At 57.8% G+C, this 115,343-nt stretch carries 92 protein-coding genes and 3 pseudogenes (1 of these 95 only partly in view); 49 read left to right on the top strand and 46 right to left on the bottom strand.

Going from position 1 to position 115,343, the window contains the following annotated elements; genetic code table 11:
• Positions 1-412 precede the first annotated feature (412 nt).
• The 4 genes from lysA to V6582_RS25855 all read right to left on the bottom strand — a co-directional run bounded on the left by lysA (position 413) and on the right by V6582_RS25855 (position 5,644).
• A complete protein-coding gene (gene lysA, locus V6582_RS25840; protein ID WP_156632408.1) occupies positions 413-1,663 on the bottom strand; it encodes a diaminopimelate decarboxylase in 1,251 nt (416 codons plus the stop codon).
• Positions 1,664-1,854: 191 nt separating this feature from the next.
• Complete coding sequence (locus tag V6582_RS25845) at positions 1,855-3,042, bottom strand: PLP-dependent transferase (protein WP_156632407.1); 1,188 nt, start codon at positions 3,040-3,042, stop codon at positions 1,855-1,857.
• Positions 3,039-4,451 (bottom strand): MATE family efflux transporter, encoded by a 1,413-nt coding sequence (locus V6582_RS25850; RefSeq protein WP_156632406.1) that lies wholly within the window; start codon positions 4,449-4,451, stop codon positions 3,039-3,041. The genes V6582_RS25845 and V6582_RS25850 overlap by 4 nt, the downstream gene beginning before the upstream one ends.
• Positions 4,451-5,644: a GNAT family N-acetyltransferase gene (locus V6582_RS25855; protein ID WP_234889716.1), complete on the bottom strand. Its 1,194-nt coding sequence runs from the start codon at positions 5,642-5,644 to the stop codon at positions 4,451-4,453. The genes V6582_RS25850 and V6582_RS25855 overlap by 1 nt, the downstream gene beginning before the upstream one ends.
• Positions 5,645-5,973: 329 nt before the next feature.
• On the opposite strand from V6582_RS25855, the gene V6582_RS25860 reads away from it, so the two are divergent.
• The 4 genes from V6582_RS25860 (at position 5,974) to V6582_RS25875 (ending at position 12,962) form a co-directional block, all read left to right on the top strand.
• Positions 5,974-9,972 (top strand): non-ribosomal peptide synthetase, encoded by a 3,999-nt coding sequence (locus V6582_RS25860; RefSeq protein WP_156632405.1) that lies wholly within the window; start codon positions 5,974-5,976, stop codon positions 9,970-9,972.
• Positions 9,973-10,025: 53 nt separating this feature from the next.
• Positions 10,026-11,342 carry a lysine N(6)-hydroxylase/L-ornithine N(5)-oxygenase family protein gene (locus tag V6582_RS25865; protein WP_156632404.1) on the top strand — a complete coding sequence of 439 codons (1,317 nt, stop codon included), beginning with the start codon at positions 10,026-10,028 and terminating at the stop codon, positions 11,340-11,342.
• Positions 11,343-11,716: 374 nt separating this feature from the next.
• A complete protein-coding gene (locus tag V6582_RS25870; RefSeq protein WP_156632403.1) occupies positions 11,717-12,340 on the top strand; it encodes a sigma-70 family RNA polymerase sigma factor in 624 nt (207 codons plus the stop codon).
• Positions 12,341-12,542: 202 nt separating this feature from the next.
• A complete protein-coding gene (locus V6582_RS25875) occupies positions 12,543-12,962 on the top strand; it encodes a GNAT family N-acetyltransferase (RefSeq protein ID WP_156632476.1) in 420 nt (139 codons plus the stop codon).
• A gap of 50 nt (positions 12,963-13,012) precedes the next feature.
• Here V6582_RS25875 and fhuF read toward each other — a convergent pair whose 3' ends face one another.
• Together fhuF and V6582_RS25885 are read right to left on the bottom strand one after the other, a co-directional pair.
• On the bottom strand, positions 13,013-13,798 hold the full coding sequence (gene fhuF / locus V6582_RS25880) for a siderophore-iron reductase FhuF (RefSeq protein WP_156632402.1): 786 nt from the start codon (positions 13,796-13,798) through the stop codon (positions 13,013-13,015).
• A 118-nt stretch (positions 13,799-13,916) separates the two neighbouring features.
• Positions 13,917-14,852 (bottom strand): helix-turn-helix domain-containing protein, encoded by a 936-nt coding sequence (locus V6582_RS25885; RefSeq protein ID WP_156632401.1) that lies wholly within the window; start codon positions 14,850-14,852, stop codon positions 13,917-13,919.
• Between the two features lie 260 nt (positions 14,853-15,112).
• On the opposite strand from V6582_RS25885, the gene V6582_RS25890 reads away from it, so the two are divergent.
• The 6 genes from V6582_RS25890 to V6582_RS25915 all read left to right on the top strand — a co-directional run bounded on the left by V6582_RS25890 (position 15,113) and on the right by V6582_RS25915 (position 23,356).
• A complete protein-coding gene (locus V6582_RS25890; RefSeq protein ID WP_420360196.1) occupies positions 15,113-16,363 on the top strand; it encodes an ABC transporter substrate-binding protein in 1,251 nt (416 codons plus the stop codon).
• A 113-nt stretch (positions 16,364-16,476) separates the two neighbouring features.
• The gene (locus tag V6582_RS25895) at positions 16,477-17,385 is read left to right on the top strand and encodes a carbohydrate ABC transporter permease (RefSeq protein WP_337739292.1); all 909 of its coding nucleotides are present in this window, start codon (positions 16,477-16,479) and stop codon (positions 17,383-17,385) included.
• Entirely contained in the window at positions 17,385-18,236 is an 852-nt protein-coding gene (locus V6582_RS25900) for a carbohydrate ABC transporter permease (RefSeq protein ID WP_070165571.1), read from the top strand. Before V6582_RS25895 ends, V6582_RS25900 begins: the two co-directional genes overlap by 1 nt.
• On the top strand, positions 18,233-20,338 hold the full coding sequence (locus tag V6582_RS25905; RefSeq protein WP_156632399.1) for an alpha-galactosidase: 2,106 nt from the start codon (positions 18,233-18,235) through the stop codon (positions 20,336-20,338). Before V6582_RS25900 ends, V6582_RS25905 begins: the two co-directional genes overlap by 4 nt.
• On the top strand, positions 20,331-21,428 hold the full coding sequence (locus V6582_RS25910; protein WP_156632398.1) for an ABC transporter ATP-binding protein: 1,098 nt from the start codon (positions 20,331-20,333) through the stop codon (positions 21,426-21,428). The genes V6582_RS25905 and V6582_RS25910 overlap by 8 nt, the downstream gene beginning before the upstream one ends.
• Positions 21,428-23,356 (top strand): beta-galactosidase, encoded by a 1,929-nt coding sequence (locus tag V6582_RS25915; RefSeq protein WP_156632397.1) that lies wholly within the window; start codon positions 21,428-21,430, stop codon positions 23,354-23,356. Before V6582_RS25910 ends, V6582_RS25915 begins: the two co-directional genes overlap by 1 nt.
• A 160-nt stretch (positions 23,357-23,516) precedes the next feature.
• Here V6582_RS25915 and V6582_RS25920 read toward each other — a convergent pair whose 3' ends face one another.
• From V6582_RS25920 to V6582_RS25935, 4 genes are read right to left on the bottom strand one after another with little or no spacing between them, the layout of a single operon-like run.
• Positions 23,517-24,026, bottom strand: a complete 510-nt coding sequence (locus tag V6582_RS25920; RefSeq protein ID WP_234889715.1) for a sarcosine oxidase subunit gamma family protein — start codon at positions 24,024-24,026, stop codon at positions 23,517-23,519.
• A complete protein-coding gene (locus V6582_RS25925) occupies positions 24,019-26,982 on the bottom strand; it encodes a sarcosine oxidase subunit alpha (RefSeq protein ID WP_156632395.1) in 2,964 nt (987 codons plus the stop codon). The genes V6582_RS25920 and V6582_RS25925 overlap by 8 nt, the downstream gene beginning before the upstream one ends.
• Positions 26,979-27,251, bottom strand: coding sequence for a sarcosine oxidase subunit delta (locus tag V6582_RS25930; RefSeq protein ID WP_156632394.1), 273 nt, complete (start codon positions 27,249-27,251; stop codon positions 26,979-26,981). Before V6582_RS25930 ends, V6582_RS25925 begins: the two co-directional genes overlap by 4 nt.
• Before the next feature lie 11 nt (positions 27,252-27,262).
• Positions 27,263-28,513 carry a sarcosine oxidase subunit beta family protein gene (locus V6582_RS25935; RefSeq protein WP_156632393.1) on the bottom strand — a complete coding sequence of 417 codons (1,251 nt, stop codon included), beginning with the start codon at positions 28,511-28,513 and terminating at the stop codon, positions 27,263-27,265.
• A gap of 128 nt (positions 28,514-28,641) precedes the next feature.
• Here V6582_RS25935 and V6582_RS25940 point away from each other — a divergent pair, with 128 nt between their 5' ends.
• The 6 genes from V6582_RS25940 (at position 28,642) to glnT (ending at position 34,726) form a co-directional block, all read left to right on the top strand.
• On the top strand, positions 28,642-29,595 hold the full coding sequence (locus tag V6582_RS25940; protein ID WP_156632392.1) for a GlxA family transcriptional regulator: 954 nt from the start codon (positions 28,642-28,644) through the stop codon (positions 29,593-29,595).
• 41 nt (positions 29,596-29,636) lie between these two features.
• On the top strand, positions 29,637-30,296 hold the full coding sequence (locus V6582_RS25945; protein WP_156632391.1) for a helix-turn-helix domain-containing protein: 660 nt from the start codon (positions 29,637-29,639) through the stop codon (positions 30,294-30,296).
• A gap of 89 nt (positions 30,297-30,385) precedes the next feature.
• Positions 30,386-31,291 (top strand): class II glutamine amidotransferase, encoded by a 906-nt coding sequence (locus V6582_RS25950; RefSeq protein WP_070165584.1) that lies wholly within the window; start codon positions 30,386-30,388, stop codon positions 31,289-31,291.
• Positions 31,292-31,301: 10 nt separating this feature from the next.
• Complete coding sequence (locus V6582_RS25955; protein WP_156632390.1) at positions 31,302-31,988, top strand: GXGXG domain-containing protein; 687 nt, start codon at positions 31,302-31,304, stop codon at positions 31,986-31,988.
• Between the two features lie 19 nt (positions 31,989-32,007).
• Complete coding sequence (locus V6582_RS25960) at positions 32,008-33,336, top strand: FMN-binding glutamate synthase family protein (protein WP_156632389.1); 1,329 nt, start codon at positions 32,008-32,010, stop codon at positions 33,334-33,336.
• 82 nt (positions 33,337-33,418) lie between these two features.
• A complete protein-coding gene (gene glnT, locus V6582_RS25965; protein WP_337739291.1) occupies positions 33,419-34,726 on the top strand; it encodes a type III glutamate--ammonia ligase in 1,308 nt (435 codons plus the stop codon).
• Positions 34,727-34,768: 42 nt separating this feature from the next.
• Here glnT and V6582_RS25970 read toward each other — a convergent pair whose 3' ends face one another.
• From V6582_RS25970 to V6582_RS25980, 3 genes are all read right to left on the bottom strand, one after another.
• Entirely contained in the window at positions 34,769-36,115 is a 1,347-nt protein-coding gene (locus V6582_RS25970; protein ID WP_156632388.1) for an MFS transporter, read from the bottom strand.
• 55 nt (positions 36,116-36,170) lie between these two features.
• Positions 36,171-37,376: an alpha-hydroxy acid oxidase gene (locus V6582_RS25975; RefSeq protein WP_156632387.1), complete on the bottom strand. Its 1,206-nt coding sequence runs from the start codon at positions 37,374-37,376 to the stop codon at positions 36,171-36,173.
• A 346-nt stretch (positions 37,377-37,722) separates the two neighbouring features.
• Positions 37,723-39,000 (bottom strand): ABC transporter substrate-binding protein, encoded by a 1,278-nt coding sequence (locus V6582_RS25980; protein WP_156632386.1) that lies wholly within the window; start codon positions 38,998-39,000, stop codon positions 37,723-37,725.
• A gap of 190 nt (positions 39,001-39,190) precedes the next feature.
• On the opposite strand from V6582_RS25980, the gene V6582_RS25985 reads away from it, so the two are divergent.
• The 6 genes from V6582_RS25985 to V6582_RS26010 are packed head-to-tail and all read left to right on the top strand — an operon-like array spanning position 39,191 to position 47,337.
• On the top strand, positions 39,191-41,707 hold the full coding sequence (locus V6582_RS25985; RefSeq protein WP_156632385.1) for a hypothetical protein: 2,517 nt from the start codon (positions 39,191-39,193) through the stop codon (positions 41,705-41,707).
• A 12-nt stretch (positions 41,708-41,719) separates the two neighbouring features.
• Positions 41,720-42,829, top strand: coding sequence for a glycoside hydrolase family 88/105 protein (locus V6582_RS25990; RefSeq protein ID WP_156632384.1), 1,110 nt, complete (start codon positions 41,720-41,722; stop codon positions 42,827-42,829).
• Complete coding sequence (locus V6582_RS25995; protein ID WP_156632383.1) at positions 42,826-44,160, top strand: glycoside hydrolase family 28 protein; 1,335 nt, start codon at positions 42,826-42,828, stop codon at positions 44,158-44,160. The genes V6582_RS25990 and V6582_RS25995 overlap by 4 nt, the downstream gene beginning before the upstream one ends.
• A gap of 18 nt (positions 44,161-44,178) precedes the next feature.
• A complete protein-coding gene (locus tag V6582_RS26000; protein WP_156632382.1) occupies positions 44,179-45,297 on the top strand; it encodes an ABC transporter ATP-binding protein in 1,119 nt (372 codons plus the stop codon).
• Positions 45,294-46,283: a carbohydrate ABC transporter permease gene (locus V6582_RS26005; protein ID WP_070147383.1), complete on the top strand. Its 990-nt coding sequence runs from the start codon at positions 45,294-45,296 to the stop codon at positions 46,281-46,283. Before V6582_RS26000 ends, V6582_RS26005 begins: the two co-directional genes overlap by 4 nt.
• A gap of 1 nt (position 46,284) precedes the next feature.
• Positions 46,285-47,337 carry a carbohydrate ABC transporter permease gene (locus V6582_RS26010; RefSeq protein WP_156632381.1) on the top strand — a complete coding sequence of 351 codons (1,053 nt, stop codon included), beginning with the start codon at positions 46,285-46,287 and terminating at the stop codon, positions 47,335-47,337.
• A 14-nt stretch (positions 47,338-47,351) separates the two neighbouring features.
• Here V6582_RS26010 and V6582_RS26015 read toward each other — a convergent pair whose 3' ends face one another.
• The 6 genes from V6582_RS26015 to V6582_RS26040 all read right to left on the bottom strand — a co-directional run bounded on the left by V6582_RS26015 (position 47,352) and on the right by V6582_RS26040 (position 54,512).
• Complete coding sequence (locus V6582_RS26015) at positions 47,352-48,392, bottom strand: LacI family DNA-binding transcriptional regulator (protein WP_337739289.1); 1,041 nt, start codon at positions 48,390-48,392, stop codon at positions 47,352-47,354.
• 58 nt (positions 48,393-48,450) lie between these two features.
• Complete coding sequence (locus V6582_RS26020) at positions 48,451-49,587, bottom strand: DUF3734 domain-containing protein (protein WP_156632380.1); 1,137 nt, start codon at positions 49,585-49,587, stop codon at positions 48,451-48,453.
• Between the two features lie 171 nt (positions 49,588-49,758).
• Positions 49,759-50,787 carry an alcohol dehydrogenase AdhP gene (gene adhP / locus V6582_RS26025; protein WP_156632379.1) on the bottom strand — a complete coding sequence of 343 codons (1,029 nt, stop codon included), beginning with the start codon at positions 50,785-50,787 and terminating at the stop codon, positions 49,759-49,761.
• A gap of 142 nt (positions 50,788-50,929) precedes the next feature.
• Positions 50,930-51,817, bottom strand: a complete 888-nt coding sequence (locus tag V6582_RS26030; protein ID WP_156632378.1) for a dienelactone hydrolase family protein — start codon at positions 51,815-51,817, stop codon at positions 50,930-50,932.
• A 116-nt stretch (positions 51,818-51,933) separates the two neighbouring features.
• On the bottom strand, positions 51,934-53,424 hold the full coding sequence (gene guaB / locus V6582_RS26035; RefSeq protein WP_156590150.1) for an IMP dehydrogenase: 1,491 nt from the start codon (positions 53,422-53,424) through the stop codon (positions 51,934-51,936).
• Between the two features lie 164 nt (positions 53,425-53,588).
• A complete protein-coding gene (locus V6582_RS26040; RefSeq protein WP_156632377.1) occupies positions 53,589-54,512 on the bottom strand; it encodes a hydrogen peroxide-inducible genes activator in 924 nt (307 codons plus the stop codon).
• 418 nt (positions 54,513-54,930) lie between these two features.
• On the opposite strand from V6582_RS26040, the gene V6582_RS26045 reads away from it, so the two are divergent.
• Entirely contained in the window at positions 54,931-56,022 is a 1,092-nt protein-coding gene (locus tag V6582_RS26045; RefSeq protein WP_349508847.1) for an IS5 family transposase, read from the top strand.
• Positions 56,023-56,046: 24 nt separating this feature from the next.
• A complete protein-coding gene (locus V6582_RS26050) occupies positions 56,047-56,970 on the top strand; it encodes a TetR family transcriptional regulator (RefSeq protein ID WP_349508991.1) in 924 nt (307 codons plus the stop codon).
• A 78-nt stretch (positions 56,971-57,048) separates the two neighbouring features.
• Here the strand turns inward: V6582_RS26050 and V6582_RS26055 are convergent, their stop codons facing one another.
• Positions 57,049-58,002 (bottom strand): LysR substrate-binding domain-containing protein, encoded by a 954-nt coding sequence (locus V6582_RS26055; RefSeq protein ID WP_070165757.1) that lies wholly within the window; start codon positions 58,000-58,002, stop codon positions 57,049-57,051.
• Between the two features lie 327 nt (positions 58,003-58,329).
• Between V6582_RS26055 and V6582_RS26060 the strand changes: the two genes are divergently transcribed.
• On the top strand, positions 58,330-58,518 hold the full coding sequence (locus V6582_RS26060; RefSeq protein WP_349508992.1) for a DUF1127 domain-containing protein: 189 nt from the start codon (positions 58,330-58,332) through the stop codon (positions 58,516-58,518).
• A gap of 232 nt (positions 58,519-58,750) precedes the next feature.
• Here V6582_RS26060 and V6582_RS26065 read toward each other — a convergent pair whose 3' ends face one another.
• From V6582_RS26065 to V6582_RS26085, 5 genes are all read right to left on the bottom strand, one after another.
• Positions 58,751-59,650: a DUF937 domain-containing protein gene (locus V6582_RS26065; protein ID WP_156632774.1), complete on the bottom strand. Its 900-nt coding sequence runs from the start codon at positions 59,648-59,650 to the stop codon at positions 58,751-58,753.
• Between the two features lie 416 nt (positions 59,651-60,066).
• Positions 60,067-61,440, bottom strand: a complete 1,374-nt coding sequence (locus V6582_RS26070) for a glutamate--cysteine ligase (RefSeq protein ID WP_156632775.1) — start codon at positions 61,438-61,440, stop codon at positions 60,067-60,069.
• Between the two features lie 184 nt (positions 61,441-61,624).
• Complete coding sequence (locus V6582_RS26075; protein WP_156632776.1) at positions 61,625-62,362, bottom strand: 16S rRNA (uracil(1498)-N(3))-methyltransferase; 738 nt, start codon at positions 62,360-62,362, stop codon at positions 61,625-61,627.
• Between the two features lie 19 nt (positions 62,363-62,381).
• Positions 62,382-63,884 (bottom strand): inorganic phosphate transporter, encoded by a 1,503-nt coding sequence (locus V6582_RS26080; RefSeq protein WP_156632777.1) that lies wholly within the window; start codon positions 63,882-63,884, stop codon positions 62,382-62,384.
• Positions 63,885-64,234: 350 nt separating this feature from the next.
• The gene (locus tag V6582_RS26085; RefSeq protein ID WP_337739316.1) at positions 64,235-64,684 is read right to left on the bottom strand and encodes an NUDIX hydrolase; all 450 of its coding nucleotides are present in this window, start codon (positions 64,682-64,684) and stop codon (positions 64,235-64,237) included.
• Positions 64,685-65,179: 495 nt separating this feature from the next.
• Between V6582_RS26085 and V6582_RS26090 the strand changes: the two genes are divergently transcribed.
• The 5 genes from V6582_RS26090 (at position 65,180) to V6582_RS26110 (ending at position 71,241) form a co-directional block, all read left to right on the top strand.
• On the top strand, positions 65,180-66,586 hold the full coding sequence (locus V6582_RS26090) for a DUF6880 family protein (protein ID WP_156632779.1): 1,407 nt from the start codon (positions 65,180-65,182) through the stop codon (positions 66,584-66,586).
• A gap of 123 nt (positions 66,587-66,709) precedes the next feature.
• On the top strand, positions 66,710-68,143 hold the full coding sequence (locus tag V6582_RS26095; protein ID WP_156632780.1) for an FAD-linked oxidase C-terminal domain-containing protein: 1,434 nt from the start codon (positions 66,710-66,712) through the stop codon (positions 68,141-68,143).
• Positions 68,140-69,378, top strand: coding sequence for an FAD-binding protein (locus V6582_RS26100; RefSeq protein WP_337739317.1), 1,239 nt, complete (start codon positions 68,140-68,142; stop codon positions 69,376-69,378). Before V6582_RS26095 ends, V6582_RS26100 begins: the two co-directional genes overlap by 4 nt.
• Positions 69,378-70,691: a glycolate oxidase subunit GlcF gene (glcF, locus tag V6582_RS26105; RefSeq protein WP_156632781.1), complete on the top strand. Its 1,314-nt coding sequence runs from the start codon at positions 69,378-69,380 to the stop codon at positions 70,689-70,691. Before V6582_RS26100 ends, glcF begins: the two co-directional genes overlap by 1 nt.
• 64 nt (positions 70,692-70,755) lie before the next feature.
• Complete coding sequence (locus tag V6582_RS26110; protein WP_156632782.1) at positions 70,756-71,241, top strand: hypothetical protein; 486 nt, start codon at positions 70,756-70,758, stop codon at positions 71,239-71,241.
• Between the two features lie 26 nt (positions 71,242-71,267).
• Here V6582_RS26110 and V6582_RS26115 read toward each other — a convergent pair whose 3' ends face one another.
• Positions 71,268-71,978 (bottom strand): glutathione binding-like protein, encoded by a 711-nt coding sequence (locus V6582_RS26115; protein WP_156632783.1) that lies wholly within the window; start codon positions 71,976-71,978, stop codon positions 71,268-71,270.
• A 198-nt stretch (positions 71,979-72,176) separates the two neighbouring features.
• On the opposite strand from V6582_RS26115, the gene V6582_RS26120 reads away from it, so the two are divergent.
• Positions 72,177-72,623, top strand: coding sequence for a DoxX family protein (locus V6582_RS26120; protein ID WP_156632784.1), 447 nt, complete (start codon positions 72,177-72,179; stop codon positions 72,621-72,623).
• 789 nt (positions 72,624-73,412) lie between these two features.
• Here V6582_RS26120 and hisG read toward each other — a convergent pair.
• The 6 genes and pseudogenes from hisG to hisS all read right to left on the bottom strand — a co-directional run bounded on the left by hisG (position 73,413) and on the right by hisS (position 79,140).
• The gene (hisG, locus tag V6582_RS26125; RefSeq protein ID WP_156632785.1) at positions 73,413-74,105 is read right to left on the bottom strand and encodes an ATP phosphoribosyltransferase; all 693 of its coding nucleotides are present in this window, start codon (positions 74,103-74,105) and stop codon (positions 73,413-73,415) included.
• Positions 74,105-75,223 (bottom strand): ATP phosphoribosyltransferase regulatory subunit, encoded by a 1,119-nt coding sequence (locus V6582_RS26130; RefSeq protein WP_156632786.1) that lies wholly within the window; start codon positions 75,221-75,223, stop codon positions 74,105-74,107. Before V6582_RS26130 ends, hisG begins: the two co-directional genes overlap by 1 nt.
• 168 nt (positions 75,224-75,391) lie before the next feature.
• On the bottom strand, positions 75,392-75,634 hold the full coding sequence (locus V6582_RS26135) for a hypothetical protein (protein ID WP_060717554.1): 243 nt from the start codon (positions 75,632-75,634) through the stop codon (positions 75,392-75,394).
• Between the two features lie 70 nt (positions 75,635-75,704).
• Positions 75,705-76,175: a protein kinase gene (locus tag V6582_RS26140; RefSeq protein WP_156632787.1), complete on the bottom strand. Its 471-nt coding sequence runs from the start codon at positions 76,173-76,175 to the stop codon at positions 75,705-75,707.
• A gap of 581 nt (positions 76,176-76,756) precedes the next feature.
• Positions 76,757-77,122: an endonuclease domain-containing protein gene (locus V6582_RS26145; RefSeq protein ID WP_156632788.1), complete on the bottom strand. Its 366-nt coding sequence runs from the start codon at positions 77,120-77,122 to the stop codon at positions 76,757-76,759.
• 397 nt (positions 77,123-77,519) lie between these two features.
• Positions 77,520-79,140, bottom strand: a pseudogene (hisS, locus tag V6582_RS26155) (histidine--tRNA ligase).
• Between the two features lie 255 nt (positions 79,141-79,395).
• Here hisS and V6582_RS26160 point away from each other — a divergent pair.
• The 4 genes from V6582_RS26160 to V6582_RS26175 all read left to right on the top strand — a co-directional run bounded on the left by V6582_RS26160 (position 79,396) and on the right by V6582_RS26175 (position 82,944).
• Complete coding sequence (locus tag V6582_RS26160) at positions 79,396-80,160, top strand: hypothetical protein (protein ID WP_156632790.1); 765 nt, start codon at positions 79,396-79,398, stop codon at positions 80,158-80,160.
• Positions 80,161-80,197: 37 nt separating this feature from the next.
• On the top strand, positions 80,198-81,307 hold the full coding sequence (locus tag V6582_RS26165) for a glycosyltransferase family 4 protein (protein ID WP_156632791.1): 1,110 nt from the start codon (positions 80,198-80,200) through the stop codon (positions 81,305-81,307).
• Positions 81,308-81,806: 499 nt separating this feature from the next.
• A complete protein-coding gene (gene copM, locus V6582_RS26170; RefSeq protein ID WP_156632792.1) occupies positions 81,807-82,172 on the top strand; it encodes a CopM family metallochaperone in 366 nt (121 codons plus the stop codon).
• 70 nt (positions 82,173-82,242) lie between these two features.
• Positions 82,243-82,944, top strand: a complete 702-nt coding sequence (locus V6582_RS26175; RefSeq protein ID WP_156632793.1) for an HAD family hydrolase — start codon at positions 82,243-82,245, stop codon at positions 82,942-82,944.
• A gap of 3 nt (positions 82,945-82,947) precedes the next feature.
• On the opposite strand, the gene V6582_RS26180 is transcribed toward V6582_RS26175, so the two are convergent.
• The gene (locus tag V6582_RS26180; RefSeq protein WP_156632794.1) at positions 82,948-83,580 is read right to left on the bottom strand and encodes a DNA-3-methyladenine glycosylase I; all 633 of its coding nucleotides are present in this window, start codon (positions 83,578-83,580) and stop codon (positions 82,948-82,950) included.
• Positions 83,581-83,773: 193 nt separating this feature from the next.
• Between V6582_RS26180 and V6582_RS26185 the strand changes: the two genes are divergently transcribed.
• Both V6582_RS26185 and V6582_RS26190 read left to right on the top strand, forming a co-directional pair.
• Entirely contained in the window at positions 83,774-84,574 is an 801-nt protein-coding gene (locus V6582_RS26185; protein ID WP_156632795.1) for a L,D-transpeptidase, read from the top strand.
• A 127-nt stretch (positions 84,575-84,701) separates the two neighbouring features.
• On the top strand, positions 84,702-85,397 hold the full coding sequence (locus tag V6582_RS26190) for a L,D-transpeptidase (RefSeq protein WP_420360204.1): 696 nt from the start codon (positions 84,702-84,704) through the stop codon (positions 85,395-85,397).
• 217 nt (positions 85,398-85,614) lie between these two features.
• Here the strand turns inward: V6582_RS26190 and V6582_RS26195 are convergent, their stop codons facing one another.
• The 4 genes and pseudogenes from V6582_RS26195 to recX all read right to left on the bottom strand — a co-directional run bounded on the left by V6582_RS26195 (position 85,615) and on the right by recX (position 89,818).
• The gene (locus V6582_RS26195) at positions 85,615-88,299 is read right to left on the bottom strand and encodes a LuxR C-terminal-related transcriptional regulator (RefSeq protein WP_156632796.1); all 2,685 of its coding nucleotides are present in this window, start codon (positions 88,297-88,299) and stop codon (positions 85,615-85,617) included.
• Positions 88,300-88,440: 141 nt separating this feature from the next.
• Positions 88,441-88,761: a 4'-phosphopantetheinyl transferase superfamily protein gene (locus V6582_RS26200; protein WP_349508995.1), complete on the bottom strand. Its 321-nt coding sequence runs from the start codon at positions 88,759-88,761 to the stop codon at positions 88,441-88,443.
• Between the two features lie 79 nt (positions 88,762-88,840).
• Positions 88,841-89,176 (bottom strand): annotated as a pseudogene (locus V6582_RS27615) (4'-phosphopantetheinyl transferase family protein); the annotation flags it as partial.
• Between the two features lie 63 nt (positions 89,177-89,239).
• Positions 89,240-89,818, bottom strand: coding sequence for a recombination regulator RecX (gene recX, locus V6582_RS26205; protein ID WP_156632865.1), 579 nt, complete (start codon positions 89,816-89,818; stop codon positions 89,240-89,242).
• Positions 89,819-89,955: 137 nt separating this feature from the next.
• On the opposite strand from recX, the gene V6582_RS26210 reads away from it, so the two are divergent.
• The gene (locus tag V6582_RS26210) at positions 89,956-90,981 is read left to right on the top strand and encodes an NADP-dependent oxidoreductase (protein ID WP_156632798.1); all 1,026 of its coding nucleotides are present in this window, start codon (positions 89,956-89,958) and stop codon (positions 90,979-90,981) included.
• A 10-nt stretch (positions 90,982-90,991) separates the two neighbouring features.
• Here V6582_RS26210 and V6582_RS26215 read toward each other — a convergent pair whose 3' ends face one another.
• From V6582_RS26215 to chrA, 8 genes are all read right to left on the bottom strand, one after another.
• Entirely contained in the window at positions 90,992-91,474 is a 483-nt protein-coding gene (locus V6582_RS26215) for a GNAT family N-acetyltransferase (RefSeq protein ID WP_156632799.1), read from the bottom strand.
• A gap of 83 nt (positions 91,475-91,557) precedes the next feature.
• The gene (locus tag V6582_RS26220) at positions 91,558-92,166 is read right to left on the bottom strand and encodes a hypothetical protein (protein ID WP_234889755.1); all 609 of its coding nucleotides are present in this window, start codon (positions 92,164-92,166) and stop codon (positions 91,558-91,560) included.
• A gap of 304 nt (positions 92,167-92,470) precedes the next feature.
• A complete protein-coding gene (ileS, locus tag V6582_RS26225; protein WP_156632800.1) occupies positions 92,471-95,440 on the bottom strand; it encodes an isoleucine--tRNA ligase in 2,970 nt (989 codons plus the stop codon).
• Between the two features lie 469 nt (positions 95,441-95,909).
• Positions 95,910-97,385, bottom strand: a complete 1,476-nt coding sequence (gene mctP / locus V6582_RS26230) for a monocarboxylate uptake permease MctP (protein ID WP_156632801.1) — start codon at positions 97,383-97,385, stop codon at positions 95,910-95,912.
• Positions 97,375-97,572 (bottom strand): DUF3311 domain-containing protein, encoded by a 198-nt coding sequence (locus V6582_RS26235; protein ID WP_060717091.1) that lies wholly within the window; start codon positions 97,570-97,572, stop codon positions 97,375-97,377. Before V6582_RS26235 ends, mctP begins: the two co-directional genes overlap by 11 nt.
• 152 nt (positions 97,573-97,724) lie before the next feature.
• A complete protein-coding gene (locus tag V6582_RS26240) occupies positions 97,725-98,705 on the bottom strand; it encodes a bifunctional riboflavin kinase/FAD synthetase (protein ID WP_156632802.1) in 981 nt (326 codons plus the stop codon).
• A gap of 12 nt (positions 98,706-98,717) precedes the next feature.
• A complete protein-coding gene (locus V6582_RS26245) occupies positions 98,718-99,569 on the bottom strand; it encodes a TIGR01459 family HAD-type hydrolase (RefSeq protein ID WP_156632803.1) in 852 nt (283 codons plus the stop codon).
• A 108-nt stretch (positions 99,570-99,677) separates the two neighbouring features.
• Positions 99,678-101,027, bottom strand: coding sequence for a chromate efflux transporter (gene chrA / locus V6582_RS26250; RefSeq protein ID WP_234889756.1), 1,350 nt, complete (start codon positions 101,025-101,027; stop codon positions 99,678-99,680).
• Between the two features lie 165 nt (positions 101,028-101,192).
• Here chrA and groES point away from each other — a divergent pair, with 165 nt between their 5' ends.
• From groES to V6582_RS26295, 9 genes are all read left to right on the top strand, one after another.
• On the top strand, positions 101,193-101,489 hold the full coding sequence (gene groES / locus V6582_RS26255; RefSeq protein ID WP_060717088.1) for a co-chaperone GroES: 297 nt from the start codon (positions 101,193-101,195) through the stop codon (positions 101,487-101,489).
• A 68-nt stretch (positions 101,490-101,557) separates the two neighbouring features.
• The gene (gene groL / locus V6582_RS26260; protein ID WP_156632804.1) at positions 101,558-103,201 is read left to right on the top strand and encodes a chaperonin GroEL; all 1,644 of its coding nucleotides are present in this window, start codon (positions 101,558-101,560) and stop codon (positions 103,199-103,201) included.
• An 833-nt stretch (positions 103,202-104,034) separates the two neighbouring features.
• Positions 104,035-104,418 (top strand): hypothetical protein, encoded by a 384-nt coding sequence (locus V6582_RS26265; protein ID WP_234889757.1) that lies wholly within the window; start codon positions 104,035-104,037, stop codon positions 104,416-104,418.
• A gap of 298 nt (positions 104,419-104,716) precedes the next feature.
• Positions 104,717-106,408: a hydantoinase B/oxoprolinase family protein gene (locus V6582_RS26270; protein ID WP_156632805.1), complete on the top strand. Its 1,692-nt coding sequence runs from the start codon at positions 104,717-104,719 to the stop codon at positions 106,406-106,408.
• Positions 106,405-108,468 (top strand): hydantoinase/oxoprolinase family protein, encoded by a 2,064-nt coding sequence (locus V6582_RS26275; protein ID WP_156632806.1) that lies wholly within the window; start codon positions 106,405-106,407, stop codon positions 108,466-108,468. The genes V6582_RS26270 and V6582_RS26275 overlap by 4 nt, the downstream gene beginning before the upstream one ends.
• Position 108,469: 1 nt before the next feature.
• Positions 108,470-109,567, top strand: a complete 1,098-nt coding sequence (locus V6582_RS26280; protein ID WP_156632807.1) for an ABC transporter ATP-binding protein — start codon at positions 108,470-108,472, stop codon at positions 109,565-109,567.
• A gap of 67 nt (positions 109,568-109,634) precedes the next feature.
• Positions 109,635-110,813 (top strand): ABC transporter substrate-binding protein, encoded by a 1,179-nt coding sequence (locus V6582_RS26285; protein WP_156632808.1) that lies wholly within the window; start codon positions 109,635-109,637, stop codon positions 110,811-110,813.
• Between the two features lie 163 nt (positions 110,814-110,976).
• Complete coding sequence (locus V6582_RS26290; RefSeq protein ID WP_156632809.1) at positions 110,977-111,843, top strand: ABC transporter permease; 867 nt, start codon at positions 110,977-110,979, stop codon at positions 111,841-111,843.
• 435 nt (positions 111,844-112,278) lie between these two features.
• Entirely contained in the window at positions 112,279-112,635 is a 357-nt protein-coding gene (locus V6582_RS26295) for an ABC transporter permease (protein ID WP_349509008.1), read from the top strand.
• Positions 112,636-112,644: 9 nt separating this feature from the next.
• Here V6582_RS26295 and V6582_RS26300 read toward each other — a convergent pair whose 3' ends face one another.
• Positions 112,645-113,535: a methylenetetrahydrofolate reductase gene (locus V6582_RS26300; protein ID WP_156632811.1), complete on the bottom strand. Its 891-nt coding sequence runs from the start codon at positions 113,533-113,535 to the stop codon at positions 112,645-112,647.
• A 262-nt stretch (positions 113,536-113,797) separates the two neighbouring features.
• Here V6582_RS26300 and nspC point away from each other — a divergent pair.
• Both nspC and V6582_RS26310 read left to right on the top strand, forming a co-directional pair.
• Positions 113,798-114,896: pseudogene (gene nspC, locus V6582_RS26305) on the top strand (carboxynorspermidine decarboxylase).
• Positions 114,897-114,934: 38 nt separating this feature from the next.
• Positions 114,935-115,343: the beginning of a saccharopine dehydrogenase family protein gene (locus V6582_RS26310; RefSeq protein ID WP_156632812.1), read on the top strand. 833 nt of this gene lie beyond the right edge of the window; only the first 409 of its 1,242 coding nucleotides appear in the window; it begins with the start codon at positions 114,935-114,937; the stop codon falls past the right edge of the window.

Below are 115,343 nucleotides of genomic sequence, written 5' to 3' on the forward strand. Positions count from 1 at the left end.
ATTGAAACGGGTCAATTTCAATGGAAACGAAATCTGAACATTGACGCCTGTCACGGCCATACCGTGCGTTTGCGATTGGTAACTGCCCCAGATCGGGTCAGTTTTAAACGCGCGACTTTCGCGTTTGTGGTCTGTTGTGGCACGAGGCGTGCTCTGACTCTGGGCGTTTTTAGGGGTAAATTCGCGTGTTGCGCCGCAAAATCATCCAGCAAATATAACGTATTACCGTATGCTTCATGCGGTTTGAAAACGGGCAGCTCTGCCAGGTATAGCCATAAATGCCTGTCGCCAATTCTGGCGACGGCCTTGCCCCATTCGGTCTGCAAATATGCTCAGGCGTTTGACCGCCTTGAGCATATTCACCGTTGCCATCGGCAGAGTTTGCCTTGCCGAGCCTCATCGGGCTTTTGGCTTATGCCGTTGTTTCAAGCGCCAACAGGTCGTCCAGGGTCTGGCGCCTGCGAATCAGCCGGTGGTTATCCCCCTCGATCAGCACTTCTGGAGCATAGAGCCTGCTATTATAGTTGGATGACATCGATGCCCCATAGGCACCGGTGTCGTGAAACACCATGTAGTCGCCCGTTTGCGCTTGCGGCAGGTTGCGTTTTTCGATTGTCCCGAATTCGCCCTGCGTGAAGACATCGCCGGATTCGCAAAGCGGTCCTGCCACGACTGTGGGCACCGGTACGTCGCTGCGTGGTGTGTCATTATTCGGGGCGGGCAAGACGGAAATGCCGTGATAGCTGCCATACATCGCCGGGCGGGCCAGATCGCTGAACCCGGCATCGACAAGGACGAAATGATTGCTGCCCATGGTTTTGGTAGCGCGGACCTCTGCCAGCAGCACGCCTGAATCCGCCGTCAGGAACCGGCCCGGCTCGATTTCGAGCCGGATCTTGTGGCGCAGATATTCCTCGATCTGTTTGCGGGCGCTATCCCAAAGCGCGAAATAATGGACGGTATCGATTTCTTCCTCGCCGTCCTTATAGGGGATGGAAAGTCCGCCGCCCGCTGAAATCGCCTCGATATCGGCGCCAAGTTCGCAGCAGAACGTCACCATCGCTCCGCAGACCCGTTGTAGATGCCGGTAATCGACGCCGGAGCCGATATGCATATGCAGGCCGACCAGCGTCAGCGAATAGCGCCGCACGGCTGCCAGCGCGTCGCGCAATTGCTCGAACCAGATGCCATGCTTGCTGTTTTCGCCACCGGTATTGGTCTTGTTGCTATGGCCGTGGCCGAATCCGGGATTGATGCGCAGCCAGACGCGATGTCCCGGAGAGCGGGCGCCTAGTTGGTGCAGCATGTCGATGGAGCCCGCATTGACCTCGATTTTGTCAGTGACCACCCGGTCCAGCGTATTGCGATCGAAGACATCGGCGGTAAAGACGATCTCGGCGACGCCGGAGGCCTGGCCTGCGCCATAGCCCGCCCGCCTGGCGCGCTCGATTTCGCCCAGCGTCACCGCATCGACGACCACCCCGGCCTCACGCATCTGCCGCAGGATATGGGTATTGGAGCAAGCCTTTTGGGCAAAGCGAATGACGTCGAAGGACGACAATTGCGCGATACGGGCGCGGATCGTGTCTGCGTCATAGACCCAGACCGGTGTTCCATAGGTTTGCGCAAGCGTGGTGAGTGTGTCGTTTGAAAGGCGTGTCATGGTGTATGGATCGATCCGGGTTCGAAAATCGGGCGGCACAGTGGAGTGGGACATGGTGTAAAGGTAGGCAAGCAATGGCGCTCGCGTGACATATGGCAAAAATACCGGCGAAGCGCTACAGGCGCGCCGCCGGTCTTGTGGCAATTTCAATCAATCAGGAGGGCCGTTAAGACGGCAATCGAAAGCAGCTTTTACCGTGCAGCCTGCGCCAGAGCCTGTTGCAGATCTGCGATGATCGCCTTTGCCTCATGCAGTCCGACATTGAGCCGGATGGTCCGGTCGCTGACGCCGAAACGGGCAAAGACATTGGTTTCCGGCGAAATGCTGAGCGCCGCCTTGGCAGGCACCACAAGGCTTTCCGGCCCGCCCCAGCTGACCCCGATCCGCACCAGTTGCAAGGCATCGACAAACGCGGCGACGTCAATGTCATCGGTCACTTCAAACGAAAACAACCCGCCAAAGCCCGTCAATGTGTTGCTACCCGGATGATCGCTGAACACCGGGTGCATGACCCGTCCTACAGCCTGGCTGGCCTTCAGCCAGTGCGCGACCTCGAGACCCGCCTCGTGGTGGTGGCGCATGCGGAATGGTAGCGTTTCAAGATTGCGCAGCACCAGCCAGGCCTCGAAGGGCGAAAGCTTGGCACCCGTATAGGGAAAGATTTCGCCGTTGATCCGGGCGATATGCTCCTTTGATCCGGTGACGAGACCGGCGACCGTATCGCTCTGGCCGCCCAGATATTTCGAGGCGGCGTGAATAACGAGATCGATGCCAGCGGCAATTGGCTTTTGATAGAGCGGTGTTGCCCAGGAATTATCGACAATGGTCAACACACCATGGCGCCGCGCCGCCGCAGCAACCGCGACCAGATCCTGAAGCTCGAACACCATCGAGGTCGGACTTTCGAGATAGGCGAGTTTGGCGCCCGGAAGGGCGGCAATCAGGCTTTCGGTATCCGTGCCATCGATATAATCGACGAGAACGCCGAAGCGCTTCAGCACTTTTTCGAAAAACCGGAACGCATCGCTATAGACATGGCGGACGGTGACGATCCGGTCGCCTGGATTGACGAAGGCGAGAATGGTCGCGGCAATCGCGCCCATGCCGCTGGAAAAGGCCCGCGCAGCCTCCGCGCCTTCCATCTCGGCGATCCGGCGCTCAAGGATCTGAACGGTTGGATTGTCGCCGCGCGAATAGATCGGCTTGTGGGAGCGCCCGGCAAAAACATCTTCCAACTCTGCATAGCTGTCGAACAGAAACAGCGATGTCTGATAGATCGGCGGCACGGCGGCATCGAAGGGGTCGTGACCGGTAAAGCCGGGAAGTGGTGGAACCGGAATGGTTTTCGCGACGGGGTCGAATCGTGGGGTCTCGTTCATGACAAACCTCTGGTCTCGGGATGGAGTGTGGAGAGGCCGGAAAGTGGGCCGTCGCCTTTAGGAAGGTTGGAAGGAAGTATGGTCGCCCATTCGCGGCGGGCGACGACAATGCCGAGAGCGGCGGTCAGCCCTGCCGCGGCGGCAGGCGCAATTGCAACGCCGGTAAAGCCAAGCCAGGCCGGTAAAAGCATAAGCAGCGGGATCAGCATGTAACCGTTCGGCGCCAGCCCGACCAAGGCGGACAAGCCAGCCCGTCCACGTGATTGCAGCATGACCAGAAGCACGGATTGGAAGGCGGCCAGCGGAAAAACCGGAAACAGCAGACGAAGACAGGCGGCGGTTTGCTCGGCAACCTCAGGGCTATCGGTGAACAGCCGGGCAATGGGCCCGGCTGCGACCAGCAAGAGCGTGGAGTAGCAGAGAGCAACGGGAATGGTGACCATCAGCATGAAGCGAATGGCGGCCTTGATCCGCTGGTCATCACCCAGCCCCACGGCATGGCTGACGACACTTTGCGCGCCGAGGCAGAAGCCGAAGACCGGCAATTGCCCGAAGGCAATCAGCCGGATGGCAATGGCAATGGCGGCAACGCCTGGATCACCGCCGCTTTGGCTGGCCTGGCGCAACAGAACCATGAAGCCGATGCCGGTGACGATGCTGGTGGCACAGGCCGGGATGCCGATGCTGGAGATCGGCTTCAGCAGGTGCCAGCGGATCAGGTTCAGATCAATTCGGACATTGCCCAGCCGACGATAGAAATAAACGGCATAGGCCAGAAGGGCAGCAACCGTCGATACCATGGTGGCAATGGCGGCACCCGCTTCTCGGAAATCGAGCAGGAAAATAAACACCGGATCAAGGGCGATGTTGAGGGCGAAGCTGGCGATCAACACCGTCATCGAGAAACGGGAATTGCCCTCGGCAATGGCAATAAAATCGCAGATCGCCTGCAACATGCCGAGCGTCACGCCAAAGGCGATCAGCCGTCCATAGATCAGGCCCGAGGCGAGAAGGTCGCCTTCACCGCCCACCGCTCGCACGAAAGCGGGCAAGGCGAGGTAAATCAGCGTGGATAGCACGATGCCCATCGGCACGGCGGCAACCAGGGCGGTCACTGCCACCGAGGAAGCGGCCTTCACATCGCCCTGACCGAGTGAGCGCGCCAGAAGCGTGGCAAGGCCGATGCCCAAGCCTTCCGTTGCAGCGCTAACCAGCAGAAACAGCGGCAGCACGAGGCTGACGCCTGCCAGCGCCTGAGGCCCCAATGCACCGATGAACATGGCGTTGACGGCGTGGTGGGCGGCGCTGGCCGTTAGTCCTGCCACAGCGGGCAGGGCGACGATCATCACCAGACGCTTGATGCGCGGATCGTTGAGATCCGCCGCCATTTTCGTCGTTGAAGATGTCATTACAGGCCGCCCCTGACCAGCGATCCTGGAATCTGGGAGCCTGGAACGGCAAGGCCATCCTTACCGACCAGGCCGGTCAGGTCAGGCGAAAGCAACTGGTCGGCAAAGAAACGTTCGCGCAGCAGCATGACCAGCAAAGCCTTCTTATGGGAAAACTGCACATGCTTGATTTTGGCAAAGCCAGAATGATCCAGGTTGCGGATCTGCTGGTGATGATGGTGGATGGGTTCGCCGACGATGCGCCGCGTGCGCGGGTCCGCGAGGAACATGTAGTGCATCAGCGAGGGCAACCAGGCGCTGACATAGGGCTTGCCGCGAAATGCATCCTCGCCAATTGCCACATGCCAGCCGCGGTCATGGCTATCGGCATCGTAATGCGGCCCGAGCCGGTCTTCCTTGGCCCAGTAAAGCTCGAAATAGCCAAACGGCGTGCCACCGAACGTGCCGATCAGCGGCAAGGTGCGGGGGTCGGCAAGCCGGTTTTCGAGAAAGTCACGATGTTGGGAAAGTGTGCCATTGTCCTCCCAGATCGCGGCCACGCGGGGATCGTTCATCCAGGGGTGGAAATGCGGCAGATCCGCTTCAGGCGAGGCGACGTGAAAGCCGAGCATCGTATCCAGCCAGGGGATGAAACGGCTATAGACCGGCCCGACCGGCTTTGGCGGTCGTAGGGGATGCAAGACACCATTGGTCATCACCGGAATATCGGGATATGCAGGTGGCACATGGCCAAGCCAGAGTGCTGATTGCTGGAAAAAGCCCTGGGCTTTTGCGATCCAGCCATTCTCTGCGGGCAGGAGCATGCCGGAAGCGGCAAAGGGCGCACCGTCCACACTGTCCGGCAGATCCACGGCAAGGGTATGGATTTCGGGGTGGCAGGTCAAAACTGCCTCAAGCATGGCGCCAAGTGCGGACCTATAGCCGACTTGCGAAGCCATGTCCCGGTCCGTGAAAAGCGCTTCAACGATCAGCCGGGGCGTGTCCGACCAGACGATGCGTCCACTGGTCCAGACGACGCGTTCGCTGGCGAGGGCAGAGCCAGCGCGTTCGACACGCAAGCTATCGCCGCTGGAAAATACAATCAAAGATTGCGCACCGTCTAAGGAATAACTGCGGAAGCCATCTGCGGGAAGGCGCAGGCTGGAGCAAGGCGTGCCGGTGTTCGATTGCACGATTGCGAGAGAGGCGTCCATATCTATGTCTCCGTTTGCGTCGTGGCCAAACCCGCACGGACATGGATCATGTCCGATATAAATTAGGGCCACTTGCAGCAAGACGAATGGGCGCTTCGCCAATTCACATGTATCGCAAAATTTAATTTTCGGAAATTTTCTTCTGAATTTTGCAGTCTGCCATTCGTCATCAAACCAATAGATTTGACGCAGGGTGTGGCAAAAAATGAATAATAAAAAATCACACGGTTTTCCACTTTTGCTTTAAAAATATATCGGAAATTTATTAAAATATAAAATTATAAATAAAAATTCAGACAAAAACTGAAAAATACGAGGCTCTGGAAGTAATGACAATTCATGATCGGTCGACAACAACCGCTCCAATCGCCAAGGCTGGCTTTCACGATGGGCATGCATGGCCCTTATCATCGCAGCAATCGCGGATCTGGCTCTTGTCGCAGGCGGGGCATGAGGCTGTCTATGGGCGTCAGACTATAGGCTTTCGTTTTGCGCCTGTGGGGATCGATAGAGTACACGCATCGATTGAATTTTTGGTGCGGCGTCATCCCTTGTTGACCTGCCGCTTCGAGGTGCGGGCGGGCGGGATCGTTTATCAAATGCTGAGCCAAAATGCCGTGCCTGTTGCCGAGCGTGAGCTGACAAAGGGTGAGGATCTCGAGGCCGCGTCAAAAGAGGTTGCCGCCGCCTATTCTGGAAGGCCGCTTGATCTGGAAAAGGATGCCGATGCCCAGTTTACGCTGTTTACGACAGGGGGGCAGGCGGTTGGCGTTCTGTTGGCATTGCATCCTCTGATCGGCGACCGGGCGGCACTCGACCGATTGGCCGTCGATTTCGTTAATGGACTAGAGCGGCGGGCTGATCGAGCGGGCGAAGAGGCGGGTGTGATCGATGCCGCACAACACTGCCTTGCCCAAGGGCTGACCCAGGGCGCAGCAATGCCCCGGACATCCGATGCCGATGCCGATTTCTGGTTTGACCGGTTGGCAGCACAGGAAACGGTGGCGATGCTGCCCACCCAGGCTCCAGCGGCAGGCATGACGAGTGCTGGTCAGCAGGCATGGAGCGAAAAGGTTATCGAGGTGGCGTGCTCTGCCTCTACATCTGTGGCTGATGTGACGCAGGACAGTCTGGCAGCTCTGGCCATTGTGCTTCGCCGCTATAGCGGTTGTGGTACGCAGCGGATCGGTCTGGTGACACGGCAGGTCGATTGCCCGGTTGCGACCCGCACTGAAGATCTGTTGCTCGTCACCAGCGAGATCGACGGCAGTTTGGCTCTCAATGCGGTGCGCGAGCGGCTGGCCGAGGGTGTTGCAACCGCGCTGTCCCGCCGCCTGTCGTTCGAAGCACTGACGGATGCCCTGGCGCGGCGTGATGATGGATTCGAGGCGGCCAGCCTGGTTGCAACAGTGCTGGATGTACGGCCCGCCCTCCAGCTAGGGGCCCAGGTTCTGTCCGGTCAGCCGGTCACCGTTCTGGTGGAGCCGCCTGCGCGTCGCGATGCAGGTCTGGTGGTTACCGTTTCCGGCCTGGGTACGGAGACATTGGCGATCCGGCTTGGCTATGATCCACAGAGCCATAGTGATGCAATGATTTACCGGTTTGCCCGCGATCTCCGTCTGGCATTCGATGCCCTAAGCAATCAACCGGAGCAGCCCGTGAAGACGATTGCCTTCATGCCGACTGAAGAACTGGAGCAGCTGTCGGCACCCTATCCCGACCAGCCTGAGATCGATGACGGCACACCGATCCATCAGGTGATTTCGGCGCAGGCGCAGCGCAGGCCCGAAGCTTTCGCGGTGGCGCAGGGCGATACGTCGATTACCCATGGCGCGCTGGAGGCCGCCGCCAACCGGCTCGCCCATCGGCTGGTCGCGATGGGGATCGGCCCGGAAGACCGGGTTGCCGTGGCGCTGAACAAATCCATCGACGCAATCATCGCCATTCTGGCGGTGTTGAAGGCCGGTGGTGCTTTTACCCCGGTCGAGCCGGATCATCCAGAAGCCCGCAACCGCCATATCCTGAGCGCGCCGGGCTTGGCGCTGGTGATCTCGCGCAGCCGCTACATCACCGATCTGCCGCGTGATATCGGCACGCCGATCCTCAATCTCGATAAACTCGATCTATCCTCGGAAAGCACCGAGCCGCCGGTCATCGCTATTGCTCCGGCCCAGCTTGCTTATGTGATCTATACCTCCGGCTCCACCGGTATCCCGAAGGGGGTGGCCGTGGAGCATGGTCCGCTGGCGCATCATTGCAAGGCGACGCTGCGCATCTACGAAATGGATGAGAATTCCTGCGAATATCCGGTCCTGCCCTTTACTTCGGACGGCGGGCATGAGCGCTGGATGGTGCCGCTGATGGCGGGTGGCGGCGTGGTGCTGACGGCGGATAAGCTGGCGACGCCGGAAGATGCTTTCGCGCTGATGCGCAGGCACGGCGTCAACAATGCCAGTCTGCCGACCAGCTATGTGCGCGGCCTTGCCGAATATGCGGCGGAAAAGGGCGGAATACCGCAGTTGCGGCTCTATTCCTTTGGCGGTGAAGCGCTATCCCAGGCGGTCTTCGATCTGCTGACCGACAATCTCAAGGCGCAGATGCTGATCAACGGCTATGGGCCAACCGAAACCATCATGACGCCGATGGTGTGGAAAATTCCGGCGGGAACCCGGTTCGAGGGTACCGTTGCGCCGATTGGCCGGGGTGTGGGTGACCGTCGCATCTATGTGCTGGATAGCGATTTGGTGCCAGTGCCGGTTGGGGTGATCGGCGAAATTCATATCGGCGGTAGCGGCATTGCCCGTGGCTATCTCGGCCAGCCGGAGCTGACGGCGGAGCGTTTCATCGATAATCCGTTTTCCACCAATGGTGGGCGGATGTACAAGTCTGGAGATCTGGGCCGCTGGCGCGAAGACGGCACGGTGGAATTTGCCGGTCGGGTCGATCACCAGATCAAATTGCGCGGCTATCGTATCGAGCCGGGCGAAATCGAGGCGGTTCTGCGGGCCGATCCGAACGTGTCGGAAGCCGTGGTGCTGTTGCATCAGGATAGCGGGCGTAGCGCGTTGATCGCCTATGTGGTGCCCCGGGAAGACGAGGATGTGAGCGTCAACGATCTTCGCCGTGCTGCGGTCACCGCCCTGCCGGATTACATGGTGCCGCAACATATCATGGTGCTCGATGCCCTGCCGATGGGGCCGAACAGCAAGCTCGACCGCAGCGCGCTGCCGCTGCCCAAGCTGCAACGTGACATCGTCGCGCCTGCCAACGACAAGGAAGCTGCCATTCTTGAGGTCTGGAAACAGATCCTCGATATCACTGAGCTCAGCGTGACCGAAAACTTCTTCGATGTCGGCGGCCAGTCGCTGGCGGCGGTGCGGATCGTTTCGCGGCTGAAGATGCAGCACCCGAAATGGCCGCTGACCATTGCCGATATGTTCAACTATCCAACGGTGCGGGATCTGGCACTGGCGATGGACGAAAACCGGCAGGAGGACAAAGTTGGGGCGATCTATCTGCGCCGCGACGGCGACCGTCCGGTACTCTATTGCTTCCCGGGTCTTCTGGTCAGCACGCGCGAATATATGCGGCTGGTGGATTATCTCGGGCCGAACCAGCCGGCCACTGGCTTCGTCTGCTATTCGCTGACCGAAACGCCAGCGCTCAGCACCAGGGTAGAGGATATTACTGCCCGCTATGCCGAAGCGGTGCGCAGCCAGGCCAAGGGGCGGCCTTGCGCCTTTCTTGGCTGGTCCTGGGGCGGGCTTCTGGCCTATGAGGCGGCGCAGCAGCTCGGCAATGACGTCGATCTTCGGATGATCGGCATGGTCGATGTCTGCGACATGGGCGATGAATTTGCCATTGGCGTCTGGCCGCATTTCGAGCCTGGCGTGCGTGAGCACACCCATGAAGCCGTGCAACGCTGGCTGAAGGTCGCGCCGATGCGCGAGGCCTGGCTGACGCTGATGGCGGCAATGGATGATGAGGTTTACGAGCAATTCCTGCATCATATCGTCAAGCATAACGTGCCGCTGCCTGTCGATGGGCCGGATATCGGCTCGGAAGAGCATATTTTCTGGGTTCTGCTCGATAACGCGATGATTTTCCGCAATTATCAGCTGAAAACCTCGCAGTTCCGTATTCATGCGTTCTCAGCGGAAGATTCGGTAACGCGGGGTCTCAGCGTCATCGACTGGCGTCGCTATTCGCCCAATGCCACCGCTTGCGAATTGGTGACCGGCACCAACCACCTGTCGATCATCGGCAAGTCCCGTTTTCATCAGCGCTTTGCCCAGCGGCTCGATCTCGCCATTCAAGGCAAGTCGTAATCCGCTCTTAGTTTCCCTCCCTTTCGTTTTCAAACTCAGTCTGGAGTGCAATCATGACATCCCACGTGCTCGATCTGGCTGGAGCCGGCATTGGTCCGTTCAATCTCAGCATTGCGGCGCAGCTGGATTCGATCCCAGCGGTCACGGCGCAATTTTTTGACAGCCGCCCGGCGTTTTCCTGGCATCCGGGCATGATGCTGCCGGGCGCCGATATGCAGACCTCCTTCCTGAAAGATCTGGTGACAGGGACCAATCCAACCAGCCCCTGGAGCTTCCTGTCCTATCTGGTCCGCCACAAGCGTTTCTATCAGTTTTTGAATGCGGAATATGAGGCGGTGCCGCGCAAGGAATTTGCCGATTATCTGGGCTGGGTGGCCCGTGGCCTGCCATCGCTGTCCTTTGGGCAGACGGTGCGCCAGGTCGATGCGGTGGATCGGCTGTTGTCCATCGATGTGGATGGCGCCCGTGTTCTGGCCCGTAACATGGCCGTTGGCATCGGCAAGAAACCATCCCTGCCGATCTGGGCCGAAGGCCTGCCGAAATCGATGATTTTCCACAGCAGCGAAGCGACCGCGCGGCTCGGTGATATCAAGGCGCGCAGGGTGGCGGTGATTGGCGGCGGCCAGAGCGGCGCCGAGATTGTCGATGCGCTGCTCGACTTGAAAAGTGTTGCGTCGATCCACTGGATCAGCCGCAGGCCGAATTTCGAGCCGCTCGATGCGACACCCTTCACCAACGAATTATTTACTCCGGCTTATATGGATTGCTTCCATGGTCTGGCCGAGGACCTGCGCATTACCCATACCCGCCGCCAGCTTCTGGCCAGTGACGGTGTTTCGCCGTCGACCCTGAAGAAACTCTATCGCCGTCTGTATGAGCGGCAACTGGAAACGGCAGGCAGGGACGAGGGCATGATGTTGCGTCCGCACCGCGACGTGATCGCTGCCAAGCGCAGTGGATCAGTGATCGAACTCACCATGCGCAATGGCTTTGACGACTCAATCGAGACGATTGAGGTCGAGATGATTGTTGCAGCCACCGGCTACCGCTTCGAATTGCCGGAATTCCTGCGCTCGTTTGAAGACCGGATCGAGCAGAACAGCCTGGGTGAACCTGTGCTCAATCGTGATTTTTCGCTCATGTGGGACGGGCCGGAGGAAAACCGGATTTTCGTGCTGAATGCCGGGCGCCATAGCCACGGGATTGCCGAGCCACAGCTCAGTCTGGCGGCCTGGAGAAGTGCGGTTATCGTCAATGCCATGCTTGGCTATGATTATTTCGACCTCACGCAGCCACAACCTATGGTGCAATGGGAAAGCCAGGGCAGGGCGAACGAAATGTCTTCTCGTCTGGGAGAGGCTGCCGAATAAAGCGTTGTTGCGAAAATTGGAGACCGGTTTTCCGACCCTCCTATGCGAAACTAAAACCTTATGGCGTCGTGATGATTCCCGTGTTCATCACGACGCTATTGGCCGGGCCTATGCTTGGAGCAGCATGGTAAGGAATAGCTGACGGCAGGGAGGCGGGTGCATCGATATTAAGGCCTGTTTCGGGCATCCCACTCCTTTGTTTTTGCTTGTTGTATATTCAAAAAATATTGAAAATCAGTAGGTTGCTATTGATTGACAGAAATGGAAAAGTCTCTCTGTTTTATCTTGACTAATTAAATCATGTTTTTTAGTGTGCCCCAGAAATAAGGGGGGAATTCCACGGTTTCAATCTGGGATTTCAAGGCGAGCCCAACATGATAGCCAATATTTCGCAATCGATATGTGACGAACAGATAAACATTGCCCTGATGGTCAAGCCAAAACTGCTGGGCGCTGCACGGCGGATTACCGGTTGTGCCTCTTTGGCGGAAGACGTCGTTCAGGAAGTGCTTTTGCAACTTATCGCAAAGCCGTTGCCGCCTGATATTGCAGTTCCCGCATCCTATATGATGCGGATGGTGCGCAATCTTGCGACCGACCATATGCGCCGACTGCGCTATGAGCGAGGCCTGTTTGCCGATGAGGAAGAGGGTGACAACACTTCCGATTACGGCAGCCCTGAAGAGCATTTGCGCGAAGTGGAAGCCTATCAGGCCTTCTGCTGCACCATAGAGGCTATGCCAGCCCGGACCCGCAAATTCTACGAGGACCATTTCTTCGAAGGGGTACCGCAAAATATCATCGCCAGGCAGGCGGGTGTCTCCTGTGCCCTGGTCTGCGGGCTGCTGCGTGATGCCCATGCCCAATGCCTGGCTGCCATCTGCCCGGATGGGGTGGAATGCCGGGCCTCAAACCGCAAAGTTAAACGCCATGCGTTGCCGACGCCCCCGCTAAACAAGGAGGTACACCCGCTCTATTGCAACCGTTCGGCGGCTTGATGCCTGGTGACATCGACCGGGTTTACGGTCTTGCCGTTGCGGATTTCTGAAATGGTGTTTGCTTTCCTATACCGGCGCTTTCTGCCTGAAACCGCAATGGCGCACCACGTTTTTACGATAAAAAGAATTGAAAAGATGAGTGATTATTGTGCTTGTTATTATCGAATTGACCGCCGACAAGGGCGAAATTTGCCACGACATCATGTCTGAACTGTCCGACTGGTTTACAGAGCCCGCTGTGATTGAGGCGTGTGCCGCAGCGGCCGAGACCTTGCCGATGTTCGGCTGCCTTGACGGGAACACCGTCGCCGGATTTGTCATGCTGAAACCGCATCTGCCCGATGCCGTGGAGATCGTGGCAATCGGCACCCGCCAGGCCTATCATCGCCAGGGCGCAGGCAGGCTTCTTCTATCAGCAGCGGAGGATTTTGCCCGCAAGGCTGGTTGCCGGCTGGTCACGGTGAAAACCCTGGCGCCGCGCGGCAAACAGGAACCGCAATACGACGCCACGCGCGCCTTCTATGACCGAAATGGATTTATTCGAGCCGAAGTGTTTCCCACCCTTTGGCATGAGGAGCATCCGTGTCTGATGCTTGTGAAACCTTTGGCAGCCGGGGATTAATCATCCCCAGCCGATGGGACTGGGCTGAAGTCGCCTTTCCCGGACAAACTCTAGGGACGGCCATCGGGCAGGGGGCAGAGGTCGCCACATCCGGGAACGCCCGGCAGGTTATAGCGCAGGCAGCAGACCTTGCGCTGGAAGTGATCCATGCCGCATTGGTGGCGCGCCAGTTTGATCATGCCAAACAGCGGATTGCGGCTGCCATCCGGCCAATGCTGGCTTGAGATGATCCCAATTGCTTCTTCCATCAGGTGAGGGCCGGCCTGATTGCCGATTTCCTTGATGATCCAGTTGAGATAGACGGCGACATTGTTCCACATCAGTTTTGGCGCAACGCTGCAATGCCCGGCAATCAGGGTAATCACTGGCGCAGCATGGTCGCGCAGGATGGCGTGGAGATCGGCCAGCGCCGGTGCATGGTCCGCAGGGCGGCCTGGACCTGACAGCAGAAATGCTCTTGGTTCGGCTGTTTGTGGATCGCAGACCAGCGACATCTGGGTGAGCCCGAGTGACAATTGACGCCGATGCACCAGACGGTGGACCGTAGGCGCAATGGTCAGGATGCTGAAATAATAGAGCGTCCACATCGAGATCACTGCACGTTTGTCAGCGCCGGGAAATTTGCAAGTGTAGCGGGCGATGATATCGGCGAAGACATCCGGGTCGGCAAGCGAGGTGCAAGGGATAATCTCGGCATCGTCAGGCGCGTCCAGCAGCAGCTTGCCGCGGCAAAAGGCAAAGCGGTCATCGCCCGGCATGTCGGGCGACCAGTCATCGTCGATGGTGGGCAGAACGCCACGCACCAACGGCCTGGACATCTGGATCGTTGATCCCATGGGTTTTTCCCCCGCTTGATCGATTGCTTGCTGCAACAAACCGCAGATTAGAACGCGGATTTTCAGGCGTCAAGAAAACATGATAATAATAATCATATTTATCGTGGAGCGAGGCGATTTATGCGATTGCCTGCGCCGCCGTGCCTTTCGCCCGCATCCGGCGGCGGTAATGGACCGGCTTTTCCATGAAGCGGCGCTGGAAGGCCTCATAAAAGGTTGAGAGCGAGCCGAAACCGGATTCGTAGGCCACTTCGGTAATCGGCATGTCGGAGGAAATCAGCAGCGATTGGGCGGTGTCCAGCCGGTGGCGGATGATCGCCTGGTTGATGGTGGTGCCAACCGCACGCTTGAACAGGCTCATGGCATAGTTGGGATGCAGACCGGCGGCGCGCCCGACATCCTCGGCAGAAATCGTGTCGGGTGCGTGCTCGCCGATGAAACGCAGCATTTTTTCCACATGCAGCATCCAGCCCGCATCGCGTTGGCCAAGGCTTGCCAGCGCCGATCCCTGCTCACGCAGGTCGCGCCAGCCGTCCCGCTCGATACGCATCAGGCGAGCGGTCAGTTCGGAGCGGACGATCTCGATATCGCCCTCATCGCCGCCCAGCAATTCGTCGCGCCAGCGCAGAAAGATTTCACGGTCCCAGGCCCGCAGATGCAAAGCCTCGATGACGGCGCCGCGAAACACCGAATCACGAAACTGGCTCAGGCTGGCCAATCCCAGAAACACCGACATCGGCACATAAAGACAGATAAAGCGGGTGCCTTCCCGCCGATCGATGACCTGATGGGGGATCATCCCCCAGAACAGGCAGAGCCGGCCTTCCGAAATCGTCAGCTCCCGGCCATCGAACCAATAGGTCATCGAGCCTTCCAGCACGAAATTCAGCTCGATCTGGCTGTGCATATGCGGCCCAACCATTTTCTGGACTTCCATCAATTCCCCGGCGCAGAAGCGGTTATCGCCGAATACAACCAAGGGGTGGGCCGGATCGCGTTCGGGGTGTACAGGTGTTGCGCCAAGTCTGTTGATCAAGGGAGGACGTCGAGCCATTTCGCACCGAAAATCTTAGGATACCGGAATTCTAAGCCTGAATTTCGGAGGTAGATTGCGGCTTTCTGGCGCACGGTCAAGGCGCTTTTGCAGGAGGCGGACGCAAAGAAGCTGAAAGTTGCAGAGAGTGCAGGATGTCTTGGGGCCGTTTGGTTAAGGCAAGACATTATGCTGGAGATATAAAATGTTACAGCGACCCTCTCTGTTTCTATAGGGTAGGCGCTGTCATACCGCAGACAATGATTCCTGGGAGGAATATGATGATTTGCTTTAAAACGATGACGGGCCTTAAAGCCGTGACAGGTTTGGCGCTCGGCTACGCATTGACGATGTCAACCGCATTCGCGGGCCAGATTGTGCTCAATTCCGATCAGTCGGACCCAACGCCGAAAAAGGCGATGGAAGAGCTGCTGAAGGATTTCCAGGCCGCCAATCCCGACGTGACCGTCAAGTGGAATAATTTCGACCACGAAGGCTATAAATCCGCGATCCGCAACTTTCTGACGGCTGATGCGCCGGATGTGGTGTCCTGGTATTCTGGCAACCGCATGGCGCCCTTCGTCAAGGCTGGCCTGTTTGAGGATGTCAGCGATATCTGGGCCAAGGACGATCTCAACAATCAGTTGAAATCCGCTACCAAGTCGATGGAAATCGATGGCAAGAAATGGGGCATTCCCTATTCCACCTATCAATGGGGTATTTATTACCGCAAGGATATCTTTGCCGCTCAAGGCATTACACCGCCCAAGACCTGGGCCGAGCTGCTGGCGGCCTGCGACAAGCTGAAAAAGGCTGGCATTACGCCCTTTACCATCGGCACCAAGGCGCTGTGGCCGACAGCAGGCTGGTTTGACTATCTCGATCTGCGCGTCAACGGCTATGAATTCCACATGGACCTGACCGCCGGAAAGGTGCCTTACACCGATCCGCGCGTCAAAGCCGTGTTTGAGAAATGGGCCGAACTGATCAAGCCCGGCTATTTCATCGCCAATCATGCCGCGCTCGACTGGCAGGATGCCATGCCGCAATTCGTGCAGGGCAAGGCGGCCATGTATCTGATGGGTAACTTTGCCGTTGCCCCGATGAAGGATGGCGGGTTGAAGGAAGAGCAGATCGGCTTCCTGCAATTCCCGGAAATCACCCCCGGCCTGCCGCGGGCGGAAGATGCGCCGACCGAATCCTTCCACATCCCCTCGGGCGCCAAGAACAAGACGGATGCGCGCAAGTTCCTGGCTTACCTCGCAAAGCCGGAAACTCAGACCAAGATGAACGCCACCCTTGGTCAGCTGCCGATCAACAACAAGTCGGAAAAATCCAGCGATCCGTTCCTGAGCGCCGGTTTCGACATGCTGTCGAGTGCTTATGCGCTGGCGCAATTCTATGACCGTGACGCGCCCGCCGATATGGCCAAGGCCGGTATGGAAGGCTTCCAGGAATTCATGGTCAAGCCTGACAAGGTCGATGCCATCCTGGCCCGCCTCGATAAGGTCCGCGCCCGCGCTTACAAATAATCGGTTCTCCCGACGGCCGGATGTCGCCCTAGTGGCATCCGACCGGTTTTCAGTCACAGAACGGCTGGGATGCTCCGGCATCCTTGAGCCCTTGCATTAAAGGAGGTGCTGCCGTGAGCACTGCTGCTCCTGTTTCATCCGGATTCTGGAAACGTCACCAGCAACGCATTGCCCCCTGGCTGTTTCTGGCGCCCGGTCTGGTGATGTTTGTCATCTATGTCGTATTGCCGATTTTCCAGTCTGTCTGGATCAGCTTTCACGATTGGGACGGTATCGGCGAAAAAGTCTGGATCGGGCTTGGAAACTATCAGGAATTGCTGGGCGACGAGGCCTTTTACGTCTCCCTGGAAAACAACCTGATCTGGCTGGTGCTCTACCTTCTGGCCATTCCCGGCGGATTGGCGGTGGCGCTGTTCCTTAACCAGACGGTCACCGGTATTCGACTTTATAAGTCATTGTTTTTCTTTCCCTTCGTCATCAGTCAGGTCGTGGTCGGCCTGATGTTCACATGGTTCTATGCGCCGAATTTCGGGCTGTTTTCCGTGCTGATCAAGGATCTGACCGGGCTGGATTTTGCAGTCCTGGCCGACGAGCGTTTCGTTACCTATGGCATTATCGTCGCTGGTCTCTGGCCGCAGACTGCCTATTGCATGATCCTCTATCTGACCGGTCTCAACAACATCAATCCAGAGCAGGTGGAAGCCGCCCGCATGGATGGTGCCAAGGGCTGGTCGCTGCTCAAAAACATCATCCTGCCGCAGCTGGCGCCCGCCACCTTTATCGCCATGGTGGTGACGGTGATTGGCGCGTTGCGCTCCTTCGACCTCGTGTCGATCATGACGGCTGGCGGTCCCTACGGCTCCAGCCGGGTGCTGTCCTATTACATGTATGAGGAAGCGCTGTCGGAATACGGGTTCCGCATGGGCTATGGCGCGGCCATCGCCGTCGTCCTGTTCCTGATCATGATGGTGTTCATCACGCTGTTCGTCGTGCGGATGATTGGCCAGGAAAGGAATAGCTGATGTTTCCGACCCCGATCCAGAAGGCCTCGCCGATTGTCCGGTTCGGCTATAATCTTGTTCTGCCTGTCGCGCTGGTTCTCTGGTTGCTGCCCTTGCTGGGCGTGGCACTGACCTCGGTGCGTCCTGCGGGCGATCTGGCCGCTGGTAATTATTTCGGCATTCCCTCCGGCTTCGCCGGTGTCGAGAACTATTCTGCGGTGTTTCAGAATTCGCCGCTTGGCTGGTACATCCTCAATTCCTTCAAGATTACCATTCCAACCGTGATCGGTGCCGTTGCGCTGTCCTGCCTGACCGGGTTTGCGCTGGCGACCTATAAGTTCAAGGGCAATATCGTTCTGTTCTGCCTGTTCGTTGCCGGTAATTTCATTCCCTTCCAGATCCTCATGGTGCCGGTGCGCGACATGACGCTGAAAATGGGGCTGTATGATACGGTTACCGGCCTGGTGCTGTTTCATGTCGCCTTCCAGACCGGCTTCTGCACGCTGTTCATGCGCAATTTCATCAAGGGATTGCCGTTTGCGCTGATCGAATCGGCGCGGGTCGAGGGCGTGTCGGAATGGCGGATCTTTCGCTATATCGTGCTGCCGTTGATGCGGCCCGCCATCGCGGCGCTGTCCGTACTGGTCTTCACCTTTGTCTGGAACGACTATTTCTGGGCCACGGTTCTGGTGCAGAGCCAGGCCGCCATGCCTGTTACGGCGGGGCTTTATTCGCTGAACGGCCAATGGGTCGCCGCCTGGAACCTGGTTTCCGCCGGGTCGATCGTCGCGGCTTTGCCACCGGTCGCCATGTTTTTCCTGATGCAGCGGCATTTCATTGCCGGATTGACACTTGGAGCAACCAAGGGATGAATGATATTGTAAAGATTGGCGCAAACGGGCTTGTTTTGAGCCTGCTGCTGCCGGAAATCGGCATGCCGGAAATTATCGGCTTTGGACGGACACCTGTTGCTGACTCGGCTTTGTCCGAGGTCGAGCGCTCCAGCCGCATCAACGGCATGGATGAGGCCGTACCTTCTGCGGTGCTGCTGCCGCTGGGTGGCATGGGGTTTTTCGGCTGGCCTGCTATTGCCGGGCATCGATCCGGGCGTGATTTCATCCTGCAATTTGCCGATTGGACGGTGGAAAAGACCGGGCGGATCACGCTGCTCTGCGCTCAGGATGCTGTGGCGGGCATGGCGATCACGCTGCGTTTCGAAACTCTTCCGTCTGGCGTGATCGGTGTCTCCACTGACATCAAGAATATCGGCAATGAGGATTATATCCTGGACCGCTGCATGGCGGCGAGCTTTCCGGCAGAAGCCGGGCAGGTCGATGTGGTCAGCTTTACCGGCATGTGGGGCCGTGAATTCCAGACCCGGCGCGAGACGTTGGGAACGGGCCTTTGGGCGCAGGAAAGCCGCCGGGGCCGCACCTCCCATGACCGGTTCCCAATGCTGACAATCGAAGGCGAGGCGCAGAGCTTCGGCGTTGCGCTCGGCTGGAGCGGTAACCACCAGATCGTCATCGACCGGCTGGACGATGGCCGCCGCCTCGTGCATCTCGGCGAAATGTTTGAGCCTGGCGAAACGATCCTTACGCCGGGCGAGAGCTATCGCAGCCCGGTTGCCTATGCCGGTGCGGATCGGGCGGCGTTCCATGCCTTTGTCCGCGATGATCTCATGCATTGGCCTGATGGTGCGATGTCGCCGCGTCCTGTGACCTTGAATACCTGGGAGGGCAATTACTTTGACCACCAGATGCAATCGCTGAAGGCGCAGGCGACATCCGCCGCCGAGCTTGGCATCGAGCGTTTCGTGCTGGATGACGGCTGGTTCGGCAAGCGTGACGACGACACGACCAGCCTTGGCGATTGGGACATCGACGCCCGTAAGTATCCTGAGGGTCTGTCGCCACTGGTCGATCATGTCACCGGACTTGGCATGCAGTTCGGCATCTGGTTCGAGCCGGAAATGGTCAACCCGGTCTCCACCCTCTATGACCTGCATCCCGACTGGGTCTTGCAGGTCAAGGGCCGCCCTTTGCTGACATCCCGCAACCAGCTGGTGCTGGACCTGACGCGGCCAGAGGTGAGCGATTATCTGTTTGAAAAGATCGACGCGGTGCTGGCCAATCATGCTGTCTCCTATATCAAATGGGACATGAATCGCGACCTGACCCATGCGGGTGGACGCGACGGGCGGGCGAAAATCTCCATCCAGACCCGCGCCGTCTACGCGCTGATGGATCGGGTGCGGGCTGCCCATCCACAGGTGGAGATCGAAAGCTGTGCCTCCGGCGGTGGCCGGATCGATTACGGTGCGCTTGCCCGGACCCACCGGGTTTGGACTTCGGACTGCACCGATGCGCTGGAGCGGCTGGAAATTCAGCGTGGTGCCTCGGTTTTCGTGCCACCGGAAGTGCTTGGGAGCCATATTTCAGCCTCGCCAAACCACCAGACGGAGCGTCGTCATACGCTCGCCTTCCGGGCGCTGGTGGCACTGGCCTATCACCTCGGTGTCGAGTTGAACCCGCTGGAACTGGAAGGCGAGGAACGCGCTGAGCTGAAGTCCTGGATTGCCATCCACAAGCGGCTGCGGCCCCTGCTGCATGCGCCAGGCGCCAATTTCTCCAAAGAGCCGCGTGATGGGCGCTATGTCTGGGGTGCGGCGGACAGCAAGCGCATTGCCGTCTTCGTTGCCCAAGGGCCGCAAATGGTGGGCGAACAGCCGGAGCCGCTGACCCTGCCTGACGTCGTGACCCGCATTGGCGGACGCTGGAAGATTGCGGCTACGCATCCGGCTGCGCCGAATTTCATTCGTATATCCGAAGGGCAGAAGCGCCTGTTGGCTGGCCAGGTCACGTTTGACCTTGCAGATCTCAAGCTTGGCGGCTTGCCGCTGCCAATGCTGCGGCCGGAAAGCGCAATCCTGCTGGAACTGGAACCTGTCGAGAGAGGAGACCACCATGGCTGATGTAAGCCTGCGGGGCGTCAAGAAACAATTCGGCGCGCTGAGCGTCATCAAGGGCGTCGATCTCGACGTCAAGGACGGCGAATTCTGCGTGTTCGTCGGCCCTTCCGGTTGCGGCAAGTCCACGCTTCTGCGGATGATCGCCGGGCTGGAAGATATTACCTCCGGTGGGTTGACGATTGGCGGCAAGGATATGACCCGGATCGGCCCGTCTGAACGCGGTGTCGCCATGGTTTTCCAATCCTATGCGCTTTACCCGCATATGACGGTGCGCGACAATATCGGCTTTGGCCTGAAGATGACCGGCCATCCCAAGCAGATGATCGAGGCGCGAACCAAAAAGGCAGCCGAGCTGCTGCAACTGGATGCTTTGATGGAGCGTAAGCCGGGCCAATTATCCGGTGGCCAGCGCCAGCGTGTCGCCATTGGCCGCGCCATCGTGCGTGAACCGGAAGTCTTCCTGTTCGATGAGCCGCTGTCCAATCTGGATGCCGCCCTTCGGGTGCAGATGCGCACCGAGCTGTCCAAGCTGCATCAGGATCTGAAGGCGACGATGATCTACGTGACCCACGACCAGGTGGAAGCCATGACCATGGCCGACAAGATCGTTGTGCTATCGGCTGGCCTGATCGAGCAGGTCGGAACGCCGCTGGAGCTTTATCACCGGCCAAACAATCTGTTTGTCGCAGGCTTTATCGGTTCGCCGAAAATGAATGTCCTGCCTGTAACGGTGGCGCCCGCAGACGGCGGCAAAGTGGTGGTGACGCTGGCCGATGGCGCGGCGATCACGCTCGATGCGCAGGGCAAGGCAATCAGCCCGGGCAAGATGACGCTCGGCATTCGCCCCGAACATATCGATGCGACGGGCAAGGGTGATCTCGTTTTGTCGCGGCCAGTGCGGCTCGCCGAATATCTCGGGTCCGAAACACTGTTTTTCGTCACTCTGGCCGATGGCACGGAATTATCCGTCAAGGCGGACGGGCTGGCGACGGCCAAGCCGGGAGAAACCCTGTCCATCGGCATTCCAGCCGCTGCCTGCCATCTGTTCGATTCCTCGGGCAAAGCTGTGATCAACGGGGACCTGACACGATAATGCTGGGTGTTTGCTATTATCCTGAACATTGGCCGGAGAGCCAATGGCAAATCGATGCGCAGAACATGCGCAAGCTTGGCATTTCCTATGTGCGGATCGGCGAATTCGCCTGGTCGCGGTTGGAGGCGAGGCGGGGCCAGTTCACCGTCGAATGGCTGGACCGGGCTATCGATATTCTGCATGCGGCGGGCCTGAAGGTGGTGCTCGGCACCCCGACCGCCACACCGCCGAAATGGTTGATGGACGAGCATCCCGACATTGCGCCCTATGATGCCGACGGGACTGTGCGCGGCTTCGGCTCGCGCCGCCATTACAGTTTTTCGAGCGAAATATGGTGGACCGAAAGCGCTCGAATCGTTGAAGTCATCGCCAAGCGCTACGGCACCCATCCGGGCATTGCTGGCTGGCAGACCGATAACGAATATGGTTGCCACGACACCACGGTGTCCTGGGGGCCTGAAGACCTGAAGGCCTTTCGTCGCTGGTTGCGGATGCGGTATCAGACCACTGACCAGCTCAATGAGGCCTGGGGCTCGGTGTTCTGGTCGATGGAGTTCAACAGTTTCGATGAAGTCGAGCTACCGACCCGCACCGTGACCGAACCGAACCCGGCACAGCGGCTGGATTTCTGGCGCTTCTCCTCCGATCAGGTGGCCGCCTATGATAAAATGCAGGTGGATATTATCCGCAAGCATTCGCCGGGCCGCTGGATCACCCATAATTTCATGGGCTTCATCAATGATTTCGATCATTTCCAGGTCGGCGACAATCTCGATCTCGCCAGTTGGGACAGCTACCCGATCGGCTTTGTCGAAAAATTCCCGTTTACCGAAGAGGAGCGCAATCGCTGGGCGGAGACCTCACATCCCGACATCGCGCCCTTCCACCATGATCTTTATCGCGGTGTTGGCCGTGGCCGGTTCTGGGTGATGGAGCAGCAGCCCGGTCCGGTCAATTGGGCGCCATGGAACCCGGTTCCCAAGCCCGGCATGGTCAGGCTGTGGACCTGGGAAGCATTGGCGCATGGGGCAGAAGTGGTCAGCTATTTCCGCTGGCGCCAGGCACCTTTTGCGCAGGAGCAGATGCATGCCGGCCTCAATCTGCCGGGGCTTGATGAATGGTCGGTCGGTGGGCTGGAAGCACATGCCGTGGCTGGCGAACTGGCAGCGCTTGGCGATCTGCCTGAGAGTGTTCAGGCGCCTGTGGCCCTGGTCTATGACTATGCCAGCTATTGGGCGACAAAGATCCAGCCGCAGGGCCGGGACTTCCGCTATGAGGAATTGGCGTTCCGCTGGTACGAAGCAGCCCGCCGCCTGGGGCTAGACGTGGATTTTGTGCGTCCCGGCGCCGACTTGTCCGGTTATAAACTGGTGCTCGTTCCCTGCCTGATGCAGGTCAACGAGATGGCGCTCGCGGCGTTTCAGAAGACGGATGCCATTGTGCTTTACGGCCCGCGTACCGGTTCACGCGACGAGAAATTCCGTATTCCAGAAAATCTGCCGCCTGGTCCGCTGGCTCCCTTGACCGGCACACGCCAAACCCAGGTTGCCTCGCTGCGGCCCGGTCTTGGCGATAGCGTTTCAGGCTCCGTTTCAGGCCGGGCCATCCGCTGGCGGGAATATCTGGAAACCACGGCAACCGTCGTCGCCACATTCGAAAACGGCGACCCGGCCCTGACGAGCCAGAACGGCCACCACTATCTGGCCTGCTGGCCAGGCCCGGCTTTGCTCTCCTCGACGCTGGCGATGCTGGCAGAAAAGGCTGGTCTAGAAACCCTTGTTTTGCCGGAGCATATCCGCATCCGCCGCCGTGGTCGCCTGACCTTCGCCTTCAACTATGGGACCGAGGACTGGACCATTCCGGCATCCGGCGCGTTCCTATTGGGTGGCCCGGTGCTCAAGCCGCAACAATTGGCGGTTTGGGCCTGATTGTCAGGGCTTGATTGCTGATATTATCGAGACAATGCGTCTCCTTCGCAAGGAGGCGCATACTGCCATGCTTGGGCTTGTTTGGCGCGTTGACACCTCGGAAGAAGGCCGAGCAGGACGGAGGAGACAGTGCTAACAGTTTCAGCAGTTTTCACGCTTATTATTGAAACTCCTGCGCCATCCCAGCAAGATCGTCCCAGAGGCTCTCGGCAAAGCCGCGCAACACCAGAAGCTCGAATTGGTCCTCTGCTGTTCGGCAGAGATTAACGGCGATGTGACCGATCAGTGTCGTCGTTGCCGCACCGATTGCGAAGTAATCGGGGTGAAGATCAAGGGCAGTACCTTTGGCCAAAACGTGGCGTACGGGTGCGCCGCTGATTCTGATCAGCACCCGACCATGACTTTGATCGACAACAAAGACGCTTGCATCAAAGGTGGGAGTTTGATCCACCCCTGCGGAGCCAGTTGCAAACCATTGGCCGGGACCCGCACTGCGGAGATCAAAGCCCACCGGCGGGGTGGGTGCAGTATCGCCCGGCTTGCCAAGCACATGCAGCACCGTTGCCTCATGCAGGCTCTCCAGAGTCAAAGCACCAAACTTTGCAACACCTTTATCTGCAAGCGATGCCCGGCGAAGAAGCGGAAATTCAGAAAGAGCTGTTTCAGGCATGGAGCTTCTCATTGTTTGGGTCAACAAAAACCGGGCTTACCAGCTTGGCTGGCGTAAACTCGTTGCGAAGACCATTCCACACCAGTACTTCTTCACCATGGCGAGCGGCGCCGCCCTTCACCAACGCAAGGCCGATGGTGGAGCCGATATGCGGTGAGAAGCAGGATGAGGTGATATAGCCCTGATCATTAGCAAGCGTTGGATCTGCGTCCTTGTTCAGAATATGCGCGCCTGTTTTGAAGCTTGTCTTAGCATCCAAAGGCATGACGCCGACCAGTTGTGGGCGATCCGAGGCAGTTAAGCCTTCTCGGTTCAGCATATGCTTGCCGATGAAATCGGGCTTGGTGGCGCTGACCATTTTGCCAAAGCCAAGATCAGCAGGCACCACCGTGCCATTGATCTCATTGTGGGTGACATGGCCTTTTTCGATGCGCAGCACCGATAGCGCTTCAATGCCATAAGGCTGAATGCCATGCTCCTTGCCCGCCAGCATCGCCGCATCAGCAATGCTTTCGCCATAATCGGCAGGCACGGCCAATTCAAAGGCCAGTTCGCCGGAGAAGGAAATGCGGAACAACCGCCCCTTCAATCGACCACCCAAGAGAGAGACATCCTTGGCGGCAAGATAGGGGAAGGCCTCATTGGAAATGTCCTCATCAACGAGCTTTTGCAAAATGGCGCGGGATTTTGGTCCGGCCACCGCCATTTGCGCCCATTGGTCGGTAACAGAGGCCAGCCGCACATCCAGCTCTGGCCAATGCACCTGGGCGCAGAATTCCAGATGGTTCATCACCCCCGCCGCATAGGCCGTAGTGGTGGTCATGAAATAACGGTTTTCACCTAAGCGGCTGGTGGTGCCGTCGTCATAGATAAAGCCATCTTCGCGCAGCATCAGCCCATAGCGGGCCTTGCCGACCGGCAATTTCAAAAAGGCGTTGCAATAGACGCGGTTCAAAAACTCTGCCGCATCCGCCCCGCAAATCTCGATTTTGCCAAGCATGGAAACATCGCAAATCCCGGCATTGGTTCGGAGGTTTTTGACCTCGCGGTCCACGCTTTCGCGCCAGCCGGCCTCGTTGGTCTGAGGGAACCATGCCGAGCGATACCATAGCCCGGTTTCCACAAAGGTAGCGCCATTCTTCGCCGCCCAATCATGCAAGGGTGATTTGCGCACCGGCTGAAAATGCTTGCCATGCGATGTGCCTGCCAGCGCCCCAAAGGACACAGGCGTGTAGAAAGGCCGGAATGTCGTGGTGCCAACATCGGCGGGAGATACACGCCGTGCTTCCGCCAGCAGCCCGATGGCATTGACATTGGACAGCTTGCCCTGATCCGTCGCCATGCCATTGGTGGTGTAGCGCTTGGCAAGCTCCACATGGCCATAGCCTTCCTGCACGGCAAGGCCCAGATCCTTGGTGTGTACGTCGTTTTGAAAATCCACGAAGGCTTTGGTCTTGATACCGGGTATGGACCAGACCGGCTTTGCAGGGGTGGGGATAATGTCACCCTCAACACTCGGCATATCCAGCGCTTGAATCGTGAAACCCAGAGCCGTCAGTGCTTGTTTTGCCTGCTCAAAACCAGATGCCATGCAAGCAGCAATCCCAAAGACACCGGCCGCCGAACCCGCCAAAACCAGATTGTTCAAGCTCTCCGGGGCCAGAAAGGCCGAATGCTCATCTGACCAGCGCGGCTTGCCGCCTCTGTGGCAGGCAAGATGAACGATCGGACTAAAGCCCCCCGACATGGCGAGACTATCCACCTCAAGCCGCTCCAACTGGCCTTCGCGCCACAGATCAAGCCCCTCGACAGATTTGCCGCCATACACATTGCTGACTAAACCACCTCGCACCAATCGCGCCTTGCCCTGATAAGCAATCGTTGCGTCACGTCGGCTATCAATCAGTGCTGAAACATTAACGCCTGCGGCTTCAAGGTCCGCCGCGAGCGCATAGCCGCTGTCATTGGTTGTGAAAATGGCGGTCTTCTTTCCCGGCGCGACGCCATACTGATTGAGGTAACGGCGCATGGCTCCGGCCATCATCACGCCGGGAATATCATTGCCGCCGAACACCAGCGGGCGCTCCTCGGCACCCGTCGCCAAAATGGCTTTCTTCGCCGCAATGCGCCATAGGCGTTCCACCGGGCGGTTGGCGGCGGGGAGAGCGATGTGTTTTTGCACCCGCTCAACCGCGCCGAAAACATTGCCATCATACCAGCCAAACGCTGTGGTGCGGGCAAAAATTTGCACATTGGGCAGGCTTTCCAGCTCTGCCTTTGTGGTAGTGACAAAATCAGAGGCAGCAACACCATTGATCAAAGCTGTTTCGGCCAGCAGCCCGCCGCCAATCTCCGCCTGCTCATCCAGCAGAATAACCCGCGCACCCGCACGGCCAGCAGCCAGAGCCGCCATCAAACCGGCGGCACCTGCACCAATGACCAGCAGGTCACAATGCGCCCAGCATTTTTCATAGGCATCGGGATCGGCTTCATAGCTTGCCTTGCCGAGACCGGCTGCCTTGCGGATTATCGGCTCATAGAGCTTTTCCCAAAACTTGGCAGGCCACATGAAGGTTTTGTAGTAAAAACCAGCACTCAAAAACGGCGATAGCAGGCTGTTGATCGCACCGACATCATGCTCAAGGCTTGGCCAGCGATTTTGGCTGTTGGCTTCCAGCCCGGCATAAAGCTCCTGCATGGTGGCACGGGTGTTGGGTTCTGTGCGTCCGCCGCGACCAATGGTCATCAACGCATTCGGCTCGGCGGCTCCTGCCGTCAGAATGCCGCGCGGACGGTGATATTTGAAGCTGCGGCCTACCAATTGCTGGCCATTGGCCAACAGCGCAGACGCCAGCGTATCGCCCGCAAAGCCGCTCATGGCTTTGCCGTCAAAGGTGAAGGGAAGCGCGGTTTTGCGATCCACCAGACCGCCGCTTTTCAGACGATAGGATGTCATGCGCTCACCCCTTTGCGTGTTGATGCATCAAAGCTTGCGGAAATTTCGTGCGTGGCAGTGTCTCGGCACACAACAATCCAGCGGCGGCAACCGGATGTGTGGTGCCAGTATTCTTCATAGGCTCCGCGTGGATTGTCTCGCAGGTAGACGTAATCATGCCAGACATCAGGACCAGCATCAGCGGCGGGGCGCGCTAACGCTGCACCCTTGATGGTGTATTCTTCTTTGGGTCTTGGCCCGCAATGGGGGCAGGGAATGAGGCTCGCCATAATCAGAATCCTTAATGCAGGTTCGGCTGGGCACCCTGGCCCTTTTCATCGAGAATATAACCGCGTTCAAACCGATCCAGCCGGAAGGCGCGCGCCGTTTCATGGCTTTCGCCCTTGGCGATCAGATGTGCAAAGCAATAGCCAGAGGCAGGCGTGGCCTTGAAACCGCCATAGCACCAGCCGGAATTGAGATAGAGATTGTCCAGATGCACCTTGTCGATGATCGGCGAGCCATCCATGCTCATATCCATCACGCCGCCCCAGCTGCGCAGCACCCGGATGCGCGACAGCGCCGGAATCATCGCCTTACCCGCTTCGGCCACATGCTCAACGGTGGCTAAGTTGCCGCGCTGGGCGTAGGAATTATAGCCATCAATATCGCCGCCAAACACCAGCCCGCCCTTATCCGATTGCGAGACGTAAAAATGGCCAGCGCCAAAGGTGACGACGCAATCGATAAAGGGTTTTAGCCCCTCCGAGACAAAGGCTTGCAGCACATGGCTTTCCATCGGCAATTTCAGCCCTGCCATCTCGGCCACGCGGGATGAATTGCCCGCAGCCGCCAGCGCCAACTTTCCGCAGCCAATAAAGCCGCGTGTGGTTTCCACGCCAACCACCTTACCATTTTCCCGACGAATGCCCGTGACTTCGCAGTTTTGAAGAATGTCCACACCATGGGTATCCGCCCCACGCGCATAACCCCACGCCACCGCATCATGGCGCACCGTGCCGCCGCGCCGCTGCATCAAACCGCCTTGAATGGGGAAGCGTGCGTTGTCGTAATCCAGAAACGGCAGCATGGCTCTAATGGCATCACGGTCCAGCAATTCAGCATCCACGCCATGCAGCCGCATGGCATTGCCGCGCCGCGTATAGGCATCGCGCTGGGCGTCGGAATGATAGAGATTGACCACGCCGCGCTGCGACACCATGGCGTTGAAATTGAAATCCTGCTCCAGCCCTTCCCATAGTTTCATGGAAAACTCGTAGAAAGGATTGTTACCCGGCAGCAGATAATTGGAGCGGATGATGGTGGTGTTGCGCCCCACATTACCGGAGCCGATATAGCCCTTTTCCACCACGGCGATATTTTTGATGCCGAAGGTTTTGGAAAGGTAATAGGCCGTGGCCAGACCATGGCCACCACCGCCAACAATCACCACATCATAGTGCGGCTTTGGCTCTGGTTGTCGCCAATGGGCCGCCCAGTTTTTGTTGCCGCGAAGACCGTTCAGAAAAATCGACAAAGCCGAATAGCGCATGATGCCCGCTCGTTTCAGGATTTGGTGGACGGGGGATGGTTGGTGACCACCGCACATTGGTGAGAAGACTAACCAGTCCAGCTCATATGACATTGCATAAAAAAGACATTTTGCGATATAAAAAGGACATGAACGAAAACTCCTCCACCCAAGCTTACGGCTTTATCCTGACGCCGAATTTTGCGCTGATGTCCTTCTCATCGGCCACTGAGCCACTGCGCGCCGCCAATTTGCTGGCGCAAACGCCGCTTTATGCCATCAGGCCGCTTTCCATGCGGGGCCAGCCTGTACGCTGTTCGGCAGGTTTTGATATTCCCTGCGAAGATCTGGCCTTGGAAGGTGGGAACTGCCATACACTGTTTGTGGTCGCGGGCGGCAATCCGATAGACTGGATAAGTACCACCGACCTTCATGCGACTTTGCGCAAACTATCCCGCCAAGGGGTTCGCATTGGTGGCATTTCCAGCGGAGCCTATGTGCTGGCGCAAGCGGGTCTTTTACAGGAGCGGGATTTTACCATTCACTGGGAACACGCCCCTGCCCTTCGGGAAGCCTTCCCTGACCTTGCCCCGCGCCAAGCCCGTTATGTGCTGGATGGCGATAGGCTGACCTGCGGCGGTGGCGTGGCCCCGCTAGATATGATGCATGCCTTGATTGGCGAGCGGATGGGGCCGGAATTTGCCCGCCGGGTCAGCGATTGGTATCTGCATACCGCCGTGACTGATGCGAGTGCCCCGCAACGTGGCTCATCGGTGGAGCGTTTTGGCACCCATCATCCGGCGCTGGTGACGGCTTTGGAAAAAATGGAAGCCACACTGGAAAACCCGCTGGATCGGCTGGCAATCGCGCGGCTGGTGGGCATCACACCCCGGCATCTGGATCGGTTGTTTGCCAGCCATATGCGATTGAGCTTTCACGATACCTACCGCCATATGCGGCTTTCACATGCCCGCAAACTGTTGGAGCAAAGTCCCCTGTCGCTGTCTGAAATTGCCTTTGCCACCGGCTTTTCCAGCGCCTCGCATTTTTCACGGGCATTCAAACAGCAGTTTGGCATTCAGCCAAAATCGGTTAGATCGTAATTTCACGAATATTTAGTGTAGGCGCGGAGTAAGGGGCAGGCATGGCCAAAACCGACACAAAGGCAGCAAAGGCGGCCAAGGCAATATTGGCGCAAGACCCCCATGCTGTGCGCGAGCCACGCGCCAATAATCTCGAAATGGCCATTGGCCATGAGGTACGCACTTTTCGCAAAAAACTCGGCATCACCGTGGCCGATCTGGCAACGGCCACCGGCATGTCGGTCGGCATGTTGTCCAAGATTGAAAACGGCAATATTTCCGCCTCGCTCGGGACGCTGCAATCGCTCTCCAAGGCGCTCGGCGTGCCGATGACGGCCTTCTTTAAAGGCTATGAAGAACCGCGCAGCGCAAGCTTCGTAAAGGCGGGTGAAGGCGTGCATCTGGAGCGGCGCGGCACCCGTGCGGGCCATCATTACAGCCTGCTTGGCCATATTGAAAACAACACCTCCGGCGTGGTGGTGGAGCCATATCTCATCACGCTCAACACCGAATCCGATGTGTTTCCCACCTTCCAGCATGAGGGCATGGAGTTTCTCTACATGCTGGAGGGAGAGGTGGTCTATCGCCATGGCGAAAGCCTCTACCGCATGCAGCCGGGCGACAGCCTGTTTTTTGATGCCGATGCGCCGCATGGCCCCGAAGAACTGGTCACGCTACCTGCCCGCTATCTCTCCATCATCTCCTACCCTCATCAGAAATAATTGCCTTGCAGGAAATTTTTATTCCTAAGGATTGATTTTGCCAAGCGCGCCTGTTAGCCCTTGTCCAACGACAAATGGAGAGGCTGACCATGTGCGGCATTGTTGGATTGTTCCTGAAAGACAAGAGCCTTGAACCTCAGCTGGGAGCCATGCTCTCGGATATGCTGATCACCATGACCGATCGCGGCCCCGATTCTGCGGGCATTGCGATTTACGGTGCAGGGGAAAAGGGTAAAGCGAAAATCACCATTCAATCACCGGAACCTTCGGTGGATTTTGCAGGCCTCGATGCTGACCTCACCAAGGCAGGGATTCCAGCGCAGGTGACAGTAAAAAGCACCCATGCGGTGATTGATATTGATGCGGCAAAGCTTGGCGATATTCGCGGTGTTTTGAGCGAAATTCGCCCAAACGTCCGCATCATGGGTTCTGGCGAAAGTGTCGAGATTTTCAAGGAAATCGGCCTTCCGAAAGATGTTGTGGCCCGCTTTGATGTGCGTTCCATGGGCGGCTCCCACGGTATTGGCCACACCCGCATGGCCACGGAAAGTGCAGTGACCACGCTGGGCGCGCATCCGTTCTCCACGGGGGCCGATCAGTGCCTTGTGCACAATGGCTCGCTCTCCAACCACAACAATTTGCGCCGCGAACTGATCCGTGAAGGCATCACTTTTGAGACTCAGAACGACTCTGAAGTGGCCGCCGCTTACCTCACGGCCGAAATGGCCAAGGGCAAGGATCTGGGACAGGCGCTAACCGGCGCGCTGGATGACCTCGATGGCTTTTTCACCTTCGTCGTCGGCACCAAATCCGGCTTTGGCGTGGTGCGCGATCCCATTGCCTGCAAGCCTGCGGTGATGGCCGAGACGGACCAATATGTGGCTTTTGGCTCTGAGTATCGCGCACTGGTCAACCTGCCGGGCATCGATACCGCCCGCATCTGGGAGCCAGAGCCAGCCACCGTTTATTTCTGGGACCACGAAAAAGCAGCGTGAGGGACGTATAATGCCTATCTTTGATCTTTCCCAAACCCCGCTGCGCGAGCTGAACAGTGCTTTGCATGCTGTGACATCCGGGGCCAATGACACCAATTTTGAAATCATCAATCCACGCGGCCATCATGCGGTGGCGGTTGGTATTGATAGTCCCGTTACCGTCGAGGTGAAGGGGTCTGTGGGCTATTATTGCGCGGGCATGAATGATGGTGGCACCGTCACCGTGCATGGCTCTGCCGGTCCCGGCGTGGCCGAAAACATGATGTCAGGCACCGTAATTATTGAAGGCGATGCCAGCCAATATGCCGGGGCCACGGGCCAAGGCGGGTTGCTGGTGATCAAGGGCAATGCGGCCTCGCGTTGCGGTATTTCCATGAAGGGGATTGATATTGTCGTGCAGGGCAATATCGGCCACATGTCAGCCTTTATGGGGCAATCCGGCCATCTGGTGGTGCTGGGCGATGCAGGCGAAGCGCTAGGGGATTCGCTCTACGAGGCCAAGCTGTTTGTGCGCGGCACGGTGAAGAGCCTTGGTGCAGATTGCGTTGAGAAACAGATGAAGCCCAAGCATCTGGAAAAGCTCGCAGAGCTTCTGACTAAAGCCGGAATCACCGATGTGAAGCCGGAAGAATTCAAGCGCTACGGCTCTGCCCGCAAGCTTTACAATTTCAACATTGACAACGCAGACGCCTACTAAGGCAAGGGGTAGAAGACCAATGAGCTACCATAATCCCAATACCCCGCCGCGCAAATCCGCGACCTTTGATGATTACACGCTGGCGGAAATCCGCCGCGCTGCCGCCACTGGTATCTATGATATTCGCGGCGCAGGCACCAAGCGCAAGGTGCCGCATTTTGATGATTTGCTGTTTCTTGGAGCCTCGATTTCGCGCTATCCGCTGGAAGGTTATCGCGAGAAATGCGACACATCGGTAGTGCTTGGCACGCGCTTTGCCAAAAAGCCGATCCACCTCAAAACCCCCATTACCATTGCGGGCATGAGCTTTGGCGCGTTGTCCGGCAATGCCAAGGAAGCCCTTGGCCGTGGTGCGACCATTGCCGGAACCTCCACCACCACAGGTGATGGCGGCATGACCGACGAAGAGCGCGGCCACAGCCAAACCTTGGTCTATCAATATCTGCCCTCGCGCTATGGCATGAACCCGAAGGATTTGCGCCGCGCCGATGCCATTGAAGTGGTGGTTGGCCAAGGCGCCAAGCCCGGCGGCGGTGGCATGTTGCTTGGCCAGAAGATTTCTGACCGCGTGGCCGCTATGCGCAATCTGCCCAAGGGTATCGATCAGCGCTCGGCCTGCCGTCACCCGGATTGGACGGGGCCGGATGATTTGGAAATCAAAATTCTGGAACTGCGCGAAATCACCAATTGGGAAAAGCCGATCTATATCAAGGTTGGCGGCGCAAGGCCCTATTACGACACAGCGCTGGCCGTAAAAGCCGGAGCCGATGTGGTGGTGCTGGACGGCATGCAGGGCGGCACGGCGGCGACGCAGGATGTGTTTATCGAAAACGTCGGCATGCCCACGCTGGCCTGTATTCGCCCAGCCGTTCAGGCGTTGCAAGATCTTGGCATGCATCGCAAAGTGCAGCTGGTCATCTCTGGCGGCATTCGCTCTGGTGCGGATGTGGCGAAAGCTCTGGCTCTGGGTGCCGATGCTGTGGCGATTGGCACGGCAGCGCTGGTGGCCATTGGCGATAACGACCCGAAGTGGGAAGAGGAATATCAAAAACTCGGCACCACCGCTGGCGCTTATGATGACTGGCATGAGGGCAAAGACCCGGCAGGTATTACCACCCAAGACCCCGAGTTGATGAAGCGGCTTGATCCGGTTCTGGCTGGTCGCCGTCTGGCCAATTACCTCAAGGTGATGACGCTGGAAGCCCAGACCATTGCCCGCGCCTGCGGCCATAACCGTCTGCACAATCTGGAGCCGGAAGATCTGGTGGCTCTGACCATGGAAGCCGCCGCCATGGCACAAGTGCCGCTGGCTGGCACCAACTGGTATCCGGGTAAGGGTGGTTTTTAAGTTTCATTGGCCGCGCATTCCTCCCAAGGGCGCGGCCTTTCCTTTCAACATGTGTCTCAATCCATAAAAACAGGGGAACGACGTGACACAGGACCTTGCACAATTCGCCGTTGAGCGCGGCATCAAATATTTCATGATCAGCTATACCGACCTGTTTGGCGCGCAACGCGCCAAGCTGGTGCCAGCCCAAGCCATTGCCGATATGCAAAAGGACGGCGCAGGCTTTGCAGGCTTCGCCACATGGCTGGACCTCACCCCCGCCCATCCCGATCTGTTTGCTGTTCCAGACGCATCTTCCGTGATCCAGCTGCCATGGAAAAAAGACGTGGCATGGGTCGCAGCCGATTGCGTGATGGACGACAAGCCGGTGGAGCAGGCTCCGCGTGTGATGCTGAAAAAGCTGGTCGAGGAAGCAGCCTCTATGGGGCTTCGGGTCAAGACCGGGGTTGAGCCGGAATTTTTCCTGATTTCGGCAGACGGCAAGACGATTTCTGACGAATTCGACACCGCTGAAAAGCCCTGCTACGACCAACAAGCCTTGATGCGCCGCTATGATGTGATTGCCGAAATCTGCGACCACATGCTGGAACTAGGCTGGAAGCCTTACCAAAACGACCACGAAGACGCCAACGGCCAGTTTGAAATGAACTGGGAATATGACGACGCGCTGAAAACCGCTGACAAGCATTCCTTCTTCAAATTCATGGTCAAATCGGTGGCTGAAAAGCATGGTCTGCGGGCCACCTTCATGCCAAAGCCGTTCAAGGGTCTCACGGGCAATGGCTGCCACGCCCATATTTCGGTGTGGGATAATGACGGCAAGATCAATGCCTTTGCTGATAAGGCCATGCCGTTTGGCCTGTCTGCCAAGGGCAAAACCTTCCTCGGCGGCATTATGAAACATGCTTCTGCACTGGCTGCCGTGACCAACCCAACCGTCAACTCCTACAAACGCATCAATGCGCCACGCACGGTTTCCGGTGCCACATGGGCTCCCAACACGGTGACATGGACTGGCAATAACCGCACCCATATGGTCCGCGTGCCGGGTCCGGGTCGGTTTGAACTGCGCCTGCCCGATGGTGCGGTGAACCCTTATTTGCTTCAGGCCATCATCATTGCCGCTGGTCTGTCTGGTCTGAAAACCAATGCCGACCCCGGCCCGCATTACGACATTGATATGTACCGCGAAGGCCATACGGTGACGGACGCGCCGAAGTTACCGCTCAACCTCTTGGATGCGCTTCGCGCCTATGAAGCCGATACCGAATTGCAGCATGCCTTGGGCATGGACTTCTCCAAAGCCTATCTGAAGCTCAAACAAGACGAGTGGACAAGCTATTGTTCGCAGTTCACCGCTTGGGAGCACCAGACAACACTGGATATCTGACATGAAGGGAATGCCAGGGGGGGGTCGCCCCCTGCTTTCGAATTAAAGCGTTGCTGTTGTCTGGCGGCTGGCAAGTTCCTCTATTCCAGCCTTCGCCTCGATCCCATCGCCTTTCAGCGTCAGATAGACGCCGAGCACAAAGGCGAGGGCGGCGATGAACAGCAGGTAATAGGCATGTGCCATCGGGTTGATCGGTAGCAGGCTGGCCACCGCAATCGGCGTCAATCCGCCGAAAATCGCGTAGGAGACATTGTAGGAAAACGACAGGCCGGTGAAGCGGACGGGTGCGGGGAAGGCGCGCACCATCACGTATGGCACGGCCCCGACGATGCCCACGGAAAGGCCCATCACGGCATAGAGCACAAACAGGACCGGAACCGAAACGCTTGCATAGGTGTAGAAGGCAAAGGTCGCGGCGGCTAAAAATACACTCCCAACCATTAAAAACCGCCCGGAGCCGAATTTATCGACAATCGCGCCGGATGCCGCTGTGCTGAAAATCAGGAACAATGTCCCGAAACTGGTGGCGGACAGGGCGATCTGCGCGCTGTAGCCATAGAGTTTTTGCAGGAGCGTGGCCGTCATCAGCGTGGTGACGACGAGGCAGGCGGCGAGCACCCAGGTCAAGGCCATGGAAATGATGACGGCAGCTGGATAATCGCGCAGCACGGTTTTCAGCGGCAGTTCCATCACCGTCGTCCGCGCCTGACGCATCTCGGCAAAAACAGGGGTTTCCTGAAGCCAGCGCCGCAGGTAGACGGCGACAAGGCCGAAGAAGCCGCCGAGGAAGAAGGGGATGCGCCAGGCATAGGCGGCGACATCTTCCGGCGTGAACATCGAATTGATGACGGTTGCGATCAACGAACCCAGCAGAATGCCGAGCGTCAGACCAGAGCAGAGAAAACCGCAGGCAAAGCCGACCCGGCGAAACGGCACATGCTCCGACACGAAGGTCCAGGCACCCGGCACCTCGCCACCGATGGCAACGCCCTGCAACAGCCGCATGACGATCAGCAACACGGGTGCGGCAATGCCGATGGAGGCATAGGTGGGCATGGCGGCCATGCCAAGGGTGGAAAGCGCCATCAGCAGGATGGAGAAGGCAAAGACTTTCTTGCGGCCAAACACATCGCCGAAATGGGCCAGGATCAACCCGCCCAGGGGGCGAACCAGATAGCCCGCAGCAAAAATCCCGAAGGTCTGGATCGTCACCAGCCAGTCCGGCATGTCTGCGGGGAAAAACAGCTTGCCGATTACGCCTGCGAAAAACACGAAGATGATGAAATCGTAGAATTCCAAGGCCCCGCCCAAGGCTGAAAGCCCGAGTGTGCGAAAATCTGCCCGGGTAAGCTGACGGGGAGGCGATGCCGGAGTGCTGATGGGGGACATGATCCTGCCTTGCGATAAAACCTATTCGGTTTGGTCGCCGATTATCTACAGGATTTCAAGGTGCAGAACAGGATTTACCCGTAAAGGGTGAGAGAATTGGTTCAGCAAGGCCCGCAGCGAAAGGATTTCCCATCATGATCGATGCGTCTATCTCCGAAATCAACCGCTTGCCGCACAGTGCCATGCTGATATCGAGCTCCCTGGCGATGATCTCCAGGGCTCGTTGTACGCCAGCCCGTCCGTCCGCGCCAAGCCCGTAGAGAAAAGGCCGGCCGATATAGGTCCCCTTGGCGCCCAGGGCCAAGGCCTTTAACACATCCTGGCCCGAGCGGATGCCGCCATCGATATGCACTTCGATCCGGTCTCCCACCGCCTCGACAATCGAGGTCAGCATGGAGATCGATGACGGCGCGCCGTCCAGCTGGCGACCACCGTGGTTGGAGACGATGATCGCATCCGCCCCGCTATCGGCGGCGGCGCGGGCGTCCTCTACATCAAGAATGCCCTTGAGGATCAATTTCCCGCCCCAGCGCTCCTTGATCCAGGCGACGTCGCTCCACGACAGTTTCGGATCGAACTGTTCCGCCGTCCAGGCCGACAGCGAAGACAGGCTGGAGACGTTTTTGGCATGGCCAATGATATTGCCGAAGTGACGCCGCCGTGTATTGGCCATGCCGATGCACCATTGCGGCCTGGTCGCCATCTGCCAGAGATGTTTCGGGGTGAATCTCGGTGGAGCCGACAGGCCATTGCGCAGGTCCCTATGGCGCTGTCCGAGGATTTGCAGATCAAGCGTCAACACCAGCGCCGAGCAATGGGCGGCCTTGGCGCGGTCGATCAGGCTGTTGACGAAATCGCGGTCCTTCATCACGTAAAGCTGGAACCAGAAAGGTCGGCGGGTATGAAGCGCGACATCCTCAATCGAGCAGATACTCATGGTGGACAGTGTGAAAGGCACCCCAAATGCCTCCGCTGCTTCCGCCGCGAGAATTTCCCCATCGGCATGCTGCATGCCGGTCATGCCGGTCGGGGCGAGCGCCACCGGCATGGTGACAGGCTCACCGATCATCGTGCTTTCCAGTGACCGCTCTGTCATATCGACCAGAACCCGCTGGCGCAGCTTGATACGGGCAAAATCACTCTCGTTGGCGTGGTAAGTGCTCTCGGTCCACGACCCGCTATCGGCATAGTCGAAGAACATTTTCGGGACACGGCGCCGTGCCTGGCGTTTCAGGTCATCGATTGTCAATGCTGTGGGCATGGCACCTTGTCCTTCCATATTTGCGCATCGTTTTGGACATGGTGTGCGGCCAAATTTCGGCGGTTGCAAGCGGTCCATAGTATCCGCTGAGAAAAAAGACTGCCCAGATTTCTGGTCGGCCTTCAGTTTGTTGACAAACCCCGATCTCGGCATTTCGTCACCCTCGGGCTTGTCCCGAGGGTCTGTTGCCGCCGAATAAGACGTTGAGGTTGTTGGATTAAATCAACGGGTTTAGATGCTCGGCAAAAGGCCGAGCGTGACGTCGAGGATAAATGCAGGCTTTGTCAGCGGTTTGAAGATCGTCCCGATTGCTGGACGGCCTTTAAACTGTCTCACGCCTAATGGCTCACTTCGTCGCCGTTGCCACGTTGATCTTGTCGATATCGGCGGCCAGGGCGTCATAGGTCTGTTGCAGCGTCAATTCGCCGACGATCAACTGGCTCATGCGCTGGACGATCTGCTGGTAAAGCGCCGAGCCGCCTTTTTTCTTTTCAAAGATCCGTGCTTCCTGCGGCACGTTCTTTTCGTTGTCGTTGAAGACGGCCATGGATGCCTTGGCATTGTCGTCCGTCAGCTTGTATTGTGGCTTGTCGATCTCCGCGCCCGTCAGGATCACGTAGTTTTCGGCAATCTCGCGCTGGACTTTTTCGGAGCCGAGAAATTCGATGAACTGGGCCACGGCTTCCGGGTATTTAGTGCGTTTGAAACCGGCGATGGCGGTGGCGCCCGGCATGGCATAGCAGCCAGCGGTGCCGCAGGGTGCGTTAATTGCGGTCCATTCGAAGGCGTCACCGATCTTCTTCTGGAACGGATTGACCATCCAGTTGCCAGCCAGATAGGTCACGACATTGCCGTTGACGAATTCGTCGCCCATGTTCTTGTATTGCGAGCCACCGGCAGCGCCCCACATTTCCTTGGGAAAGCTGCCATCCTTCGTCCAGTTGTAGAGATCGGCAATATAGGTCTTGGCGGCCTCATCGGGAAAGCTGAACTTGCCGTCCTTCACATAGGACGAGCCATAGGAAAAGGCGGCGCCGGAAAACCGGTGGCCGGAACGGTCCATGGTGAAGGGGATCTGTACGCCGGTCTTTTTCGCCACCCGGGCGGAAGCCTCAACGATGTCCTTCAGCGTTGCTTTCGGACCGGGCAGCGGCTCTTCCGCCTGCTCGAACAATGTCTTGTTGACGAAGGGCAGGTTCAGCGTCTGCGAGGCGACATAGCCATTAATCGATTGCGGGTCGTTGACGCCGGGCAGGCGCAACTGGTTGAGGCTTTCGCCATGCAGTTTCGCGTAACCATCCGGGTCCTTCATATAGGGCCGCATGTCGAGAAAGAAGGGTGCCAATTGCCAATCGGTGATCTTGGCCAGATCAGGGCCTTCGCCGACAGCCAGCTGCACCGGCAATTGCTTGGCGACAGCATCATAGCCCGAGGACACGAAATTGACCTTCACGTCAGGATGAGCGGCTTCGAACTGCTTGCTCAGCGCCGCCATATGCTCGACATAGGAGTGATCGTCATCGGTGAACAGAAAGGTGATGGTCTTGGTTTCGGCAAAGGCCGGATGGCTGAGCGCAAGTGCAGACAAGACGATGGCACTGACGCCTGACAGAATTTTCGACATGATTCCCTCCCGTAAAAATATTTTCATAATTGGCGCGACAATCCTCAATGTCACGCTCCTCCGCCCTCTTTTTGCGACTTGACAAACGCATCGTCAAGCTGTTTCGTTGGTGAAAATTCGGCGATCTCTGATTTTTCTATCGAAATTCGACCGAGTAAAAAATATTTTCATGATCGCAGGGAGGCGAGCCATGAACGATCATTTCGCGTCAGCAGCAAAAGACCCTGTTTACGAGGTCCGTACCGGGGAGACGATCACGTCCTGGCTGCTCTCGCCGCTTGCCGCCAGTGTGTTTGCAGGTATTGCAGCGCCCGCCGAGGACCGCGTCGATTACCGCTTCATCAACGGCTTCGTCGATGTCGGCGATCTGCCGTGCCGCAAGGCGTTCTGGGCGACGATGGTCGGGCGCGATCTGGCGCCGGAGCGCGACTGGGAGCCTGATCACCTCAATCTGCCGGGCGCCAATCGTCGGGTGGAATTCACCCATTTCTGGCATGTTCCGACCCATGTGCGCCGTTGGCTGCGCGGCACGTTCAGGGCCGCGGCGGCGAGAAGCCTGGCGCTGCGGCTGAAGACCTGCGGTGGGGTGCGGATCTGGGTGAATGGCGTGGAACAGGTTCGCTTCGAACCGTTCCGGCGCAATTTCGAATCCATGTCGGATGTCACCCTGCAACTGACCGAGGGCGATAATGACATTCTGGTTCACACCGAAGACCTGGCAGAACGCGACACGGTCTGGTTTGTCGAACTGGAAGTGACGGATGCAGAGCCAATTGCCGTGCTTTTGCCTGCGGTTCTGGATGGGGCGACGGTTGCGCGGCTGGAACGGCTGATGCGCAGCGTGCGCCCCGCTCGCGATGTGTTTTGCGGTCAACCGCTCGAATTGCTGTTCGATGAGGCGCCGCAGACCGATGTTCCGGTGGAGATCACCGTCTACAGCCATGGCCATGAGCGTGCCGTTCTGGCAAAGGCGCAGGCGGTGCTGCGCGCCGGGGATAGAACCCTTGCTGTGCAAGAAACACTCGGTATTGCTGATGGCTATCACGGCGTGCGGCTGCGCATGGGCGAGGGCGCCAGTGTGGCGAGCCGGGTGATCGATGCTGCTTTCCTCACCCGCGTACAGCCGGAGATTTCGCGGGATAGCCTGGGGGAGCGCAAACAGCAGGCGCTTGCCTACTCGGCCCTCCATGGTGCGCCGCGCATCGGGCGAGTGCTGGCCATGGCGGCCTGTGGGCAGGTGGATGACGCGGTGCTGCAGAAACTCCTGAGCGATACACTCGCCTCTATCGACCGGCGGGAGGATTGCTCGGATTTCATTCTTGTGCCGCTGTTGTGGCTGCTCGGCGCTTACCCTGATGTTCTAACGCTGGACCAGCGCGAACGGGTGCGCCAATCGGTGCTGAACTATCGCTATTGGGTCGATGAGCCGGGCAATGACACGATGTGGTTCTGGAGCGAGAACCATGTTCTCTGCTTCCATACCAGCCAGCTCCTGGCCGGTCAGTTGATGCCGGATGCGGTGTTTTCCGCGTCTGGCCGCACGGGAGAACAGCAGGCGGCGCTGGCCCGTCAGCGCCTGCATCGCTGGTTTGACAGCGTCGAGGCGCATGGATTGGCGGAATGGAATTCTGCTGCCTATTACCCTATTGATTTCATTGGTCTGCTGGCGCTGGACCATTGGGCGGAACCTGACATCGCCACCCGCGCTCGCCAGCAGCTGGACCTGATTTTTAGAATGATTGCCCTGCATACGCTGGCGGGCGTGCCTGCCGGATCGCAGGGCCGCGCCTATGACAAGGAATTGCGGGCCGGGCCGCTGACGGAACTCGCTCCTTTCGCCTGGGTGGCGTTTGGAGAGGGCTGGCTGAATGGCGGCGTTGCCTCGCTGCCCATGTTCTGCGCCAGCCAGTATCAGCCGCCGGAGGATCTGGTTCCACTGGCGAGGCTGAAGCACGGACGAAACATCGAGGCGCGGTATGCGCAGGGGCTGGAAAGCGGCAAGCTTGTGGTGTTCAAGACCCACGCCTCGCAGCTTTCGACGGTGGTTGATCATAAGACCGGACGCAAAGGCCATCAGCAGCATGTGCTGGATATCAGGCTGGCTGGCCATCCGATGGCGCGGCTCTGGATCAACCATCCCGGCGAAGACGATCCGTGGGGATCGCAGCGTCCTTCCTATTGGGCGGGAAGCGGCATCCTGCCCCGCGTCGCGCAATATCGCGATACCGCCCTGCTGATTGCCGATACGCAAGGCGGACGCCTGCCGTTCACCCACGCCTATCTGGGCATAGACGGTCTGGACGAGGTGATCACTGAGGAAAACTGGGTCTTCGCCCGCTCGGGACAAGGGTTTGCCGCCCTTTACAACAGTCACGGCCTGGAACCGATGGACGCAGGCGCGACAGCGGGCCGCGAACTGCGGGCGTTGGCTCCGATTTCGGGTTGGGTGGCCATTGTCGGCGCCGGGGACGCGCCGGCTTTCGAGATTTTCTGTGAAAAGGCACGAGCAACCAGCATCGATTTCGATCCGCTGGCGAGAACTCTTCGAGTTCATCCCCCGGGCCGTGAGGCGCTGTTTTTGGCGTATGACGGCGACTTTCGGCTGGGGACACGTCCGCTGCCCTTCCAACATGAACAGCCGCAACCGGTGCTGACCTATGACAGCACTCAACCGGATCAGGGTGAAACCACCCCATTATATCAGTAGATGGATCAGACCATGCATCAGCCAGACACCGGCCATCCGGCCCTCCAAAAGACAATCGACAAGGTGGCGGTGGCTTTCAGCCGCCTCAAGGGCATCAAGGAGGGCTTGAGCGGGGAAGGCAGCGCAAGCGGCATTCAGTTTGACGAATGGGATTGGGAAGTCGGCGTCGGTCTTTACGGCTTCCTGCGCCGCGCCATCGCCAGCGGGGACAGGAAGGCGATCAATGATCTCGTTGATTGGTATGCCATGCAGATCGGTCGCGGCCTGCCGCCACGCCAGATCAACAGCACGGCACCTATGCTGCCGCTGGCCATCCTGATCGGTCATGTGGACCGGCCCGATTTCAATGCGCTGGTAGAGGATTGGGCGGAATGGCTGGTGAAAAGCCTGCCGAAAACCGAGGATGGCGGCTTTCAGCATGTGGTCAAGGAACGCCTGAACGAAGGCGAGCTTTGGGATGATACCCTGTTCATGGCTGGGTTGTTTCTGGCGCAGGCCGGTGTTCATTTTGGCCGCAAGGACTGGATCGATGAGGCCGTCTATCAGTTCATGATCCACGCCCGTTATCTCTCGGACCCAGTCTCCGGTCTCTGGTATCACGGCTGGACCTTTATCGGTCGTCATAACTTTGCCCGCGCCTTCTGGGCGCGTGGCAATGCCTGGATCACCGTAGCGATCCCGGAACTGTTCTTCCTGGTGCCGGATCTCGCGGAAAAGGACCGCCGCTTTCTGGCCAATGTGCTGAAAAGCCAGTTGCGTTCGCTGAAAGCCTTCCAGTGCGAGGACGGCATGTTCCACACGCTGCTGGATGATCCGACCTCGCCGCTGGAAACCTCGGCCACCGCTGGGATTGCCTATGGCATCCTGCGCGGTATCGAGGCGGGCATTCTACCGGTGGCGGATAAGCTCCATGCCGACAGGGCGCTGGATGCTGTGTTGCGTCATATCGATGACGAGGGTGTGGTGCTGGGTGTCTCGGATGGCACGCCGATGGGGCATGATCTGGATTTCTACCGCCGTATTCCCAACCTGCCGACCCCTTACGGTCAGGCGCTGGCTCTGCTGCTGCTGACCGATGTCGCACTGGCCCAAACGGCTGCGACCCAGGAGAAAACCGTATGACCCAGGTGCTGGACATTGTCATCGATCATCAGCACGGCGACCGCACGCAAACCATTCAGGCGGCAATGGACCATGTGTCTGCCTCTGGCGGCGGCAGGGTTTCGCTTGCCGCCGGATCGCATCAGGTTGGCGGGCTGACGCTTCGCTCCGGTATCGAGTTGCATCTGGGGGAGGGAGCCGTATTGCGACCCGTGCCGGATTATCAGGCCTATGGCGACAATATCGTCTCTGTCATTGCCGAAAAATCCAATCGGGGCATGTTGGTGGCGCGCGGCGCGGACACCATCGCGCTGACCGGGCCGGGCTGCATTGATGCTGGCGGAGACGCATTCATTGCCGGTGACGATGTCAGCGTCGGCGTATTCATTCCGGCGGAGTTTCGGCCACGTGTTCTGGTGCTGGAGGGGTGCCGGGGCGTGCGGCTCGACCATCTCCAAGTCGAAAACTCGCCGATGTGGACGCTGCATTTCGTCAATTGTGAGGATGTGAGCCTTGCCAATGTGGCGATCCGCAACAATTGCCGCCTGCCCAATACCGATGGCATTGTGCTGGACGCCTGCCGCCGCGTGCTGATCGAGGATTGCACGATCGCCACCGCCGATGACGGTGTCTGCCTGAAAACCAGCGTTGGGCCGGATGGCAAGGCCATCGGCACCTGCGAGGATGTGCTGGTGCGCCGCTGCACCGTCTCCAGCCAGAGCTGCGCGCTGAAGCTGGGGACTGAAAGCTTCGGTGATTTCTCCCGCGTGGTGTTCGAGGATTGCCGGGTTGAGCAATCCAACCGGGGACTGGGGATTTTTTCCCGCGATGGCGGCAAGGTCTCCGATGTCAGGTTCTCGCGCATCACCCTGGATTGCCGGGAGACGCCGGACGGGTTCTGGGGCTCCGGCGAGGCACTGACGGTGACGGTGGTGGACCGGGTGCCGGAGCGCCCGGCGGGTGCGGTGCGGGGATTGGTTGTCGAGGATATTACCGGGCGGATGGAAGGGACGGTCAACCTCGTCTCCATGGCCGGTGCCGGTATTCACGATGTGGCCTTGCGGCGAGTGCATCTGGCCCAGCAACCCGGGGTGCTTGGCACCGCGTTGCGCTATGATATGCGCCCAACCAATGCCGATCTCGCACCTTCGCCGGAAGCTCATGGCCGGGCCAATGCCTGGACGCGCGGCGCGGACGGACGCATTGTCGGGCTGATCGACTATCCGGGCGGAATGCCGGGCGTGTTTGCCAGCGGGGTGGAAGGGCTGACCGTAAACGATCTCGTTATCGACAGGCCGCAGCCTCTGCCGGATGGTTGGAACCGTCTGGATCTCGTTCAGCACCAAAATTAATGCATCTGGGAGGATGATATGGGAGCGTTGACACTCAAGGATCTCAACAAGTCCTACGGCGCGGTGAAGGTGCTGCATGACATAGACCTGACCATTGAGGACGGCGAATTCGTCGTCTTCGTCGGTCCGTCGGGCTGCGGAAAATCCACCCTGCTGCGGATCATCGCCGGATTGGAGGATGTGACGACAGGCGCCATCGCCATCGATGGTCGCGACGTTTCTCAGCTGTCGCCCGCCGAACGCAAGATCGCCATGGTGTTCCAGTCCTATGCGCTGTACCCGCATATGAGCGTGCGCAAGAATCTGGCCTTCGGGCTGGAAAACCTGAAATTCAAGCGGGCCGAAATCGAGGCGCGGATCGCCGAAGCCGCAAGGATGCTGGCTATCGAGCCCTATCTGGACCGCAAGCCGCGCCAGCTCTCGGGAGGTCAGCGCCAGCGTGTGGCGATTGGCCGGGCGATTGTACGCGAACCGGAAATCTTCCTGTTCGATGAGCCACTCTCCAATCTCGATGCGGCCCTGCGGGTCCAGACCCGCGCGGAAATTACCCGACTGCACCGCGACATCAAGACGACGATGATCTACGTGACCCACGACCAGGTAGAGGCCATGACCATGGCGGACAAGATCGTGGTGTTGAAAGGGGGCCGGGTCGAGCAGGTGGGAACGCCGCTCGATCTGTTTAACAATCCTTGCAACCTGTTCGTGGCGGGCTTCCTCGGTTCGCCCCGGATGAACATGCTGAAAGGCCGGATCGTCAGCTTTCAGAGTGGTGAGGCGCTGATTGATGTTGGCTATCCACAGCAACTCACCGCCTCTGTTGATGAGACGGCGGCAAAGCCGGGCCAGGAGGTCATGGTTGGCATACGCCCGGCGCATTTTCAGCGGGTCGAGACGGGTGGCCTGCCATTCATTGTCGGCTATTGCGAGAGCCTTGGTACTGAGACCTACCTCTATGGCCGGATGGAAGGGCAGGAAGAACAGGTCATTTTGCATCAGCCCGGCCATTTCGTCGCCCCGGAAGCAAGCCGTTTGGCGGTCGCGCCCTTGGCTGGCACGGTGCATGTGTTCGATCCGGTTTCCGGCCTGACGCTGACCCGACGCCGCCACCAGGTCAGCGGAGGCCTTGCTGCATGAGCCAGTTTGCCGATATCGCTGATCGCGCTCTGAACCGCGTCATGCTGGTGGTGGAAGCGCCGCTGAACGGGCTGGAGCGGCTGTTTGGCCGCAAGCGCATGCCGTATTTCTTCCTGGCGCCCAATCTGGTGCTGTTCGGCATTTTCACCTTTTTGCCGATTGCCATTTCCATCGGCTATGCCTTTACCGGTGGCACCAATCTGTTCGTTTCCGAGCGCCCCTATGTCGGGCTCGACAATTTTCGTCAATTGCTGACCTGCGGCGATTATATGCAGCCGGGAACCTGCACGGAATCGCTGTTCTGGACCGCGATCTGGAACACGCTGTGGTTTGTCGGCTTCAATGTCGTGGCGACCTTGCTGGTATCGCTGATCACGGCGCTTATCCTCAACCGCGCCATGGTGGCGCGTGGGTTTTTCCGGGCGATGTTCTTTTATCCTGTGCTGCTGTCACCTGTGGTGATCGGCTTGATCTGGAAATGGTTTCTGGACCGCAACGGCTTGCTCAACGCCTTCCTGCAAATGCTCGGCGTACCGCCAGAGATCTTCCTGCTGGAGGTTGGCTGGTCACGGTTTTTCGTCGTCGTGGTCTCCGTCTGGTTCCATATGGGCTTCTACACGCTGATCCTGCTGGCGGGCTTGCAGGCCATTCCCAAAGATCTCTATGAGGCGGCGGCTATCGATGCGGCAACCCCGCGCCGGGTGTTGTTTCGCATTACCCTGCCGCTCTTGGCGCCCAACCTGCTGGTGGTGCTGATCCTACTGATGATCCGGTCCGTACAGATTTTCGACGAGGCCTGGGTGCTGACCAATGGCGGCGGGCCGGGCACGGCCAACAGCTTTATCGTGCAATATATCTATCAGATGGCGTTCGGCAGCGATCTTCGGCTGTTTGGTCTCGCCTCGGCGGCGGCAACCCTGATGGGCTGCGTGCTTTTGGTGCTGACCCTGCTGCAACTTGGCCTCTCCAAGAAAATGGAGCAGTGATATGAGCCTCAATCCCGTAACCTTCCTGACCCGCACCCGCCGCCAAGGTCGCATTGGCGTGACCGATGTGCTGGCATGGCTCTGGCTGATCCTCGGCACGTTGGCGGTGCTGGTGCCGGTGGTCTGGGCGGGTCTGTCCTCGATGAAACCAGCTGCCGAAATCACCCGTTTTCCACCGACGCTTCTGCCGCGAGACGCGGTGGAAGTGACGGTCAAGGGCTATGACAAGCCGCTTAGCCTCTGGCAGGTCAGCAGTGATGGCACGACCCGGCAGATGGCCATGGTGCGGCGCATCGGCCTGAAGGCGCAGATGGTCGATCCCGAAAACCCGCAGGCGCCAGTCAGCGTCGATACCCGCACGATCACGCCGGTCCAGAGCCTGACGATTGCCACGGAAAACTACACGGACCCTTTGACCCGGTTTGCCTTCCTGACATTCCTCAAAAACTCGGTCTTCGTCACCGTGGTGGCGACGGCTCTCACCTTGATCGTCAATGCCTTGGCGGCCTTTGCCCTGTCGAAATATCGGTTCCGGGGCGACAAGGCAGTGTTCGTGCTGATTATCTCAACCTTGATGATCCCGCTGACCGTTGTGATGGTGCCCGCCTATCTGGTCATTGTCGGGGTCGGGCTGGTGGATAATCTCTGGGGCGTCATCATCCCGACCATTGCTTCGCCGACCGGGGTGTTCCTGCTCAGGCAATATATGCTGACCATTCCCGACGAGTTGATCGAAGCGGCGCGGGTGGATGCGGCCAGCGAATTCAGGATCTTCTGGCGGATTGTCCTGCCGTTGACGGCGCCCGCCTTGGCGGTCCTGGCGATTTTCTCGGTTCTATGGCGCTGGAACGACTTTCTCTGGCCGCTAATCGTGCTCAGCAGCCGTGAGAATTTCACCCTTCAAGTCGGACTCAATGCCTTTCAGGGCGAGTTTTCGGTGCAGTGGAATTACATCCTCGCCATGACCTTCCTCAGCCTGATGCCGGTGACGCTGGTCTTTCTGTTCCTGCAAAAATACATCACCACAGGCATTGCCGGGACGGGCATGAAATAAGCGCCTGAACGTTATTAACAGCGTGGCGGTGCGATGCTGCCGCGCAGGATAAGGCGACATCCCAGTTCCAGCCGATGGGCGGGGCGCAGCGGATCGATGGAAACCAGCCGCTGCTCGATCAGGCTGAGGGCCGCAGCGCCAAGCCTTGCACTGGGCAGTTGAATGGTCGAGAGCGGTGGATTGCTGAACTCGCCTGGCAGGATATCGTCGCAGCCCAGCACGGATATGTCTTCGGGAACCTTGATGCCCGCCTTGGCGAGAGTTTTGAGACAGCCGAGCGCCAGATTATCGGCGGCACAAAAAATCGCGGTGGCCTGTTTCAGCGATGGGTCATGGGTCAACAATTCGCGCAAAACCTTTTCACCCTCGGCTGGCTCGTAGCTTTCGGCCTCGACCACCATGTCGACGGGGGCTTGCAGCCCGGCGGAGAGAAAGGCGTCGAGATACCCGTCGTAACGGCGGCGGATGGTGGTGCGGCCCGGCCATGTCACATGCAGAATGCGACGGTGGCCCAGCGCCAGCAGATGCTCGATGGCCTGGCGCGCGCCGAACCGGTTTCCGGCGGTGACCGTATCGATGCGCATCGACGGATCTTCGCCATTGATGATGACAGATGGTATCGCCAATTGCGCCAGGGCGCGGATAAATTCCGGCCTGTCGTCATTGATGATGACGATGCCATCGACTTTTTCGGCAGTGGCAATCCGCTTCACCTCAGCGGCGTCGATACGATTGCCCGGGGTGACGCAAGGGACGATGCGGATCGCCCGACGCTCGCATTCCTCGCGCAGCCCGTTCATGACGGTCCAACTGACCAGATTGAGATCGCTTTGCGGGGCAGCGTCGCCGGCAACCGCCAGAACAATGCAGCGCAGCGTGGCAATGGTCGCCTTGTTGCGCCGTTTTTCCAGATAGCCCAGTCGTTGGGCAGACGCGATCACCCGCTCGCGCACCTCCGCCGTCAGCGGAGCGGTGCCGTTCAATGCATGCGACGCGGTGCTGATCGAGACGCCGGCGTCCAGCGCCACGTTTTTCAGGCTGATCTTCGCTGTCACGCTTTATCCTCAAAGACGCGTGGATATGAACGCAGCATAATCCAGCAGAGCCGATAGGTCACGAGCCGATACGACGCCGTTCGCGGCTCAAATCGAAGATCTGGATGCCATCCCTTGGGCGGCCGCGGTTGCGCCATTTCGGATGTTTCAGCGTGTAGGTGGCGTCGTCGTAACCAGCCTGCCAATGTTCGTTGATGGAGGCGCGCGAAAATTCATAGTCCATCGAGTGGGTGGCGTGGGCGGCGCGCCGGTGAATGAGGTGGACGATGGTAACGTCATATTCCTGGCCGACGGAGCGCAGCAGCTTGGCATCCTCGTCATCGTGAAATTCCGGCGGCAGCTTGTCCAGCAGGCGTTTTGCGGCCCGGCGGATCACCTGCTTGCGGGCGAATTCGTCGGTATTCATCCGGGTTCGGCTGGAAAAACGGATCTCCTTGGTGCGGCTTTCCACCTCGAACTGGTCCTTCGGCATGTCGCCGCGGGCGCTGAACAGATCGACCTGGAAAATGTCGAGGTCCCGCTGGCTTTCATTGGTTTCCAGCACATGCTGCAAAGGCGTGTTGGACACCAGACCGCCATCCCAATAAAACCGGCCATCGATTTCAACCGGTGGAAAACCGGGCGGCAGCGCGCCGGAAGCAGCGATATGGCGGGCATCGAGCCTGGTGTGACGATTGTCGAAATAGGCGAAATTGCCCGAGAGTACATCCACGGCACCCAGGCTGAGACGTGTGGTGCCATCATTCAGCAATTTGAAATCGATCAGATTGTTTAGCGTCTTTATCAGCGGTTCGGTGTCATAAACGCTGACGCGGTAATCGGGATTGAGCAACACTTGCTGCGGCGTGGGCAGGCGCGGTGAAAAGAAACCGGGAATGCCAAACATCATGCCGGTCAGCGCGGAGAGATCGTTGGTCGTGCGTCGCGCAGCGGTGTCTTGATCGCCGAGGTAGAAATTCAGCTGCGAAGACACCATGTCCCAGAAGGCGCGCAAGTTCTCCACCCGCTTTTCCCTGGGACTGCCTGCAATCAGCGCCGAATTGATCGATCCAATGGAAATGCCGGCCAGCCAATCCGGATCGACATCATGGGCGTGAAGCGCCTCATAAGCGCCAGCCTGGTAAGCACCCAACGCCCCCCCACCCTGAAAGACAAAAATACGATCGGTGGCGGCATTGGTCTCGGACGACAGCATCGGCATTCACCATGGATTATTGCATCGGATTATTGCATCGCGGTGAAGATAGCCGCTTTTCCGCGCTATTCCAGTATCTTGCTGCCTCACTTATCGTTTATGGCAAAATAATTTGCTCTGAATCATCTATGAGATCCGTGCGCCGGTAAGGCGCACGGATCTGGTTATTTTTCAGGCGGCCAGATCGAGCACGATCCGTCCGTCGATCTTACCCTCCCGCATGCGGTCGAAAATCGCATTGATATTTTCCAGCTTGTCCCAGGAGAAATGGGCAGCGACCTTGCCTTCACCGGCAAATTGCAGCGATTCCTCAAGATCCTGACGGGTGCCGACAATCGAGCCGCGCACCGTAATGCGCTTCAGCACGGTTTCAAACACCGGCAGCGAAATGAAGCCGGGCGGCAGGCCGACCAGCGCCATCGTGCCCTTGGAGCGCAGGAAGCCATAGGCCTGTTCCATCGCTTTGGGGGAAACGGCTGTCACCAGCGCGCCGTGAACGCCACCGGTGGCTTTCTGTACCTGCTCGATAGCGTCGGCTGCCCGGCCATTGACGACCACATCGGCGCCCAGCTTCTTGGCCAGTTCCAGCTTGTCGTCGAAAATATCGGCGGCCACTACATGCATGCCCATGGCCTTGGCATATTGCACAGCCATGTGGCCAAGCCCGCCAATGCCTGAAATCACCACCCATTCGCCGGGTCGCACTTCGGTTTCCTTCAGGCCCTTATAGACGGTGACACCTGCGCAGAGAATGGGAGCGGCGGTGCCGAATTCCAGGTTGTCAGGCAGGCGGCCAACATAATCGGGATCGGCAAGGCCGTATTGGGCAAAGGTGCCGTTGACCGAATAGCCGGTATTCTGCTGGCTGCCGCAGAGCGTTTCCCAGCCGGTGCGGCAGGGATTGCAGCAGCCGCAGGCGGTATGCAGCCAGGGAACGCCGATCCGGTCGCCTTCCTTGATCCGGGTGACACCGGCGCCAAGCTTGGCGACAAAGCCGACGCCTTCGTGGCCGGGAATGAAAGGCGGGTTGGGCTTGACCGGCCAATCGCCGCTAATGGCATGCAGGTCGGTATGGCAAACGCCGGTCGCCGCGTATTTGACCAAAATCTGGCCAGGACCGGGTTCGGGGATCGGCATTTCCTCAATGGTCAGCGGCTTGCCGAATTCGCGCGCAACAGCGGCTTTCATCATCGATGCCATGATTTCCTCCATAGAAATTGATGTTTTAAAAACTCAACATCGTGTCCCGGCTCATGCTGAGACTATGGAGGACCCTAGTGCAGGGCGGGGCGATTGCTTTTGATTGATATCAATCCGCCCCGCTTTGTTGTGGCAGGCGTTCTTATGCCAGGTTCTTTTTCAGAAAGGCCACGCTGCGCGACCAGGCAAGGTCTGCGGCCTCCTTGTTATAGCGGGCCGCCGACGTGTCATTGTTGAAGGCATGATTGACGCCATCATAGACAAAGATTTCAGCTTGCTTGCCATTGGCCTCAAGCGCCTTGCGATACGTATCGATCCCGGCATTGATGCGCTCGTCAAGGCCAGCGTAATGCAGCATCAAGGGTGCGTTGATTGCTGGCACCTGTTCGGCTGGCGGCTGGGCCCCATAATAGGCGACACCGGCCCCAAGCTGCGGTGAGGCGATAGCCAACCGATTGACCATGCCACCTCCCCAGCAAAATCCGATGGCGCCAACCTTGCCGTTGACGCCCTTCACGGCAGCGAGATAGCCACGGCTGGCCTCGGCATTGTTCACCGTAGTGCCCAGATCGAGCGTGGTGAACATGTCGCGGGCCTTGTCCTCGTCTTCCGGCGTGCCGCCCTGTGGTGATAGAAAATCGGGCGCCAGCGTAACGAAGCCTTCCAGCGCCAACCGACGTGTTACATCCTGGATATGCGGGTTGAGGCCTCGGTTTTCGTGGATGACGATCACGCCGGGCAGGGCGGTCTTGGCGTCTTTTGGGGTGACGAGATAGCCCTTCATCTCGCCGCTCGCGCCGGGATAGGTGACCATTGAGGCAGTCAACCGCTCATCGTTTTCCGGCGTCAGTGCTGCATTGGCCTTGTTGGCCGCCAGCATTGGCATAATGGCTGCGGCAGCAGCGCCCGAACCGGCAAGCTTCGTGAGCTTTTCCATGAAGCCTCGGCGGTCCAGGCTGAGATGGGTGTATTCATCATAGGCGTTGATCATCGCCTGGGTGATTGCTGGGGTAACGGCTGGCTTTTCCATCAGTGTCCTCCACAAGATTGTCCAGTCTAAAACATAGAAAACCCGAACCGGCATCCAATGTTCACTGGAGGCCAATCCGGGCTTTCATCAACACTTATTCGTGACCGCGATGTTTTTTATGCAGCGCCAGGATAATTCGGGCTTTCGCGGGTAATGGTAACGCCGTGCGGATGGCTTTCGCGCAGGCCCGCGCCGGAAATCCGCACGAAGGTCGCCTTTTCCTGGAAATCCTTGATGTCCTTGCCGCCGACATAGCCCATGGCGGCCTTGAGGCCACCTGCCAGCTGGTGCAGCACGGCAGAGACCGGACCCTTATAAGGCACCTGGCCCTCGATGCCTTCCGGCACCAGCTTCAGCGTATCGCGCACTTCCGCCTGGAAATAGCGGTCCGCCGAGCCACGCGCCATGGCGCCAACCGAACCCATGCCGCGATAGGCCTTGAAGGAACGGCCCTGGTAGAGAAACACTTCGCCGGGGCTTTCATCCGTGCCAGCCAGCAGCGAGCCGACCATGACGGCGGAGGCACCGGCGGCAATCGCCTTGGCCAGATCGCCGGAGAACTTGACGCCGCCATCGGCGATAACAGGAATATCCAGCTTATGGGCTGCCTCGACGGCTGCCATGATGGCCGCCAGCTGCGGTACGCCGACGCCTGCGACGATACGGGTCGTGCAGATCGAGCCGGGCCCGATGCCGACCTTGACGCCATCGGCGCCTGCATCGATCAGGGCGCGGGTACCATCGCCGGTGGCAACATTGCCAGCAATGATCCGCACCGAGTTCGACATTTTCTTCACGGCGGTCACGGCATCCAGCACCCGCTGCGAATGGCCGTGGGCGGTATCGACGACGATCACGTCGACACCGGCCTCGATCAGCCGTTCGGCCCGTTCGCGTCCGTCATCGCCGGTGGAAATGGCGGCGGCGACCCGCAGGCGACCCTGAAAATCCTTGGCGGCGTGAGGGTTGAGCTGCGACTTTTCGATATCCTTGACGGTGATCAGGCCGACGCAGCGGCCTTCATTGTCCACTACCAGCAGTTTTTCGATCCGGTGGCTATGCAGAAGACGCTTGGCTTCCTGCTGCTCGACGCCATCCTTGACGGTGATCAGGTTGTCACGGGTCATCAATTCATGGATCTTCTGGGAATGATCCGAGGCAAAGCGCACATCGCGGTTGGTGAGAATGCCGACCAGGCGACCGGGACGGCCACCGTTTTCGACCACCGGAATGCCGGAAATGCCGTGGGCCTTCATAAGGCCGAGTGCTTCGGCCAGCGTTGCTTCCGGATGAATGGTGACCGGATTGATCACCATGCCGCTTTCGAATTTCTTGACCTGGCGAACCTCTTCGGCCTGTTCAGTCGGTGTCAAATTGCGGTGGATAACCCCAAGGCCACCAGCCTGGGCCATGGCAATCGCCAGCCGGCTCTCGGTGACCGTATCCATGGCGGAAGACAGGATGGGGAGCGAAAGATCGATATCCTTGGCGATCCGGGTGGAGATATTCGTCTGGCCCGGCATGACTTCCGAATGTCCGGGCTGGAGGAGAACATCGTCAAAGGTAAGCGCTTCTGCGCCGGTTGCCGAAATTACGATCCGTGCCATGCCAATATCCTTCATATGAATAGGCAGAGTCCTCCAGAAAAGCGATTTTCCTCTGGATTCCTTTGCATGTAATGCTTGGAGGTTGGCGAGGGCTGGTAACACGTTCATGACAGGAAGGGAATAGCAAAAGCATGGATTGTGGATGACGTCAGTCATCCCTCTTTTTAAACATCCTGCCGCTGTTCTGGGGGTGTCGATTTTTCCCGCGCGCTGGCGGCAAGGCCATCGGCCAGCGCTTCCATATCGGCTTGGCGGGCGCTGGATCGCCGCCAGATCAGGCCGATTTCGCGGTAGGGCGGCGGATCGGTAAAGGGAATGATGCGGATCTTGTTGCGGCTGGTTTCGGTCTCGATCGCCATTTCGGGAATCAGCGTCATGCCCATATCGTGGGAAACCATCTGGAGCAGTGTCGCCATGGAGGTTGCGCCGAAATTGACCATGCTGCGCCGGCTGGCGGTTTTGCAGACGGCCAGCGCCTGATCGCGCAGGCAATGGCCTTCCTCCAGCAGCAGCAACCGGTCGGTGTCCACGTCCGCTTCCACCAGGGGAGACAGAAGCACGGCGTCGTCATTACGGGCCACGGCCATGAAAAACCGATCGACCAGCAGGCTGCGGCAGACCAGAGCGTCCGCATACACCGGCAGCGCCGCGACGACCGCATCCAGTTTGCCGTCATTAAGGTCGGACAGCAGCCGATCGGTGACTGCTTCCTTGAGTTCGATCTCGATCAGAGGATGATTTTGCCGCAGATAAGGCACCATGCGCGGCACCATATAGGGGGCGACGGTGGGTATGATGCCGATCCGCACCAGGCCTTCCAACATGCCGCCATTGTTGCGCGCCGCCTGTTCCAGCCGGTCTATTCCCGCCAGGACCTCGCGCACATGGGCCAGGATTTCCAGCCCCTTGGTGGTCAGGATTGTGCTGGCGCGCGTACGCTCAATCAGCATCACACCGAGATGCTTTTCCATCTCCATGATCTGCGCCGAAAGCGCGGGTTGGCTGACATGGACGACATCGGCAGCCCGACCGAAATGCAGTGTGGTGGCAAGCGCATCGAAGTAGCGCATTTGACGAATGGTCAGCATGATAGGATTTCCAAATCGAATTTAGAAATAAATACGATTGGAAATTATCAGTCGTCAATGGAACACTGCATCCATTAAGAGAAAACACTGTTTTAAAATCAATTTGGCGAAGGCAGCCTTCCGAAGGAGGAGGCCATGACGGATTTCTCGGAGAATAGAGACCGCAACTGGAATTGCCGGAACTGGCATTCATGTGCCGGGATCGATCATTGGGCGCCAACTGGCATATTTCAAACTGGTACATCCAGACGCTGAAGCAAGTATTCATACTGCCTTTGGGCAGTTTCCAGCTTCGAAGCAGATACGATCCAGCATCGCCGCTGAACAACCCTACACGTATCTGGACACCTCTAAAAACCTCCCCATTTTCCGCGTTTCATGATTCAATCCGGCCAGTGTGATTTTCTGGGAGCGGATGATGCGTGGGCAACCGGGCTTTTGGGATTTGGATGATCGTTACGAACGGCTGAGTGCCGTCGGCGATCCGCTGGAGAAGCTCAACAGCATCATTCCATGGGCGATATTTGAAAAACCTTTAGCGAAGGCGCTGAAGCGGTCCGACGGATCGAAGGGTGGACGTCCACCATTTCCGTCGGTTCTGATGTTTAAAATCCTGGTGCTGCAAGCGCTTTATAATCTCTCCGACGACCAAGCGGAGTTTGTTATCCAGGACCGGCTGTCGTTTATGCGTTTCCTTGGCCTTTCCCTTTCGCAGAAGGTGCCGGATGCCAAGACGATCTGGCTGTTCCGAGAGAGTTTGGTGCGTGCAGGTGCCATTGATAATCTGTTTGCCCGTTTCGACAAGCATCTCTCACGTTCCGGATATCTGGCCAAAGGCGGGCAGATCGTTGACGCCACGATCATCCAGGCTCCCAAGCAACATAACAGCCAGGACGAGAAAGACGCGATCAAGGCCGGCGAAATCCCTGAGGACTGGAAGGATAAACCCGCCAGGCTGGCCCAGAAGGACCGCGACGCGCGATGGACAGTGAAGTATTCCAAGGCGAAACGGCCAACGGAGACGCCGACGTCGACGACGACTGGCCAGCACGATATTGCCATTCCAATGTTTGGTTACAAAAACCATGCAGGCATCGACCGAGCCCATGGCTTTATCCGGGGATGGACGGTGACGAGTGCGAGCGCCCATGACGGAGCCCAGCTTCGAAACGTAGTGACCAAAGACAATACCGCGTCGACGGTCTGGGCCGATACGGCCTATCGCTCCAAGACCAACGAGGAATGGTTGCAGGACAATGGCCTAAAGTCCGACATCCATCAGAAGAAGCCAAAGGGCAAACCCATGCCGGAGGCGATGTCGCGCGCCAACGGCCGTCGTTCGAAGGTCCGCTCCGCCATCGAACATGTCTTTGCGCGGCAGAAGGACAAGATGAAGCTCTTCGTGCGCACCATCGGAATCAGCCGAGCGAGGGTGAAGATCGGCATGGCCAATATCACCTACAACATGCTTCGCTATGTCTGGCTGACTGGAAAACCACGGACCGCATAACGCGCAGCTGGCCGGAAGGCCGAAATGCATGCCGCAGATGCGGCAATCATCACAAAAAATGGGCGATCATCCGCGCGAGTTCATCGCGGAAATACATCCACGGCACCATCTTGCCAACTGCGACCGGTAAATCGAGGTGTCCATCTGTTTCGAAAAGGGGCGTCAGAAGCCGTTTTGGCACGGTTTCTGACCCCCTGTTTTATATGGGTTTACTACTTTGCATTAATCAAAACTGAACACCCTTCCAATAGAGCCCTTACCTGTGGTCCACATGATGTGGAAATTATCCTAGGACAGGACGGAATGGGGACGGCGATGAAAATGCCGAATGAAAGCTCGCGAATCAATCCACGCAAGCAGCCAAAACAGAAGCGCAGTATCCAGCGTGTGGAAAATATTCTGAATTCGGCGGAGTTTCTTATTATCAAGCATGGGGTTTCCCAATTGCGCATGACGGATATTGCCGCGAATGCCGGCGTACCTGTGGGCTCCGTCTATCAATTCTTTCCGCAGAAAGCGGCTGTGCTTAAAGCCATCATGGACATGCGCCTGACCAGCCTGGCCGAGGATATTACCATGCGGTTAACGGATGTGCGCGACGAAGCCGATGCGCGCGCCCGTCTGGTGGACCTGATCGAGCGCGGCGCGCGCCTGCATCGTGACAATCCGCTATGTCGGGAATTCTGGATCGCGATGTCGACCGATCCGGATCTCGGCGCGCTGCAATACAAGGCTCAGGAAGACATTGGCGCGTTGGCGATGAGATGGCTGGGGCCGTTTGCCAGTGGTGGGGATGGGCAGGGTAAACACAATCGTTTCCTGCTGGTTGCAGTCCTGACCGGAGCGGTTTTCCGCGCCATCGCCGAAAAGCATGAGCGCGCCTGGGCGATGTTGGACGAGTGGAAAAAAGCCGCATGCGCCATGCTGTTTCAACCAGCGCAAAAGTGATTGCGACAGGTTCTGATGCAATACGAACGGTCGTTTTTAAGGCCGCTCTTATAAGAGGGCCGGACGATCCAGGCTGGTTTACCAGCCTGGAATCATATGTCCCGCCCGCAGGCGCGGATAGTAACGGGAATAGGTTTTCGGTTCCCCTTCCATGTCGTCTTCAATAGCCGTCGGATTGATGTTGTCGAGACAGGCGGCGATATGGTCGGTAATGGCGTTCATCAGCGAGGGTGACATACCGGGGCGTTTCATGATGCCGATCTGCACGGGCGGCAGTGGCGGAAAGCCATCCACCTGGCCCAGTACTTTCATACCGGTTCGCAGCGCCGATTCAGGGAGAACAGAAACGGCCAAGCCAGCCAGCACTGCGGCGGCGACCACGGTCGATGACCAGCTGGTGAACAGGATCTGATAGTCGCGCCCGTCGGCATCGAGCGCCGAACAGGCCAATTGCCGCCAATTGCAATCGCGCCGTCCAACTGCAAGCGGCACAGGCGCATCGTCGCGCAGGGGGTGGTTGGCCGAAGCCACCCAGCAAAGCGGCTCGGTGCGCATCACATCGGATTGTCTGGCCGCCGGGTTATGGGTCACAAGCGCAATGTCCAGCTCGCCCCGGGCCATTTTCTCGGCCAGGTCGGTGGAGGGCTCGCAGACGATGTAAAGCTCGACATTGGGATGGGTCTTGGCAAAACGACCAATAATTTCAGGCATGTAACGGTCGGCATAATCATCCGGTGTGCCGATCCGCAGCGTGCCTTCCAACCGGTTGTCGTCGAAAGCGGCAATTGCCTCGCTGTTCAGCCGGACGATCCGCCGTGCATAGTTCAGCAGTTTTTCGCCTTCCGCGGTCAGCCGGTTGCCACGCCCGTCCTTGATGAACAATTGCTTGCCGATCCGCTCTTCCAGACGGCGCATCTGCATGGAAACAGCTGATTGGGTCTTGAAGACCCGCCCCGCCGCCTTGGTGAAACTGCCGGTGTCGACGATGGCGATGAAGGTTTGCAACTGGTCAGTATCGAGAGGTGCGGACATGGCGGACATTCCATCAGTTGGATTGATGATTACCATTAGAAACATTCACTGGACTGATCAATAGAAATTCGGCAAATCTAGAGCATCGGACCGAAAGCTAAGAACCGGTTTTCGCAAAACTCCGATGCGCAAACAAAAGCTTGGAACATTGTGCCGATTCCGATTGCTGGCACAATGTTCTAAACTGCAAAATGTCAATCGACGCCACGAGTAACCGGCTGATGTTCAGTTGTCGCGGTGTCCTTCAACCCCTTCACGGCGTCCCTCCGGCTTGGTTTTCCAAGCGCGGTCGCCCCTTCTCGTGCCGAATTTGAAAGGACTATCGTCATGCGCACGACCAGACAGATCACCGTAGCGGCTTTTCCTCACGCAGAGGGCGCGGTCATCGCAGCCCTTCGCGCCATTGTCTGGACAGTGAATTCTGTGCTGCGCACGCTCAATAACCGCCGTGCGGCTCTTAAGCTTGCGGATCTCGACGATTACCTTCTGCATGATGTCGGTTTGACCCGAGACTGAACTGGAGGCCGAATTGTCGAAGTCCGGGCCACTTGAAGATCCGTCGGCGAAGCTGGCAGGTCTCGCGCGCGCCAGGATCCGTAAACAGGTGAGCACGCTTTCTGTCGGCTGAAAGATCCCGTTTCCACCCGCCATCCCCGCAGGGCGAAAAGCCAATCGGCCCTGCTTTTGCCCGGCAACAGGTCACTGTTGCCGGGTCTTTTTTCGTGCGCCAACCAGTGTTGGCCTTCCGTCAATGCTTGGAGTGAGTGGCGCCTTCGTCCGATTCAGTGCGAACATCCTTGCCGGGCGCCGTCACATAGGTCTCAAAGATCTGTTCCACACTCTTCTGATAGCTTTTCTGCACGTTCAGACCGCTGTCGAACATGGTGTTGACGATATCCATCATCGATTTTCTGGCTTCGGCTTCCGGGGTCGGCTTTGGTGCCTCGGCTTTGGGGGCTTGCCCCATCGTGCCGCTGACCATGTCCTGCCAGGCCTTGGTGAAGGGATTGCCCAGGAAAGGGTTCGTTTCGGTCTTGGGTGCTGCCTTGGCCGCACTTATGCCCATCATTTGCTGCCAGGCGGCAATAAAGGGATTGTCGAAGGGACCGGGCGATGTCGGTGGTGCTTTCGGTGAAAATCCCGTTGCCTGAAGCCATTCCTGGATCATTCCAGCCATTGGGCCAGCCATCGGGTTATTGGCAAAGGGATTGCTGGCCTGCTGCATCTGTCCAAGGCTCTGCTTGAACAATCCGCCCATGATCGTATCGGCCATAGCTGGCAGCATGCGTTTCAGAATGTCCTGGCCGATGCCGGTGATCTGGGCCGCCTGGGCGGCGACAGCGCGCGACACGTCCTTGGAACCAAACAATTGTTGCAAAACCTGATTGCCGTCGGCAATGCCCTGGGGTGTAAAGGCCTTGCCCATATCCTCGAAATACTGGGCATAATTGCCGGACGATAAGGCGGTAAACAGGCTGGACAGATCATAAGGATTGGCAGCGGTACGCTTGAAACCGGAGGAAAAGGCGGGTGTCAATGCGGCGAGCGCCTGCGCCACCTGTTCCTGAGCAAGCCCGAACTGCTTTGCCATGGCATCCATGGCTGCGCCATTCTGTGCTCTCAGCAGCATATCGAACAGTGGCAACATGTGTATTTGCTCCCCGGCGCGCAGCCTTTTCATACGTTATACCAAGTCTCAAAGATGCTGACGCATCCTCGACTTGAAAAATTGAACATATCTCAAATGCGTCAGAAGCTTGAGATATGTTTAAAAGGAATACGAAGGTCATTTTCAGTGACTCTTCGTATTAATCATGCGTTGGCGGTCGTCCGAATGGTCAGCCTGGGGCTCAAGAACGCTTTGCGCTCGATCACTACAGGTACGGCGTCTTTTCCGCTTGTTTCGCGGCATGATCAGCCGTCGTCACCAGCCGGTTCCCACCAACCGATTCCCAATAATCGAGTCAGGGAGAAAACCATGCAAGGGCCACTATAGCGGGAAACATCCGGCTGCAAATCGTTTTTTTCAGGCACGCACAAGGGTTTGCCAGCGCGTTGCCCGCATCAATATTGATAGGCGGAAAATACAGGCTCCACCTTGCCGTCCCATGGGCCATGATAGAGATCCAGCATGTCCTGCGCCAGCGAACGGCCTCGCTCCACGATACTATCCAGCGGTTGCAGATAGATTGATTCGTCTTGGCCATCCGCATTCAGCCGGGCGCGCGCCACAAGACCAGCCCTCGACAAGGCCAGCAAATCGCGCGTCACATCCAAAACGGGGCGACCCTCTACGGTGGCATCGAAGCCGAGGGCAGGTGCAGCATCGCGAAGTGCGCTAACCGTTGCCATGTCCCAGCCTGAAGTCAGATCGTCGGCCGCTGCCAGCGCGGTGTCGTCATAGAGCAGCCCGACCCAGAAAGCCGAAAGCGCCGTGATATGGCTTTGCGGACCGCCATCGGCCAGCCGCATTTCCAGGAACCGCTTCAGGCGGACATCGGGAAACAGCGTTCCCAGATGATTGGTCCAGTCACCCATCGTCGGCTGCCAGGCGGCGATTTCGCCCTTCAAACCGCCCGCCATGAACTGGCGGAAGGTGATGTGGGTACAGTCGTGATAGCGGCCATCCCGCATGACGAAATACATCGGCACATCAAGGGCCCATTCGACATAATCGATAAAACCGAAATCCGGTTTGAACACGAAGGGCAGCAGGCCGGAACGGTGATTGTCGGTATCGCGCCAGATGTCGCCGCGCCAGGAGAGCAGGCCATTCGGCTTGCCTTCGGTAAAGGGCGAGGCGGCAAACAGTGCCATGGCGACGGATTGCAGCCTGGTGGAAACCCGCATCTTGGTACGCATGTCGGCTTCTGACGAAAAGTCGAGATTGACCTGGATCGTCGAGCTTCGATACATCATGTCCAGCCCCTTCGAGCCGACCTTCGGCATGTAGCGGGTCATGATGTCATAGCGGGATTTCGGCATGCGCGGCGTCTGTTCCAGCGACCAGAGCGGGCTGCCGCCCATGCCCAGAAAGCGGATACCCATCGGCTCGGCGACTTCCCGCAGGATTTCGAGATGCTGGAGTGTTTCGCCCGCCGTTTCATGCAGGGTCTCCAGGGCCGCGCCTGAAAGCTCAAACTGTCCGCCTGGCTCGATGGAAATCGCGCCCTGGCCACTGCCACCGGCCAGGCCAATGATGTTTCCGCCGTCGATGATCGGCTCCCAGCCAAGCCGGGCCTGCATGCCCTTCAGCAGCGCCGAAATGCTGGCTTCGCCAAAATAGGGTACGGGCGAGAGATCGGCGGTGAAGAACCCGAATTTTTCATGCTCGGTGCCGATGCGAAATGTTTCCTTCGGCTTGCACCCCTCAGCCATATAGGCCGCCATGTCCTCAATCGAGGTCAGGGGCGTGTCATCGGTTGTATCGCGAGCCATGAAGCCGACCTTGTTCTGCTACAGGTTTTTATTTTCGCATCGGATGGGACCGAAAACCGGTTTCCACTTTTCGCTCCGATGCGTTACCGAGGGTTGATAGGGCTGAACCCGGCGGCTGCGCAAGCGAATTTTGCGATTTGAACGTTCAACAATATTGAACGAGATATGCCGGGTTGTTTCAAGTTCATTTCCAATCGCCGATGCTGGCCTGAACCACCGCCAGGGCAGCCACGGCGGCGGTGTCGGCGCGCAGAATTCGCGGCCCCAGTGGAATGGCGGTGACAAAGCCCAGACTGCGCAACAGGCTGCGTTCCTCATCGGAAAAGCCACCTTCCGGGCCAACCAGCAATGCCAGTTGCCGTTCCTCGATTGCCGCCAATGCTGGCATGGGATTGTCGGTAGCGCTGTCCTCATCACAGAAAATGATCCGATGGGCGGCAGGCCAGGTTTCCAGCAGATCCTTGAGCTTGACCAGCGGTGCAACCTTTGGAACGGCTAGAATGCCGCATTGTTCGGCTGCCTCGATCACATTGGCCTGCAACCGCTCGATGCTGCCAATCCTGCCCTGAACATGCTGGGTCATCACCGGTTGGAGCGCACCGGCGCCCATTTCCACCGCCTTCTGAACGAGATAATCCATCCGCCCGACTTTCAGCGGCGCAAACAGAAATGTCAGATCGCTCGGGCGGGGCTGCGGGCGGGTTTGGCTTTGCGGGATGAGTGCGATGCGTTTGCGGGTGGGAAAGGCAAGGCTTGCCTTCCATTCGCCATCGCGGCCATTGAAGACCAGCACTTCAGCACCTTCGGTGAGGCGCAGGACATTGGCCAGATAGTTATACTGTTCCGGTGTCGTCGCCACTGGGTTTGCGGCTTCCAGCCCGGCCTCGACATAGAGTCTCTGCATCTTGTAATTTGCCCGCATGCTTATGACCGTCTCACGATTATCGAAAGAGCGCGAACATAACCCTGTAAATCAGCGCTGCAAGCCCTGCGGAGACCGGAAGCGTCACCAACCACGCGCCCATGATGGTGAGGATGTGGGAGCGACGGACCAGTCGACGCCGGTTCACTTCATCGGCATTGGACGGTTTGGGGGCTTTACGCTGCCATTCCGCCGACTTCATCAGCATATAATCTAGCCGCCGTTTTGAATGGCGGTTATACCATTCCCGGAAAAAGCCGAGGCCAAACACCGCGCCGATGGCGATATGGGTGGAACTGACCGGCAGGCCCAGCTTGGAGGCGGTGATAACAGTGATGGCGGACGACAGCGAGACGCAATAGGCTCGCATCGGGTTGAGTTTGGTGATCTTGGTGCCGACAAGGCGGATCAGCCTTGGGCCAAACAGCAGCAGTCCGGTGGAAATGCCGAGCGCCCCAATGGTGACGACCCAAAGCGGCGCGGTCATGCGCGTATGCAGATCATTCGACATGACCGTATGAACAATGGCCGCCAGCGGACCGATGGCGTTTGACACGTCATTGGCGCCATGCGCGAAGGACAGCAGGGCAGCAGCACCGATCAGCGGCATCCGAAACAGTTTGCGCAAGGATTGATTGCGGTTTTCCAGCCCCAATGCCTGCTGGCGCACAATGGGCCTGGCTACAAGCCAGGCAATCGCACCGATCACCAGGCCGAACAGGACGGCTCGATCCGAGATGATCGTGAAGCCCATACCGCTGGTTTTCAGGCTGAGGTAGCAACTGAAGCAACCCGCCATCATTCCGATCAGAATCGGCACCCATCGACGCGCCTGGGCGATCTTGTCAGGGCGGTAAACGATCAGGTCGTAGATCAGAAACAGGATGGCAGCCGCGATCACCCCGCCCAGCACGGGCGAAATCACCCAACCGAGCGTGATGGTGGCGATGGTCTGCCAATTGACGGCAGCGGTGCCCATAGCCGAGGCGGCGGCCCCCATGACGCTGCCGACAATGGAATGGGTCGTGGAGACCGGGGCATTGGCCCAGGTGGCGAGATTGATCCAGAGGGCTGCCGCCAGCAGCGCAGCCATCATGATCCAGATAAAGGTTTGCGGATTTCCAACCAGGGATGGCGCCAGGATACCTGAGGAAATCGTATCGGTGACTTCGCTTCCGGCAATCATTGCCCCGGCAATTTCGAAGAATGCCGCCATCACCAAGGCGCCGGTCATCGTCATGGCCCGGGCGCCCACCGCCGCCCCGACATTGTTGGTCACGTCATTGGCGCCGATATTCAGCGCCATGTAGCCAGCAAGTGCGGCTGCGGCAATGATGATGGCGGAGCCCGTCCGATCTGCTGCAAACCCGAGCGCGAAAACCGCGGCAAAGATCAGGAAGATCAACGCCATGCCATAGGGAGCAGCGCCTCGCGCCACGTGCTGGGCTGCGCGCTCCAGCAGAGTCAGCCGGTCGAGATCCTTGTCCAGCATTGGTCGGGCGTGTTTTGGAGGCTTGCTCATGCTTGGCGTGCTGGTTCTATTATTGGAGGGGCCACACGGGTAAAAACCGATGTCGCACTCGTGGGAGAGGCCCGAAGAGGAAGGACTGATATGCGGCGCACTCTGGTTACTGTGGCCGCACGGTGCTTTAGCGCATAATTGCCTGGGTCGGAATTGATTTAAAATGTGTCAGATAAAAAGTCGAACCCGAATTTTCTGACAGTCTATCCAATAACAGGCACTGGCCAACAGCTCTCTCTTTCTATCGCAGGAAATGTCTTCTCTATCGACAGTACCGCGAAATGCCTATCGGACCAGGTAGGAAGACAATAGCGGCTTGTTGTGACCGTAAGACGTCATTTATCGGCAAATCAGCCCGTTTTTGCGGCATTGCGCTGGCGTGACAGGGAAAGAAGATGAAAAAGCCGTTTTAATTGTGGTTCCTGCACGCGGCTAGCGGCAACGTCGCAGCCCACCCATTCCAATATGCGGGTGCCTTTTTCCGGATAATCGTCAACAAACTCGCGCACTTCCAGCAGGTAGACCTTCACCTCGCACGGGATTTTCAGCCCGTCCGGCATGCCTTTCATATAATGATAAGAGCCGAAACTGGTTTTGGCGATCTTTCCCTTGACGCCAGCCTCCTCGTAAGCCTCACGCTGTGCCACCAGATGCGATTTTTTCGAGCCCATGGGCCAGCCCTTGGGAATGACCCAGCGCCCGGTGTCGCGGCTGGTAATCAACAGCACTTCCAGAAGACCCGCTTCGGTTTCGCGATAGCAAAGCGCGGCAAATTGCTGCTTCGGCGGGCGCCGAAACATCAATTCCAAATCCGACACGATGCGTTGTAAAATAGCCAATGCGTAAATCCGTATTTTTGATTATCTTAATATAATTGATTCCCGCAGAGGTTGGTAGCTGTTTCGTTGAACGGGAAAAAATTCGCGGCAGATAAGCCGAGTCGTTCATCATAGAACTCATGAATGCCTTCATGCAATTGTCATGAGGAGCTGTCTGTCATGCGTCAATCGCAATGCGGCGTCCTCATCCTGGCGTATTAGAACGATTGGGCCTTGCCCGCCTGCCGAAAACCAAAGCGATTCGGTGATTACGCATTAGTGCCGCGAATGGTGGATATTCGCATGGCTGCGAAAATTTGGTTCTAATCGTCTTGTTTGTTGCGCCATGTGGGCGTTTTCTTCGATTACACCAAAAATAATTCCTAAATATGACCTTATTTGCGTTTTTGCCAAAGGTCGCTTCTTTTGCGGTTCATTCAGGCTCCTTATGGTGCGCGCGTTTTGAAAGAGAAGACGATGGCAAAGAAAGCTGCTGCGAAATTCGATCGTGCCGGGCTGGCTTCGCTTGGCGCAGAAAAACTGGCGGAGATCCTGCTGGATGAGGCCAGCGCCAATAAAGCCTTGAAACTGCGCTTGCAAGCAGCGCTTGCCGGGGCAGCGGGATCGACGAAAGTGCTTGCCCGGATCGACAAGCGCCTGGATCAGATCGAAGGCTCGGCCTCCGGCATTACCGCCAACCGCGCGCGAGAACTATCCACCGAGCTGGGCGGTATGATGCGAACCATTGGCGGCGAGCTTGGCGATGATCCGGTTGCCGCAGCCGAGCGCATGGTGCGATTGATGTCCGTGATGTTGGGGATGACGCATCGCTTATACGACCGCAGCGCCAAGCTGGAAAAACTGTCGGAAGAGATTATTGCTGCCGCAGTTTCGATGATTGCGGCTTTGCCAGAGGCAGGTCAGGTCATGCTGGTTCCGGCCCTGGAAAAGGTCCGGGCTGCTGACAAGCACCACGAGCTGGGCGATGTCTTTTCACAAGTGATGGCAGTGCTTGGCACAGCCGCCGCCGATAGCTGGAAGCAATTGCTGGAAGGAGCGCTCAAGAACAATCGTTCGCCACACCACATCCTGCAACTTCTCCAGGATCTCGCCGTGAAGCGGCAGGATTTCGATGAGGTGATCCGGTTGGAAGAGGCGAAGCCGGAACTCTATCAGGATAGTCTTGTCCTCGCGCATCTGCTGTTTGACGCCCAGCGGTTCGAGCAGGCGCTCGAGTGGGTGCGCAGAAAGCCAAAGGGCATGCGTGTCATCCGCATCGGCGGGATGACGGCAGCGGCTGGCCCGGACTATGGCGTGCAGGAGCGTAAACTGCTGGAGGCCGATATTCTCGAGCGCCTCAAACGGCGCGGAGATGCCCAGGATTTGCGCTGGCAGGAGTTTTGCGAGACATTCGAGCCAGACGTGCTGCGGACCTATATTGCCAAGCTGGACGATTTCGCCGAATTCGAGGAGATGGACAAGGCGCTGGATCTGGTGATGAACAGCAAGGATGCCTATAAATCCCTGTGGTTTCTGATCGGCTGGCCAAAGCTCGATCTTGCCGCGCGGCTGGTGATTGACCATGCCCAGGACTGGGACGGTCGCCAATATGAACTGCTTTCCACCGCAGCGGAGAAGCTCTCGGAAGAGCAACCGGAGGCGGCAACGGTGCTTTACCGGGTGCTGGTCAGTGACATTCTCAAGCGCAGTGCGTCACAAGCCTATCACCATGCTGCGTCCTATCTCGTGGCATTGGCCGATCTGGTGCCGCGTGTTTCGGCCATTAACGGCCAATACGATCATGTCAGGTTCATGCAGAGCCTGAGACTAAAGCATGCCAAGAAATATTCGTTCTGGATGCTGCTGCCCGAAGAGCTTCGCTGACAAAGTCTTGAGGTGGCAGCAAATGGCAGACCGGGAGGATGCCGGTCTCCGCACGGTTTTCATTTGAGGAATTGCCTGACGGAGATAAGGTACTGCATCTGAGCGGCGCTTCGGGAGGACTGGATGGCCGATACCATTGAATTTCTAAAGCCCGATGCTGGCATTCTCGATCGGCGTGACCGGATCGTCGCCGAGCTGTCGGCAATCCTGCCGAGGGAAAGGCTGATCCATAAGCCACGAGAGCTGGTGCCTTTCGAAACCGATGGGTTTCTGGCCTATCGCCGCCAGCCGCTCTGTGTCGCCCTGCCCGAAACCACGGCACAGGTGGCTGCCGTGATGCAATACTGTCATCGCCATAAGCTGCCGATCGTGCCACGCGGCGCGGGTACCTCGCTTTCCGGCGGCGCTATCCCCCAGGAGGATGCGGTGGTGATCGGCTTGTCGGCCATGACCCGAATTCTCGACATTGATTTCATGAACCGTACCGCCATTGTTCAGGCCGGCGTGACCAATCTGGCAATTTCCGAGGCGGTCGGGCCACAGGGATTTTTCTACGCGCCCGATCCCAGTTCGCAGCTGGCCTGCACGATTGGCGGCAATATCGGCATGAATTCCGGTGGCGCCCACTGTCTGAAATATGGCGTGACCACCAATAATCTTCTCGGCGTGAAGATGGTGCTGATCGATGGCACGGTGATTGAACTGGGCGGCAAGGCACTCGATAGCAGCGGTTACGATCTGCTTGGCCTGATCTGCGGGTCGGAAGGCCAGCTCGGTATCGTCACCGAGGCGACCGTGCGGCTGCTGGCCAAGCCGGAAGGCGCGCGTCCGGTCTTGTTCGGATTTGACAGTGCCGAGGCCGCTGGCACTTGCGTTGCCGATATTATCGGAGCAGGCATCGTGCCGGTGGCAATGGAATTCATGGACAAGCCCGCCATCGAGATTTGCGAGGCTTTTGCCCATGCCGGTTATCCTATGGATGTCGAGGCGCTGCTGATTATCGAGGTCGAGGGATCGGACGCTGAGATGGAGGCGATGTTGGCCGATATCTGCGAAATCGCCCGCCGCCATGGGGTGAAAACCATCCGTGAAAGCCAGTCGGCGACGGAAGCAGCCCTGATCTGGAAAGGACGCAAATCCGCCTTCGGGGCAACGGGCCGGATTGCCGATTATATCTGCATGGATGGCACGGTGCCGCTCAGTCAATTGGCCTATGTTTTGAAAAAGACCTCCGAAATCATCGACCGTTACGGCCTGCGGGTTGCAAATGTCTTTCATGCTGGCGATGGCAATATGCATCCTCTGATCCTCTACAATATCAACGACCCCGAAGATGCGGCCAAGGCCGAGGCAGCGGGCAATGAAATCCTCAAGCTCTGCGTCGATGCCGGTGGCTGCCTGACCGGCGAGCATGGCGTCGGCATCGAAAAGCGCGACCTGATGCACCATCAGTTTTCCAAGGACGATCTTGCCCAGCAAATGGCGGTCCGTGCCGCGTTTGACCCGGATTGGCTGCTCAACCCCAGCAAAGTCTTTCCGCTGGAGGGCCGTGCGTGAGCAGGGTTCTGGTGCCGCAAACGGAAGACGAGGCTGGGGCGATCATTGCCGAGAGCGCCGCGACGGGCAGGACGCTTGCCATCAAGGGCGGCGGCACGCGCTCAGGCTTCGGCAATCGCCTGGAGACGGATGCGATACTGTCATCCACCGGGCTTTCCGGGATAATTGCCTATAATCCGGCAGAAATGGTGCTGACGGCGAAAGCCGGGACACCGATGGCCGAGATCGAGGCGGCGGTGACTGAGAAGGGCCAGTCGCTGGCCTTCGAGCCACCGGATCATCGCGGTTTGATGGGGACGACAGGGGAACCGACAATTGGTGGCGCCTTCAGCGTCAATGCTTCAGGACCTCGGCGCTTTGTGGCAGGGGCGGCGCGCGATCACCTGCTGGGTGTCCGTTTTGTCAATGGCAAGGGCGAGGCGATCAAAGCAGGCGGGCGGGTGATGAAGAATGTCACCGGGCTCGATCTGGCGAAACTTCTGGCCGGTTCGCACGGCACGCTTGGGTTTTTGACGGAAGTCACCTTCAAGGTTCTGCCGCGTCCGCGCCTGACACAAACCGTTGTGGTTTCAGGTCTTGACGATGCGGCCGCCGCCCATGCCATGGCCGTCGCGCTTGCCATGCCGGTCGAGGTGACGGGTGCCGCCCATCTGCCGGAACTGGTTCGGCCACGCCTGATCGACGGAAATCTGCCGGATGGGCCAGCCACGGTATTGCGGCTGGAAGGGCTGCCCGCCTCAGTTCGCGAGCGAACGGAAAAACTGCTGGCAGTGATGGAACGGCTTGGACCCGCCTCGTTGCTGGATGAGCCGCAAAGCCTTGTTCTTTGGCGTGAAATCCGTGATGTACGCCCCTTTACGGCCATGTTGGCCAAGCCGGTCTGGAAAGTCTCCGTCGCGCCGACCGCAGGCCATCACCTGGTCGCTGGTCTGCGCCTGCATGCGGCGATTGACGCCTTCTACGACTGGCAGGGCGGCCTTGTCTGGATGCAGATGGAGGCGGATACCGATGCAGACCTTGTTCGCGCTGGCATCAAAGCCCTGGGCGGAGGCCACGCGACATTGATGCGCGCCAGTGAAGCACAAAGGGTGTCGGTTGATGCTTTTGAGCCGGAAGAGGCCGCCGTCGCACTGTTGTCGAAGCGGTTGCGGGAGAAATTTGACCCGTCGGGGGTCTTTAGTCCGGGGGGTATCGGGGCAGGTTTGGCCAGTCAGCGAGCAGGAAGCGGTAGATAATGCAGACGAATTTCACGCTGGCCCAACTTGCCGACCCAAAAACCGCAGAAGCCGAGAGCATATTGCGCCGCTGCGTGCATTGCGGCTTCTGTACCGCGACCTGTCCCACCTATGTCACGCTTGGCAATGAGTTGGACAGTCCGCGCGGGCGCATCTATCTGATCAAGGATATGCTGGAAAACGGGCGGGCGGCGGATGAGGAAATCGTCACGCATATCGACCGATGTCTGTCCTGCCTGGCCTGTACGACGACCTGTCCCTCCGGTGTCGATTACATGCATCTAGTCGACCATGCGCGCAACCATATCGAAAATACCTATAAGAGGCCGCTTGCCGACCGGTTGATCCGCACGCTGCTGGCGGCGGTGCTGCCCTATCCGGGGCGTATGCGGGTGGCACTGGCTTTTGCCCGGCTCGGACGGCCTTTTGCACCGCTGATGGAGCGTGTTGCCGCCTTGAAGCCGATGGCCGCGATGTTGCGACTGGCCCCTCAGGATGTGCCTTATCCATCGCCCATCTCACGTCCGGGCTTGCATTCGGCGCGGGGCAATCGCAAAGGCCGGGTGGCGCTGCTGACCGGCTGTGCCCAGTCGGTGCTCGATCCTGGTATCAATGATGCAACTGTTGCGCTTTTGACCCGGCTCGGCATCGAAGTCGTCGTTCCCAAGGGGGAGGGCTGTTGCGGGGCGCTGGTGCATCACATGGGGCGTGAGACGGACGCGCTTGCCGCAGCCCGGCGCAATATCGATGCCTGGATGGCCGAGATCGGATCGGGTGAGACAAGTGGGTTAGATGCCATTGTTATCACCACATCCGGCTGTGGCACCACCATCAAGGATTACGGCCATATGCTGCGCCATGACCCGGTCTATAGCGCCAAGGCTGCCCGGGTTTCAGCGCTTGCGAAGGATGTGAGCGAGTATGTCGCCGGTCTGGATCTGGCGCAGCAGGCGGATAGGGGCGTGACCGTTGCCTATCATTCCGCCTGTTCGCTGCAACATGGCCAGAAGATAACGGCCCTGCCGAAATTACTGCTGAAAACGGCGGGCTTTACGGTCCGCGATCCGGCGGAAGGGCATTTATGCTGCGGCTCGGCCGGAACCTATAATATTCTCCAACCGGAGATTTCGCAGCAATTGAAAGCCCGCAAACTGCGCAACATCCAGGCCGTCAACCCGGATGTCATCGCTGCCGGCAACATCGGCTGCATGACCCAGATCGGTTCGGGAACCGACATCCCTGTCGTCCACACTGTCGAGTTGCTCAACTGGGCGTTTGGCGGAGAAAAACCCCAGAAATTAAAGGATTTATAATCGCAGTATGCAAGGATCGGTTTTTTAGCAACCCTGTTGCTGGGTCCTGTCTGGAGGCCGGGCGATGATAAACCGATTTGTATTGATCCTGAATGAAGCCGTGGTGATTTTGGCCTGCCTGACACCAGGGGCAGAGGCCATGGATCGCTATTATTGCGCGGTGGATGATGGCCAACTGAAATTGTCGATTGAGGCCGCTTTCAAGGAAGAGCCAGGCTGGCCGTTGGGAAACCTTCGCGGCGTCATGGTGTTCAAGCCGGGGCAGGGCGTGTCGGGTGAGGGCAGGACAGTGACCGGCGCGGTTCGGCTCGCCATGGCTGACATGGTGCAATCCAGGCGTAATGATCGGAGCTTTCAGCTCCGCACCTCATCCACCTCGGGCGATGGTGGGCAAATCATGAGTGTCGACATAGTGTTGAACGCCAGCATGCAGGGAGAGGATATCAACCGTTTTGCTGGCAGCTATGCCGTGACCGTGCGCCCCCAAGGCAACACCAATCCCGCTGCCGCAGTGGAGCGGGATGGCGCGTTGAATTGCAAGCGTTTCTGATCAGGCCAGCTTGATCAAGATCGGCCTCACAGCGGGCGCGGAGGAATATTCAGGCCTTTTTGGCTGGCGGGACGGGCTTCGCCGCGAGCTGCCCAATCCATGACGGCAGGATAATTGGTGAGGCCAATGACCTCGGCGGCTTCATAACCAGCGGTAATGCAACGCACCCAGGGCCAGGTGGCGATATCGGCAATGCTGTACTCGTCACCGGCAAGCCACGGGCGGTGAGCAAGTTCTGCTTCGAGCACGGACAGCAAGCGGCGGGTTTCGTCGCGATAACGCTCCATCGGGTAGGAATTGTTGGCGACCTTATCGGCGGCATATTTGTAGAAATGGCCGAACTGGCCAAACATCGGCCCGACGCCGCCCATCTGGAAGAACAGCCATTGCAGGACGCTGTAGCGGCCCGGGCCGTCCTTTGGCAAAAGCCGTCCGGTTTTTTCGGCCAGATAGACCAGAATGGCACCCGATTCGAACACGCCAACCGGTTTGCCGTCCGGCCCATGCGGATCGAGGATGGCCGGGATGCGGCCATTCGGATTGAGTGAAACGAATTCCGGCGATTTCTGCGAATTATCGGAGAAAGTCACCAGATGCGCCTCATAGGGCAGTTCCAGTTCTTCCAGAGCAATCGATACCTTGACGCCATTCGGCGTCGGCAGCGAATAAAGCTGAATGACCTCTGAATTCTGTGCAGGCCAGCGCTGGGTGATCGGGAATGAAGAAAGATCGGTCATGACAATATCCTGATTAAGGCCAAGGGACCGGAGGCGCACACGCATCCTTGCCTTGCTGATCGAGAAAGCTCATTGTTCTCAAATTGTGAACGATACGTCAAATATTGTCCACCTATCTGAAACAGTAGAGATATGGGAAAACGGCTTCACAGTTTTCTAACCAATTTGCGTCCCGCAGTCATCACACTGGAGCCTTCCATGTCAAATACCAATAACGCGATCCTTCTGGTCGCCAGAATTCTTCTCTCCTTCATCTTCATTCTGTCTGGCTTTGGCAAACTGACCGATCCGGCTTCCACGGCGGGTATGATCACCGGCGCCGGACTGCCTGCTGCGACGGCTCTGGCCTATCTGGCCGGTGCCTTCGAACTGATCACCGGTCTTTCCGTCCTCGTTGGCTTTCAGACGAAGATTGTCGGCTGGGCTTTGGCGCTGTTTTGCATCTTCACCGGTGCGGTTTTCCATAGTGGCACGGTTGCCGTTCCCGGCTGGCCGGATGCAGCACTCGGCTGGATCAACACACTGAACGGTATCATGATGATGAAGAACTTCACCCTTGCCGGCGCCTATATCCTGCTGGCAACGGTTGGAGCCGGTGCCTACTCGCTCGACGCCCGTCGCGGTGGCAAATTGGCGATTGCCTGACCGCTTAAAATTTCCGTAGAGCCGTCTGGCTCAGATAAAAAGCTCGCCGGTTGAGAAACCGGCGAGCTTTTTGTTTTTAAACGTCCGGGCTCGATATAGGCTTTGCAGCTATATTCGGGAGCAAGACAAGCCTAACCGCCACGCGGGCTGGAACAAACCTTGGTAAAGGGATTGCAGACGTTGGCTGTGGCTGCTGTCACGGCTTCACCAAATGTCCAGCTTGTCAGAAGTATTGCGAGTACGTTCATAGAAAATCTCATGCTTACCCCCAAGCGTTAATAGAACTAAGTGAATACGAATTTCAATTTCGCCTACAATCATTTACGGTTTTAATTTCTAGAAAATAAAACGATGTTTAAAATGATATCGCTCATCGAAATTCGTATAATAATATAGATACACTTTGGTAATTCTGTCAATTCTATGAGATTTCGTAGGAAGTGATGCTCGATGCTTAGGCGTTGAGCGAATGCGCAGAATGTCGCAAACGAAGCATACCAAAGCCCTTTGGTGGCAAATAATAGTCGCTTAAATTCAAAAAAATGATTTTTTATATTGATAGATATAGTTAATATAATTACGTACCAGAAAAAATATATGGAGCAAAATCGTCAGATTTGGAGATTTATTTGCACCAATCCCTGGAGATATTGAGGCGTTGATACTCATATCGTTTTTTATATTCAAACGTAAAAGCCCGTAGGGCATTTAACCCGTGGGCTTTTACGTTTGCGGAGATAATCTTGCCGCCGGTCGGTGTGATGGCGCGGGCATATGCCCCTGGCAAAATTACAGGGCGGCGCGGACTGCGTCGATGATTCTGGCAATCTGAGTGTTGCCTTCATGCTCTGGTTTGCGGGCGCGCACCAGGCAGGCCTGCGAACGCAGGATGACACCATCACCCAGCACTTTCAGGTGGTTGGCTTTCAGCGTCGAGCCAGTAGAGGTGATGTCGACGATAATGTCGGCCTGGCCAGCGGCGGGTGCGCCTTCGGTAGCGCCCAGGCTTTCGACGATCCGGTAGAGCTGGATACCGTGCTGACGGGAGAAGAACTGCTGGGTCAGGCGCCAGTATTTGGTGGCTATCGCCAGCCTTCGGCCATGGCGGGCGCGAAATTCCTGCGCCACATCGCCAAGATCGGCCATGCTGTCCACATCCAGCCAGATATCCGGTACGGCCACCACCACATCGGCGTGGCCAAAGCCGAGCCGCGCGGCGATTTCCACTCGCTTATCGGCATCCGCCAGCTCTTCGCGGATCAGGTCCTCGCCAGTGACGCCGAAATCAACCGTGCCATTGCCGATCTCGCGGGAAATTTCCGAGGCGGAGAGATAGGCGATCTCGATATCCTGGCCTTCGACCCGGCCGCGATAGGAGCGGTCATTGCCGACAGCGGTAATGGTCAGCCCGGCTCGGGCAAAAATCGCCGAGGCGTCTTCCTTCATCCGGCCCTTGGAGGGCAATCCGATGGTAATTGTCATCAGCGCGCCCTCGCCAGTTCAATACGGTCCAGCCAGAGTGAAAAGCCGACGGCGGGAATGGTGTGTTTTGCACCGAGCAGCGTCAACAGCCGGTCGAACCGACCGCCACCGGCCAGAACGGCGGCTTCGCCGGAAAGCGCCACTTCAAACACCAGACCGGTATAATAATCCAGTGGCCGGCCAAAGGCGGCGCGATACGTAATCCGGGAGAGGTCGACACCAAGGTTGGCAAGTGCGGCGATCCGTGCCTCAAACCCGTCAAGAGCCGCACCCAGCGACAGGCCCGCCGCATCGGCAAAGCCCGCCAGTGCAGCGGCGGCTTCGCTCAGCGGCAATTCCAGCGACAGGAATTCCCGCAGCAGCAACAGGGCGGCGCCATCCAGCCGGGTTTCGGCCAGCGCCCGCTTTTCCTTCAGCCGTGCGGCAATTTCGCGGGGGCTACGGCTGGCATTGGTGGAGTAGCCGGTGTCTTCCATGGTTCGGTCGAGATGGGCAATCAGCCCGGCTTCGTCGCCCGACGATAGCAGCGCTTCCACAGCCGGATCGAGACCATGCGCCGTTTGCGGGCTGGCCAGGGTTTTCAACAATTGATCGAGATGGGTGCTGTCGCCAAAAGCCTGTATCAGCCGTCTTTGCCAGCCGGAGGGCAGGCCCAGTGTCTTTACCACCGCCTCAAACACCGCCTGATCGCCGAGCATTACAGTCAGGGGCCGTCCGGGCAGCAGCTTGTGCAGAATGCCAATCGCATCATTAACGGCGCGGGCATCGGCGCGGGCTGTGGCAGGCTCGCCCAGATCTTCGATACCGGCCTGATAGAATTCATTGCCACCTTCACGACGCTGGCGAAACACTTCGCCCAGATAGGCGTAGCGTTTTGGTGTGCCAGTGGCGTTTTCGATATGGCTGAGGCAGACGGGAATGGTGAATTCCGGTCGCAGACACAGGCTTTCGCCAGTCTCGCTTTCCGTGAGGAAAATCCGGCGGCGCAAATCCTCGCCCGCCATATCCAGAAACGGCTCAGCGGGCTGGATAACCGGTGTATCGACCCTTGCTGCGCCACGCGCGGCAAAATCATCAAGAAGTGCACCGGCGAAATCCGGCATATTGATCAGAGGCATTGACTATCCCGGTCAGTTACGCATGCATTCGGGATAATCCGAACACCACCCTTTGACTGCTATGTCAATGATGGGTCTGGCTATGCTGCCATTTTTTATAGGCCAGCAGGCCACCGGCCAGAACCAGCAGGCCAAGCGGCATGACAGTGTATATCTGCTCAAAACTTGTCACTGTTTCATCTCCAGAATAGAGAACCTCGCCAATATATGTAGCACGATTGCCAGAAAAATCCAGAAGACGAAGCCGAGTAACGGTAATTTATGATCGCCATTGGGCGAAAGGCTGCTGGCGGCTATCGGTGCGGCCACGCCGACCGTAAGGCAGACGGTTGATAGCCGGTCGAACCACGAGGCTTCGAGCTTCTTCATCTCGTTCCATTGGGTGACCGGAATGGGGGCGCTGTCTTGCAAAGCTGTCTCCGTGGTTGCGATTCCAGTCTATCTCAGCTTGAGCGGGCCGTCACCTCGGATGCACCCTTGCTCACAGTCGATCCTCAGTTTGGCGTCCGTCTTTCTGCTGAGGCTGGTGTTGTCTCAGGAATTGTCGCACGCGCTCAAGGGCGTCAGCCGGATCGGACCGGCGGTGGTATTCTTCGAGAATGATCTGTTCGATTTGCTGACGGATGGTGCGGCGTCCCAATTCTTCACTATCGGGCAGGGTGCGGATCTGTGGCAGCAGAGCGCGGCGGGCTTCCTCTAGCCGGGTTTGAAGGTTCGTTGCCGTGTCGAGGATGGTGATGTCGATTATCTCGGCAGATTCTGCCGGGTGCTGTGGCGGTTGGTAAATTGCGGCTTGGGGTGGGTTTCCCGGTCTCTCCCGCCTGTAGCACAGCAGCAGCGCCAAGACGCTGATCGCAAAAACCGGCGGCGTCACGATGACCAGTGCCTTGATCCAATCGGATGAGGATTGCCACGTATCGAAAAGATCGGCCCAGAGGTTGTAATCGGCCATCGTCCATTGCCTCCCACGCTTGAAAACCAAGCGATCGCCAGAGAACGGTCTCTGGCGATCGGGGAGGTAGAAAAGCCGCAAAGAGACGACCGCCCTGGCCTTTAAGCCGAAGCTCTGGACATACGCCAAGGCCTCCCCGACCATAGAAGGATGGAGAGTGGACCATATAGACATAGCCCACCGCCTCAGCCACAAACCTATGGCTGAGGGGTGTCTTTATAACGACCGACACCGGCCGCTCTCTGCGGAGTTTTCTACGCTCCGGGATCGGTGCGTTACAACCGATCCTGAACTGGTTCTAGCGTATAAAGAGTGGAGGGGGAAGGGGGCGTTTGCGGGTGGGGTACCCCCCTCTGGCTTGCCAGCCATCTCCCCCTCAAGGGGGGAGATCGGTATGCCGCAGCCGCCTATTTCCTCTTAAAACGAGTGGTAAGCAGTTTCCTCTTTTCTCAACGCAAAACTCTAATGATAGCCGAGCCATCAACCTCCTTCGATCTCCCCCCTTGAGGGGGAGATGCCCGGCAGGGCAGAGGGGGGTACCCCACCCGGCACCTCGCCTAAGTCTCACCTGAAAGCAAATATCACCGCAGTGTCTCAACCAAGCGAATGATATGAGAGCAGACCTCATCGAGCCGACGTGTAACGTCCTCGTTGGTGACACGAAGGGTTGTCCAGCCAAGCGACGACAGCATCTGATCCCGTCGTACGTCCTTGTGAATCTGGTGGTCCTCGCTATGGGTTGCGCCGTCGATCTCTACGATCAACTTATATTCCGAGCAGGCGAAATCGGCGATATAGCCGTGAATTGGCATTTGCCGACGAAAGCTCAATCCCATCAACCGATGCGCCCGCACCGCGTTCCAGAATTTCAACTCGGCATCGGTCATAGCCTTGCGCATCTGCCGCGCATTTTGCCGATTGCGTACTGGAACATCAAAATGCGGCATCGTTGGTAACCGTGTCATTGCCACGGTAGTCTGGCATGGCGCTGCGGAATTTATAACCGTGAAATTCGGCGGGGTCGGTTGCCCTTCATTGTCCAGAACGGGACCGCTTTGCGCGTGGGGTTACCCCCCTCTAGCTTGCCAGCGTTCGTCATTTGAAACGATTCACTGGATCGTTTCATCGGCTTTGCTGACCACTCCTCACCCCACCTCAAGGGGGGAGATCGAATGAGGTTGGTGCCTCAGTCGTCATTAGCGTTTTGGTTGAGATCAGAATGAACCACTTTGTCCCTCATCACGGCAAAATGACCGGGTGCGGCATACCGATCTCCCCCTTGAGGGGGAGATGCCCGGCAGGGCAGAGGGGGGTACCCCACCCGACAACGTCAAACCAAAACCCTTATTTCGCCCGCGCCCGATCTTCCGCCTGGGCGGCCAAAATCTCTTTCACCTTGGCAACAAGCTCGGCTTCCGGCACGACAATCTGCGCCACGCGGGCTTCGCGCCATTCGGTATTGTCGGTGATTTCGCCCGACAGACGCTTGCCTTCGATCAGGTCCTTGATTTGCACCACGCCCTGTTCGCGCTCATCGCCGCCCTGGATGATGGCGATGGGGGAGCCGCGACGGTCGGCATATTTCAGACTGATTGCCGAATTTCTTCCAATTGCCCTGATACATTTCAGCGCGAATGCCTTCATTGCGAAGCGCCTGGGTAAAGCGCTGATAGCGCCCCATGCTCTCGACATCGCCGTCCATGACAGTGATCAAAACCGGCGCGATCACCTCGTCGGCACCCAGCTTGCCCAGGTTTTTCAAGGCCGTCATCAGGCGAGACACGCCAATGGAAAAGCCTGTGGCCGGAACAGGCTGGCCCATGAAACGCGAGACGAGGCCATCATAACGCCCACCGCCGCCGACTGAACCGAACACGACCTTTTCGCCTTTTTCGTTGGTGACGTCGAAGGTCAGTTCGGCTTCGTAGACGGGGCCTGTGTAGTATTCGAGGCCTCGGACGACGGAGGGGTCGATTTTGATGCGCTTGCGATCATAACCAGCAGATTCAACGATTTCTGCAATAGTTTGCAATTCGGTGATGCCTTGTCTAGCAAGCTCGTTATCGCCAAAATGCGAAAGCAATCCGTCGATAACCCCCTTGTTGCTTTCAACGAACCAACCTGTCGTTTCACCAAAGGGCGATGTCGGCTTCATTACGCCGGCCACTTCTTGCTGTCTTCCGGTTACGTCTTGTAATTGAATGATGCCGGATTGGTAGGCCATATAGACGTCTAGCGTGTCGATTTGAGCTTCGGTCAGACCAACGCCCTTTGTGAAATCACCGCTTTCATCCTTGCGGCCTTCTCCAAGCAGCAACTTCACCCCCTCCGGCCCAAACTTATCCAGCTTATCAATCGCCCGCAGCACATTCAGCCGCCGTGCTGCATTCTCATCGCCACCCAGCCCGATGGCTTCCATCACGCCATCCAGAACCTTGCGATTATTCACCCGGATCACGTAATCGCCGCGCTTGATACCAAGGGCTTCCAGCGTATCCGCCATCATCATGCACATTTCGGCATCGGCCTGCACGCCCGGTGCGCCAACGCTGTCGGCATCGAACTGCATGAACTGGCGGAAACGGCCCGGACCCGGCTTTTCATTGCGGAACACATAGCCGGCGCGGTAGGTGCGGTAGGGCAGTTGGATCTCGTTGAAATTTTCCGCGACATGGCGGGCGAGCGGTGCGGTCAGGTCGTAGCGCAGGCTCATCCATTGCTCATCGTCGTCCTGAAGCGAGAACACGCCTTCGTTGGGGCGGTCGCTATCGGGCAGGAATTTTCCGAGCGCATCGGTATATTCGAACAGTGGCGTCTCAATGGGATCGAAGCCGTAGCGCTCATAGACCTCGCGGATTTTCGCGGTCATCTCGTTGACGGCGCGGATATCATGGGCTTGCCGATCCACGAAACCACGCGGCAGGCGGGCTCTCAGTTTCTGGGGCTTTTTGGTCTTTTCGCTCATGATCGGCACCGAATGCTAGGGGAGTGTGTGTTGCGGCTGTCTTACAATCTATACAATAATCGCCGCTAGCCGTCTGCAAATGGCAATTTCTGCGCTTCCGGTACTCACGTACGTTAAGTACGCTCCGTTCCGGTTCTCGAAATCACCATTTTCGCCAGGCCAGCAGCAATTCTTGAACAGACTGTTAGTGGATGACGCCTTGAGCGGCAAGGCCGAAGGCTGGTTTCAACCCGATGCCGATGCTATAGGCCGGGAATGATCCTTGAAGCGCTGAATTACGCGGCAACATGGTGGGTGACGTCGAAAACGCATCGGCCTTTTATCCGCTATTCCATCAATCTCTGGTCGCGCGCCCGCCGCTGCGCCAGCGATTGGGCCGAGCATGAGCGCAATTGCAAACGGGCGGTTCTGCATGCGGCACAGCCGGTCATGCCACGCCGCACGGTTGTCGTGCTTGGCTCCGGCCTGCTGCGCGATGTGCCAGTTGTCGAGATGTCGCGGGCCTTCGATACGGTCGTGTTGGTGGATCTGGTGCATGTCGCCAGCGTCCGGGCCTGGGTGGCGATGAAGGGGCTGAAGAACGTCCGTTTTATCGAGCGTGATCTCTCCGGCTACGATGCTTTAAAACAGGGGCAGGTGCCGGAGCCGCTGGATTTCCTGCGCCGCGTTCCATGGCTCGATCTGGTGGTCTCGGCCAATCTGCTTTCCCAGATCGGCATGGGCGCCAAAAAGCGGCTGGCCGGGGAGACGGCTGGGGTGATGCCTGGGGATAGCGTGGCCCGGCTGATCCGCGCCCATCTCGACGGGTTGACGCAAGTGCCCGCCCGCACCTGCCTGCTGACGGATATTTCTTTCTCCGTCATCGACCGAAATGGGGTTTTGCGTGAGGAAACCGATCTTCTAGCGGGCATGTCGCCGCCTGAAGCAGAGCAGGGCTGGGATTGGCCGGTTGCGCCGCTGGGTGAAGAGAGCAAGGACTACCGGATTCTCCACAAGGTCATATATGCTTCCTCAGGTTGATTCGAACTATTGCTGACATGAGCCATTTGGGGGGTGTATGCATTTTCTGTTTCTGGATACGAGTGGCATCGATTACGATCCGGAAACGCCTCTGCAAAAGCCACTCGGCGGCACGCAATCCGCCATTGCCTATCTTTCCGAGGAATTGGTCAAGGCTGGTGCCACGGTGACCCTGATGAACAATCCAAGCCGTGAGCGGGTGGTCAAGGGTGTTCGGCTGGTGGAAAGTAGCACCATTGGGCGTGAGGGTTTCGGCCAGTTCGATATTGTCGTCGTGGTATCGGTGGCGTTGGGCATCAAATTTCGTCAGGTCGTTCCCAAGCATGTTCCTATGGTGCTTTATTGCCATCACGCTGCCGATCAGGTGTCGGTTTCGACCTTGCGGAATGCGGAGGAGCGGGCAGTTTGGGACGCCTTTGTCATGGTGAGCAATTGGCAGGTCAACGATTATGCCACGGCCTTTGGCCTTGAACCAACGCGGGCCGCGGTGATCGGCAATGCAGTATCTCCTGCTTTTCTGGAGCGTCCCTTGCAACCGGCATGGTTTGAGATCGGCGCTCCGCCAGTCCTGACCTATACCAGCACACCCTTTCGCGGATTGGACATTCTACTGTTAGCTTTTCCATCCATTCGCACCCGGGTGTCAGGGGCAGAGCTTAAAATTTTCTCGGGCATAAAGATTTATACAGCTGATGGTCAGAATGACCCCAATGCCTATCTCTATGAAGTTGCACGCAGCCTAGCGGGCGTGACCTACCACGATTCGGTTTCGCAGAAAAAACTGGCTGATGTCATGGGGAATGCAGCTGCTTTGACTTATCCATCGACATTCGCGGAAACATTTTGCATAGCCGCTGTCGAAGCCTTGGCCAGCGGGGCGGATGTGCTGACGACGCGACTTGGTGCGCTACCGGAAGTTCTAAATGGACTCGGCCAGTTCATGGATATGGCGCCATCCTACCGGCAGCTCGCGCAGAACTATATCGAATTTGCCAGTGAGGCCTTGGCGGCAATGAAGCGAGATCCGTCCGCTGCGGCGGCACGACGCCAGGAGCGGACGGACTATGTCCGTACCCACTTCACCTGGGCGCGCCGGGCGCAGCAATGGCTGGATCTGGCAGGCCAGCTCAAGGGCCGGAAGGGCTGATCGAAAACGCTTGCCTCGTGAGGCGTTTGGCATACACTACCTCCATGGCTCTCGTTCTTCGCCTTATGCTGGTTATTGCCGCTCTGGCCTATGGTGCCATGCCGGTTAGCGGCTTGGCGGCCACTTTTGGTATGGCGACGTCGATGACGATGCCGGTTTCCGAAACGCCCCATGGCCATGATATGATGCAGTCCGCATCGCCAATGCAGGCTGCTAGTCCTTCTGGGCATGTCCACAAGATCGACCGGAATTGTCCTGATCGGCATCAGGCAATGGGATGTGGGCATTGTGCCGCCTGCGTGAGCCTGCTTGCGGATTTCTCCGTTATTTTGGGCAAGCCGGTTGTGGGGGATTGTTTGTTGCCGGGGACGACGACCCGGATGCTATCACAGGCGCCTCTGCCCTTGGTGCCGCCACCCCGTTTTTGATGAATGAAAGAGCCTATGGAGTCCGGGAAAGGCCGGGTTTCGAATGACTTCATCATCAGAAAGGGACCGTCATGGTCAAAACCATATTTCTTGTTGCAAGCCTGTTGCTTGCCACCACTGCCGCTTATGCCGACGACACCATGAAAGGCATGGACCACTCCATGCCCTCTACCACGTTGAACGCGCCATCCAGCAAGGCTTTTACAGCCGCCAATGCCAGAATGCACAAGGCCATGGCCATGCCGATGACCGGCAACGCCGATGTGGATTTCGTGCGCGGCATGATTGCTCACCACCAAGGCGCTATCGACATGGCCAAGGTAGAGTTGCAATATGGCAAGGACGAAAAGATCCGCAAGCTGGCCGAAGAGATCATCAAGGCGCAGCAGGGCGAAATTGCCATGATGCAGCAATGGCTTGATATGCACGGCAAATAAGCGACCGCGGCTGTCTCAAGTATTGGATACGCTTGAGGCAGCCGTGCAGTTGCCTTGCTTGGAGGAGAACATGACGCGGACGCTGACCACCATTGGCCTCGATGCCGACGATACGCTCTGGCAAAACGAGCAATTCTACCGGCTGACGGAAGAGCATTTCCGGTCGCTGCTGACTGATTATGCTGAATCCTCAATGATTTCAGAGCGGCTTCTGGAGGCGGAGAAGCGCAATCTGGCCCATTACGGTTTCGGCATCAAAGGTTTTACCCTGTCGATGATCGAGACGGCGCTGGATATTACCGAGGGAAGGGCGCCGGGCACTGTGATCGGCGAGATCCTGGCGATTGGCCGTGATCTGCTCAGCCATCCGGTGGAAACGCTGCCCGGGGTGCGTGACGTGCTGGAAGCCTTGGCGGGACAATATTTCCTGGTGATGATTACCAAGGGCGACCTGTTCGACCAGGAACGTAAATTGGCGCAATCCGGGCTTGGCGACTTCTTCGATGCAGTGGAAATTGTTTCCGACAAAAACGCCACCACCTATCGGCGGCTTTTTTCAAAGCATGGCGATGAGCCGGAGCGCTCGATGATGGTTGGCAATTCGCTGAAATCCGACATCGTGCCAGCGTTAGCTGTCGGGGCCTGGGGTGTGTTCGTGCCCCATGAATTGACCTGGGTTTTCGAGCATGTCGAAAAGCCGCTCGACGCACCACGTTTCCGTGAATTGCCCGAGATCAGCGCCTTGCCGGAGATGGTTGCTTCGATAGGCTAAGGGCTAGGTGGGGCGAATAAACGTAGCCTTCAACTGCTCCACGGTCTCCCGGCAGATGCAGCCTTCCAGGTGGTCGTTAACCAGTCCCATCGCCTGCATGAAGGCATAGACCGTGGTAGGCCCGACAAAACTCCAGCCGCGCTTTTTCAATTCCTTCGACAACCGGATTGAGGTGGGAGAGGTGGGATTGGCGCGTAGCGTTGCATAATCCATTGTTGCCGGGCGCTCTTCGGAACCCGGCTCGAAGCGCCAGAAATAAGCGGACAGGGAGCCAAATTCGGCCTGCAATTCCAAGGCACGTCGGGCATTGTTGATGGTGGAAACGATCTTGCCTCGATGGCGTACGATGCCGGTATCGACAAGGCAGCGGGCAATGTCCGCATCATCGAATTGAGCCACTTTTGCAAAGTCAAAACCGGCAAAGGCAGCGCGAAAATTCTCCCGCTTACGCAGGATGGTTAGCCAGGACAGGCCGGATTGAAAGCCTTCCAGGCAAATTTTCTCAAACAGGCGGTGATCATCGGTAACGGGGCGACCCCATTCCTCGTCATGATAGCGGCGGTAATCGGCAAGCCCCCCGTGCCACGAGCAGCGCAACACACCCGCATCATCTGCAATCAATCCTGCACTATCCATTCCCGCTCCCTCGTTTGATTTTTTGTTTACTCTTTGTTCACTGTCTTTTCAAACGAAATACTAACCCTGACAAAAGCTTTCCCGCTTGGCGGCAATTTGAATGAAGGCGTGTTTACCATTTGCACAAGCGGCAGTGGCAGGTTGCTTCCAAAGGGACGGTCGGTCCTGATGGTTTAAAAAATGGGTTTAGCCGATGCTGCCACCGCGTTTTCTCCTGAAAGCCAGTCTTGCCTTGACACTGGCGCTCACCTTGCCGGCCATAGCCGGACAGGCTGTGGCGCAGGATCGCTATCAAATCCGGCCACCGGTTGTCGTCAGCCCGGACCTTGCAGCGCCATGGCTATTGCAATTGGGTGTGCGGGCCGAGCCACCAGCCGTTAATCCGGGCAGGCCTTCTGCCGCCCAGCCGGTTTACTATCGCCCGGTGAGCAAGCCGGTACCACAGCAATATCGCCAGCCTGCCGCGTCCGCCGCACCGTTGCGGCCTGCGCTTCAACAAGCGTCAGCCATGCCCGCGCCCAGACAGATGTCGCCGACACCTGCACAATTCCTGCCGCAGGTGGTGGCCTACCAAACCAGGGAAAAGCCGGGCACGCTGGTGATCGATACCAATAATCGTTTTCTCTATCTGGTGATGGAGGGTGGAATGGCACGTCGCTATGGCGTTGGCGTCGGCAAGCCCGGTTTTGAATGGGCGGGTGAGCATAAGGTGACCCGCAAGACAGAGTGGCCGGAATGGATTCCGCCGCAGGAAATGATCGCGCGTGAAGCTGCCAAGGGCCATTATCTGCCGGCCCGCATGCAGGGTGGACCGGAAAATCCACTGGGCGCGCGGGCGCTTTATCTTGGTTCGACCCTCTACCGCATTCACGGGACCAATGCGCCATGGACAATCGGCTATGGCGTGTCTTCCGGCTGCATCCGCATGCGCAACCAGGATGTAACGGATCTCTATGGCCGCGTACCCGTGGGTACGAAAGTCATCGTGATGTGAACAGAGGCAGGCTTCTGATTTCAAGCCACACTATTGTCACTTTTTTGACAAAATCGACCGGGAACGGCTTGCAACATTGCTAAGCTTGGATAGTTTTGTTCGAACTGTTTGGAGAGGGGAATTGCCTATGCGGATGAGGGGAACGGGTGTGGCGATGGCCGCATTGATGATGGCAGCACTGGCCTTGCCAGCTTCGGGCTCGGCAGCACCAAGAGCGGACGATCCGGCCAGCTCGACGGCCAGCAGTGTTGTGACACCGCAGATGATGAAGCGGGAAGTTCCCGACAAGTTCAAGCGGCGGCTGGTGCGGCTCAGAACCGATGAGGTGCCGGGTACTATTATCATCGATACCAATAACAAGTTCCTCTATCTCGTCGAAGGCAATAACCGGGCGATCCGCTACGGCGTCGGTGTCGGGCGCGAAGGTTTCGGTTGGTCGGGCGTTGTCAATATCGGTCGCAAGGTGGAATGGCCAAGCTGGCGTCCGCCGGAAGAAATGCGTGTGCGGGAAGCGCGTCGTGGTCATGTCCTGCCGGTCGTGCAGGAAGGTGGACCGGATAATCCGCTCGGTGCGCGCGCCATGTATCTCTACAAGGGTAATCGCGATACGATTTTCCGCATTCATGGCACCAATCAGCCCTGGTCGATCGGGTTGAACCTGTCTTCGGGTTGCATCCGTATGAACAATAGGGATGTCGAGGATCTCTATGCCCGCGCCGAAATCGGCAGCAAGGTTATCGTCGTCGGTCCCGGTAATAAGCAAGGCGAAGTGAGTTTCGATGACCGTGGTATCGACCTGCTGCGGACGATCTTCGGCGGTTGATGCCGGGTTCTCGCTGCCGCGAAATCTCAAATCCATCAAAGGCTCGATCTGTTCAAAGGCAAGTTAAGAAGAGTCATGTTCAATGGCTCTTCTTACAACAGTCAATTTCACGGCGACTGGCTCGGAGCAGCCGGGCTTATTGGCTCGGTCACATTGCAAAACTTCACATTGCAAACCCAAGCTTGAATTCAGCCATCGACCTGCTTTGCCATAGCAATTACAGTGCGATACCAGCGCGGCGAGCGGCGCCGACTGCGGCGGTACGGGTACTGACCTTCAGCTTTGAGAAAATATTGCGCAGATGAAACTTGATCGTGTTATCGCTCAAGGCCAGTTTGCGGCCGATTTCCTTATTGCTGAAACCTTGGCTGAGAAGCGCCATGACAGCAAGTTCCCTGTCTGTCAGCGCGGATGACGAGAGACCGAGAAGCGGCGTGGCTTCGCTTGTTTCCTGTACCGTTCGTCCTTCCGGCAACAGCGCTTGCAGCCGTTGACGCAGAACTGCCGACATAGGGCTTTCCTCGGCAATTGCCCTGAGTTCGCGCAGGAAATCGTCACCTTCAATCCAGATCATGGCGCGAAAATCTTCCATCGGAAAGGTCAGCAACAGATCTTCCAGCCGGGTTGCAACGATTTCCCGTTTTTCCTCGGCGATCAACAGACGCATGTCGAGAAGCGCCAGTTCCACGCTGCGAAGATCGTGGATTTTCGTTGGTTGCTGGCTGATCAGCATGGAAAGCGCTTGTCTGGCGCGTACAAGATCGCCGCGAACCAGATGGATGCGTGCCCAAAGCAAAGCTGGCGTCAATCCACGCAAATGGATCGCCAGATTATTATCCGGCACCGAAATGATTTCCTCCACACCGAAACCATGGGCCTTTGCGTAGCGGATCGCCTGCTCGACATCACCGCTTTCCAACAGGAGCAACACCCGGGCGCCGTCGATCAACCGGATCAATCGATGAAAACCGCGCCGTTTGGCGGCTGAGCGTGTCCGGTCCGCCAGCGCATGGGCCGAGGTCATGTCGCCTGCGAGGCGGAAGATTATCTGTTGGGCGGTAAAGCCAGCGGCCAGAAGATCGAACCAGGCATCGTGGCGCTCCAGATGCGGTAAGGCCCAGCACAGGCAAGGCCCGGCTGCCTCCAGGTCACCACGCATGACCAGCAGTTCGGCCTTCAGTACCTGTCCCAAGGCATCGAGATCGGTGCCCTTGCCAATGCAGGCCTGCACTTCATCGATCAGCTGTTGATAATATTCCTCAGCCCCGGAGCAATCGCCACTGAAAAAAGCAGCCTGGCCGATATGAGTGTAAAGATGTACCGCGCCGAAATCAGCACCGCCGTCACGGAAGGTTTGAACCGCGAGATGGCCGTAATGTAGGGCTCGATCCATATCGCTGCGGTCAAGGAAATTATAAGACAGCATATTCAACACCATGGCGCGGTGTACGAGTTCGGTGCTGGCAATGTCTGTCAGATCGTTTTCCAGTGCTGCCAAGTCTTCAGCGCAGGCAGGGCGGTCGAAATACAGCCCCAGCAGGACACGGACCACCCGGAGATCCCTGGTAAACGTGCCTGGAGCAGCCGTGTCGGCCCGCTCAGCAATGCCGAGATAATGATTGGCGGCATCAAGATGCCCGGCTTTGGCACTGACCACCGACAGGCCAAGCGTGGTCAGCGGAAAACAGGTGAGATCAATGGCCGAGACATTGGCCATGATGGAGTTGAACACGCTGGCACCGCCTCGGCTGGTCGTATAGACCCGCCGCCAGCCGCCGCTGGTCTCGACAATTTCAGCGGCCAGATTGGCATTGCCACTCATCAGCGCGTGGCGCACGGCAGCATCGAAATCCCCGGTCGATTGGAACCAGCGCGCCGCCCGCTCCAAAACATCCTGAACTTGGTATCCACGTCGAGCGGCCTCTTCCTTCAGGAAGGCGTTGAACACCGGGTGATAGCGAACCCAGCCTCCACCGCCTGCCAGCAGAGCAACCGGCAGGGCATGGTCTCCCAGCTTGCCAAGCAAATCGGCGCTATGGGCATCGCCGAAGACGGCCTCGACCAGATCGCGGTTGACGGTGGGGAAAGGTGCGGTCTTTAACAGCAGTTCCTGCACATCTTCCGGCAGATTGGCAAACACCTGCTCCGACAAATAGCTGCCCATTTCGGCATTGCCGCCGTCGAAGGTGGTGAACAACGCGCCGCCATCGACATTTTCGGCAATCAGCAGCCGGATCATCTGCAAGGCAACCGCCCAGCCCTCCGTCCTTTTGTTGAGCCCTGCCACTTGTTCCCGGCTCAAGCTGGCCGTCTGTCCGGCAAAAAACTCCTCGGCTTCCTGGTCGGAAAACCCCAGTTCGGCAATATTGACCTGGCGGAATTCGCCTTTCAACCGCAGGGCCGATACCGGAAAGCGCGGTGGGGTGCGCGAAATCAGCACCAGTTTCAGGTGGTTCAGCGTCTGGTCGCCCAACAGGCGCGCGACGATTGCCTCGGTCGCATCGGTCTGGGCGAAGTGATAATCATCCAGAAACAGGATGACCGGCTCGGTGATCTTGCGCAACCGCGTGGATAGCAAGGCCAGAAGCGAGGCGACGGTCATGCTGGAATCGATGCCGGTGCCTTCTTCCAGCCGCAGGGCATTGACGGCTTCCAGCAGCAGCAGCAGGAACTGTGTCTGGTCGCTATATTCCTGATCCAGTGCGAGCCAGGACAGGCTGCGCCCTTCCGCGCGCAGGGTATCGAACCATTGCGCGGCCAGGGATGTCTTGCCATAGCCAGCCGGCGCAATGATGGTGGTCACCCGTTTCAATCCGCCAGCGGAAAGATGCGACAGGATTGCCCTGCGCTTGATTGCGCTCTGGGTGCTGATCGGGGGCTGAAATCGCAAAGTGAAGTTCATGAAGAAAACGTGCTATGTCGCATCCGCTTTGGCAAGCCTGTTCTGATGTAATCGAAAGATTACAAACATATCAACCGGTAAAAAAATATATTAACCAAGCAAAACCCATGTAATTTTTAGGGTATTATTGCAAAAGCTAAATTAAAACACGGCCTCATCTTTCGCAAGGCTGATGCCGGTATGAACCAGACCCGGCGTCAGGCAAAAGCGTCCTTCGATCACTGTTCCCGCCGGAAATTCCACATGGAGGCGTGACAGCAATTCGGCGGTAAACAGACCATCCCGATCCGGATCGATCCGGATCAGCGCGTCTTCGAACCAGAACATTTTTCCAACCAAAGGATAAAGACATTTGAACAGGCTCTCCTTGGCGGAGAATACCAAGGTGGTATGAAGTTCCGGCAAAAAAGAGACTGCTGGCCCCAAACCGGTCTTCCGGTCCGCAGATCCGCTCCCGGACATTGCCCATGACCTGCGCTGTCATGACCTGTTCTGTGTCCATGCCAAGGCTGCGAAAGCGGGCCGCATCGGCAACGGCTGCCGCAGCAAACCCGTTTGTATGGGTAATCGAGCCGACCAGCCCTGGCGGCCATAAAGGCTCGCCACGCGGTCCTGCTGTAACGGGCGCCGCAGGCTGGCCCGTCTGCGCCGCAATCGCCTCCATGGCGCAGAACCGTCCGCCCACATATTCAGCCTTGCGCTTGGCGACCGCTTTTCCCATGCTGTCCGGCAAAGGCACGCCTAGATCGGCGGCCGCTTCCGGCGTAAAATCATCATGGCGGAAGCGAACGGCGCGATGAGAGATGAAGGCCTCAAAAAGCGGAGGCACGGGGCATGAGGAATATATTTCAACCTGATTATTGGCCTGCTGGCTCATGAAAAACCCTTGAATAATTCTTGAATTGAAAGAGATACCGACCGAACCACCGGAAAGCTTCGCTCACAACGGCTGTTGCAGCAAAAACTCTTCGGCTTCTTCGCGCGACATGGCAAGCACGCGTTGCGCCAGATCGAAGCTAAATCCATTGCGTGCCATGCCCGCCATTTCCTTCATTCTCTGCCGTTCATCGCCATCGCTGCGGCGAAAGGGGCCATAGCCGCGTTTTCGGGCAAAGCGAATGGCGGCGGGCAGATCGTCCATATCCTCCAGCGCCGCCTGCACCACCTCTTTCTCGATACCCTTGCGCGCCAAAGCCTGGGCGATAGCACGTCTGGATTTGCCGCTGCGCGCTGCTGATTGCGATTTGATCTGCGCATAGGCATCATCGTCCAGCGCCAGCATCTGGCGGCCAAATCGCACAGCTTCTGCTGCCAGCGCATCCACCGTCTCGGGCTCGATGCCCTCATATTTCTGTCGTGCCTTGCGGGAGACGGCATCGCGCAATTCCCGCTCGCTCATCATTCGGCGGCCAAGGCGATAGGCGGCAGAATTGCGCGCCCAGGCCAGCATCCGCGGTTTCGGCTGCAAAGGGTCCGGTTGCGCCTCGCTGTCGAACAGGATGTGTGCCTCGCCTGTCATGTCGCTCGTCGTTCCAATGCTGGCCATGCCTCTATTGTTCGTCTGATGTTGGACGCTATATCACTTTGTCATGGAAGACGACAGGACCGCCGAGAGCGTGTCCTCAAGCCAATGTGAACTCTGAAATGAAAGACATCATGACACCTCAAAAGAACCTTCAAATTCAGCTTGCATCCCGTCCAACCGGCGCTCCCGCCACCGATAATTTTCGGCTGGAAACGGGCTCCGTCGGCGAGCCCGCAGACGGCGAGGTCCTGCTGCAAATCCTCTATCTGTCTCTCGATCCCTATATGCGCGGACGCATGAGCGCTGCAAAATCCTATGCCAAGCCGGTAGAGATTGGCGCCGTGATGGAAGGCGGCACAGTCGCCCGCGTGATCCGCTCGAGACATGGCGATTTTCACGAGGGTGATATCGTTCTCTCCCATTCCGGCTGGCAAAGCTATGCGATTGCCAAGGGTGAGGCATTGCGCAAGATCGATCCGTCCGTGGCGCCAATCAGCACTGCGCTCGGCGTGCTGGGCATGCCGGGCTTTACCGCCTATGCGGGATTGCTGACCATCGGCAAGCCAAAGCCTGGCGAGACGGTGGTGGTGGCCGCCGCCAGCGGCGCGGTCGGCTCTGCCGTCGGCCAGATCGCCCGTCTCAAAGGTGCGCGCGCTGTCGGCATTGCCGGTGGTGCAGACAAATGCGCTTTTATCAAAAACGAACTCGGTTTCGACGCGGTTGTCGATCACCGTTCGCCTGATTTTGCCCGGGAACTCGCACAGGCTTGCCCTGATGGTATCGACGTTTATTTCGAAAATGTCGGTGGTGATGTTTGGAACGCGGTGTTTCCGCTGCTCAATAATTTTGCGCGTGTGCCGGTCTGTGGGCTGATCGCTCAGTATAACCAGTCCGTGGAAGATGCGCCCGGCCCGGACCGCCTGCCGATGACCATGCGCGATATACTGACCAAAAGCCTGACCGTGCGTGGCTTTATCCAACGCGAATTTGCCGATCAATTTCCGCAATTCCAGCGTGAGGCGGCAGGCTGGATCGCCGATGGATCGCTGCGCTACCAGGAGGACATTGTCGATGGGCTGGAAAACGCCCCTCAAGCCTTTATCGGTCTGTTGGAAGGCAAGAATTTCGGCAAATTGCTGGTGCGCGTTTCAGAGTAGTATCACACGGTCAGCATCCGGCGGCAAACTCCGCAAGCTTGTCGCCGGAAAGCCGGTAGCGAATCCATTCGGTCTGTGGCGCTGCGCCAATAGCGTCATAGACCCGGATGGCTGGCTCGTTCCAATCCAGCACGCTCCATTCGAACCGGCCACAGCCGGTATCCACGGCAAGCTTTGCCAGATAGCGCAGCATAGCCCGCCCGGCACCGCCGCCGCGATGGGCTGGGTCGATGTAGAGATCTTCGAGATAGAGCCCCTTGCGGGCCTGCCAGGTCGAGTAATTATAAAACCAGATCGCGTGACCAACAGGGTTCCCCTGCTTTTCCAAGACTACGGCAAACGCAATGGCTCCGTCACCAAACAACGATTGGTGCAGGCTTTCGACGGTTGCCTTTACCTCATGCTCGGCTTTTTCGAAAATCGCCAGATCGGTGATGAAGCGAAGGATAACCGGCACGTCATCGGGACGCGCCTTGCGGATGGAGAAATCCATGCAGAAACCTCAAAAGAAAAGCAGGCCGTTTCGGGCCTGCTTGATATGTCGCTGAAAACACAAAGTCTTGGAGACACCAGAGCTTATTGGAAAGGCATCCACCAGGATTTGTTGGAATTGGACATTTCCGCTTCCTTCTGGCGACGCTTTTCTTTCTTGGCTTCCGGCTCGCCCAGATCGTCCAGCTTGGCCTGATCGACTTCGCGGTAGGAGGCCGGCGGATCGGATAGAACCCGGCGCTGGTCGATATAGGCGCCCTTCTGAAGCTTGCGGGCGTCGCGGAAGGCCTGCCATTTCTGGGTTTCTGTCATCGTGCCATTGGTGCCGTTGCCTTCGAGAAGCGGCGAACGATAGCTCTGGTTGCCACGGTTGGCATCGGCCTCGGCCACAAGCCGTGTGCGGGTGTCCTCAGGGCTTTCGACCCAATCGGGATTATCCTTGCTGGCCAGGGATTCCTGCGGCTGTACCAGCTGCGCGGTTTCACCCTTGGGCGGCAGGACGAGGTCCGGGCGCGGGTTATACGCTGTATTTGTCGTCTTCTTCTTGCTGCCAATAGAAGCGGCCGAGCCGACATCGTCCACCAATTGTTCCATAGACGTCTTATCGGTGCCATAGGTTGGGGAGCTGGTGCAGCTGCTCAAGGCAGAGCAGGCAGCAAACATGCCAACAAGAACCATCCGTGCCTTAACCATCAATACCTTCCAGCCTTTTTCATGTCCCGGATCCAAAGCTCCGTCAGTCGCAACGAATATCGCTCCATCCAGCCTCATGCTGAACCGACGGATATCCGCACCGCTGTCGCGTATGGCTTCAGATCGGAACCTCCCGCGCGCTTTATACAGCAAGCTCAAGAGAACATCAAATCGACCATACCAGCACCGCCCCGAATAGTTATCGAGCGGCATCTTTCCGCCTGATAGAAAATTCCGGCCAATTTCAGGCAGCTTCTACCGGATGATCCTAAAAAGCGCAAATCATCCGGTAAATATTCATCTGTCAGCCAAGTGTCAGTTCGCGCAAGGCTGCCGCATCCCGTGCCGAAACATCGGGATAGTCGGGGTCGGAACCAACATCGTCGGTGATCCGCCACGAGCGGGCGCATTTACGGCCCTCCGCCAGTTTCGGTTCAACTGAGACCGCACCCACATCCGACAACCGGAAGGCCTCGGACGGACCTTCGCCCTTGACCACCGAAATGGCCGAGGTGATGCAGATTTCGGCGAAATCCTGACCCTCAAGGGCGGCCAGCAGTTCGGCATCGGCAATATGCACGACGGGAGCCGCTTCAAGCGAGGAGCCGATGCGCTTGTCCTTGCGCTCCACTTCCAGCGCGCCGGTGACGACGCTGCGCACCTTGCGGATCTTTGCCCATTTGCCGTCGAGCGGCTGGTTCAGCCACTGCGCCGGAATCGGCGGGAACTGTTCCAGATGCACGGAGACCGCGTCCGGGCTGCGCGACAGCCAGGCTTCCTCTGTCGTGAAGGGCAGCATCGGCGCCAGCCACAGCACCATGCAATCGAACAGCTTGCGGATCACGAACAGCGACGCACGGCGGCGCGGCGAAGACGGCGCGTCGCAATAGAGCGCATCCTTGCGGATATCAAAGTAGAAGGCCGACAGCTCGACATTGGCAAAATCGGTCAGCGCCCGGGTGATCTTCTTGAACTCGAAAGCATCGTAGCTGTCGCGCACCAGCTGATCCAGCTCGGCCAGCCGATGCAGCATCAGCTTTTCCAGCTCCGGCAGCGCGTCATAGGCAATGTCTTCGCCATGGTCATGCGCCAGCGTGCCGAGCATCCAGCGAACTGTATTGCGGATCTTGCGGTAGGCATCCACATTGGTCTGGATGATGGTTTTGCCCAGACGCTGATCTTCCCAATAATCGGTGTTCATCACCCACAGGCGCAGGATATCGGCACCGGACTGGGCCATAACATCCTGAGGCGAAATGGTATTGCCGATGGATTTTGACATCTTGCGACCATCTTCCGCCATGGTGAAACCATGGGTGATGACAGCGTTGTAAGGCGCGCGGCCACGGGTGGCGCAGGATTCCAACAGTGACGAGTGGAACCAGCCGCGATGCTGATCCGAGCCTTCGAGATAGACATCGGCAGGCCATTTCAGGTCCGGGCGATCTTCCAGCGTAAACGTGTGGGTGCAGCCCGAATCGAACCACACATCGAGAATATCGCGCACCTGCGTCCAACGCTCTTGGTTCGGCACGCCTTCAAGGAAGCGCTCCTTGGCACCGTCAGCAAACCATGCATCCGCACCTTCAACCTCAAAGGCTTCGAGAATGCGGGCATTGACGGTTTCGTCTTGCAGAACTTCGCCTGCCTCATCGGCAAACACGCAGATGGGAACGCCCCATGCGCGCTGGCGCGACAGTACCCAATCCGGGCGGCCTTCGATCATCGCCCGCAAGCGATTCTGGCCTGCGGCAGGCACGAAACGGGTGTCATCAATGGCACCAAGAGCACGCGAACGCAGCGTCGTACCGTCACCCAGTTCCTTGTCCATATAGACAAACCATTGCGGCGTGTTGCGGAAGATCACGGGCTTTTTGGAGCGCCAGCTATGCGGATAGTCATGCTTGATCCGGCCACGGGCAAACAGATTGTTGGCAGCAATCAAGGCCTTGATGACGCGCTCGTTGGCATCGCCCTTCTTTCCGTTGTCGTCCATCACGCGGGCAGCGCCGCCTTCAGCCGAGGGGCCAAAGCCGGGTGCGTCTTCGGTGTAGAAGCCAGCGTCATCGACGGTGAAGGGGATTTTGGACGAAATGCCACGGGCTTCCAAGGAGCGGGCAGCCGACATCCATGCGTCAAAGTCTTCACGACCGTGGCTGGGGGCAGTGTGGACGAAGCCTGTACCGGCATCATCGGTGACGTGATCACCGTCGATGAGGGGAACTTTGAAATCGTAGCCGAGAGCGGCGAGTGGATGGGCGCACGTCAATTGAGCGAGCGTTTCACCATTAATAGTGTCAATACGCTCGAGCACTAACTTTGCCTTAGCGGCAGATTCACCAGCCAATCGGTCAGCGAAAATTAAACGCTCTCCGGGCTGCGGGCCAAACTCATTTACCGCTTCAGTGACTTTATAGAGGCCATATGTAACCTTCGAAGAGAAGGAAATAGCGCGATTACCGGGAATGGTCCAAGGCGTAGTCGTCCAGATCACGACTGAGGCACCATTGAGCAGCGACTGTTCAAAGCTAACCTGCAAGCCTGCATCAAGTGACGTTTTTGTGTTATCACGCCATATACTATTTCCAGAATATTCCACCACCGGAAACTTCACCCAGATCGTATCACTTTCAACCTCGTGATACTCCACCTCGGCCTCGGCCAAGGCGGTGCGTTCCACCACCGACCACATGATTGGCTTGGAGCCGCGATAGAGCTGGCCGCTCTTGGCGATTTTCAGCAGTTCTCCGGCGATCCGCGCCTCGGCGTGGAAATTCATGGTCGTGTAGGGATTGTCGAAATCGCCTTCGATGCCCAACCGCTTGAAGTCTTCGGACTGGACCTTGATCCAGCCAGCGGCGAAATCCCGGCATTCCTGACGGAATTCGTTGATCGGAACCTCGTTCTTGTCCTTGCCTTTTTCGCGGTATTTTTCCTCGATCTTCCATTCGATCGGCAGGCCGTGGCAGTCCCAGCCAGGGACATAATTGGCATCATAGCCGCGCATCTGGAAGGAGCGGGTGATGACGTCCTTGAGGATCTTGTTCAGCGCGTGGCCGATATGGATATTGCCGTTGGCATAGGGAGGGCCATCGTGCAGCACGAATTTTTCGCGGCCAGCGGCGGAAGCGCGCAGCTTTTTATAAAGCCCCATCTGCTGCCAGCGCTCGACGATTTTCGGTTCTTTGTCCGGCAATCCGGCCCGCATTGGAAAATCCGTCTGCGGCAGCGCAAGCGTTGCGGAATAGTCTTTTTTATCAGCGGTATCGGTCATGATCTAGCCATTGAAGGAGGCGGCAAAAGTGCGCCTGAAAGTGGAGAAAGTCGGTGACGGGGCGTGGCAGAACACACGCCGAAAACCCGGACCCTCCGGCTGCTCCTAGAGCGCGCGGAAGGCCGGGCCAGTAATTCGCCCAATAATGCGGAAGGATATGGTCGACCGGACTGTTCTCATGATGGCGTTTGTTTAAGCGGTTTCCCACCGAAAGAGAAGAGGGAAAGAGCAAAGGCAAAACAACAAAGCCTCGCTATCTTCATGATGTTTTTAAGGGGAAGCCTCCCTTTCGTCTTCATGCTCGGCCTTGTGCCGAGTAATCTAACCACATTGGCCACGGACGATTGTCAACTTACGTCAGCGCAACATCATGCCACGGCAGACCCTCGGGACAAGCCCGAGGGTGATGGCCCCGCTAAACGAAGCACCACCAGCGAGTCGGTAGAAGCCGCCGCGCTGGTGGACAATCTCACGCCCGCGCCGGTACCTTGGCAGGCGTTATAAGGTTGACCAGCACCGCCACGACAATATTGGCCAGCAGCGCCAGAATGCCGGTATAGATGGTGAAGGGTGTTCCATCGATGCTAAGCGTATGCAGCGGCTTCAAGCCATTCAGCCAGACCAGCCATGTGCCGCCGACAAAGCCGACCACCCAGCCAGCCAGCAGGCCCGGCACCCGGAACCAATTGGTAAACAGGCCAAAGATCAGCGCTGGCAGGGTCTGCAAGATCCAGATCCCGCCCAGAAGCTGAAGATCCAGGGCAAACTGAGTCGGCAGAAAGACGATGACCAGCAGCGCCCCGACCTTGACCACAAGCGAGGTAATTTTTGCCACCTGTGCTTCACCGGCGTGAGAGACATCCGGGTTGATATAGGCCTTCCAGAAATTGCGGGTGAAGAGATTGGCGGCACCAATGCTCATCACCGCCGCTGGCACCAGGGCACCGATGGCGATGGCGGCAAAGGCAAAGCCTGCGAACCAATCCGAAAACAGCGTCTGGAACAGCATCGGCACGATGTCATTCGGGGTCGCCGGTTTCAGTCCTGCCGCATGGCCCATATAGCCCAGCAGGGCCAGCAGACCGAGCAGCAGCGTATAGGCGGGCAGCAGCACCGCATTCTTGCGGATGGTATTGGCGCCGTTGGAGGCGAAAATGCCTGTCAGCGTATGTGGATACATGAAAGCCGCCAGCGCCGAACCAAAGGCCAGCGTCGCATAGGCCACATATTGATTGCCAGCCAGCAACAGGCCGCCGGAGCCTTTGGCCTGGAAGGCCGCATCGGCGCTGGCAAACACATTGGCATAGCCGCCAAGCTTCATCGGGATGGCGGCGACGGCAACAATCACCACGATATAGATCATGATGTCCTTGACGAAAGCGATCAGCGCCGGAGCGCGCAAGCCTGCGGAATAGGTGTAGAGCGCCAGAATGATGAAAGACACCATCAGCGGCACTTCGCCATGCAGGCCAAGCGCCTTCAGCACGGCAGCCATGCCGACCAACTGAAGGGCGATATAGGGCATGGTGGCAATCACCCCTGTTAGCGCCACCACCAGTTCCAAAGCGCGAGAGCCGTATTGGCCGTGCACGACATCGCCTGCGGTCACATAGCCATGCTCCTTGGCGCGCCGCCACAAGATCGGCATGACCAGAAACACGAAGGGATAGACAATGATCGTATAGGGTAGCGCGAAGAAACCATAGGCGCCAACCGCATAGACCAGCGCCGGAACGGCAATGACCGTATAGGCGGTATAGAAATCACCACCCACCAGAAACCAGGTGATCCATGTGCCGAATTTGCGCCCGCCAAGCCCCCATTCATCGATATGGGCCATAGTCTCAGGCCTGCGCCAGCGCGAGGCAACGAAGCCCATGACGGTGACCAGCGCGAAGAAGAAGATGAAGACGGCAAGCGCCGTCGGATTGATCTCAGTCGTCATGACGCATGCTCCTGTAGGCAATGTAAATCAGGAGCGATGTCAGCGGCACCCACATCAACTGGTACCAGTAGAAGAATGGAAAGCCGAACAATGAAGGCTCGCGAATATTATAAAATGGAACCCATAACAGGCCGATATACGGAATAACCAGCAGCCAGCAGGCTGCGGTCCAAATACGTTTTTGCATGAAACCTCTCCCGCAAAAGCAGAGGCGCAACTGCATTGCGCGCCTCAACGTATCTCCGATCATTTCCGATTCACCGCCAGGCTGCAACCGGCAAATGCCCAGCATTCAGGCTGAAAAAACGGAGGCCTTGAGCCGCAGGGCCGACAATGGCGTCAAAAGGCGATTTTTCCATCCAGCTCGCCAAGGGGCGTGACGCCTGCCAGCAGAGTTCTTGCCTCATCAGCGTCAATCTTGATCTGGGCAACGAGAGGGTCGAGACCCTCGAATTTCCACTCGTCTCGCAGGTGGCCGAAGAAGGAGACGCTACAGACCTCGCCGTAGAGATCACCGGAAAAGTCGAAGACAAAGGTCTCAAGCAGCGCCGCACCATTTTCTGTCACCGTCGGGCGATAACCGAAACTGGCGACACCATCATGCAGCGAACCATCGGCCCGGCGCAGGCGCACGGCATAGATGCCGGGGCGCAAGGTGGTTTTGGGCGAGAGCGCCATGTTGGCGGTGGGAAAGCCCAGCGTGCGGCCAAGCTGCTGGCCCTTGATAACCTCGGCCTCGACCGTGAAACGATAGCCAAGCAGGCCAGCCACTTCGCTAACCGCACCCTCGGCCAACAGACCACGAATACGGGTGGAAGAAACAACCTCTGCATTTTCATCGCGGAAGGCATCGAGAAGTGTGACGCCGAAACCGTATTGCGCGCCCATACCCATCAGGAAGGCCGGGCCGCCTTCGCGCCCTTTGCCGAAATGAAAATCGAAGCCGGTCACCACTTGGGCAGCCCCCAGCCAGTCCACCAGCACGGTCTTGACGAAATCCTCGGCGGAACGCTGCGAAAACTCCCGATCGAATGGATATTCGATTACCGACTGAAACCCCATCGCCTCCAGAAGGCGGGCCTTGAGCGGCGCCGGGGTCAGGCGAAACACCGGGTCCTGAGGGTTGAACACCGCACGGGGATGCGGCTCAAAAGTCAGAACCAGAGCGGGCAGGCCGCGTTGCTGTGCCAACTCCAGCGCCCGGTTCAGCACGCTTTGATGGCCGCGATGCACGCCGTCGAAATTGCCGATGGCAACAACCCCGCCCTTCAGGCTGTCGGGCAGCGGTGTCTTCTTCTCATTGCGGTGAAAAACGGTCATTGCTATTTCCCGTCAGGCCAACCGGGGCATCCACCACTTGGGCGTTGCCGCTTCCCGCTCAAGGTAAGCGTTCAGCATAGTCTCGTCTGTCTTGCCTTCATTGGTGTATTCCGCCGCATGTATACCGCCGCTCACATAGAGCAGATCAAGGCCGAAGCTGAGCGCGCCCCTCACGTCGGTTGGCATGCCGTCGCCGATCGCGATGATGCGGCTGCGGTCAATCTCAGTGCCCCGTATCTCCTGGGCTTTCGCCAGGGCCGCCTCATAAATCGGATTGTGCGGCTTGCCAGCATAGCGGGTTTCACCACCCATTTCAGCGTATATCGCTGCCAGTGCGCCGGCGCAGGGGACGAGCCGATGGCCACGCTCCACGATCAGGTCGGGGTTGGCAACAATCATCGGAAGTCCGCGCTGGTTCAAGCCTTCAAGCATCCCGCGATAATCTTCCGGCTGCTCCTCTTCGTCATTGAATAGTCCCGTGCAAATTATCGCTTCCGCCTCGTCTTCCGGAACCAATTCAACATCGAGCCCCTGAAACAGTGACAGATCCTGGCTCTGACCGATTAGAAAAGCGCGGCGCGGGGCTTTTTCAATCAGCTTTCTCGTCACATCACCGGAAGAAACGATAGCGTCATAGGCCGTTTCCGGGACGCCAATTTGATCAAGCATTATCTTGACACGGTCAGACGGCCGTGAGGCATTGGTAATCAGCACGACGGAAACGCCATCGGCCCGGGCTTGCGACAGGGCCTCTCCTGCCGCCGGAAAAGCATCGATTCCATTATGCAAAACGCCCCAGACATCCGAGAGGATGACATCGTAACCCTGGGTGATTTCGTTGAGCGTATCGATACGTTTTGCCATGGAATCCGTTGCCTGCTGAAAGAACTAGGGCTGACATGGCAAAGCTACGTCGCAATTGCAAGAGATTTGCCGGAACACTCGGGGTTTTAGGCTCCGTTCCGACGCCGATCACGCGGCTTGAAGATTCCACAGCAATCCAGCCACAGCCGCCAGACCCAGCACGGATACCATGCCGATCTTAAACCGTATCAAGAGAAGCGCAGAGCCTGCAAACAGAAGCAGTGACGGGATGTCGAGCGAAGCAGGTTGCGGCCACCAAAGGCCTGGAGCGCGCTCGCCCGGCCATAAATCACTGAACGGAATTCGATCTACTTTCGCAAACAGCACATGCAGCCCGAACCAGACGGCGAGATTGCAGATTACCCCGACCACGGCGGCTGTAATGGCCGAAAGCGCCCCATCCGCCAGCCTGTTGCCGCGCAAACGCTCGATCAGCGGTGCCCCGGCGAAGATGAAGACAAAGCTTGGCACGAAGGTCGCCCAGGCCGTCAGTAACGCCCCGGTAATGCCCGAGATCAACGGCATAACGCTATCGGCATCGCGAAACGCCGCGAGGAAACCGACGAAGGACAGGACCAGGACCAGCGGTCCCGGTGTGGTCTCGGCCAGCGCCAGGCCGTCGACCATTTCGCCTGGGCGCAGCCACTGATAATGCTCCACCGCCACCTGCGCCACATAGGCCAGAACGGCATAGGCCCCGCCGAAGGTGACAAGCGCCATGCGGGCGAAAAACAGGAAGATTTCGGCAAGCCGCCCGCCGCTATCAAACAGCGCCAGCACGGCCAGCGGCGCCAGCCACAGACCTGCCCAGCCGAGAAAGGACAGCGCTATATGCCACCAGTTCAGCGGTACTTTCACTGCGGCAGGCTCTGGTATTGGCATGTGCTGCCCATAGGCGCGGATCAGCCCAGCCAGAGCCGCCAGCAGGACGACGACCGGAAAGGGCAGTGCCAGAAAAAACAGCGCCAGAAAGGCGAATGTTGCGACAAGCCGGTGAAAGGATGATTTCAGCGCCCGACCACCGATGCGGATCAACGCTTGCAGGACGATGGCCAGTACCGCAGCCTTCAACCCGAAAAACAGACCCGAAACCCAGACAATATCGTGGTAGAGCGCATAGGCAGCGGAAAGACCGATCATCACGGCCAAGCCGGGTAAGACGAAAAGCAAACCGGCAATCAGCCCGCCACGAATTCCGCCGTTCAGCCAGCCGATATAGGTGGCGAGTTGTTGCGCCTCAGGCCCCGGCAAAAGCATGCAATAGTTCAGGGCATGCAGGAAACGCGCTTCGGTAAGCCAGCGTTTTTCATCGACGACGATGCGATGCATCAGGGCGATCTGCGCGGCGGGACCGCCAAAGCTCAACAGGCCGACCGACCAGAATGCGGCGCAGATCGTCCCCAATGGCACAACCGGAACATGCTCTTGCCCTTTTGCCATGTCAGAGAGTTCCGTCATGCGCCCGTCGTCCCTTTAAGGCATATATTTTTTGAACGGCGTCCTTGACTCAGTCAGAGGCCGTGCTTATCTCAGGCTCGCTAGCACTCAAACAGACAGAGTGCTAACAATATCCATGCGGGGCCGTTTCGGCCCGCGAATGTCATTTGATCGAGGGATTAGACAATGGCAAGCACCAATTTCCGCCCGCTGCACGACCGCGTTGTTGTTAAGCGCGTTGAGTCCGAAGAAAAGACCAAGGGCGGCATTATCATTCCTGACACCGCCAAGGAAAAGCCGGCTGAAGGCGAAATCATCGCTGTTGGCCCAGGCGTTCGCGACGACAAGGGTGCGCTCGTTGCCCTGGACGTCAAGGTTGGCGACCGCGTTCTGTTCGGCAAGTGGTCCGGCACCGAAGTCAAGCTCGATGGCGTTGACCTGCTGATCATGAAGGAAGCCGACATCATGGGCGTAATCGGCTGATTAGCCTGATCACCCCTTCTTCCTTTTAGACAATTCACCAATGGGTTAGACACCCGGGAGTTTGAAAAATGGCTGCTAAAGAAATCAAGTTTGGCCGCACTGCGCGCGAAAAGATGCTGCACGGCGTTGATATCCTCGCTGACGCTGTGAAGGTCACGCTCGGCCCCAAGGGTCGTAACGTCATCATCGACAAGTCCTTCGGCGCTCCGCGCATCACCAAGGACGGTGTATCGGTTGCCAAGGAAATCGAACTGGAAGACAAGTTCGAAAACATGGGCGCCCAGATGGTTCGGGAAGTTGCTTCCAAGACCAACGACATCGCTGGCGACGGCACCACGACGGCGACCGTTCTGGCCCAGGCTATCGTGCGCGAAGGCAACAAGGCTGTTGCTGCCGGCATGAACCCAATGGACCTGAAGCGCGGCATCGATCTGGCTGTTGCTGAAGTTGTGAAGGACCTTCAGGCCAAGGCCAAGAAGATCTCCACATCTGAAGAAGTTGCTCAGGTTGGTACGATCTCTGCAAACGGCGACACGCAGGTCGGTAAGGACATTGCTGAAGCCATGCAGAAGGTTGGCAACGAAGGTGTTATCACCGTCGAAGAAGCCAAGACCGCTGAAACCGAACTTGAAGTCGTTGAAGGCATGCAGTTCGACCGCGGTTACCTGTCGCCTTACTTCGTCACCAACCCTGAAAAGATGGTTGCTGACCTGGAAGACGCCTACATCCTGCTGCACGAAAAGAAGCTCTCCAACCTGCAGGCTATGCTGCCTGTTCTGGAAGCTGTTGTGCAGACCGGCAAGCCACTCGTCATCATCGCTGAAGACGTTGAAGGCGAAGCTCTTGCTACGCTGGTTGTTAACAAGCTGCGTGGCGGCCTGAAGATTGCTGCTGTCAAGGCTCCTGGCTTCGGCGATCGCCGCAAGGCTATGCTGGAAGACATCGCGATCCTGTCTGGCGGCACCGTGATTTCCGAAGACCTCGGCATCAAGCTCGAAACTGTCACGCTCGACATGCTCGGCCGCGCCAAGAAGGTTTCCATCACCAAGGAAAACACCACCATCGTTGATGGCGCTGGTCAGAAGTCCGACATCGAAGGCCGCGTTGCCCAGATCAAGGCTCAGATCGAAGAAACCACTTCCGATTACGACCGCGAAAAGCTCCAGGAACGTCTTGCAAAGCTCGCTGGCGGCGTTGCCGTGATCCGCGTTGGCGGCTCGACGGAAATCGAAGTTAAGGAACGCAAGGACCGCATCGACGACGCTCTGAACGCAACACGCGCTGCTGTTCAGGAAGGCATCGTTCCTGGCGGCGGTACAGCTCTGCTGCGCTCCTCCACCAAGATCACCGTTAAGGGTGTGAACGACGACCAGGAAGCTGGCATCAACATCGTTCGCCGCGCTCTGCAGTCTCTGGTTCGCCAGATTGCAACAAACGCAGGTGACGAAGCTTCGATCATCGTTGGCAAGATCCTCGACAAGGACAACGACAACTACGGCTACAATGCCCAGACCGGCGAGTTTGGTGACATGATTGCTATGGGTATCGTTGACCCGGTTAAGGTTGTTCGCACAGCCCTGCAGAACGCAGCTTCGGTTGCTTCCCTGCTGATCACCACGGAAGCCATGATTGCTGAACTGCCGAAGAAGGATTCGGCTGGCGGCGGCATGCCTGACATGGGTGGCATGGGCGGCATGGGTGGTATGATGTAAGAAGGCGAAAGCCTTATTACCGAAGAACCCATACAGCTTCGCCCATGCTCTTCAGGTGGTTCAGCGCGTCAAGCGCGCTGACACTTTAAGTTTGTTCATCGCGTCAAGCGCGCTGAACGGGCGGCATGGGCGGCAAAATGTAATAACGCGAAAGCCTTATTACTCGAACGCTTGATACAGTTCTCACTCTCTGAAAGGGCGGCTTTTAAAGTCGCCCTTTTGCTGTTGAAAAGGGCACTGCGCCCACATGTCCGTAAAAAGATTTCTTTAAATATTGCTCCACCTGTCGTTGAATACGCAAGCAATCATGGTGCAATTTGAAAGCCTCATCGGTTGGAGCCAAGAGTAGCTCTCCCGCGTCTTCAGCTGAGGATACTGTCAGGGGTATTGGATTTATTATTCCTTTTCGGCCTTCCCATGAAATGGAAAATCCATTTCATTCAAAAGAACGCTTAAATTTAACTTTTTTTTATCACTTTTCCTGAGTATATGAATCACATTCATTATTTGTGACGCATGGCACGCTGAAGACCGCTGCAATGTTTTGAAGGTGGGGCATGGCCACACGGAAAAAACGCAAGCTTCAGGAGAAAAGAACAAGCGTGAGAACCGTGAAAAGTTTGATGTAGCCGTCCATTCTTGGCTGCAAAAACGCCTCCTGATTTTGCGGTGTCGCCCTCGAAAAGAAGTCCAGGCAGAAGCAGTCATCGTCAATTTGAGAGGGCAGAACGAGTATCCGCGACGAGCCGAAAGTCCGGCTTTCTCGATATTTGGATCGTGCCGGTCGAACAATACGTCTGATGGGGAATGTCTTGTTTAAAATTGCAGGATTGATGCAAACGGCAGACGCCGAAGAGCCTGCCGATCATAACGGGATCGGCCGCTTGACCTTGCCCTATGGCCTTATCGAGGAATGGTCGGGCGACCTCAACAATGGCGTGGTCAAAATTGGTGCAAAAACCGCGACATTTCATGGCTTGAGCGGCCAGGAATGTGGCCTTCTGACGATCACGCGCTGCTATGACTACAAGGACAGGATGTCTATTCTCGAAATATTCGAAAAGGCAGCCAGTACAGTGTCCTCTTTTTACTATTCCACCGTGATCGTCAAAAGCCTCTCGACCAAACAACCGGTGTTTTGCATGGGAAAGTCCCGTGCGCTCGGCGGCCATAATGGCTCGATTGCTGGCGTGTTCATTTTTCCGGCTTTATCCTGAAACGATATTATAAGAACGGTCATTGAAGACGGTTCTTGCTGTTTCACTTTCAAATATCTCGGGTCTCTTGTGCATCTTTTATATCTAATGCACCAGATTCGCATATGCATGCGCAATATCGGCGCTTGTCGTGTTTAGCATGGCGCGGGCGAATATGGGTCGCGCATGGCCTGAATGCGCACCCTACCCGAACGGGTGGGGTTGGGTCTTGCAACCCTACTCTTCTGGCAGGCTGGTCGCGCCTGAGTTGTGAGCCTAAAGTCTCCCTCATGAGTTTCAATAGGGAGACAATAGCAGCATGATGGCGGGCAGGCACCCATTCGATCCGGTGACCCAGGAAATCATCGAGGGCAAGTTGATTGCCACCGTCGATGAAATGGGCATCGTTATGGCCCGCACCAGCATGAGCCCGGTGATCTACGAAGTGCTGGATTTTGCGTGCGGTGTCTTGACGGCAAAGGGTGAGTTGATCGCCCAGATGAACGGCATCACGCTGTTTACCGGCACGTTCGGCCGCCAGGTCAAATCGCTGATCGACCGGTTCGGGGCGGATTTGGCCGATGGCGATATTCTGCTGACCAACGATCCCTATGCCGGGGGAACCCATGCTTGCGATTTCGCTATCGTCAAGCCGATTTTCGTCGATGACGTGCTGCTCGCCTTTGCCATCAATGTCGCGCATTATCTCGATGTCGGCGGATCGGTTCCGGGTAGTCTTTCGCCGGCTGCGACTTCGGTTTACCAGGAAGGTCTGCGGTTGCCGGGCGTCAAGATCGTTCGCAACGACATGCTATCCTCTGATATTCTGCATATCATCTCGGAAAACGTTCGGATGCCTGAGATTGCGCTTGGCGATCTGACGGCACAGATCGCCACGGTGCGGGTTGCTGCCCGGCGGATCAAGGAATTCACTGCCAAATACGGCGCTCCAACCTTGGTCGCCGCTTTCGACCATATCCTCAATGTCAGCGAACGGCAGAGCCGGCAGGCGATTGCCGCACTTCCAGATGGTGTTTACCGGGCCAGCGACATTATCGATGGCGATGGCGTCACAGCCGATCCGATTGCCGTGCAAGTGGCGGTGACCATTGCCGGCGATCAAATCACCGCCGATTTCACCGGTTGCCCGCCAGCCGTGGCTGGACCGATCAACTGCGCGCGTGGAGCGCTGGAATCAGCCGTCAGGACGATCCTGAAGGCGCTTGTGGCACCGCAGTCGCCGTCCAACGAAGGTTGGTTCCGGCCTTTGAAGGTGATCGCACCGTCGGGAACCGTATTTACCGCCGAAAAACCCTCGCCGACCGGATGGTATTACGAGGGATCGGTCCATGCATCGGAGCTGGTCTGGAAAGCACTGGCGGCGCTGGTGCCGGAGCGGTTTTCCGCCGGTTCCTATTCCAGCCTCTGTGTCGCCTATATCTCTGGAAACGACCGCTGTGGCAGGCCCTTCATTCACATTGAGCCACAGCATGGCGGCTGGGGCGCCAGCATCAATCGGGATGGGGCCAATGCGCTGATTTCGCTGACGGACGGCGATACCTATAATTATTCCGTCGAAGTGATCGAGGCGCGGTTTCCGTTGCTGGTGCGGCGCTATGGCCTGAATATCGAGGGTGGCTCCGGGGCTGGGCGAATGCGCGGCGGTTTCGGGATCATCAGGGAGTATGAGATCCTTGGCGACAAGGCGTCCGCCTATTGCAGTTTTGGCCGCACCCGCACCCTGCCATGGGGCATGGACGGCGGCCATGATGGTACGGCCAACAGCCTTCAGGTACTTGCCACATCGGGCGAAAACACCTGCTATGGCCGCTCTGCCGATATTGCGCTGAAGACGGGCGATGTCGTGCGCATCGTCACCGGCGGCGGTGGTGGATGGGGCGATCCCGGTGATCGCGATCCGGCTTTGATTGAAACAGATTTGAAGAATGGTTTTGTCAGCGCGGAGGCAGCGACCAGCCTCTATGGTTACCGTGGGAGGATTGAAGAATGATCCGATTGGCAACAGATGTAGGTGGAACCTTTACCGATCTCGTCGGCTATGATGAGGGAAGCGGCGAGATTTTCACCGCGAAAAGCCTGACGACGTCAGATAACCAGTCTGGCGGCGTGCTCGATGCGATCGATGTCAGCGAGCGCAAGGATGGTTTGCGGGTCCGCGACATCACCTTCTTTGCCCATGGCGGCACCACGGTGATCAACGCGATTACCGAGCGCAAGGGGGCAAAGACCGCACTCATCACCACTGCCGGGTTCCGCGATGTGCTGGAAATCGGCCGTGGCAACCGGCCCGACCTTTATAATCTGCATTTCCATAGTCCCGAGCCTTTCGTGCCCCGCCATCTTCGCTTCGAGGTGCGTGAACGGGTCGATGCGTCCGGCAATGTGCTCCTGCCGATCGAATTGAACGATCTGCGCGAAATAATCCGCGTCTGCACTGCTGAGGATGTCGATGCGGTCGCCATCCTGTTTCTGCACAGCTACGCCAATCCCGAGCATGAGCAGGTCTGCGCCGATATTCTGGCCGATGCCCTGCCATTTGCCTCGATCTGCGCCAGCCATGAGGTTTCGCGGCAATGGCGGGAATATGAACGTACCAATACAACCGTGCTGAATGCCTATGTGCAGCCAGCCATCCAGCAATATTTCGAAATGATGGAATTTGCGCTCGCCAAGCGCAACCTGACTTGTCCTTACTACGCCATGCAATCCAATGGTGGCATTTCCTCCTTCGATCAGGCTGTGCAACAGCCGCTGACGCTGGTGGAATCCGGTCCGGCTGGCGGGGTCGCTGGGGCGGCGCGCATCGGCGTGGAGCTTGGCGAGAGCGAAATCCTGTCCCTGGATGTTGGCGGCACAACAGCCAAATGCTCGCTGATCCATGGTGGACGTCCGACGCTGAATACCGAATACCGGTTGGAACACACCCGCATTCAGTCCGGCTATCCCGTGCAGGTGCCTGTCGTCGATATCGTCGAAATCGGCTCCGGCGGCGGCTCTATTGCCTGGATCGATGCGCGCGGTAGCCTGCGCGTCGGCCCTGAAAGCGCCGGTTCGGCCCCTGGACCGGCCTGTTACGGGCGCGGCGGCACAAAACCGACGCTAACAGATGCATTGCTGACGCTCGGCATTTTCGATCCCGCTACCTTTGCCGATGGCACGCTGCATCTGGATAAGGAGAAGGCGGCAAGCGCCATCGCAACGGTGGCCGGGCCGATGAATATGTCGATAGAGGATGCTGCGGGTGCGATCATGGACATTGCCCATGCCAGCATGATCAATGCCCTGAAACTGGTGACGGTTCAGCGCGGCCATGATCCACGCGATGCCAATCTGGTGATCAGTGGCGGCGCCGGTCCGGCGCTGGCCAGCCATCTCGGGCGCGAATTGCGTGTGAAGGCGACGGTCGTGCCGCCGCATCCCGGGATTTTTTCCGCCTGGGGCATGCTGGCAGCCGAACCCCGTGCCGATTTCCGCGAAACCTGGTTTCATCTGTTGGCCGACCGGGCACTGGAGGAGGCTGCCACCCGGTTCACATCGCTGGAGCGTCAAGCTATCGCCTATTTTTCGGCAGGCGCCGAGGCGCAGGTGGCATTCAACCACCAGATCGAAGCTCGCTATAAAGGTCAGGAACATGGCGTTTTTGCGCGGTTCGAGGCGGGCGACACCATTGAAACTTTCAGCCAAAGGTTTCATGATGTTCATGAACGCGCCTATGCTTTCCGCCTGCCCGCAGCCGAGATCGAACTGACGACGCTGCATCTCGAAGCCGTTTTGAAAGGGCAGGTCATTTCCCTGCCAAAACTGAAAAGGCAAGACATGACGATTGACGCGGCCAGGGTCGGCGAAAGGAAGGTTTATTTCGGTGGATCCACCGGTTGGCAGACCTGTGCCGTATACGAGCGGGCCCGGCTTCCTGTCGGTCAGCCTGTATTTGGCCCGCTGCTGATCGAGGAGGCGACGGCGACGACGCTGGTGCTTGAGGGCCAGTCAGCCAGCCTGACCGAAACTGGCATTCTCGTCATTCACGAAACGGACATGCAGGCCGCATAGGATGGCCATATCCATCAGCATAGATGCTGTGACGCGCAGTCATGGTCCGGTTCGGGCGGTCGATGACCTGTCGCTGGAAATCAAGGCAGGGGAGTTCTTCACCCTGCTTGGGTCTTCCGGCAGTGGCAAAAGCTCGCTGTTGAAGCTGATTGGCGGATTTGACCAGCCGAATGCGGGCAGGATCCTGTTCGACGGTCAGGATGTGGCCGCCGTGCCAGCCAATCGCCGCCCGGTCAATACGGTGTTCCAGGGGCTTGGTCTGTTTCCGCATATGTCGGTGGCGCGTAATATTGGTTACGGATTGAAGCTGCGCGGTCTTTCCGGCGCGGCCCTCGAGGCCAAGGTCGGGGAGGCATTGGATCTGGTGGAACTGTCCGGATTTGGCGAGCGTGATGTCAATCTTCTGTCCGGCGGCCAGCGGCAGCGTGTGGCTCTGGCGCGTGCGCTGGTGATGGAGCCTGGTATATTGTTGCTGGACGAGCCTTTGACCGGTCTGGATGAGCGGCTTCGCCAGCAGATGCGCAATGAATTCGGCCGCTTGCACAAGCGCACCGGCGCTACCTTCATTCTCGTCACCCATAATCAGGACGAAGCCCTCAGCCTGTCCGACCGGATGGCCATCATGCATCAGGGCCGGATCGAACAGCTTGGCCGGCCCGACCAGTTTTTTCATGCGCCCGCCAACGCCTTCGTCGCCCGGTTCATCGGCATGGATAATCTGCTGCGGCCTGAGCGGCTGGAAGGATCTGGCGCGGATACTGTGGCGATCATCGCTGGTCAGGCCGTGCCGGTCACGGTCCCGGATGGTAATGTTAGCGCCAACCTGGTGGTGATCCGCTCCGACCGGTTGGTCATTGAGCCTGAGGTTGGAACCGCCGCTGGCGATGGGGCGTCCCCTCAATTGGTGCTGCGTGTGGTTGCCACCACTTTTCGTGGGTTGCATCGGGATGTCACGCTGGCGTTTGGTGACGGGCAGACCTTGACGGCGATCTGCGATGCGGATGCGCCGTCTTTGAGTGTCGGGCAGGATGTGGGCCTGTCGATAAAGCCGGGTGCCGCGCTTTTGACATCCGACAAGGGATTGCCGCTTGCGGTGTAAAGCCGCCGCCTGTGGCATGAGACGTGCATAAAAATGGGGTCTCATCAGTGAGAACAAGGGAACAACAATGGCGACGAGTTTGAAAAATGGATTTTCGGTCAACCGGAGCAATATGCAACGGCGCGACCTCTTGAAATTTGCCGGTGCTGGCGGGTTGGCGCTGGCTGCCGGTCATCTGGGGCTTGGCCGTTCGGCTTTTGCCGCAGAGGCGAAATCTGTGGCTTTCTGGGGCACGGCGACGCTTGATATCGGTGAAAAATGGGCGGAATTTGCCACCCAGAATGGTGTGAAGCCGGAATTTACCGATAATGGCAACGATCTTGGTCCTGTCATTGCCCGTCTGGCCGCCGGCAATGCCAATGATCTGTTCGACATCGGCGGTTTTCAGGGCGGCGCTGAAAAGGAACTGGCCCGTCAGGGCGCGATTATTCCTTGGGATGTCAGCAAGATTGCCAATTACGACAGTATCTGGCAGTGGGCGCGTGACATTCCCTACCTCAAGCACGAGGGCAAGCAATACGGCATTCCGACCGTGGTCAATGCCGACTCGATCATCTATCGCTCCGACAAGCTCGGCAAGGTCGATAGCTATGGCGTGATCTTCGACCCGAAGATGAAGGGCAAGGTCGCCATGGAGGATGCCTGGATCAACAGCGCGATCTTCGCTGCGATCTACCTCAAGGAAGGCGAGAACAAGCCGATCAAGGACCCGGGTAATCTGAGCGAATCCGAACTTGGTCTGGTGATGGAATTCCTGATCAAGCACAAGAAGGACGGCCAGTTCCGCACCTTCTGGAATGGCTGGGAACAGGGCGTCCAGTTGGTTGCCAATGAAGAAGTCGATGCGATGACCGGCTGGGAGCCGATTGTCTATGAAGGCCGCAAGCGCGGACTGAAAGTCGATTATGCCGCCCCTGTCGAGGGCTATGAAGGCTGGGCCAATAATACGGTTCTGCTCAAGGGCGCTGGCGAACGCGGTGTGAGCGATGCCGCGCATCAATTCGTCAATGGTCTGCTGGGAGGTCTCTATGGCTGCGAGCTTGGCAAGGCGCGGGGCTATCTCGTGCCGACTGACAACAATGTGGTCTATGCCAAGGCCCATCCCGACGAATACAAGCCGGAAGAGGTTCAGGCACGGGCAGACCACGTTAAAGCCAAGTTCGCCGGCAAGGTCTTCTGGCAGAATACCCGTCCGGACAATTTCCAGCTCTATGAAGAGTGGTGGCAGAAACTCCGCAATGCTTAAGACCGCATCTGTGGTTTTGGAGCATAAACACTAAAGTCAGCCTGTCGCCGTGTTTTGCCCGGCGACAGGCCTCTGATGATTTGACTGCGCCATGCGTTTTGTAAAACTCATAAAAAATGCCGCAATGCTTTAAATTTGCTGCATAATAATCCATGGAGCGTGCATGAAATCGACCGGACGACTGCCTGTCCTGCTGATGGCACCGCCTTTGCTGGCGCTGCTGGCGCTTGGCTTGGCGCCGTTGCTGGTGGTGCTGGTGTGGAGCTTCTGGTCCTGGGACCCCTTGACCTACTGGATCAAGCCGGATCTCAGCTTAGCGGGCTACGCCGCCATTCTCCAGGCTGGACGCTGGACAGTGATTGTCTCCACGCTTGCCAAGGCCTTTCTGACGGCGGGGCTCTGTCTGGTGCTCGCTTATCCCGCTGCCTATGCCGTGCATTTCCTGTCAGGCCGCAGGCTGTCAGTGGTGCTCCTGGCTTTGATGACGATTCCGTTCTTCACCTCCTACCTGATCCGCTCGTTTTCCTGGCGGCTGGTGTTGGGGCGGACCGGCGTGATCAACGGTTGGCTGCAACATTTCGGCCTGACCAGCGCGCCGGTCGATTGGCTGCTGTTCAGCGATTTCGCTGTTATTGTCGGGCTGGTCGCTTCCTATCTGCCATTTGCCACCTTTCCTTTGCTGCTCGCCATGCGTCGGGTGGATGCGACCGTCCTTGCCGCCGCGCAGGATCTCGGTGCTGGTTTCTGGCGCATACTCGTCACCATTCTCCTGCCGCTCACCCGATCCGGTCTGTTTGCTGGCTTCCTGTTCGTGTTCGTGATGGTCGCCGGGTCTTCCACCGAAGTGCAGATGCTGGGTGGGGCAGGGGCCTCCATCGTCACCGTGATGATCAACGATGTGATGCGGGTGGCAAATTACCCACTGGCCTTCGCCATTTCCACCATCGTCCTGATTGTGGTGTTCGGCATGGTCCTGATTGGAAACCGGCTGTTCGGGCTGGCGGCGCTGTTTGGAGATCGCTCGGCATGATGAGAGCAGAGGGCCGGGCAAACCAGATATTGATCTGGGCCATGACGATTTTCGGCCTGTTGGCGATCTATGCGCCGCCGCTTTATCTGCTGGGTGTTTCCTTCAATCCGTCGCTTCAACCGGGATTGCCTGGTTTGGCTGACCTGACGGTGAAATGGTATGCCGCCCTGCCAGCCGAAACGGCGCTGGTAGCGGCCCTCTGGCAATCGGCCAGCGTCGCCCTGCTGACGGCAATAGGCGCCACGCTGCTATCGCTTATGGCGGCACTGGCCTATTTTGAGCTGCGCAGGACCCGCGACATATGGTTTCTAGCCGTGATCCTGCCGATGTTCGTGCCTGGTGTCATCCAGGGGCTGGCGCTTTCCACTGTGTTCAGACCGCAGCGGCATCAAGCCCTCGACCTGGACAATTACCGCCGGGCACCTGCTCTGGGCCATGCCTTTTGCGTTTATCGTCATCCTCACCGGTTTTTCCGCCGTGCGGCCCGTCTTTCTGATGGCGGCAGCGGATCTGGGCGCCAGCCGCTGGCGGCAGTTTCGCGACATTACCCTGCCGCTGATCCGGCCAGGCCTGATCAGCGCCTTCATCTTTTCGTTCCTGCTGTCGCTGAATGAATTTACCCGCGCCTTCTATCTGGCAGGGCGGCAGAATACGCTTCCGGTCGTGCTGTTCGGCAAAATGAACGGCGGCGCGTCGCCGACGATCTATGCGATGTCCGGGGCGATTTTCATCATCTCGGTGTTTTGCGTGGCTGTCATTGCCGCTTTTGCTGGTTCCAGAACCAAAGCTTGATAATCCTCGTCAGGGCTTATAGTGGCCGATCCAGCGCGCCGCAGGCTCGATGCCGCCAAGCGGAAACAAATGCAGCTTGCTGATTCTGCTCTGCGGATTTTCAACCTTGTAGGCGAGCAACTGCCCAACAATATCCGTCGGCTCATAAGGCATCAGCAGTTTACGCAGGTCGAGCGCGCGTTTTTGCAGCACTTTCAAGGACGGCCCAACGCCGCAGGAGATTGCATATTTGATCAGTGTCTGAAGCTTGGCGGGTCCGGCAATGCCGACATGGATCGGCAATGCAATTCCGAGGGCGTCGATTCGCTCGGCCCAGTCGATGATGACCCTGGCGTCGAAGGCAAATTGGGTGACAATCGCCATCTGCGCATCCGTCCGGCTGGAGAAGTCCAGCTTCCAGCGCAGCGCTGCATCGATTTGCGTGGTGGAGCCATCGGCATCGATATCGCGATTGCCTTCCGGGTGGCCGGCAATATGCAGGCGGGTAAAGCCGAGCCTGTCGAACAACCCGGTTTCAATCAGCTCCATCGAACTGGAAAGCGTGCCGCGTGGCTTTGCTATGCCGCCAGCCAGCAGAAGTGCCTGGCGCACATCGGCTTCATCCCGGTATTGTTTCAACAGGTCTTCCAGTTGCGTGGCATCGGCAAGGCTGCGAGCCGGAATATGCGGCATGACCGGAAAACCTTGGCCATGAAGGCGCTTGGCGGTCGCAACCATGTCCTCGAAAGGCGTGCCATCGACATGAGCGATATAGATTCGGGTGCCCGCTGGCAACAGGGCCTGGAAACTATCGATTTTCGCCGCTGTTCGCGGAGTGACCTCGATGGACCATGCGTCCAGAAGACTGCCCTGATCGGCAGGATATTCGCGATTATCCGTCAGAACCGCTTTGTCCATCATGGTCGTTCTCCGCAATGCCTTTGCCAGTCTTTAGCATCTCCATGGCGAAAATCCGCTCGAATTTGCGACAACCTCAAGTCACTGATGCATTTGAGATATTCGTAATATCTTCATCCGGGAGGATATGAGCCCTTTTCGGCAGGAAAAATAATGTGGTGTCATCAGCTTGAAGCATTTTTCCGGGAAAAGGCCGGAGCGACTTGCCTTCAAGGGCCAGATTTCTTAAACGACCCCTTCGAATTCATGGAAAGGCGTAGCCATCGTGCTTCAGACCCCGTTTTATCTCATCGACAAGAGCAAGCTTCTTTCCAATATGGAGAAGATTGCGCTTCTGCGCGAGACCTCCGGTGCCAAGGCTTTGCTGGCGTTGAAATGTTTTGCCACCTGGTCGGTCTTCGACCTGATGCGCGAGTATATGGATGGCACCACCTCGTCCTCGCTTTACGAGATTCGGCTCGGCCGTGAAAAATTCGGCGGCGAGACCCATGCTTACTCTGTTGCCTATGGCGACAATGAAATCGACGAGGTGATTTCCCACGCCGACAAGATCATCTTCAATTCGGTCGGTCAGTTGGAGCGCTATGGCGACAAGGCCTCCGGCATTACCCGCGGCTTGAGGCTGAACCCGCAGGTCAGCTTCCTCCAGCTTTGACCTTGCCGATCCGGCCCGTCCGTTTTCACGGCTTGGGGAATGGGATGCGGCCAAGGTGGAAAAGGTCATGGACCACATCAGCGGCTTCATGATCCATAATAATTGTGAAAACAAGGATTTCGCCCTGTTCGACACCATGCTCTCGGATATCGAGGCAAAATTCGGCTCGCTTTTGCATCGTGCCGAATGGGTCAGCCTTGGCGGCGGCATTCACTTTACCGGCGAGGATTATCCGCTAGCGCAGTTTGCCGAGCGGCTGAAGCGGTTTTCCGGACATTATGGCGTCCAGGTCTATCTGGAGCCGGGCGAGGCCTCGATCACCAAATCAACGACGCTGGAAGTCTCGGTTCTGGATACGCTGTATAATGGCAAGAACCTCGCTATCGTCGATAGCTCGATTGAGGCTCATATGCTCGACCTGCTGATCTACCGCGAAACCGCCAAGCTGGAGCCGAATGCAGGCGACCATAGCTATATGATCTGCGGTAAATCGTGCCTGGCTGGCGATGTATTTGGCGAGTTTCGTTTCCCTGAAGCCTTGAAGGTCGGCGACCGGATTTCCATCCAGGATGCCGCAGGCTATACGATGGTCAAGAAGAACTGGTTTAACGGCGTGAAAATGCCGTCCATCGCCATCCGTGAACTGGATGGCAGCATCAGGACTGTCCGCGAGTTTTCCTACGCGGACTTTGAACAAAGCCTCTCCTGAGGCTTCTGACGATTGGACAAAAGGAGTTGGTCCGCATCATGAAGAAGAACGTGCTCATTATCGGCGCTGGCGGCGTCGCCCAGGTCGTTGCGCATAAATGCGCCCAGAACAACGACGTGCTGGGTGATATCCATATCGCCTCGCGCACCAAGGGCAAATGCGACGCCATCATCGCCTCCGTGCATGAAAAGAACGCCATGAAGCAGCCGGGCGTGCTGGAAGGCCATGCGCTCGATGCGCTGGATATCGACGCCACCAAGGCGCTGATCGAAAAGACCGGCTCGCAGATCGTCATCAATGTCGGCACCGCCTTCCTCAACATGTCGGTGATGCGCGCCTGCATGGATACCGGCGTCGCCTATATCGACACGGCGATCCACGAAGAGCCGAACAAGATCTGTGAAACGCCGCCATGGTACGGAAACTACGAATGGAAGCGGGCCGCTG

Origin of the sequence: Agrobacterium vitis (assembly GCF_037039395.1) — a bacterium.
GTDB classification, from domain to species: domain Bacteria; phylum Pseudomonadota; class Alphaproteobacteria; order Rhizobiales; family Rhizobiaceae; genus Allorhizobium; species Allorhizobium vitis_E.

Bases quoted from the DNA above. Each gene is read 5' to 3' on its own strand.
- lysA (WP_156632408.1), bottom strand. From the start codon at position 1,663: ATGACACGCCTTTCAAACGACACACTCACCACGCTTGCGCAAACCTAT.
- V6582_RS25845 (WP_156632407.1), bottom strand. From the start codon at position 3,042: ATGAACGAGACCCCACGATTCGACCCCGTCGCGAAAACCATTCCGGTT.
- V6582_RS25850 (WP_156632406.1), bottom strand. From the start codon at position 4,451: ATGACATCTTCAACGACGAAAATGGCGGCGGATCTCAACGATCCGCGC.
- V6582_RS25855 (WP_234889716.1), bottom strand. From the start codon at position 5,644: ATGGACGCCTCTCTCGCAATCGTGCAATCGAACACCGGCACGCCTTGC.
- V6582_RS25860 (WP_156632405.1), top strand. From the start codon at position 5,974: ATGACAATTCATGATCGGTCGACAACAACCGCTCCAATCGCCAAGGCT.
- V6582_RS25865 (WP_156632404.1), top strand. From the start codon at position 10,026: ATGACATCCCACGTGCTCGATCTGGCTGGAGCCGGCATTGGTCCGTTC.
- V6582_RS25870 (WP_156632403.1), top strand. From the start codon at position 11,717: ATGATAGCCAATATTTCGCAATCGATATGTGACGAACAGATAAACATT.
- V6582_RS25875 (WP_156632476.1), top strand. From the start codon at position 12,543: ATGTCTGAACTGTCCGACTGGTTTACAGAGCCCGCTGTGATTGAGGCG.
- fhuF (WP_156632402.1), bottom strand. From the start codon at position 13,798: ATGGGATCAACGATCCAGATGTCCAGGCCGTTGGTGCGTGGCGTTCTG.
- V6582_RS25885 (WP_156632401.1), bottom strand. From the start codon at position 14,852: ATGGCTCGACGTCCTCCCTTGATCAACAGACTTGGCGCAACACCTGTA.
- V6582_RS25890 (WP_420360196.1), top strand. From the start codon at position 15,113: ATGATTTGCTTTAAAACGATGACGGGCCTTAAAGCCGTGACAGGTTTG.
- V6582_RS25900 (WP_070165571.1), top strand. From the start codon at position 17,385: ATGTTTCCGACCCCGATCCAGAAGGCCTCGCCGATTGTCCGGTTCGGC.
- V6582_RS25905 (WP_156632399.1), top strand. From the start codon at position 18,233: ATGAATGATATTGTAAAGATTGGCGCAAACGGGCTTGTTTTGAGCCTG.
- V6582_RS25910 (WP_156632398.1), top strand. From the start codon at position 20,331: ATGGCTGATGTAAGCCTGCGGGGCGTCAAGAAACAATTCGGCGCGCTG.
- V6582_RS25915 (WP_156632397.1), top strand. From the start codon at position 21,428: ATGCTGGGTGTTTGCTATTATCCTGAACATTGGCCGGAGAGCCAATGG.
- V6582_RS25920 (WP_234889715.1), bottom strand. From the start codon at position 24,026: ATGCCTGAAACAGCTCTTTCTGAATTTCCGCTTCTTCGCCGGGCATCG.
- V6582_RS25925 (WP_156632395.1), bottom strand. From the start codon at position 26,982: ATGACATCCTATCGTCTGAAAAGCGGCGGTCTGGTGGATCGCAAAACC.
- V6582_RS25930 (WP_156632394.1), bottom strand. From the start codon at position 27,251: ATGGCGAGCCTCATTCCCTGCCCCCATTGCGGGCCAAGACCCAAAGAA.
- V6582_RS25935 (WP_156632393.1), bottom strand. From the start codon at position 28,513: ATGCGCTATTCGGCTTTGTCGATTTTTCTGAACGGTCTTCGCGGCAAC.
- V6582_RS25940 (WP_156632392.1), top strand. From the start codon at position 28,642: ATGAACGAAAACTCCTCCACCCAAGCTTACGGCTTTATCCTGACGCCG.
- V6582_RS25945 (WP_156632391.1), top strand. From the start codon at position 29,637: ATGGCCAAAACCGACACAAAGGCAGCAAAGGCGGCCAAGGCAATATTG.
- V6582_RS25950 (WP_070165584.1), top strand. From the start codon at position 30,386: ATGTGCGGCATTGTTGGATTGTTCCTGAAAGACAAGAGCCTTGAACCT.
- V6582_RS25955 (WP_156632390.1), top strand. From the start codon at position 31,302: ATGCCTATCTTTGATCTTTCCCAAACCCCGCTGCGCGAGCTGAACAGT.
- V6582_RS25960 (WP_156632389.1), top strand. From the start codon at position 32,008: ATGAGCTACCATAATCCCAATACCCCGCCGCGCAAATCCGCGACCTTT.
- V6582_RS25970 (WP_156632388.1), bottom strand. From the start codon at position 36,115: ATGTCCCCCATCAGCACTCCGGCATCGCCTCCCCGTCAGCTTACCCGG.
- V6582_RS25975 (WP_156632387.1), bottom strand. From the start codon at position 37,376: ATGCCCACAGCATTGACAATCGATGACCTGAAACGCCAGGCACGGCGC.
- V6582_RS25980 (WP_156632386.1), bottom strand. From the start codon at position 39,000: ATGTCGAAAATTCTGTCAGGCGTCAGTGCCATCGTCTTGTCTGCACTT.
- V6582_RS25985 (WP_156632385.1), top strand. From the start codon at position 39,191: ATGAACGATCATTTCGCGTCAGCAGCAAAAGACCCTGTTTACGAGGTC.
- V6582_RS25990 (WP_156632384.1), top strand. From the start codon at position 41,720: ATGCATCAGCCAGACACCGGCCATCCGGCCCTCCAAAAGACAATCGAC.
- V6582_RS25995 (WP_156632383.1), top strand. From the start codon at position 42,826: ATGACCCAGGTGCTGGACATTGTCATCGATCATCAGCACGGCGACCGC.
- V6582_RS26000 (WP_156632382.1), top strand. From the start codon at position 44,179: ATGGGAGCGTTGACACTCAAGGATCTCAACAAGTCCTACGGCGCGGTG.
- V6582_RS26005 (WP_070147383.1), top strand. From the start codon at position 45,294: ATGAGCCAGTTTGCCGATATCGCTGATCGCGCTCTGAACCGCGTCATG.
- V6582_RS26010 (WP_156632381.1), top strand. From the start codon at position 46,285: ATGAGCCTCAATCCCGTAACCTTCCTGACCCGCACCCGCCGCCAAGGT.
- V6582_RS26020 (WP_156632380.1), bottom strand. From the start codon at position 49,587: ATGCTGTCGTCCGAGACCAATGCCGCCACCGATCGTATTTTTGTCTTT.
- adhP (WP_156632379.1), bottom strand. From the start codon at position 50,787: ATGGCATCGATGATGAAAGCCGCTGTTGCGCGCGAATTCGGCAAGCCG.
- V6582_RS26030 (WP_156632378.1), bottom strand. From the start codon at position 51,817: ATGGAAAAGCCAGCCGTTACCCCAGCAATCACCCAGGCGATGATCAAC.
- guaB (WP_156590150.1), bottom strand. From the start codon at position 53,424: ATGGCACGGATCGTAATTTCGGCAACCGGCGCAGAAGCGCTTACCTTT.
- V6582_RS26040 (WP_156632377.1), bottom strand. From the start codon at position 54,512: ATGCTGACCATTCGTCAAATGCGCTACTTCGATGCGCTTGCCACCACA.
- V6582_RS26045 (WP_349508847.1), top strand. From the start codon at position 54,931: ATGCGTGGGCAACCGGGCTTTTGGGATTTGGATGATCGTTACGAACGG.
- V6582_RS26050 (WP_349508991.1), top strand. From the start codon at position 56,047: ATGCATGCCGCAGATGCGGCAATCATCACAAAAAATGGGCGATCATCC.
- V6582_RS26055 (WP_070165757.1), bottom strand. From the start codon at position 58,002: ATGTCCGCACCTCTCGATACTGACCAGTTGCAAACCTTCATCGCCATC.
- V6582_RS26060 (WP_349508992.1), top strand. From the start codon at position 58,330: ATGCGCACGACCAGACAGATCACCGTAGCGGCTTTTCCTCACGCAGAG.
- V6582_RS26065 (WP_156632774.1), bottom strand. From the start codon at position 59,650: ATGTTGCCACTGTTCGATATGCTGCTGAGAGCACAGAATGGCGCAGCC.
- V6582_RS26070 (WP_156632775.1), bottom strand. From the start codon at position 61,440: ATGGCTCGCGATACAACCGATGACACGCCCCTGACCTCGATTGAGGAC.
- V6582_RS26075 (WP_156632776.1), bottom strand. From the start codon at position 62,362: ATGCGGGCAAATTACAAGATGCAGAGACTCTATGTCGAGGCCGGGCTG.
- V6582_RS26080 (WP_156632777.1), bottom strand. From the start codon at position 63,884: ATGAGCAAGCCTCCAAAACACGCCCGACCAATGCTGGACAAGGATCTC.
- V6582_RS26085 (WP_337739316.1), bottom strand. From the start codon at position 64,684: ATGTTTCGGCGCCCGCCGAAGCAGCAATTTGCCGCGCTTTGCTATCGC.
- V6582_RS26090 (WP_156632779.1), top strand. From the start codon at position 65,180: ATGGCAAAGAAAGCTGCTGCGAAATTCGATCGTGCCGGGCTGGCTTCG.
- V6582_RS26095 (WP_156632780.1), top strand. From the start codon at position 66,710: ATGGCCGATACCATTGAATTTCTAAAGCCCGATGCTGGCATTCTCGAT.
- glcF (WP_156632781.1), top strand. From the start codon at position 69,378: ATGCAGACGAATTTCACGCTGGCCCAACTTGCCGACCCAAAAACCGCA.
- V6582_RS26110 (WP_156632782.1), top strand. From the start codon at position 70,756: ATGATAAACCGATTTGTATTGATCCTGAATGAAGCCGTGGTGATTTTG.
- V6582_RS26115 (WP_156632783.1), bottom strand. From the start codon at position 71,978: ATGACCGATCTTTCTTCATTCCCGATCACCCAGCGCTGGCCTGCACAG.
- V6582_RS26120 (WP_156632784.1), top strand. From the start codon at position 72,177: ATGTCAAATACCAATAACGCGATCCTTCTGGTCGCCAGAATTCTTCTC.
- hisG (WP_156632785.1), bottom strand. From the start codon at position 74,105: ATGACAATTACCATCGGATTGCCCTCCAAGGGCCGGATGAAGGAAGAC.
- V6582_RS26130 (WP_156632786.1), bottom strand. From the start codon at position 75,223: ATGCCTCTGATCAATATGCCGGATTTCGCCGGTGCACTTCTTGATGAT.
- V6582_RS26140 (WP_156632787.1), bottom strand. From the start codon at position 76,175: ATGGCCGATTACAACCTCTGGGCCGATCTTTTCGATACGTGGCAATCC.
- V6582_RS26145 (WP_156632788.1), bottom strand. From the start codon at position 77,122: ATGCCGCATTTTGATGTTCCAGTACGCAATCGGCAAAATGCGCGGCAG.
- V6582_RS26160 (WP_156632790.1), top strand. From the start codon at position 79,396: ATGATCCTTGAAGCGCTGAATTACGCGGCAACATGGTGGGTGACGTCG.
- V6582_RS26165 (WP_156632791.1), top strand. From the start codon at position 80,198: ATGCATTTTCTGTTTCTGGATACGAGTGGCATCGATTACGATCCGGAA.
- copM (WP_156632792.1), top strand. From the start codon at position 81,807: ATGGTCAAAACCATATTTCTTGTTGCAAGCCTGTTGCTTGCCACCACT.
- V6582_RS26175 (WP_156632793.1), top strand. From the start codon at position 82,243: ATGACGCGGACGCTGACCACCATTGGCCTCGATGCCGACGATACGCTC.
- V6582_RS26180 (WP_156632794.1), bottom strand. From the start codon at position 83,580: ATGGATAGTGCAGGATTGATTGCAGATGATGCGGGTGTGTTGCGCTGC.
- V6582_RS26185 (WP_156632795.1), top strand. From the start codon at position 83,774: ATGCTGCCACCGCGTTTTCTCCTGAAAGCCAGTCTTGCCTTGACACTG.
- V6582_RS26190 (WP_420360204.1), top strand. From the start codon at position 84,702: ATGCGGATGAGGGGAACGGGTGTGGCGATGGCCGCATTGATGATGGCA.
- V6582_RS26195 (WP_156632796.1), bottom strand. From the start codon at position 88,299: ATGAACTTCACTTTGCGATTTCAGCCCCCGATCAGCACCCAGAGCGCA.
- V6582_RS26200 (WP_349508995.1), bottom strand. From the start codon at position 88,761: ATGTCCGGGAGCGGATCTGCGGACCGGAAGACCGGTTTGGGGCCAGCA.
- recX (WP_156632865.1), bottom strand. From the start codon at position 89,818: ATGACAGGCGAGGCACACATCCTGTTCGACAGCGAGGCGCAACCGGAC.
- V6582_RS26210 (WP_156632798.1), top strand. From the start codon at position 89,956: ATGACACCTCAAAAGAACCTTCAAATTCAGCTTGCATCCCGTCCAACC.
- V6582_RS26215 (WP_156632799.1), bottom strand. From the start codon at position 91,474: ATGGATTTCTCCATCCGCAAGGCGCGTCCCGATGACGTGCCGGTTATC.
- V6582_RS26220 (WP_234889755.1), bottom strand. From the start codon at position 92,166: ATGGTTAAGGCACGGATGGTTCTTGTTGGCATGTTTGCTGCCTGCTCT.
- ileS (WP_156632800.1), bottom strand. From the start codon at position 95,440: ATGACCGATACCGCTGATAAAAAAGACTATTCCGCAACGCTTGCGCTG.
- mctP (WP_156632801.1), bottom strand. From the start codon at position 97,385: ATGACGACTGAGATCAATCCGACGGCGCTTGCCGTCTTCATCTTCTTC.
- V6582_RS26235 (WP_060717091.1), bottom strand. From the start codon at position 97,572: ATGCAAAAACGTATTTGGACCGCAGCCTGCTGGCTGCTGGTTATTCCG.
- V6582_RS26240 (WP_156632802.1), bottom strand. From the start codon at position 98,705: ATGACCGTTTTTCACCGCAATGAGAAGAAGACACCGCTGCCCGACAGC.
- V6582_RS26245 (WP_156632803.1), bottom strand. From the start codon at position 99,569: ATGGCAAAACGTATCGATACGCTCAACGAAATCACCCAGGGTTACGAT.
- chrA (WP_234889756.1), bottom strand. From the start codon at position 101,027: ATGACGGAACTCTCTGACATGGCAAAAGGGCAAGAGCATGTTCCGGTT.
- groES (WP_060717088.1), top strand. From the start codon at position 101,193: ATGGCAAGCACCAATTTCCGCCCGCTGCACGACCGCGTTGTTGTTAAG.
- groL (WP_156632804.1), top strand. From the start codon at position 101,558: ATGGCTGCTAAAGAAATCAAGTTTGGCCGCACTGCGCGCGAAAAGATG.
- V6582_RS26265 (WP_234889757.1), top strand. From the start codon at position 104,035: ATGCAAACGGCAGACGCCGAAGAGCCTGCCGATCATAACGGGATCGGC.
- V6582_RS26270 (WP_156632805.1), top strand. From the start codon at position 104,717: ATGATGGCGGGCAGGCACCCATTCGATCCGGTGACCCAGGAAATCATC.
- V6582_RS26275 (WP_156632806.1), top strand. From the start codon at position 106,405: ATGATCCGATTGGCAACAGATGTAGGTGGAACCTTTACCGATCTCGTC.
- V6582_RS26280 (WP_156632807.1), top strand. From the start codon at position 108,470: ATGGCCATATCCATCAGCATAGATGCTGTGACGCGCAGTCATGGTCCG.
- V6582_RS26285 (WP_156632808.1), top strand. From the start codon at position 109,635: ATGGCGACGAGTTTGAAAAATGGATTTTCGGTCAACCGGAGCAATATG.
- V6582_RS26290 (WP_156632809.1), top strand. From the start codon at position 110,977: ATGAAATCGACCGGACGACTGCCTGTCCTGCTGATGGCACCGCCTTTG.
- V6582_RS26295 (WP_349509008.1), top strand. From the start codon at position 112,279: ATGCCTTTTGCGTTTATCGTCATCCTCACCGGTTTTTCCGCCGTGCGG.
- V6582_RS26300 (WP_156632811.1), bottom strand. From the start codon at position 113,535: ATGATGGACAAAGCGGTTCTGACGGATAATCGCGAATATCCTGCCGAT.